The organism is Amycolatopsis sp. 2-15, assembly GCF_030285625.1.
Lineage (GTDB): Bacteria > Actinomycetota > Actinomycetes > Mycobacteriales > Pseudonocardiaceae > Amycolatopsis > Amycolatopsis carbonis.
This window is the reverse complement of sequence record NZ_CP127294.1, coordinates 57672-170519: the sequence shown is the minus strand read 5'-3', so window position 1 is coordinate 170519 and position 112848 is coordinate 57672. Positions and strand designations below refer to the sequence as shown.

Genomic DNA, 112848 nt, shown 5'->3' with positions numbered 1-112848 from the left:
TCGGCACGGCGGACAACGCGATCGCCTTGCTGTACCGCGTGTCCAGCGGTTCGATCAACCCGCCGAAGCAGGCGGGGAAGCTGGAGCCGCTGCTGCTGAAGCTGCTGGAGCTCAAGCCCGAGGATCGGCCGTCGATGGCCGAGGTGCTCACCGAGCTGCGGGAGCTCGACGGCGGCGTCACCCCCGTCGCGGCGGTGCCGATTCCGCTGACGGTGCCCGCGCCGCTCCCGGCCGCTCCGGCTCCGGCCGCCGCCCCGACGACGCCCGCTCCGGCACCTGTCGACCGAAGACGGCGCTCGATGGTCCTCGCCGGGTTCGGCGCCGTCCTGGTGGTGGTCATCGTGGTGGTGATCGTGCTGGTGAACCGCACCAACGGCACGACGCCGACCGCCGGCGGCGCGTCTCCGGTGATCAACTCGTCGTCCGTGAACTCCCCGGCGCCGCCGTCGACCACCAACGCGCCGACGACGCCGACCACGCCGCCGCCGAGCGCGCCGTCGTCACCCAGCAGCCCGCCGTCGTCGCCGAGCTCTCCAGCGGACTCGCCGCAGGACGCAGCTGCCGCGCTGCAGCACTACTTCACGCTCATTCCCGGCAACCTGCAGGAGGGCTTCAACCTCCTGACGGACAACTTCAAGGCGACCGCCCGCCAGAACTACGCCAGCTACCAAGCTTTCTGGAGTGGTCGTACGGCCAGCGCGAGCGAGATCAAGCAGGTCGGCACCGACACGTTCAGCGCCGAGATCACCTACGGCGGCAGAGTCAACTCGCGGGAGCACCACACCTACCACATGGTCAACGACAACGGCGTGTGGAAGATCGACACCGAGAGCAAGTAGCCCTCACTCCAGCAGCAGCTCGATGGCCCCGGCAGCGTCGGCGACGACGTGGTCCGGGGCTTTTTCGTCCCCGCTCCACACCCGTCCCCGGTCGACCCACACCGTGCGCAGCCCCGCGGCCCGGCCGCCGGCGATGTCGGTCGCTTCGCCGTCGCCGACCATCCAGCCGTCGCGCAACGGCGCCTCGCACCGTTCCGCCGCGATCTCGAACAGCCGCCGGTCCGGCTTGCCGACGCCTTCGTGCTCCGAGATCGCCCACCCGTCCACGAGCCCCGCGACGCCGGTTCGCAGCAGGGTGGTGAGCTGCTGGGCCGCGTCACCGTTGGTGACGACGCCCATCCGCCAGCCCGCCGCGCGCAGGCGGGGCAGCCCCGTCAGCACGCCCGGCGCCGCGGGGATCAGCGCCGGGTGGCGTTCGCGGTAGGACTCCAGCAGCTCGGCCGGTGTCTCGCGCAGGGCGAAGCGGTCGCGCACGGCTTTGAAGAAGTCGTCGCGCGGGGCGAGCCCGTCGTGGTCGGCGGACGCGAGCCAGGCGGCGTCGTCGGGCGTCAGGCGGTGTTCGGCGCAGAACTCCCAAGCCCAGCGCCGGAAACCCTCCGCCCGGTCGACGAGGGTGTTGTCGAGGTCGAACAGCACGAGCCGCACCGAACGACCCTATGCAGACACCGCGCGCACCCGCACGCTGATCCGGCCCGAACGACCCGAGCGGCGCAGGCCGACCGTCGGGTCAGCGCGCGAGCAGCTCCAGCGAGACCTCCCACAGCCGCGTCGCCGCTTCCGGGTCGAGCGCGTGGGCCGCGACGCCGTCGTGTGAAGGCGGGATGTTGAGCTCGGCTTCGTTGTTGTCCTCGAAGTAGCGGCCGCCGACGCCGGCCAGCAGGGGAGACACGGCCAGCAGCACCGAGGTCGACGCGCCCTGCTCGGTGGTCTTCCACGGATACGTCTTGGCGATCTCGGCGAACTCGGCGTCGTCGGCCTGGTGGCGCTGCAGATTGGTGCGGATGCCGCCGGGCATGAGGGCGTTGGCGGTGATGCCGTCGGCGGCCCAGCGCCGTGTGGCCTCGACGGCGAAGAGCACGTTCGCGGACTTCGACTGGCCGTAGGCCGACCACGGGTCGTACTCGCGGCGCTCGAAGTGGATGTCGTCGAAGACGACGCCCGAGCGCAGGTGTGCGCTGGAACTCACGGCCACGATGCGCGCGTCGCCGGCTGACGCGAGGGCGTCGTGCAGGCCGAGCGCGAGGCCGAAGTGGCCGAGGTGGTTGGTGGCGAACTGGTGCTCCCAGCCTTCCGGCGTGCGGTTGAGCGGTTCGACCATCACACCGGCATTGTTCACGAGGATGTGCAGCGGGCCCTGCCAGTCGCTCGCGAGTTTGGCGACGGAGTCGCGGTCGGCCAGCTCGAGGTGCAGGACGGCGACGGCCGCGTTGCCCGTGGCCACCGCGATCGCCTCGGCCGTGCGGTGCCCGGCCTCGGTGTCGCGGACGGCCAGCGTGACCTCGGCCCCGGCCAACGCGAGCGCGCGGGCTGTCTCGACGCCGATGCCGGACGCGCCCCCGGTGACGATCGCGCGACGGCCGGTGAGGTCGACGCCCGCGCTGACGTCGGCGGCGGTGGACTCCCTGGTGAACGGGGTGGTGATGCGCATGGTGTTCCTGTCCTGGACTCGATATGGAGGAACCTCCGGTTGGGCTCGACATTAACCGGAGGATCCTCCGATTGCAAGTATGCTTGAGTTGACGAGCCGGAAGGGGTGAGAGGGGACCAAGCCACTGTGACCAAACCACTGCGCGCGGACGCGCGGCGCAACCGCGACCTCCTGCTCGCGTCCGCGGTGCGGCAGTTCTCCGAGAAGGGCCTCGACGCCACGCTCGACGCGATCGCCAAGGACGCCGGCGTCGGTATCGGCACGCTGTACCGCCACTTCCCGACGCGCGAAGCCCTGATCGAGGCCGCGTACCGCAACGAGCTGGACCAGCTGTGCGACGCCGGCCCCGCGCTGCTGCACGAACTGCCGCCCGGCGAGGCGTTGCGCACGTGGATGGACCGCTTCGTGGACTACATGACCACGAAGATCGGCATGTCCGACGCCCTGCGCGCCGTGATCGCCTCCGGCGGCAACCCGTACGCCCACAGCCGCGACCGCCTGAACTCGACCATCGAGCAGCTGGTCTCCCCGCTGATCGCCGCCGGCACCCTCCGCGGCGACGTCCTCGTGGACGACGTCCTCATCGGCCTCAGCGGCATCGCACTGGCGGCCGGCGAGCCGGCACAGCGCGAGCAAGCCGGACGACTGCTCGACCTGCTGCTGGACGGGCTGCGCTTCCGCGGCTGAGCGGCCGGATCACGGCCCGGTCAGGGGAGTGGTCGGCAGCGGCGACTTCAGCGATCGCCGATCGGCGGGCCTGATTCCTCGGCTGACCTGGCCTGCGCTGACGGTAGTTCGGCGCGAGCGGAACCGGTTCCGATGGTGAAGTCGCGGGCCGAACTTGACCTTGACATCGTGACAAGGTCTTCACTGGGTCGCAGGAGGTGGTCCCCATCAACACGCCACACAAGAACCTGCACCTGCTCGAAGCGCTCAGCGCCGGTAACTCGTCGACGCGGCTGCAGGCGGCGCTGGCCGCCGGCACGGACGCCGACCCCGGGCTCGTCGAGACGCTCGTGGCGCGGTGCGCGGTGGAGCCCGACTTCTTCGTGCGCGACATGCTCACCTGGGCGTTGACGCGGCTGCCGGCGGAGCTCACCGTGCCCAGGCTCGTCGCCGAGCTGCGGTCCGGGCGCGCCCAGGCGCGCAGCCAGGCGTTGCACACGCTGTCCAAGATCGGCGACGGGCGCGTCTGGCCCGAGATCACGCGGTCGCTGCTGCGCGACGCCGACGACGAGGTCGCGCGGAGTTCGTGGCGGGCGGCTGTCGTGCTCGTGCCGGAGGTGGGCAAACCCGCGCTGGCCGAGGAGCTGGCGGCGCAGCTCGGACGAGGGGACCGGAACGTGAAGCTGAGCCTGAGCCGGGCGCTGGTGGCACTCGGGGACGGGATCGAGCCGGTGCTGCGGAACGCACTGGTGAGTATCGACCCCGTGGTTCGCGCGCACGCTCGGGCCACGGAGCGGCTGCTGCGCGACCCGGAGGCGGCGTTCGACCCGGCCGTCGACGAGGCGAAGCGGGTCGCCGCGCTCGGACCGGAACGGGCGGCGGAGGTGGCCGGTGCTGATCGGTGAGGTGGCGCGCCGCTCGGGGGTGAGTGCCCGGATGCTCCGGCACTACGACACCCTCGGGCTGGTGCATCCCACCGGCCGCACCGTCGGCGGCTACCGCGAGTACTCCGCCGAGGACATCCGGCGGATCTTCCACGTGGAAAGCCTGCGGTCGCTGGGGTTGTCGCTGCGCGAGATCGGCCGGGCGCTGGCGGATCCGGCGTTCGCACCGTCCACATTGGTCGGTGAGCTGATCCGGCGGACCGAAGACCGGCTGAAGCGGGAGCAGGAGCTGCTGGAGCGGCTGCGCCGGGTCGACGCGTCGGCGCCGCCGGGCTGGCAGGACGTCCTGCGCCTGGTCGAGCTGCTGCACGGGCTCGACTCGCCGGATGCCGCGCGCCGGCAGCAGGCCGCGCTGGCGCCGGTGGAGGAGGTGCCGGCGGAGCTGCTGGCCGAGGCGGTGCTCGCCGAACCCGACCAGAACGTCGCGGGCGCCCTGCGGTGGGCGCTCGCGCGGGCGGGCGGCGACGGGCTGGCGAGCCTGGCGGCCGGCGTACGCTCCGCCGACGTCGAAGTCCGGCGGCGCGCGGTCCGGGCGATCGCTTCGCTGCCGGGGGAGGACGCGTCGGCGGTGCTTCTCGGCGCGCTCGAGGATTCGGACCCGACGGTGCGGACGCGGGCGGCGTTGGCGTTGGGCGGCCGTGGTTTTCCCGAGGCCGTGCCGACACTCGTCGCCATGGTGGTGGACGGGCCCAGCGACGTCGAAGCGGCCGAAGTCCTGGGCGCGCTGTCGCTGGACGCCTCGTGTGCCGGCCCGATCAAGTCCGCGCTGTCCGACGAGCTCACCGCCCACACGTCGGATTCGGCCGTGCGGATCCGCTTGACGCAGGCGCTCGCCGAGCTGCCCGCGGCCGACGATCTCCTTCAGCAGCTGACCCAGGACGGCGATCCGGCCGTCGCCCTTGTCGCCTCGGCTCTCGCGCGAATCCCGCGATCCGACGGCTGATTTCTGTCCGGGCGGGCGATGACCACCTGGTGTGGTGATCCTGACCGCTCGAAGGTTGATCAAGGACCGCGTCTGTCCGCGGTCGCTTCCAGGTTGATCTTGGAACGCGAGTGGACGCCCCGATGCGCCGAGCACGCCCAGCCCGCCGAAGCGCCGAGCCGCCGGCGAGTGACAGGCCACTCACTGGGCCGTTCGGGTGACAAGGGGACCGTTTTGGTCGGTGTTTGATGCGAACATATGTTCGTGTCGACCGAAGGCCCCATCCTCCACGCCGACCTCGACGCGTTCTACGCGTCGGTCGAGCAGCGCGACGATCCGCGCCTGCGCGGCCGGCCCGTGATCGTCGGGGGTGGGGTGGTGCTGGCGGCGAGTTATGAGGCGAAGCGGCTGGGCGTGCGCACGGCCATGGGTGGTGCGCAGGCTCTGCGGTTGTGCCCGCACGCGGTGGTCGTGCCGCCGCGGATGGCGGCTTACAGCGCGGCGAGCAAGGCCGTGTTCGAGGTCTTCCGCGACACCACGCCGATCGTGGAGGGGCTGTCGATCGACGAGGCGTTCCTCGACGTGGGCGGGCTGCGGCGCATCGCGGGCAGCCCGTCGGAGATCGCGCGGCGGCTGCGGGCCGAGGTGCTGGCGCGCGTCGGGCTGCCGATCACGGTGGGGGTGGCGCGCACGAAGTTCCTCGCGAAGGTCGCCAGCGCGGTGGCGAAGCCGGACGGGCTGCTGGTCGTGCCGCCGGATGGCGAGCTGGAGTTCCTGCACCCGTTGCCGGTGGAGCGGCTGTGGGGCGTGGGGAAGGTGACGTCGGAGAAGCTGCGCTCACGCGGGATCCGCACCGTGCGGCAGGTGGCGGAGCTGCCGGAGGTGGACCTGGTGTCGATGCTCGGGCGGGGAGCCGGACATCACCTCCACGCGCTGTCACGTGGTCTGGACCCGCGTCCGGTGCAGGTCGGGCGGCGTCGGCGGTCCATGGGGTCGCAGCGGGCTCTGGGGCGCCGGCGGCGGTCGATGGCGGAGCTGGACGAGCTGCTGGTGTCCATTGTGGACCGGCTGGCCCGGCGGCTGCGGTCGGCGTCCCGGCTCACGCGCACGGTGGTGCTGCGCATGCGATTCGCCGACTTCACGCGGGCCACGCGGTCGCGCACGATGGTCGAGGCCACCGACCACACCGAGACGTTGCTGGCCGCGGCGCGAAAGTTGTTGGTGGAGGCCCAATCGCTGGTCTACGACCGGGGGCTCACGCTGCTGGGGATCTCGTTCTCGAACCTGACGCCGCACGGGTCGGTGCAGCTCATGCTGCCGTTCGAGATCGAGGACGGGGTGGCCGTCGACTCGGCGGTGGACGGGATCCGCGACCGCTTCGGGAGCGCCGCGATCACGCGTGGGTCGTTGCTGGGGCACGAGCCCGGGATGTCGGTGCCGCTGCTGCCCGACTGATCTCCACCGAAATTCGACTGCATCGGGTGAAAAACTCACCGTGGATCAGCGGCGGGTGCGCTGAATGGCCCTGTAACGAACGAAGGGCTCCGGGCGACGGAGGGGCAGCTACGTTTTCCCGAGTCTTCCCGAAATGCCAGAGCGGTACCCCTCGGACGAAATAGTGAGAAAGCATGGACAAGCAAAGACGTCGGCGTGGTATCACCATTCTCTCGGTGGTGGCGGCCTCCGCCGGGATGCTGTTCGTGGCGCCCGGCGCGGCGCTGGCGGACCCGCCGAGCAGCGCGATCGACGTGAGCCCCACGAGCCTGCAGCGCGGTGAGACCTTCACGGTCACCGAGACGCTGTACAACCCGCAGGACTTCGTCGTCACCGGCGCCAAGGCCGCGCTGTACGGCAAGGAGACGCCGATCACCGACATCGCCGACGTGGTCTCCTGCAACGTCGCGTGCGGCGTGCTCGGCAGCAGCCTGCGAGCGACCGTCGGCGACCTCGCGCCGAGCCAGAGCGCCACGGTCACCTTCACCCTCAAGGTGAAGGACACCGCGCCGGCCGGCTCGGTCACCCTGCAGGACCAGTTCGTGGGCGACAACTTCTCGTTCGAAACCCTTGACGGCCCGGCCGTCACCATCACCCCGGCCACCGACTCCGCCGACGTCGCCGTGGCGCTGACCGCCGCTCCCGCGGGCGTCCTCAGCTCGGAGATCACCTACACGATCACCGCGAAGAACAGCGGCCCCGCCACCGCCACGGGCGTCAAGCTCCAGGCCACGCTGCCCAATGGCCTGCAGTACTCGAAGTCCGCCAACTGCACGGCTTCCGGCCGCACGGTCACCTGCAACGTCGCGTCCCTGCCGTCGGGCTCCTCGGCCAAGGCGAGCTTCACGGCCCGCGCCGGCCTGCTGACCATCGGCACGCTCACCACCACGGCCCAGCGCCAGGCGAGCTCCCCGACGGACCCCAACCCGGCCAACGACAAGGCGTCGCGCTCCTGTCACGCCGTCACCAGCCTGCTCATCAGCTGCTGACCGCTCTCCGCGAACCGGCCCGGCATCCCTCTGTGGGGTGCCGGGCTGTTTCACGTTGCGCGATCAATACGCCGGTGGGCTTTTTTCCGCACTCACCCGATTGGGTTAACAAGACATTTTCCCCACGTTCTGTCCACCCCGTCGGGATAACAATTCATCGGCGGCCCTATTTCGCTCGTCACATTCGTCCGAATGAGTTCCGGTTTTGGAGTCTCGGGTGTAAGGCGCGGTCGTGGAGAGTGACCCGGTAGCCGTCGGGGTCGGCGAAGGTGAAGGTCCGGCCGAAGGGGCCGTCGATCGGTGCGGAGACGATGTTGTGACCGTCGGCGACGAGAGCATCGTGAGCGGACGAGGCCGAGGTACTGCTCGTAGAACGCCTGCGGAGCGTCGAGGTCGCGCGCTTGGAGCGAGCTGAAGTCCGGGCCGGTGGCGGGCATGATGAAACTCCTTCTTCCGTGTCAGTCTTCTGACACGGGTCAACACGATGAACGTGCTGCTCCAGGCCCTGGAACGAGAGGGCCACGTGACCAGGCCCGCGGAGGCACCCGTCGGGAAGGTTCTTCCCACGCGGCTCACGCCTCGCGGCCGACGGAGGCTCGAGAAGGCGACCGTGGCGGTCCGGTCCGTCGAGGTCAGAATGCTGGCCGGTCTGACCGAGACCGAGCAGGCAGGCGCGTTCCGGATCCTGCAGAGCATGATCCATTCCCTGCGCGAGGGCGACGACGGCAGCTGAACTTCGAGTGGTCACACAGAACGACGTAGTGCCGCAGCGGAACCTCCGCTGCGGCACCACGCGAATCACCCAGCCGTCAGAAGCCCATCCGGCAGCCCGACAGCACGATCTCCTGGCCGAGCAGCGTCACGACCCGCACGGCGTACTGTGCGAGCTGGCCGTTCGGTCCGGTGACCGTCTCGTTGAGGTGCACCGTCGCCACCCCGGGGATGCCGATGGTGACCGGGCCGGTGCCGATCGTCTGGCCGTTCAGCGTGCCCACGCGGGAAGACCCGTGCAGGCCGGTCTCGTCGGCGACGCAGGACGTCTGGATGTCCTTCAGCGAGATCACGCCACCCAGCAGCGACGCGCCCGAGACGAGGGCGCCCGCGTCGGTGCGGCCGGTGGCCGCGTCGAGGGTGCAGTCGGCGTGGAGGGCCTGCACGGAGGCCAGCCCGAGCACGTTCAGCGAAGCCGTGGTGTGGTCGCTGTTCGGCGGGCAGCCGGCGAGCGGCGTCTTGCTGACGTTGATCAGGCCGCTCGCGCTGATCGACCACGCCTCGGCTCGCACGTACGACACGATCTTGACCACGGCGGTGGCCGCGCCACCGTCGTCGTCGGTCACGGTGACCAGCACGTTGTGTGCGCCGACGCCGGTGAACGCGTGCGAAGCGGTGCAGGTGCCCGAACCCGGCGTCTCGGCAACGGCTCCGGTGGCCACCGGCGTACCGTCACCGAAGTCGACCGTGCAGGTGTGCGTGTCGTGCCGGCCGATGTCGGTGAACGGCGCGGTGACGCCGATGGACGCACCCCGCAGCACGAGCTGCCCGTCGGGTGGCGACGAGATGCTCACGTGCGGCGCGACGTTCGTCAGCGTCAGCGTGGTCGTCTTGAGCACGGCCGGGTGCAGGCTGTCGTCGGCCGAGAGCGTCAGCGTCCACACGCCGTCGTCGTCACAGGTCATCGTGGTGGACAACGCGGCGGGATCCCCGAAGGCGCAGGAAGTCCCACTGTCCACACCGGACTGCGGAGTCGCGCTCCAGTGTGTGGCCAGCGAGGGACCGTCCGGATCGGACACCGAACCGGCCAGCGAAACCGCCGTGCCCTCCTGACCCGCGTACGGGCCGCCGGCCACCACGACCGGCGGGTCGTTCACGATGATCCGCACGATCGCGGTCGCCGCACCGCCGTCGTCGTCGGTCACGCGCACCAGCACGTTGTATGTGCCCGAAATCGTGTACGCGTGCGAAGCCGTGCAGGTGCCCGAACCCGGGGTCTCCGAGACCGAACCCGTCACGAGTGGCGAGCCGTCCGCGTAGTCGACGGTGCACGTGTGCGTGTCGTGCTTGCCGACGTCGGTGAACGGCGCGGTCACCGCCACCGCGGCCCCGTGGTTGAACACCGCGTCGGTGGCCGGCGCGGTGACGCTCACGTGCGGGGCCACGTTCGACACGGTCAGGTTCGCCGTGCGCGAGACCGGCGGGTTCACGCCGTCGTCGGCGGTCAGCGTGAGGGTCCACACCCCGTCGTCGTCACACGTGACGGTGGTGCTCAGCGCCGCCGCGTCGCCGAAGGAGCACGTCGCTCCGGCGTCGACGCCCGGGCCCGGCGCGACGCTCCAATGCCGCGTTCCGGCGGGCCCGTCGGGGTCGGTGACCGTGCCGGCCAGCGAGATCGCCGTGCCCTCCTGGCCCGCATACGGGCCGCCCGCCGAGACCACCGGCGGCGCGTTCACGATCACGTGCGTGCAGTCGGCCACGGTGCCCGGGCCGCCGCCGTCGGTGCCGTGCGCGGTCACGCACAGCTCGTGGCGTCCCGGCGCGAGAGCGCCGGTGGCCACGGAATACGTGACGGACGCCGGGCCCGTGCGGGGCAACCCGGGGTTCACGTTCGTCACGGGAGTCGCGCCGCCGCCGTCGACCGACAGCGTCAGCGCGCTGAGCTGCGAGTCGATCACGCCCGGCAGCACGTTGGGCAGGTTCGCGGGGTCGGGCACGGCGGTGCAGGTGCCGCCGGTGAGGTCGGCGATGGCCTGCAGGCTCGACGGGTACGAGGTTCCGGCGCAGCTCGCACCGGCGCCGACGGCGAACGTGTAGTACGTGACGCTCGCGGGCACTGAGCTCAGCGGCGGCCGCACGTCACCGCCCGCGATACCGTCGGAGAGGAAGACCACGATCTTGCGGTTCTCGGTCTGCGCGTCGGTCACGGTCTTCGCGGCGTTGATCCCGGCGACGTAGTCCGTGCCGCTCTGGAAGCTCTTCGGGGTGAACTTGCCGACGCCGCCGATCACGGCCGAGTCGAGCACCTCGTTGATGTCGCGGGCGCCGTTGCCGTTGTCGTCGGCGGTCGGGGTGGTCAGAGGCTGGTCGCCGGCCGCCGGGCGGACGTCGGCCGCGGCGCCGCCGGTGCCGAACACGGCCGCGCCGACACTGCCGATCACGGTGTTGGGGGCCGCCGCGTCGTTGTCGAGCGCCTTGGCCGCCGCGATCTCGCAGCCCAGCACGGTGGTGCTCGCGCAGCCGGAGGCGGTGCTGCCGGATACGTCGAGCACGTAGGTGAGCCCGGTGTCCTTCACCGCCGCGCCGGTGCCCACCGACGCGGTGCCGGTGACGGTCGCGGGCCCCTGGGGGATCACGGTGTCCTCGGCCGGCCCGGTCACGGTGACCGCGATGCTCGTCCCGCCCGGCAGGTTCCCGGTCACGGCCGCGGCCGGTATCGCACTCATGGCAAGAGCCGTCACGGCCAGCGTTGCGGCGCCGGCCCACATTCTCGGTCTCAAGGCTTCACTTCCCTTTCGTCGATCGGAATCAACGGTGGGAAAGTCGCTGCCGGACCTGCGGAGTTACTCGGCCGTTGCGGTGAGTGACGCAGGGTGGCCGTCACCGGTTCCGCGCGAAACGAGTTCCCGGAGCCGGTCGAGGTCTTTTCGGGCCGACGGTTTCCCGGGCCGGTCGCGCGCCGAACGCAGATCCGCCAGGTACGAAAGTCCGGAAACCACGACCGCCAACGGCGGCCCGCTCGCCGTGAGTTCCGAAAGTCGTTCCGGCGGCGCCGTTTTCGCGGGTTCGACGAGGAACGGCAAAACGAGCTTGTGGTGGTGGTAGGTGTACGCGGCGCCATGAGCTCGGCACACGGCGAGGAACAGTTCCGCGTTACGGACCAGCTGCGGATCGGGTGAACTCTCGGCTTCCCTCAGGAATCGCGTGAGCAGCGATTGCTCGCCGCCGATCGCCCGCAGTCGCACCTGGTCCTCGGGGGTCACGTACGGGTACTTCTCCACCACCACGTTCTGGTAGAAGGGATCCCGTGTGGTCGCCAGTCCCAGGAGGACGTCGAGCTCGTTGATCGCGGAGAAGTCGCCGGCATTCGCGCCACGGTATTCGGCGTTGCCCACCCGGTAAGTTTTGAAGTACGGCCGCACGTTGAAGAAGAACCGCTCCACGTCCAACGTCTTCGACAGCGTCCGGTTGAACTGCAGCACGTCTTCCAGTGCCGCCCGCGCCGTTTCCAGAAGATACGCGGAAAGCGGACTCGACACCCCGATCGGAACGACCCGCCGAATGGCCTCGGCCGCACGCTGGTAAGCGAAGACGGCCAGCCCGTTATTGGTCAGGAAAACAGCCTCGTCCTCGAGTGAAGTGAAGGTCTGGAACTGCCCGCCACTGGCCGGGTTGTACATCGCCTGGTGCGCGAAAACGAACCGCGGCGCCACACCCAGCGAGGACCCGAGCAACGATGCCAGCGACCAGGCGGCCGACAGCTCCTCGGCACCTGGCGCAACCGATTCGTGCCTCCGGCAGGCAGCGAGGTGGTAGCCCACCATTCCGAGAAGCTGGTACTTCTCCCGCTCTACCACGGGTAGCGCGCCCTCGTCGAGGATGCGGCCGATCAGGTGGTGGCCTTCGGTGACAATGGCGCGCTTGGGCTCGTCCAGCTCGGGACGGCCGTCGAGGACCTCGCGCCGCTCGGCGAAGTACGCCTCTTCCAGTGCGGTGTTGTACTCGACGAACTCGTTCCTGATCCACCGGTCGAACCGGGCCACGGAAGTCGTCACCGCGCCGAGGATATCCGCGCTACTACAGCTGGTCGAGCCCACCGAGCATGCGGTCGAGTACCTGCGTGCGGGCCTCCGCGTCGTACGCGCCGACCGGCGGGTGGGCGTAGAGCAGCTCCTCGCCGACCAGTTCCTCGACGAGCTCGCGCGCCGTGCCGATCGAGAGGTTGAGGTAGGCCGACAGCTCGGCGACCGACACCGTGGAAACGCACAGCTCGCACGCGCTGCCGTAGGGCTCCCGAAGCAGGCGGCTCAGGCGGCGGCCCAGCTCGGTGGTCGAGACCAGTGTCTCCAGCGCGAGGTCGTGGCTGACGGGCACGGGCGTGCGGGTTCGCGCGTACGGCCGCACGAGCGGCAGGTCACCGGGTTCGCCGGCGCCCGCGGCGGGATCGGACACGCGGTGCCGGCCCGGTGTCCCGTCCGGCTCGGTCATGCCGCCACCTCCTCGCGCTCTGATGGCAGTACAGCACCGTGATCACCACCGTGCCAACTCCGCGCGGCAAATTCTGTCCGAAGTGGACCTGACGTGGACCTGAAAACGACGGCGGCCGGGGCGCGGCGCGAACGCCCCGCCCCGGCCGTCCGGGTGGGAATGATCAGGCCGCTTCAGCCTTGGCCCGCGCCTTGTGGCGCCCGCGCAGGTCGAGCTCGATCTGCTCGAGCGACCGGCCCTTGGTCTCGGGGACCAGCCACTTGGTGAGGCCGAACAGCACGACGTTGATCCCCGCGAACAGGAACATCGAACCGCCGAGCCCCAGTGCCCCCGGATCGGAGATGATCGGGAAGATCGCGCTGATGATGCCGGTGGCCGCCCACAGCACCACACTGCTGATGCCCATGCCCGCCGCGCGGACCTTGAGCGGGAACACCTCGGCCATCATGACCCACACGACCGCGCCCCAGCCGAGCTCGTAGCCCACCAGGTAGAGCACCATCGCGACGAGCATCAGGATGCCCTTGGTGGTCACGTCGTCCACCTCGATCACGATGAACCCGGCCGCGACGAGCGTGATGACCATGAGCACGTTGCCGATCAGCAGCAGCGGCTTGCGGCCCCAGCGGTCGACGACGAAGACCACCCACGCGGTGAACAGGAACTTCGTGACACCCAGCAGCACACCGGACAGCAGCGCCGCCTGGGTGGCGAAGCCGAGGCCGATCAGCATGGTCGGGAAGTACGCGTTGACCGCGTTCACGCCGCTGAACTGCTGGCCGACGGCGAGCAGCAGAGCCACGATCAGCATCGGGCGCACCATCGGGGCCCAGAGGTCGCGGAACCGCGTCTTCCCCGACTCCGTGTCGAGGCGGATGACCTCGCGGATGGTGTTGATCTCCTCGTCGACGTTGACCGAGTTGCCGTGCGAGCTCTTGAGCACCGAGCGGGCCTGCTCCTCTTCGCCCTTGGCGACCAGCCACCGCGGCGTCTCGGGCAGGAAGACCAAGCCCACGAGCAGGATCACGGCCGGCACGACGGCGCCGGCGAACATCAGCCGCCAGTTGCCGGACGGGCCGAGGCCGTAGCTCACGAGGAACGCGATCAGGATGCCGAGCACGATGAAGATCTGGTTGAGCGCGCCCATGGCACCACGCAGGCGGGCCGGGGCCAGCTCGGACAGGTAGGTCGGCACTGTGGACGAGGAAAGCCCGATGCCGACACCGATCACGAGCCGCGAGATGATCAGCACGGCGAAGCTCGGCGAGACGCTCGCCGCGATCGTGCCGATGATGACGATGACCGCGGCCACCATGATCGTGCGGCGCCGGCCCAGCTTCTCGTTCATCCGCGAAGAGAAGAGGGCGCCGACGATCGCGCCGACCGACAGGCTGGCGGTGATCACGCCCTTGTCCCACCCGGTCAGGTTCCAGGTCTTGCCGATGAACGGCAGCACACCCGAAATGACACCGAGGTCGTAACCGAACAGGATGCCGCCGAGGGCACCGAAGAAGTACAACGTGGTCCTGTTGATGGGCCGCCGCGCCGCGGCTGTCTGTGTCATTGCCGAGCCGTCTCTTTCTGGGGCTGGCCGGCCGGTCCGGTTCGCTGGGGGGTGGCCAGCGCCGTCGGGCCGAGCATGGTGGGTCTCGAATAGCCGGTTTTCCTGGCTGGGCGCGCCGGAGTTTCACAGCGCAGGGCTGTGAAACGGCTGGTTCCCCCGCTCGCAACGCCTTTCCTCGTCACGGGCCGTTCAGCCGCCAAATCCGCCGGCGCGTTCCGACGAACTTCGCCGTACACATTCACACGCGGCCCATCCGTGGGCAATACACCGGCTGATAACTATTCAGTCACGTGACTGGCATTCACATATGTGTACGAGATAAGGGCGAAGGTGTGCAGGTCAGGCGCAGTGGTACAGACAATCCGGATTTCCGGTGCCGTCTTCGGAACCGCGCGCATACGCCGTTCGTCGTACGGTGTCGTCTGGTCACCTGGGGAAGACGAGGTACGCATGGGTGCGGGGTTCGAAGTCGTTCCGGCGACGGTGAGCGAGGCGGCGGGCCACGCCCATCGCGCGGCCGCGACCGTGCGTCCGGTGGACCTGGCCGGCCCGCTCAGCGGGATCGCGACCGGAATGCCGGGTGGCACGAGCGCAGACGCGGCGGCGCAGCTGAGCGACGTCTGGCGCGAGGCCGTGCCGCAGTGGGCGACCGACACCGAGGCATACGGCGGACAGCTCGACGACGCGGCGCGCGGCTACCGCGGCACCGAGCAGCAGGCCACGAACAACGTGAACGGGGCGGGCCGGTGATCACCTGGGGCGACGCGCGGAGCTGGAACGCCGGGGCGGTCGGCACGGTGGCCGACCTGCTGAACCAACGCTGCGAACAGCTCCTGGCCGCCGACGGCGACGTCGAAGGCATGTCGCGCCTCGACGGCTGGACCGGTGACGCCGCGACGGCCGCGCAGGCCCGCGGCACCGCGTTGACCACGCGGCTCGAACAGCTCGTCGTCGAGGCATCCGCCGTGCGGCGCGGCGCGCACGAGACGCAGTTGGCCGTGGAACGCGTCACCGCCGACGTGCGCGACACTGACGATTTGGCTTCGCACAACGGGTTCGCCATCGACGACGGCGGCTGGGTCACCACGGTGCCCGGCCCGGGAGCGGCGCCCGACGAGCGGATCCGCGTCGAGCTCTCCGACCGGATCGAGCAGATCCTGCGCCAGGCCACCGACGTCGACGCCGATTTCGCCGGCATCCTCACGCGCGCCGCCCGCGGCGAGATCACCGACCAGGGCGCCACAACGCTTGCGCAGGCAGCCCACGCCGGCACCGCGCAGAGTGGCCTGTCCACCATCGGCCCGCCGCAGGGCGGCACACCCGGCGACAACCGTGCGTGGTGGGACAGCCTGTCGACCACCTCGCAGGGCACGATCCTGCGCGACAACCCGGATCTCGTGCGCAACCTCGACGGCGTCCCGGTCAAGGACCGCGACGCCGCCAACCGTGTTGTCCTGCAACGGGAAATGACCCGGCTCCAGAAAGATCCGAGCGACGACGCGAAGGCGAAGCTGCGCGGGCTCACCGATATCAACAACCGGCTCAATGACACCGGTCCCGGCAAACCGCAGGCCTATCTGGTCCAGCTCGACACCAGCGGTGACGGCAAAGCCGTGGTCGCCGCGGGAAATCCCGACACGGCAACGGATGTCGCCACGTACGTGCCCGGCACCGGCAGCGAGCTCTCGAAGATCGGCGGTGACCTCGGGCGCTCGGACAAGATGTGGCAGTCGGCGACGATGGCGGGTTCGCCCTCGCCGTCGGTGATCACCTGGGTCGGCTACGACGCGCCGGACGAACTGTGGGACGCGGCCAGTCAAAGCTATGCGGACAACGGAAAAGCCGACCTCTCGAAATTCGAGGAAGGCTTGCGCGCTTCGCACGACGGCGCGCCTTCGCACAACACCGTGCTCGGCCACAGCTACGGCACCACGGTCGTCGGCCACGCCGCGCGCGATGGCGGCCTCGACGCCGACGAGCTCGTGTTCGTCGCGAGCCCCGGCGTCGGTGTCGATCACGCGAACCAGCTGCACCTCGACGGCGTGCCGCAGGACCAGGTGGCGCAGCACGTGCACTCGACCGTCGCCGAGCACGACATGATCAAGATCACCAACGTCGGCGTCGCCGGCCACGATCCGCTCGGTCCCAGCCCGACGGGGACGGGCTTCGGCGGCCAGGTCTTCGACTCCGCGCCCGGCACCAAGGGACCGTGGTACGAGGGCGGGCTTTCCGGTGCCGCGCACAGCCAGTACTGGGAGGACAACAACCCCTCGCTGCGCAGCTTCGGCCGCATCATCGCGGGGAAACCGGGGTGAGCGCCCGCCGCGCGCTCGCCGCGCTGACCGTCCTGCTGACCTGTGTCGCCTGCTCCCCCGGAGGTGGGGCCATGGAAACCACGATGACCGAGAAACAAGCCCACGACCGGGTCGAGGACTACGTGCGCGCCGCGTTCGAGGCATTGCCGCGCACGGCGTCGCGCACCTTGTTCTCGCAGAACCGGTCCGAGTGCACCGACCCGACCGACGGCGGCCCACCCGGGCGCTTCGAGATCTCGGTGACCTACGAGATCACCGGCGTGCAGGTGGCGGCGTTCGGTGAGCAGTTCGACGCCGTGGTCACCTGGTGGCGGGCGCACGGTTTCACCGTCGTCACCGATCGGCGGCCGACCGACCAGTACGTGTTCGTGCGCAACGCTTCCGACAGCTTCGACATGTCGATCCAGGCCAACGAGCTCGGCAAGCTGTACCTCGGCGCGACCTCGCCGTGCGTGTGGCCGAACGGGGTGCCGGAAGCCGCGGGGGAGCCCGCGGAAACCGCGATGGCCTCGGCGCCTGAGCCCGAGCCGGCTCCGAAACCGCAGCCGCGTCCTCGTCGTGCGGCGGTGGACGACGAGGACTTCGGCGAGACGAACTGGTCGGACGGCGGCACGGCCTTCTGACTCAGGCGGACCGCACGGCGGAATAGCCGCCGTCGACGCCGAGCGTGGTGCCGTGGATGTTCAGCGCGTCGTCGCTCGCCAGGAACAGCACGGCGTTCGCGATCTCCTCCGGCTGGCTCGCGCGCCGCGACGGGAGGGTCGCCAGCATCGGCCGCACGTGCTCCAGCGCTTCGGCCGAACCCGCGATGCGCTCGGTGAACGTGGGCCCGGGCGCGACGGTGTTCACGCGCACGCCCGACGGCCCGTACTCGGCGGCCCACGACTTCGTCAGCGAGTGCACGGCGGCCTTGGTGGTGCTGTAGAGGGCGGAGCCGGCCATGCCGTCGAGGCCGTTGATGGAGCCGAGGTTCACGATCGCGCCGCTGCCGCGCGCGGCCATGCCCGGCGCGAGCAGGCCGGTGAGCACCATCGGTGCCTTGATGTTCACCGTGAGCGCGGCGTCGATCAGCTCGCCGGCCAGGTGGGCGGTGGGCGAGGGGAAGACGAGCAGGGCGGCGTTGTTGACGAGGACGTCGAGCGCGCCGCCGGCGGCCCGTTCGGCGGCTTCGGCGAGCTCGCGCACGGCCGCGCCGGTGGTGAGGTCGGCACGCAGTAACGTGGCGCGGCCGCCTGCCTCGGCGATACCGGCGGTCACCTTCTCGCCGCGTTCGGCGTCGCGGCCGCTCACCAGCACGTGGGCGCCCTCGGCGGCGAACGCGCGCGCGATGGCGACGCCGATCCCGCCCGTCGAGCCGGTGACGAGCGCGGTGCGGCCTTCGAAACGTGAGGTCACGGTGGAGCTTCCATCCCCGGAATGGACTGGCGGGTTCAACCGTGCCCGCGCTAGATTGGACCGGCAAGTCCAGACTGGGAAAGGGTGGCCGTGACCCAGACGCTCACCAGCAAGGGCGCCGCGACTCGCCAGCGCATCGTCGAGGGCGCCGCCGCGGAGATCCGCGAGCGCGGTGTTTTCGACACCACGCTCGACGACGTCCGCGCGCGCACCGGCACGAGCAAAAGCCAGCTGTTCCACTACTTTCCCGAGGGCAAGGAGCAGCTGCTGCTGGCCGTCGCGGAGTTCGAGGCCGAGCGCGTGCTGGGTTCGCAGCAGCCCTACCTCGGCGCGCTGCACACGTGGGACGCGTGGCAGTCGTGGCGCGACACCGTGGTGGCGCACTACACCGAGCAGGGCCGGCACTGCCCGATCAACGTCGTGATGTCGCAGCTCGGCCGCAACACTCCGGGTGCGCAGGCCGTCTCGACGCAGCTGATGGAGCGCTGGCTCGCCGAGCTCGCGGCCGGCATCCGCCACCTGCAGGCGGCGGGCGAGGTCGGACCGTCGGTCGATCCGGCGCGTGCGGCGTCGGCTTTGCTGGCCGGGCTGCAGGGTGGCGTGGTGATGCTGCTGTCCACGGGGTCGTCGGCGCACCTGGAGAACGCGCTGGACGTGGCGATCGAGAACCTGCGGCGGAGCTAGTTTCGGATCGGGATTCCGCGAAACGTGCGCGGTATCCTCGGGGTGTGGAAACAGTCGCGGATCCCGAGGTCGTCCGGGCGTTGCGCGCGCTGGCCAACCCCGTGCGGCTGCAGCTGCTCGCGTGGCTGCGTGAGCCCGCGCGGCACTTCCCGCTCGACGGCGGGGTGCTCGACGTCGGTGTGTGCGTGAGCCACATCCAGGCGAAGGCGGGCTTGGCGCAGTCGACGGTGTCGGCATACCTCGCGGAGCTGGAGCGCGCCGGCCTGGTGCGCTCCACGCGGGTGGGGAAGTGGACGCACTACCGGCGCGACGAGGAGCGGATCGCCTCGCTGGTCTCGGCGCTGGGACAGACGTTGTAGGTCTCGTGGTTTCGGTTGGGCGCCTGCTTGGTTGCGCTTCATATCGTAATTCTGCGATACTTCGATGTGTGACTCGAGGAGATGCCGTGGACGGCCTGGGGAAGTTCGGGATCTGGACGTTCGACTTCGAACACCAGCCCGCCGGTTTGATGCGGGATTCCGTGCAGGAGCTTGAAGAACGGGGCTGGCGCGCGATCTGGGTCCCGGAGCTGCTTGGCCGCGAAGCCTTGACGCACGCGGGTTTCCTGCTCGCCGCGACCCAGCGGATGCACGTCGTCAACGGCATCGCGCAGATCTGGTCCCGCCAGGCGCGGTGGACGCAAGGCGCCGCCCACCTGCTCGCCGACGCCTACCCCGGCCGGCACGTCCTCGGCCTCGGTTACGGCGGCGCTTCCCGGCCGGACGTCAAACCGCTGGCTGCCATGGCCGCGTACCTGGACGAGATGGACGAAGTGGAAAGCCCGAACCCTGCGCCGGCTTCGCCGGTCCGCCGCATTCTGGCCGCTTACGGGCCCAAAATGCTGGAACTGGCCCGCGACCGCGCTTCCGGCGCCCACGCCTACCACGTCACCGTCGACCACACCGCGCAAGCACGCGAGATCCTCGGCCCGGACGCTTTCCTGGGCGTCGAGCACGCCGTCCTGTTCGAACGCGACCCGGCCGTCGCCCGCGCCGCCGCGCGCGAGCACCTCGCGCGCTACCTGACGTCGAAGTACAACGTCGCCAAGTTTCGCCGCCTCGGCTACTCCGAAGCCGAGATCGCCCACGGCGGCTCCGACCGCCTCATCGATGCTCTCGTCTTCTGGGGCGATGTGGACACCGTCGTGCAGAAGCTCCGCGGCCACCTGGCGGCGGGTGCGGACCACGTCGGGATCCAGGTCATCGGCATTGAACCGGGCACCTCGGCACTGCCGCATTGGCGCCGCCTTGGGGAAGCTCTCCTGCCCGAAAGCTGAGCCTCGAGAACGCGTGGGCCCCACAAACGCGAACGGGCCGGCTCATCGACCGAAGTCGGTGAGCCGGCCCTGCGCGACCCGGTTACCCGGGGTCTGAGGCGAGGTTCAGGCGCTCTTGATCGCCGAGACCTCGAACTCGAGGGTGACCTTGTCGGACACCAGCACGCCGCCGGTCTCGAGCGCGGCGTTCCAGGTGATGCCGTAGTCCTTGCGGGAGATCGTGGTGGAGCCCTCGAAGCCGACGCGGTCGTTGCCGAACGGGTCCTTCGCCGAGCCCTCGAACTCCAAGGGGATGGTGATGGACTTGGCGACGCCCTTGATGGTCAGGTCGCCGGTCACGTCGAAGCTGGTGTCGCCGGTCTGGGTGATACCGGTGGACACGAAGGTGATCTGCGGGTACTCGTCCATCGAGAGGAAGTCGTTGCTGCGGATGTGACCGTCGCGGTCGGCGTTGCGGGTGTCGATGCTGTGCGCCTGGATGGTGACCTTGGCGCTCGACTTCGACGGGTTGTCACCGTCGACGGTGAAGGTGCCGTCGAACTCGTTGAACGCGCCGCGGACCTTCGTCACCATCGCGTGGCGGGCGACGAAGCCGATGCGGCTGTGGGCGGCGTCGATCGTGTACTCGCCGGTCAGCTGGGGGTAAGTGGTGGTCGCGCTGGTCATGGGATCTCTTCCTTCGGGTTCGCTCCCCCAACCACTTGGTTGAGGGCTCAACAAGACTCTAGCCCACATAACCTGATTGCGCGAGCAAGTATTCCGGTAGACTGCCCATATGGTGGACAGAGTGCCGTTGAGCAGGGAAGAAGAGGCTGTGTGGCGGCCGTTGACGCGGATCATCACCGTGTTGCCGCGCGTGCTGGAAGATCATTTCGTGAACGAGACCGGCATCTCGATGACCGACTACACCGTGCTCGTGTCCCTGTCCGAGGCCGAGGACGGGTGGCTGCGGCTGTCCGACCTCGCCAAGGCCACGGCGCTCTCGCTCAGCCGCATCAGCCGCGTCGTCGACAGCCTGGTCAAGCGCGGCCTGGTGGAGAAGGCCAAGTGCGAGAGCGACGGCCGCGCGGCCAACGCGTCGCTCACCGAATCGGGTCGAACCACGCTCGCGGGGGCCTACCCGGGACACCTCGCGCGCGTACGGTCGCACCTGTTCGACCACCTGACCCCCGACGAGATCCGCGGCGCGGGCCCGATCCTCGCGCGCGTGGCCGCGGCGCTGGAGCCGGACGGCCCCCGGACGTGCCCCGAATGACCTGCAACCCTTCGACGAAAGTGGTGCCATGACTGCCGACAAGGGCGAGTTCAAGCGCGACCAGAACTACCTCGCCGACCGCATCACCGCCGACGGCCGCGACGGCTGGCCCGTGGAGCCCGGCCGCTACCGCCTCGTGATCGCCCGTGCCTGCCCGTGGGCCAACCGTGCGTCGATCGTGCGCCGGCTGCTGGGCCTCGAGGACGTGCTGTCCATGGGCATCTGCGGACCGACGCACGACCAGCGCAGCTGGACGTTCGACCTCGACCCGGGCGGGCGCGACCCGGTGCTGGGCATCGAGCGCCTGCAGGAGGCCTTCTTCAAGCGCGACCCGCAGTACCCGCGCGGCATCACCGTGCCGGCGATCGTCGACGTGCCCACCGGCCAGGTCGTGACCAACGACTTCAAGCAGATGACGCTCGACCTGTCCCTGGAGTGGCGCGCCTACCACCGCGAAGGCGCACCCGACCTGTATCCGGAACCCCTGCGTGACGAAATCGACGACGTCGCCGACAAGGTGTTCCGCGACGTGAACAACGGCGTCTACAAGGCCGGTTTCGCCGGTTCACAGGAGGCATACGAGGAGGCGTACAACGCGCTCTTCGCCCGTCTCGACTGGCTCTCCGAGCGCCTCGCGAACCAGCGCTACCTGGTCGGCGACACGATCACCGAGGCCGACGTGCGCCTGTTCACCACGCTCGTCCGCTTCGACGCGGTGTACCACGGCCACTTCAAGTGCAACCGCGAGAAGCTCACCGAGATGCCGGTGCTGTGGGCCTACACCCGGGACCTGTTCCAGACCCCCGGATTCGGCGACACGATCGACTTCGACCAGGTCAAGGAGCACTACTACGTGGTGCACCGCTCGATCAACCCGACCGGCGTCATTCCCGCCGGGCCCGACCTGTCGGGCTGGCTGACGCCGCACGGCCGCGAGGAGCTGGGCGGCCGTCCGTTCGGCGACGGGACCCCGCCCGGCCCCCCGATCGAAGGCGAGCAGGTGCCTTCGCTGGCGGCGTGACGCGTTTCGTCACCGCTGGGACCACGAGGGCAGCACCCTTACCCGAGGTCTCCCGGACCGGCGCCGATGCCGCCGGTCCGGGAGACGCCCGCGGGTAGCGTCGCGCTCATGACGAGGGTGGTGTTCTTGCTCGCACCTCGGGCGTACCTGCTCGACATCGCGGGCGCGGCCGACGTGTTCCTCGCCGCGCGTTCGCTGGGCCTGCCCTACGAGCTGGCCTACTTCGCCGAAGAACCCGACGTGCCCACCGCCGAGGGCCTGCCGGTGCGCGCCTCGACCCGCGTCCCCGCCCTCGGCCGCGACGACATCCTCGTGGTCCCCGGCGGCGCCGGCTTCACCCCGGGTGTCGCCCCCGCCATGCGGCGCGGGCTCGACCTGCTGCGCGTCCACCACTCCGCGGGTGGCCTCGTCGCGAGCGTCTGCGCGGGCACCGTCGCTCTCGCCGAGGCGGGCCTGCTCGACGGCCGCCGCTGTACCACCCACCACGACCTCCAGGACGACCTCGCCGTGCGCTACCCGGCCACGACGGTGGTCCGCGACGTCCTCTACGTCGTCGACGGCCGCGTCGCCTCCTCCGCCGGCATGGCCAGCGGCATCGACCTGGCGCTGCACCTCGTCGCCACCGCCCACGGCCCCGGCGTCGCGGGCCGCATCGCGCGTTCGCTCGTCGTCTACGCGCGCCGCAACGGCCAGCAGCCCGTCACCGGCCTGCTCCGCCATCGCAACCACCTGTCCGACCTGGTGCACCGCGTGCAGGACCTGATCGAGACTCGCTTCGCGGAACCGCTGCGGCTTTCCTCTCTGGCGCGGGAGCTGGGCTGCAGCGAGCGGACGGTCACGCGGCACTTCGTCGACGCCGTCGGCATGACTCCGTTGCGCTATCAGCACACGCTGCGGCTGGCACACGCCGAGCACCTGCTGGCCGACGGGTCGACGCTCGAGGAGGCGGCCCGCAGCGCGGGTTTCGCGGACTCGCGTTCATTGCGGTCGCTGCGGAAGTCGAAGGAACCGCAGCACCAGTAGAACGGCTCGCCCACCAGAAATCCCTTACACCGCAACCCGTCCGCCGTCCACCGGCAGCACCGCGCCGTGGATGAAGCTCGCGCCACCCGTGATCAGGAAGACGATCGCCGCCGCGATCTCGTCCGGGTCCGCCGGGCGCCCGGCCGGCGCGAGGGACGCCAGCTGGTCGAGGCTCTCACCCATCGCGGCCGTACCGTCGGTGCGCGTCGGTCCGGGGCTCACGGCATTCACCCGCACGCCGCGCGGCCCGAACTCCGCGGACCACGACTTGGTGAGCAGTTCGAGCGCGGCCTTGCTGGATCCGTACAGACCCATCCCCGCGGCACCGAACTCGGCGACCATGGTGGACACGTTCACGATGGATCCCGTGCCCCGCTCGGCCATCGCCGGCGCCAGCGCCGCGACGAGGAAGTACGGCGCCTTCACGTTCAGCGCGTACACCGAGTCGAAGTCCGGCTCGGTTGTGTTCTCGGTGGGACCGAAGGGGAAAACGCCGGCGCTGTTCACCAGCACGTCCACCTGCCCGGTCACCGTGAGGGCCCGGGTCGCGAGGTCCCGCGCCGACGCGGCGTCGGCGAGGTCGGAGCCGAGGAACGCGGCCCCCCCACCTCCGGCGACGATCTCCTTCACCACCTGCTCGCCCCGGCCGGCGTCGCGGCCGCTCACCAGCACGTGCGCGCCGAGCTTGCCCAGCGCGACCGCCGTGGCGCGCCCGATGCCGCTCGTCGCGCCGGTGACCAGAGCGGTGGTTCCCGACAGTTCTGCCGTCATTTCGTTCACTTCTCCCGAGTTCGCCGCGCCTTGCTGCGCAGTCGCCTCGTTCAAGCGAAACGGCCCCGTCAGGCTTCCGACCTGGCGATACGGCTCGCTTATGGCGCCCATAAGACGTCCAGGGCCGCCACCAGGTGTCCGAGGTCGCGGCGGTGCGAGGAGGCGGGCCACACCGCCCACGTGCGTCGCACGAGCGGGGATCCGAGCAGCGGGCACCACGCCAGGTGCTCGGGGATGGGCTGCGTCCAGTTCGGCGGCGCGAGCGTGAACGCGCCACCCGCGCTCACGGCGGCGAACTTGAGCTCGGAGATCAGCGAGTGCCCGGCCGTCGGATCGGGGCCGATTTCGAGACCGTGCGAACGGAAGATCGCGGTCACCTCGTCGTACCACGCCGGGCTGCCCTCCCGCGGAAACCCGATCCACTCCAGCCCGGCCAGTGCGTCGAGCCGGATTCCGTCGGGCCCGGCGCGTTCACCGGCTTGTTCCTTCGAGAGCAGGACGCCCAGTTTCTCTTCCAGGACCGGCATCGCGTCGAGTTCAGGGCCGACGGGATGTTCCCGGACCAGGCCGAGTTCGAGGTCGCCCTTGCGCAGCAACGCGAATTGCCCGGTCGTCGAGGCGTGGACCACCCGCACCCGGGTGTCCGGGAACGCGGTGGCCAGGCCGGCGAGGGCGCGGGACATGAGATCCGGCGGCAGTTCCAGCGGCATCCCCACTCGCAGCGGGCTGCCCGACGCGTGCCGCGTCACCGCTGCCACGGCTTGATCGTGCCGGGCCAGAAGGGCGCGCGCTTCGCTCGCCAAGGTCATCCCGGCTTCGGTGGGCTGCACTCCCGCGTTGCTGCGGACCAGCAACTGCACCCCCAGCTGCCGTTCCAGCGCCTGCACCGTCTGCGACACCGCCGGCTGGCTCACGTGCAACCGCCGCGCCGCCGCCGACAGCCCACCTTCCTCGACCACGGCGACGAACGCGCGCATTTCCCGGATCTCCATGTCGTCCATCGCACCACGAACCGCCGACCGCGGCTCGTGCTGCCGGCAGGGTTCGCCGACGCCGTGTCAGCGCCGTGTCAGCCCGAGCGCACGCCCGTGTCAGGGCGATCGGCGACGGTGGTCGCGCTACGGAGAAAGAAGGGTCATGACCACCACCTCGGCCATCACGGCGACCGGCTTGCGCAAGGCCTACGGCGACCAGACGGTGCTCGACGGCATCGACCTCGACGTCGCCGAGGGGAGTGTGTTCGCCCTGCTCGGGCCCAACGGCGCGGGCAAGACCACCACCGTGCAGATCCTGTCCACGCTGCTGGACCCGGACGCCGGACAGGTGCGCGTGGCGGGTCACGACCTCGCGACCGACCCCGACGGCGTCCGGACCGCGATCGGCGTCACGGGCCAGTTCTCGGCCGTCGACGAGCTGCTCTCGGGCACGGAGAACCTGCGCCTCATGGCCGACCTGCACCACCTCGGCAAGGCCGAGGGACGACGGCGGGTCGCGGAGCTGCTGGAGCAGTTCGACCTGGTGGACGCCGCGCGCACGCTCGTCTCCACATACTCCGGTGGCATGCGCCGGCGCCTCGACCTGGCGATGAGCCTGGTCGGCGTGCCGCGCATCATCTTCCTCGACGAGCCGACGACCGGCCTGGACCCGCGCAGCCGCCGGACGATGTGGACGATCATCCGGCAGCTCGTGGCCGGGGGTGTGACGGTTTTTCTCACCACGCAGTACCTGGAGGAAGCCGACCAGCTCGCCGACCGCATCGCCGTGCTCGACCACGGCCGGCTCGTGGCGCAGGGCACCGCCGACGAGCTCAAGCGCCTCATCCCCGGCGGGCACGTGCGGTTGCGTTTCGAGGACGTCGCCACCCTTTCCGCGGCCGAGGTGCTCTTCCCCGGCACCACCCGCGACGACGAGGCCCTCACCCTGCAAGTCCCCAGCGACGGCGGCGTCCAGTCGCTGCGGGCCGTGCTGGACAAGCTCGACTCGGCCCAGCTGGAGGTCGGCGAGCTGTCCGTGCACCTGCCCGACCTCGATGACGTCTTCCTCGCCCTCACCGAACGGAGCGACCTCCGATGACCTACGCCCTGCGTGACTCCTCGACCATGTTGCGCCGCAATCTCAAGCACATGCTGCGCTACCCGTCGATGACGATCCTGCTGCTCGTGATGCCGATGATCTTCCTGCTGTTGTTCGTCTACGTCTTCGGCGGCACGCTGGGCGCCGGCCTCGGCACGCCGTCGGGCGGCCGTGAGGCCTACGTCAACTACGTGACGCCCGGCATCGTGATCATGGCCATCGCCGGTGCGGTGCAAGGCACGTCGATCGCCGTGGCCATGGACATGACCCAGGGGATCATCGCCCGGTTCCGCACCATGGCCATCAGCCGCGGCGCCGTCCTGACCGGCCACGTGCTGGGCAGCATCATCCAGGCCATGCTGTGCGTGGCCGTGATCCTCGGCCTGGCGTTCGCCATCGGGTTCCGCTCGAACGCGGGTTTCCTCGGCTGGCTGGGCATCATCGGGACGCTGCTGCTGCTTTCGTTCGCGCTCACGTGGCTCACGGTCGCGCTCGGCTTGGTGACGAAGAGCGTGGAAAGCGCCAGCAACCTGCCCATGCCGTTGATCCTGCTTCCGTTCCTGGGCAGCGGTTTCGTTCCCACGGACTCGATGCCGGCTTGGCTGCGGTGGTTCGCCGAGTACCAGCCGTTCACGCCGGTGATGGAGACGGTCCGGTCGCTCATCCACGGAACGCCCGTCGGCTCGAACGCCTACCTCGCCGTGGGGTGGTGCCTGCTCATCGCGCTCGGCGGGTACCTGTGGGCGAGGAAACTGTTCAGCCGCAACATCGTTCGCTGACTCGCCGGTTCCCGCCGGGCTCTCAACCGAGGACGGACTTCACGACGGCCGTGAGCTCGGTTTTGTCGAACGCTTCCGCGGCCTCGACGTCGACGATCTCCAGCAACCGCACCAGGTCCGGCAGCGACCAGTCCGGCCCGCCGCGCAACCCCTCGGCCGTCTTCAGCAGCCGCGCCGCGTCCTCCGCCCGCCCGATCCGCACGGCCTGATCCGCGACGCTCACCATGGCCTGCGCCAGGTACACAACTTCGCCCGAGGCCAGCCTCACGGCCTCGCGCCGCCGTTGCGCCGCCGTGGCCAGGTCACCGGCCTCGGCGTCCAGATAAGCCCGCGACAGCAGCACCGTCGCTTGGAAGGAGGGGTGCACCGACAAGTGACGCAACATCCCTTCGGCGCGGTCGAACTGGGCTCGCGCCCCGTCGGCGTCGCCACGCCACCGGGCGATGTCCGCTTTGGCCTGCGCCAGCCCGGCGAGCGCGTCCGGGTACACGACCACCTCGGCGTCGCGGTCGGCCTGGGCCAGCGCCGCGTCGACGGCCTCGACGTCGCCGAGCAGCCAGTACAGCTGCGCCTGCCGCGCCCGCACCCACAAGACGTCTTCGAGCGTGCCGATCTCGGACACGACGGTGATGGCTTCGCCGTAGTACTCGATCGCGAGCCGCAGCTCGCCCCGGCGGGCCACGAGATCGGCGAGGTTGCCCAGGGCCAGCGAAGTGCCCCAGCGTTCGCCGATGAGCCGGAACAACCGCGCGGACTCGGCGGCGTCCGCCTCGGCGGCTTCCTGCGTGCCACCGCCGGCCAGCAGCAGCTGTGCCCGGTTCAGCCGCGCCTGTGCCCGCAGCCAGAGGTCGTCGTCCTCGAGGAGCTCGTCCAAAGTGTCCAGTCGCGGTGGCACCCCGGTTTCCAGGCCGGACAACAGGTCGTGCAGCGACGCCATGAACCGAAGTACGGGGTGGCGCGTGGTCCGGTCGCTCAGCTCCAGCGCGGTGCGGAGGAAGTCTTCGGCCGAGCCGAAGTCCGCGAGGCCGGCGGTGACGAACACGGCGGCGAGCGCGCTGGCCGCGGCCCGGTCCTCGGCGTCGACCTCACCCGGCATGGCCAGCGCCGCCGTGATCAGCTCCTGGCCCTCGCCCTTGTGCCCGGCCAGCAGCCAGAACCACGCGGCCGCGATCACGAGCCGCACGGCCATCGCCGCGTCACCGGCGGCGATGCTGCCGCGCACCGCCGAGGCCAGGTTGCCGTGATCAGCGGCGAGCCCGGCGAGCCAGCCGAGCTGCTCGGCGCCGCGCAGGTGCGGGTCGGCCGTCTCGGCGAGCCGCGCGAACCACTCGGCGTGGGCGCGCCGGACGGACTCGCGCTCGCCGGCCTCGTCGAGCCGTTCGGCCGCGTATGCCTTGATCGTCTCCAGCATCCCGTAGCGCGGTTCGCCTGCCTCCGACGCAACGAGAAGCGATTTGTCGACCAGGGCCGTCAGCAGGTCCGCGGCGTCGTCGGTCTTCGCCACCGCAGCGGCCGCTTCGGCCGTGGCGCCGCCGGAGAACACGGCGAGCCGGCGCAGCAGGGTGCGTTCGGCGTCAGAGAGCAGCTCCCAGCTCCAGTCGACGACCGCGCGCAGCGTGCGGTGCTGCGGCATCGCGGTGCGGCTGCCGGCGTTCAGCAGGCGGAACCGGTCGTCGAGGCGTGCGGCCAGCTGCGCGATGGTGAGCGAACGCAGGCGTGCCGCCGCCAGCTCCACGGCCAGCGGCATCCCGTCGAGCGCGCGGCAGACGCGCGTGACGGCCTCGACCGTGGTGTCCGCGACCTCGAACCCGGGCCGCGCCGCCGCGGCCCGGTCGGCCAGCAACCGAACCGACGCGCACGACATCGCTTCCGTCACGCTCGCGCCCTCCGGCGGCAGCGCCAGCGGCACCACGGGCCACAGGGCTTCACCCGTCACGGCCAGTGGCTCGCGGCTCGTCGCGAGGATCCGCAGGCGCGGGCACTCGCCGAGGAGCCGGTCGGCCAGCTCGGCGGCGGCGTCGACCACGTGCTCGCAGTTGTCCAGCACCAGCAGCACTTCGCGGTCGCGCAGCACGCCCACCGCCCGGTCGGCGGCCGTCCCGCCGGCGACGAGCCCGAGCTGCCCCTGTTCACGCAGGCCGAGGGCGCTGAGCACGGCCTGCGCGACGTCGGCGTCGGTGACCGGGGCCAGCGCGACGAACCAGACGTCGCCCGGTGTGCGGTCGAGCAGCGTGCGAGCGGTTTCGGAGGCCAGGCGCGTTTTCCCGGCGCCGCCCGGGCCCGTGAGCGTGATGAGGCGGTACTCGGCGACGAGCTTGGCGACCTGGGCGACGTCGGCGTCACGGCCGACGAAACTCGTGAGCCCGGCTCGCAAGTTGGTGCGCGCCTCGGGCCGGGTGTCCACAGAGGACTCGCGCAGGATCGCGGTGTGCAAGGCGGAAAGCTGCGCCGACGGGTCGGTGCCGAGCTCTTCGGCGAGGTCTTTGCGGAGGCGCTCGTAGACGGCCAGCGCGTCGGCGGGCCTTCCCGCGGCACACAGCGCGCGCATGAGAGCGGCGGCGAGACGTTCGCGTAACGGGTGTTCCACCAGGAGGGTGGTGAGCTCCGCCGTCAGCTCGCTGCCGCCGCCCCGCCGCAGTTCTGCCTCGGCGCGCTCCTCCACCGCGGTCAGGCGCAGCTCCGTGAGCCGCGTGATGGTGCCCCGGAAGTAGGCGTTGTCCGCCACATCGGTCAACGCCGGCCCCCGCCACAGCCCGAGCGCCTCCGGCAGCGCACGGGTATCGCGCCGCGCCACAAGCTCCTCGAACCGCACCACGTCGACCTCGGCCACCACCCGATACCCGAACGACACCGCCTCGACGACCACCCCGGCCTTCCGCAACCGCGACACCAGCGCCTGCAACGCATTACCCGTCGCCGGCGGCTGCTCTCCCCACACCGCGTCCACCAGCCGCCCCGCCGGCACCCCCCGTCCGCCTTCCACGGCCAACGCACTCAGCAGCGCCAGCAATCGCGCACCCACGACCTCAACGGGCGCGCCGTCGTCCGTCCGGACCTCCAGGGGGCCGAGCAAGCTGATCCGCACCGTTCGATTCTGCCCGGTCTGGGGCTCTGGGCGCGTCGGGGACATCCCGGATTCGGCCGCTTCGGGTCGGAGGTTCGGGCGGAGGCGCTCGGTCGTCGGTAAGTTGCTCTGCGTGAGACTCCGAGGACGACGATGAGTTACCTACCGCAGCAGGGCGGGCAGTATCCGCAGCAGCCCTACCCCCCAGCAGCAGCCCTGCCCGCAACAACAGCCCTACCCGCCCCAGCAGCAGCCGTACCCGCAACAGTGGGCCCAACCCGGCTACGCACCGCCCGGCTACCCGCCGCAGCCCAAGAAGAAGAGTCTCCTCTGGCTCTGGATCTCCCTGGGTGTCGTTGTGGTGCTGGGTGCCGGCGTCGCGATCACGGGCTTCGTCGCGCCCGGGTTCTTCCTGAACAAGAACCACCCGGTCGGCGCCGCGCGCACTCTGCCTGAGCCGCAGTTCATGCACGAGCTGCTCGGCAAGCTCAACGCCCACGGTCTCGCCGGCGCGGCCGGGTACGTGTGCGAGTCGGCGGACGAGAGCCGGGCGTCGCTGGTGCACGGGCATTTCGCGGACCCGAACGTGGGGCACCACTGGGTCCGGGCGGTCGAGCCGCTGCACGAGGTCACGCAGTTCGTGCACGTCGACTCGGACTTTCCCGGAAATCCGACGCCCTACAGCGCCACGTTCATGCTGCGGCAGGGGCCGGACGGCGGATTCTGCCTCTTCGGGGTCATCTGACCGGCGACGACACTCCACAGCAAGCCGCGTCGTTCCCGGGCGTTGGCGCGGTTCGTACCTACAGTGGCCGGGTGACTACGCCAGCGCAGCACAAGCGCGAGCAGGCGACGGCGCGCGTCGCCCGGGTGCAGGAGAGCATGCGGGCGCGGTTGGGCGCCCTGCCGGAAGCCGGGGACGAGCGGACGCGCGCCCTCGACAGCCTGGTGGACGCGGCCGAGGACCTGCTGCGCACGGAGCACGAGGTCGAGATCGCGACCGAGCAGGTGCGCGCGGCGAAGCTGGAGGCGCAGCGGGTCGGCGCGCAGCGGCTGTCCCTGTACCTGGCGGCGGCGCCGGTCGCGGTGGGGATGGTCGTGGGGGCGCTGATGCTGTTCGGCGGCATCAGCGCGGTGTGGGTCCTGTTCGCGCTGCCGCTGCTCGGCACCGGGCTGCGGATCGCGCTCGGGCCGCTCGGGCCGACGCCGCTGATGGTCGGCCGGCGGCTGCGCGCCGCGTACACGGGGGCGGCCGCGGCGGGGCTCACGGCCGCGTCGCTGCTGGTCCCGGGTGCCGGGCAGACGATCCTGGTGGTGCTCGCCGCGGTGGCGACCGTGGTCACCGTCGTGTTCCTGGTGCAGGAGGTCCGATGACCTACTCCGAGTACTACTCCGACACCGAGTACTACGCCGAAGGCGAGGAGGAACCGGACAGCGAGTTCGACGCGCTGTCCGAAACCGTCGACGGCATGCAGGAAACCGTCGTCGACCTCGAGTCGCGCACCGGGCGCGAGCTGACGGAGCTGCGTGAGACGTTCGAATCCTTCTCCGACGCCCAGGTCCGCCACGAATCGCGCCTCGACCTGGCCACGCGCCAGCTCGAACGGCTGCGCCAGCGCCTGCAGCTGCTCGAACGCGCTGTGCGCGTGTCGGAGAAGGTGCCGGTGGTGGACCTCGACGACGTCGGTCCCGCGTTGCGCAAGCTCGCCGCGGACGCCGAACGTCGCCACGCGCTGGCCGCGCAGCTGATGACGGCCAACCAGCGCCGTCCATACGAAGAGGACATCACGCGGCTGCCGCAGGCGCGCGAAGCGTTGGCAGAGAGCGAAAACGCGCTCATCAACGTGCTCGCCATCCTCGCCACCACCCGGCCCGGCGACGAAAACCGCGGCAGCGCGCAGGCGCGACTGTCCGAAGTGGTCGCCCGCCGCCGCGGTGTCCTCGACCGTCAGCTGCCCGCCGCCGTCAAAGACGCCGAGGCCGCGCAGCAGGCGCTGGCCGCCGACGACGTCACGCGCACCCGTGTGCTGCCCCAGATCGAGAAGTCCGAACGCGACTGGGAAGAGCTGCACTCCAAGCTGCGCGAGCGCATCACGGACGCGATCGGCTCCAGTGCGCTGCTGCCCGTGTGGTTCACGCACGCGTTCGGCGTCGCCCCGCCCTCAGGTGCGGCGGGGGACCGGTGGATCCGCGCGGCGACGTCGGCGCTGGCCTACCGCGTCACCCACGGCGTGGCCGACCAGGCGCTGCCGCTGGGCGAACCACCGGCCGACGACACCGACTGGACCCAGCCGCAGTGGTCCTGGCGCGCCCGGCTCGAGCAGGACATCGAGGACCTCGACATCAGCGGAGACTGACCGCCTGGCCGGCAGGGGCTGCGGGCTGCTCAGGCCTGCGCGATCCGCACCAGGTTCCCCGCCGGGTCGCGCACGGCGGCGTCGCGCACGCCCCAGAACTGGTCGGTCGGCTCCTGCAGCACCTCGGCCCCAGGCGCGGCGGCGACCTTGGCGAACGTCTCGTCGAGGTTGTCGGTGCGAAGGTTGATTCCGCCGAGCTCACCCTTCGCGAGCAGCTCGGCCACGATGTCGCCGTCGGCCTTGGACCGGCCGGCGTGCGGATGGGAGAGCACGATCTCGATTTCGGGCTGGGTCTCGGTGGTGAGGGTGACCCAGCGGAAGCCGTCGTTGGCGACCTCTTTGCGCACCTTGAAACCCAGCGTGTCTCTGTAGAACGCGACGGCCGCGTCGGGATCGTCGACGGTCACGTGCACGGCGGCAATGGAAACAGTCATGCCGTGAGGTTATGCGGGCGCGCCGACGGACGCTTCTCCAAAACTGCTCTGCCGCGGCGCACCGCCGGTCTTGCGCGGGCGCGACGCCACCATCGTCTGGCACGGCGGCACCGCGGCGACGTGCTCGTGGTCCCGCGAGCGGTACGCCGAGGGCGTGTCGCCGACGAGTTCCGTGAACCGCGCCGAAAACGATCCCAGGCTCGTACACCCGACGGCGAAGCACGCTTCGGTGACGCTGAGACCGTTGCGCAGCAGCGTTTTGGCGCGTTCGATGCGGCGGGTCATGAGGTAGGAGTACGGCGTCTCGGAGTACGCCTCGCGGAAGCGGCGGCTGAAGTGCGCCGTCGACATCAGCGCCGTGCGGGCGAGCGCGGGCACGTCGAGGGGCTCGGCGTACTCGCGGTCCATCCGGTCACGGGCCCGGCGCAGTCTGCGCAGCTCGTCGAGGTCGGCGCTCATGGGCTCCATTCTGCACCGCTCAGCGTGGTTCCTCCGGCGATTCGTCCGAATCGGGCACGAGCGAGCGCTGCGCCCACGCCACATCCCGCCACTCTCCGTGTTTCCACCCGATGCGCCGGTACGTGCCCACGGGCTCGAACCCCAGCGCCCGGTGCAGGCCGACGCTGGGCTCGTTCGGCAGCGTCATCCCCGCGACGGCCGTCCGGAACCCGCGCTCGGCCAGGCGCGCGAAGAGCGCTTCGTACAAGGCACGGCCGCCACCCGTGCGTCGCCGCCCCAGCTCCAGGTACACGCTCACCTCGCACGACCAGCGGTACGCGGCGCGTTCCTTGAAGGGCCCGCCGTACGCGTACCCGGCCACGCGCCCGTCGATCTCCAGCACCAGCCACGCGTGCGTCTTCGCGGCGCGCCTGATGCGCTCCGCCATCTCCGCGCCGGTCGGGGGCTCCGTCTCGAACGTGATCGTCGTGTCGCGCACGTACGGCGCGTAGATCTCCGCGCAGGCCTCGGCGTCGCGCTCGTCGGCGTCTCGGATCAGCATGATTCACTATAGTAGCGGATCTTGACTGCTATAGTGACAACTTGTGACGGACCCCCTGTCAGCGTCGCTGGCCGCGACTGTGCGCGACGCCCGCCTCGCCCACGACCTCTCCGCCGGCACCCTGGCCGAACGCTCGGGCGTCTCGCGCGCCATGATCGGCAAAATCGAACGCGGCGAGGCCCAGCCCACGGCCGTGCTGCTGAGCCGGCTCGCGTCCGCTCTGGGCCTGACCCTGTCGGAACTCATCGCCCGCGCCGAGGCCGGCTCCGACCGTCGCCTCACGCGCTTTTCGGACCAGCCGACGTGGACCGATCCAGTCACGGGGTACGTGCGCCGCGCCGTCTCACCGCCTGGTTCCACGGAACTGGTCGAGGTCTCGTTGCCGGGTGGCGCTTCGGTGGGCTTCCCGGTGGATTCGTACGCGTTCGCGGACCACCAGATCTGGGTGCTGTCGGGCCACTTGCGGTTCGTCGAAGGCTCGACCATCCACGAACTCGACGCGGGGGACTGTCTGCACCTCGGCCGCCCGGCGCCGTGCACCTATGTGAACCCGACTCCGGACACTTGCCGCTATCTGGTGGTGCTGACAAAACGCTGACCTGCGGGCGGCTTCGCCGGAAGGTCTGCGTTCTGGGGAGCACACCGACCCGCCGACCCATCGGCGCCGACGAACCCCTGGCCATCGCCGGCGGCCTGCTTTCCGGCGCCTGCGCCGTCGCCGCCCTCCTGCCGGCCGTGGTGGCGTTTCACGTCGGCAAGAAAGTCATGTACGGCCTCAAATACCCGGGCATGCCCTACTCGATCAACACCCGGACGGTGCCACTGCGCTGGCGGCGATGCACAACCTTCTCGAGTCGTCGGCCTGACTTCCCGCAACGCCTCGCGCCCGACTTGCCGAACTGCCAACCCCTTCCGCAGCCGGGAGACACAGAGCCCCCGCCCTCCCGAGGGGGGCTTCCCCAGACCCATTCTATCGGCCGCCACCGACAGTTTCGGGAGACCAGCAACAAACCGGGGTAGTTGTCCACAAGTCGGGGGCAGGCTGTGGATGGACGCGCTGGCCACGCGCAGCAGTCCTCCGCAACTCGCGGTTTTCTTCACCGCACAAGAGATCCAAGCGCCAGCCGCCACGTTCCAAAAGCCCAGACCACCGATGGGCCGCACTCAAAGCCGCGCCAACGTACCCCACAAGCATGATCCCCAGGCCCACCCACAAAAAACCGGCCGGCACCCGAAAACGGGCGCCGGCCGGCGAAACGAAAAGCTCAGATGAGCTCCGGAACCACCTTCGACGTGAACAGCTCGACGCCCGACCGGTCATACGCCGCTTCGAGGAAGTTGGCGATGGCGTAGGTCATGCCGAGGCCTTCGAGTTCCTTCAGGCGCTCGACGATCTGCTCCGGTGTGCCCACGAGGGGACCGTTGTGGTAGCCGGCGACGGTGGACTCCAGGACGTCCGCGGGCAGGTGTGGCTCGTAGTGCGACCGGACCCACGCCAGGCGGTCCTGCACGTCCTTCTCGGTCTCGCCGATCACGACGTTGTAGTTGGCCGAGCGCACGATCTTGCCGTAGTCCGTGCCGACGTCCTTGCAGTGCGCCTCGAGCACGGAGGACTTGTGCTTGAAGCCCTCGACGTCGCCGGCGAAGTTGGTGTACTGGGCGTACTTCGCGGCCGTGCGCAGCGTCTTCTTCTCGCCGCCGCCGGCGATCCACAGCGGGATTCCGCCGTCCTGCAGGGGAAGCGGGCGGGAGATGGCGCCGTCGACCTGGTAGTGCTTGCCGTTCAGCGTGGCTTTGCCCTCGGTCCACAGCTGGCGCATGATCTGCACGCCCTCGTCGAGCATGGCGAGCCGGTCACCGGCGCCGGGGAAGCCGTAGCCGTAGGCGAGCCACTCGTGCTCGTACCAGCCGGCGCCGATGCCCATCTCCACGCGGCCGCCGGAGATCACGTCGATCGTGGCAGCGACCTTCGCGAGGTACGCCGGGTTGCGGTACCCCATGCAGGTGCACATCTGGCCGAGCCGCACGCGCGAAGTCGCGGCGCCGTAAGCCGCCATGAGGCTCCATGCCTCGTGCGTGGCTTCCACGTCGCTCGGGACGGGCACGGTGTGAAAGTGGTCGAAGACCCAGATGGACTCATAGGGGCCCTCGTCGGCGAACCGCGCGAGGCCGAGCATGGTGTCCCAGTGGTCGGCCGGGTCGATGCCGACGAGGTCGTGGCGCCAACCTTGGGGAACGAACAATCCGAATCGCATGGCCCCGACCCTAGGCCTGGAGTGCGCTCCAGGTGCGGCCGGATTGGTGATAATTCACAGTTTCGGAAGCTGCTGCTCCACTCCCAGCAGCGTCGCGAACGGATCCCCGATGGACTCGACTCGTTCGAGGACTGTCCGAATCGTCCAGTGGTCGGGCGTGAGTTCCGGATCGTCGAGCTCGTCCCACTGCAGCGGCACGGAAACCGGCGCACCCGGGCGCGGGCGGACGCTGTAGGGCGCGACGAGCGTTTTGTTCAGCACGTTCTGCGTGTAGTCCAGCCGCGCCTTGCCACCGCGGCGATCCTTGTGCCACGCCCAGCTCACGAGGTCAGGCAGCGTGCGCCCGATCGTCTTCGACACGGTCTCGGCCCACTTGCGGGTTTCCGCATACGTGTAGCGCGGTTCCACCGGCACCCAGATCTGGATCCCGCGCTGTCCCGTGACTTTCGGCAGCCCGACGAGCCCGAGGTGCTCCAGCGCGGTGCGGTGCAAACGGGCCAGCGCGAGCACGTCGTCGAACGACGTCTCCGGCCCGGGGTCGATGTCGAACAGCGTCCACGTGGGATGCGCGACGTCTTCGATCCGCGACGTCCACGCGTGCAGCTCGAGCGCGCCGAAGTTCGCCAGCCACGCCAGGTCCGCGACGCCCTCGGGCACGAGGTACTGCTGCACGTCGTCGGGATCGGCTTCCTCGTAGTGCCAGCGGTGCAGCCACTTCGGCGCGTGGTCGGGCACTTCTTTGTGCCAGAAGCCGGGTTTCTCGATGCCGCCGGGGAACCGGTGCGTGTTGAGCGCGCGGTTCGCGAGGTACGGCAGCATCGTCGGGCCGATGCGCGTGTAATACCGGATCAGGTCGCGTTTGGTGATCGGGTCTTCACCGTCACGGCCGGGCACGAGCACCTTGTCGAGGTTGGTCAGCGCCAGCTTCTGGCCCGCGACGGCCCAGCTGCCGCGTGCGTCCAGCTCGTCGAGGGCCTTCAGCTCCGCGGGAGACGCGGGCGTGAACTCCGGCGTGAGCCGCACCTCCGCCTCGGCCGCGGGCAGGTCTCCGCGCCACAGCGCCGGGGGAGCGGCCTTGATCTCGTCGTTGGTCAGCCCGCTCTTCACCGACTTCGGGTGGTCTTCGGCGTCCCAGCCGGCGGACGCGTGGTCGTCCTGCTTGTGCAGCAGCAGCCACTGCTTCCCGTCGCCGTCGCGGCTGGGGTGGATGAGCACGAAGCGGCCGAGGAGCTTCTCGCCGAACAGGTCGAAGTGCAGGTTGCCGTCGGCGAGCGCCTGCTCGGGGTCGTCGGTGTCGACGGCCTCCCAGGTGCCGCGGTCCCACACGATCACGTCGCCGCCGCCGTATTCGCCGTGCGGGATCACGCCCTCGAAGTCGGCGTATTCGAGCGGGTGGTCCTCGACATGCACGGCCATGCGCCGCACCTTCGGGTCGAGCGTCGGGCCCTTCGGCACGGCCCAGCTGATGAGGACGCCGCCCAGCTCCAGACGCAGGTCGTAGTGCCGGCGGCGGGCGCGGTGGCGTTGCACGACGAACCGGTTTCCCGGCGTGGTGGCTGCGTCGCCGCCCGCGGGCTCGGCGGTGCGCTGGAAATCGCGCATCTCGCGGTACTTCTTGAGCCGCTCCGCCGCAGAGTCCATGGTCCGCCCTCCTCCAGGCAGCGTAGGACACTTTCGATCAGCGGTCCTGGTCACGCGGCGGGGTGAGTGCTTCGGACGCGGCCTGGCTGGGCGTCTCGCGGTGGCGTCCGCCGCGGCGCACGTGGCCCTCGTCGCGCAGGCGTTCGACCATGTGCGGGTAGTGCAGCTCGAACGCCGGCCGTTCGGAACGGATGCGGGGCAGCTCGAGGAAGTTGTGCCGCGGCGGTGGGCACGTCGTCGCCCACTCCAGTGAATTGCCGAAGCCCCAGGGGTCGTCGGTCTCGACGTGTTCGCCGAAGCGGTAGCTCTTCACCACGTTCCAGATGAACGGCAGCACCGATGCACCCAGGATGAACGACCCGATCGTCGAGACCGTGTGCATCCCCGTGAACCCGTCGCTGCGCAGGTAGTCGGCGTAGCGGCGTGGCATGCCGGCGTCGCCGAGCCAGTGCTGGATGAGGAAGGTGGTGTGGAAGCCGATGAACGTCGTCCAGAAGTGCCACTTGGCCAGCGGTTCGTCGAGCATGCGGCCGGTGATCTTGGGGAACCAGAAGTAGATGCCGGCGAACGTGGCGAACACGATCGTCCCGAACAGCACGTAGTGGAAGTGGGCGACGACGAAGTAGCTGTCGTGCACGTGGAAGTCGAGTGCGGGGGCGGCGAGGATGACGCCGGTGAGCCCGCCGAGCAGGAACGTGACGAGGAAGCCGATCGACCACAGCATCGGCGACTCGAACGTCAGCTGCCCCTTCCACATCGTGCCGATCCAGTTGAAGAACTTGATCCCCGTGGGCACGGCGATGAGGAACGTCATGAACGAGAAGAACGGCAGCAGCACCGCGCCGGTCGCGAACATGTGGTGCGCCCAGACGGTGGCCGACAGGCCGGTGATCGCGATCGTGGCGAACACCATCGTCCGGTAGCCGAAGAGCGGTTTCCGGCTGAAGACGGGGATGATCTCCGTGACGATGCCGAAGTACGGCAGCGCGACGATGTAGACCTCCGGGTGCCCGAAGAACCAGAACAGGTGCTGCCACAGGATCGCGCCGCCGTTGGCCGGGTCGAACACGTGTGCGCCGATATGTCGGTCAGCCAGCAAACCGAACAGTGCGGCCGTGAGGATCGGGAACGCGAGCAGGATCAGCACGCCGGTGAGCAGGATGTTCCAGGTGAAGATGGGCATCCGCCACATCGTCATGCCGGGGCAGCGCAACGTGACGATCGTCGTGATCATGTTCACCGCGCCGAGGATCGTGCCGAGCCCCGACACGATCAGCCCGGTGATCCACAGGTCACCGCCGATACCCGGCGAGTGGATGGCGTCGGACAGCGGCGTGTACGCGGTCCAGCCGAAGTCCGGCGGGCCGCCGGGCGTGAGGTAGCTGCTGATCACGATCAGCCCGCCGAACAGGTACAGCCAGTAGGAGAACGCGTTCAGCCGCGGGAACGCCACGTCGGGCGACCCGATCTGCAGCGGCACGATGAAGTTGGCGAAGCCGAAGAGGTTCGGGGTCGCGTAGAGCAGCAGCATGATCGTGCCGTGCATGGTGAACAGCTGGTTGTACTGCTCCGGTGACAGGAACTGCATGCCGGGCTGGGCGAGCTCCGTGCGCATCAGCAGCGCCGTGAGGCCGCCGATGAGGAAAAACGCGAACGACGTCGAGAGGTAGAGGACGCCGATCGTCTTGTGGTCCGTCGTGCGGGCGATCTTCAGGATCTGCCCGCCTTTCGGCCCCCGCCACGCCGGCCGCAGCGGAACCGGAACGGGCCTGGTCACGGTGTCGGCCATCGGTCCTCCCCTCGGGGCGTACCCATTGTGGGCGCGATCACGAGGAGGAGGTGGGGCCGGTTTTTCAACGCCCTTTTCGGTGCGCTTCGGGTTACCGCTGCAGCGGCTGGTCGTCTTCCGCGACGCAGGCCTGCACGTGGGTGCGGACGGTTTCGTCGGCGCCGACGCAGGCCTCGACGTCCGTGCTGGCGGTGGCCTGCTGAAGCAGGCTGTAGAGCTGTTCGCGCTGCTCGACGGTGAGGGCGCAGAGCACCTCGTCCTCGACGGCGGCCATGGCGAACTCGGCCCTGGCCAGCTTCTTCACGCCGACGTCGGTGAGCTCGACCACGTGCCGGCGGCGGTCCTCGGGGGAGCGGCGGCGCTCGATGAGGTTGTCGGCCTCGAGGTCGTTGAGCAGGCCGACGAGGTTGGTGCTGTCGATGCCGAGGGTGGCGGCCAGGGCCTGCTGGGTGCTGCTGCCGTGGTCGCGCAGCACGGTGAGTGTGAGCAGGTGGCGGGGGCGCAGGTTCATGGGCGTCAGCACCGATTCCGCCCGCGTGCGCACGCGGCGCGAGAGGTGGTCGAGCAGGGCGCCGCACCGGTGGGGCGGCTGGTTGACGACCGGGAGCGAGGCCATGCGTCCAGTATACGAGAACTCCCAAGTCGTCCGTGTGCTATAAATGGTTTGTCCTACACAAACGATCTATGGGCGGCGAACGAGATGCCTCACCTTCTCCACATCGACTCCAGCATCAACGGCGACCGCTCGGTCAGCCGAGCGCTCAGCGCCCGCGCTGCCGCCGCGTGGCGGGCCGCCCATCCCGGCGGCACCGTCACCTACCGCGACCTGGGCGCCAGCCCGGTCCCGCACTTCGACGCCGCTTCGGGCCTCGCCCGCGTCGTGCCCGCCGAGCAGCGCACGCCGGAGCAGAACGAGTCTTGGAAGCTCACCGAGGAGCTCGTCGGCGAGGTCCGCGAAGCGTCGACGGTGCTGCTCGGCCTGCCCCTGTACAACTACGGCGCCCCGAGCGTCGTGAAGGCCTGGGTCGACCACCTGATCGCCCCCGGCCTCGCCTTCGACCCCGCCACGGGCACCGGCCTGCTCGACGGCCGCGAGTTCCTCGTCCTCGCCTCCCGCGGCGGCGGCTACGGCGAGGGCAACCCGCGCTTCGGCTGGGACCACGCCGAGTCCTGGCTCCCGCACGGCCTCGCGATGACCGGCATCGAGCCGCGATTCATCTCCGCGGAGCTGACCCTCGCGGACACGAACCCGGCGATGGCCGACCTGCGTGATCTGGCGGCGGAGAGCCTGGCCGCGGCCGAGCGGGAGATCGACGAGCTCTGGACTCCGGTCAACGCGTAGTCCGCTCTTGGGCTGGACGGCTCGCCACGGTCCCGAGGGGGGAGACCGTGGCGAGTCTTTTCTTCGGCCCGGAGTCCATAGTGGACCTGGCGTGAAGTCGATCACCTGTACTGCGCCCGTCCGCGGCGGCGGGCGTAACTTGGCGGCATGTCGGACTCCGGGTCGTCACCGCTGGACGCCGCCTTCGCCCGGCTGCTCGTGGACAGCTACCACCGCGTGGTCGGCAAACCACTGATCGCCGCGAGCGCGGACGCCGCCCGCCACCTCTACGAGGACGCCCCCTTCGGCCTCCTCGCCCACGACACCGCCGACGACCCCCGCTTCACCTACGCCAACCTCGTCGCCCAGCACGCGTTCGAACTCGACTGGACCGAATTCCGCGGCATGCCCTCGCGCCTCTCCGCCGAACCGGACCGTCAGGAAGACCGCGACGCCCTCGTCCACGCCGTCACCACCCACGGCTTCGTGAGCGGCTACCGCGGCCGGCGCATCGCGAAGTCGGGGCGCCGCTTCTGGATCGAAGACGTGACGATGTGGAACCTCATCGACGACACCGGCGTGAAGCAGGGGCAAGCCGCCGTTTTCGCACGGTATACGGCCGCCTGACCCTGGTTCTCAGCCCGGCTTCGCGGGCCGGCAACCCGGCTCGGCTGTCGGCCTGGCTTCGCGGGCCGGCAACCTGGCTTGCCCTTGGCTCGCCCTTGGGGCCCGGTACATCGGCTCTGAGTTTCGGCATCGTCGGCCGGCCTGTTGGCTCTCTGCCTCGCCTCGCCTCGCCTCACCTCGGCGTTCGCGGGCGGCCGCCTTCGCCGCCCGGCTTCCCGACCGTGCTTCGGCCAGCCTCGCCGGCACCTCGCGCACCGCTCTTTCCTTGCCGTTCGCCCGGAATTCACCGGCGGGGGTGCGGGTGGGCGCGCCCCGTCGGTTGGCGCGGGAACGCCGCCACGCTGTCCGATGCGCACCCCGCCGCGCCGTCGGGCTGGTACGGGAGCGCCGCCGGATGGGCGCGCCGCCGCGCCGTTCGGTTGGCGTGCGGGAGTGCGGCCGCCTCTTCGGCTTGGCGCGGGTGCCCGAGCGCGTTGCCACTCGGCCGGGTGGGCGCGCTGCCCCGTTGGATCCGCTAGATGATGTCGCTGTGGCGGATGCGATACACCTGCAGCCGCAGGTCGTAGTACTTCGTCGTTTCGCCGACCCACTGCATGCCGAGGCGCTTGGCGGTCGCGATGGCGCGCGTGTTGGAAGGCCGCGCCACGGCGAAGAGTTCCTCCGTGTCCTGGGTGAACGCCCACTCGATCAGCGCCCGCGCCGACTCCGTCGCGTAGCCTTGGCCCCAGGCGTCCGGGTGCAGCTGCCAGCTCAGCTCCAGGTCCTCCTGGAACGGCGGCAGCAGCCGGATCCCGAGCCCGCCCACGACGGCGCCGTCCGACGTGCGCTCCACGGCCCAGCGCCCGCGCGGCGGGGCCAGGTTCGGCTGCGCTTCCTGCCACGCTTGCAGCACCGAGCGCATCGCGGCCACGTCGGTGATGCGGTCCATCGCGGGCGTCAGCCAGTGGGTGACCTCGTCCGTGCCGTAGATGCGGAACGCGGCTTCGGCGTCGTCGATCGACCAGTCCCGGATCACGAGGCGGTCGGTGGCCAGAGGCATGTCCATGGCTGAACGGTACGCCGAAACACCCCTCCACCGGCGGGTGATCCGTGGCACCCGGCGTGACCCGTGGGGCGCTGACCCCAGGGGCTTCGTCCTAGTGGCCTCCTGACTTCATCGTCATAGCTTCCTCACAACCTCCTGCCACGCTCACGACGTGCGTTCATCCATCTCCTTCTTCGTCGCCGGCGCCGCGTTCGTCCTGCTCAGCGCCTGCTCCGGCTCGCCCGCCGCCCCACAGGTCGCCACGCTCGACACGGGCAGCGCCTCCTCGGGCGCCCCCGCCTCATCGCAGGCCACCGCAGCCGACTCCGACGCTGGCCGCCCGCAGCTGCGCCTCGACAGCTCGCCCGAGGAGAAACAGTCCTACCGGGACGCCTACGACTCCTGCCTCCGCACCAACGGCCACGCCGTCCTCGACGGACGGCACTCTGGCCCGGCCGGCGACCCGAACAGCCCGCCCGGCCTCGACATGAACGACGACAGCCCCCAGTCGAAGAAGGCCGAGGAGGCCTGCAAGGGAAAGCTGCCGCTGCAGCCGCCGGAGCTCTCCCCGCGAACCAACCCGAAGTTCAACGACGAGTTCCACGCCATGGTCAAGTGCATGACCGCCAAGGGTGCCCACGTGCACGTGGCCCCCGACACCAGCGTCGACCCGGACGGCCTCACCTGGCAGATCGACGACGGCTCGTCGGACACCCACGACAACCTCGACAAGCTTGCCGACCAGTGCCAGCTGCAGGCGTTCGCGAAGTAGGTCGCGTACGGTGACCCTCGTGGAAATCTGGGTCAACCCGCGTTGCTCGAAGTGCCGCTCCGCCGTGTCGCTGCTCGACGAGGCCGGCGCCACCTACACCGTGCGCCGGTACCTCGAGGACCCGCCGACTCCCGCCGAGCTCGAGGCCGTGCTGGACCGGCTCGGGCTCGGCCCCTGGGACATCACGCGCACCGGGGAGAAGGTCGCGACCGAGCTCGGCCTGAAGTCGTGGCCGCGCACGCCCGCCGACCGCGCCCGCTGGATCGAGGCGCTGTCGGCAAACCCGGCGCTCATCCAGCGCCCGATCATCACGGCCGACGACGGCACCACAGTCGTCGCCCGTGACGAGGAGACGGTCCGGTCCGTCCTGGGCTGACTTCTCGCCGCGCGTGGGTGGTCTGCTTCGTCCATTCGCCTCCTGGTGTGGTCGCGATGCTGTTCCCAGTGCTGTTCTCTCAGTGCTGCTGTCTCAGAAATGCCGTGCCGGTGCCGTCGTGTGCCGTGTTGTCTTGTACTCGTGTCCGGGTGTTCGTTGAGGTCTGCTGCGTCGCTGGTGTCTCAAAAGTATCATAAATCGTCTCAATATTGCTAGACCTTCAGGTGGCGGTAGACCGTCGCCCGGGAAACGCCCAGCTCGTCGGCGATCTTGGTGGCCGGGAACCCCTGGTCGTGCAGCTTGCGGCACATCACGAGCAGGTTGCCGGTCATCACGGTCGGCCGTCCGCGCCCGGCGTGGCGTTGTGCGTCGCCGAAGAGGCGGTGGACGCCGTCGAGCACGGTGGCGCGCAGCTCGTCGACGGCGTGGTCGGCGTAAAGGACCACCGGGTCGCTCAGCATGGCGATGGCCTGCGCGGCGCGGACATCGGCGGCGAAGTCCGGGTCGGGGCCGGCCACGATCGAGTTCGCCCGCAGCATGCCGTCGCGGAAGCGGTCGAACACCGACTGGGACGCGGTCAGCCCCAGGTCACGCAGGTTGAGCCGCAGCAGGTAGCGGTGGCGCAGCCAGACGTCGAGCAGGCCTTCGACCATCGCGTCGCGCGCGGCGTCGGCATCCGGCGCCAGGGCCTGCGCCGCGTCGACGGTGGTTTCCAGGTCGACCAGCATCGGCTCGGCCATCGCCGTGATGATCTCGGCTTTGCCCGGGAAGTGGTACAGGACCGCGGTTTTTGTGACGCCGACCCGTTCGGCGATCTCCCGCACGGAGGTCGCGTGGTAGCCGTTCGAGGCGAACAGGTCCATCGCGACCTGCAGGATGCGCGCGCGGGTGTCGGGCGGCACGACTTCGTTCATGCTGTCGAATCTACCTCCTTGCCTGACCGGCGGACAGGCGTGTACCGTCGATCCTGACCGACGGTCAGGGGGCCGCGGCAGGAGGGATGACGGATCATGACCACGAAGACAGTGCTGATCTCCGGTGCGGGCGTCGCCGGACCCACGCTCGCCTACTGGCTGGCACGGGCGGGATACCGGCCGACCGTGGTGGAGCGCGCGGCGGGCCTGCGATCGAGTGGGAGCCCGGTGGACGTCCGCGGGCCGGCTGCCGAGGTCGCGCGGAAGATGGGCCTCACCGAGCAGCTGCGGGAGGCGGCCACCTCGGTCAGGGGCATGACGTTCGTGAACGACCGGGGGAAGAGTGTCGGGCGCGTGGTGATGGGCGACGGTGGTGGCACCGACGTCGAGCTGACGCGCACGGACCTCGCGCGCATCCTGTACGAGGCGAGCGCCGGCGACGCCGAATACGTGTTCCACGACTCGGTGGCCGGGCTCGAGCAGGACGAGGGCGGGGTCGACGTCACCTTCGAACACGGCTCGCCGCGGCGGTTCGACCTCGTGGTGGGCGCCGACGGGCTGCACTCCGGAGTGCGCCGGCTGGCCTTCGGCCCCGAGCCGGAGTTCGTGGAGCACATGGGTGTGTACGTCGCGACCATGCCGCTCGACGCGCCGGTGCCCGACCGAAGCGAGATCGTCATGTACAACTCGCCGGGCCGTGCGGTGGCGGTGCACCCGTCGCGGGAGCGCGGGATCGTGGCGTTCATGTTCCGCCACGCGGCGGTGCCGGGCTTCGACCACCGCGACACGGCGCAGCACAAGCGATTGCTGGAAACCGCGTACGCCGGGGCGGGGTGGCGGGTGCCGGAGCTGCTTGGCCAGGTGCGTGCTGCCGGCGACCTGTACCTCGATTCGGTTTCGCGCGTGCGGTTGCCGAGCTGGACCGCGGGCCGGGTGGTGCTGGCGGGTGACGCGGCGTCGTGTGTCTCGCTGTTCGGCGACGGGTCGACGCTGGCGATGGCCGGCGCGCACACGCTGGCCACCGAGCTGGCCGCGACCCCGGGGGATAAGGCGGCGGCGTTCCGGCGTTATGAGGCGACGCACCGGAAGCTGGTGAATCCGAGGCAGCGCAACGTTCCTGTGGCGGCCGCGATGCTGATTCCCGCCACGAGGGCGGGGATGGCGATGCGCAACTTCGGGACGCGGTTGGCGCCGTTGGTCAACGCGGCGCAGAAGCTGGCCTTGGCGAAGAGCGCGTGACGGGGTGGTTCCTGGCGCGAGAGGAGGTGATCGGAATTCGGTGGACAGCGGGTGGGCCGGTGGTTTGGATCTGAGCCATCGATCTGGGGAGGCCTGTTGACCGCACGGGACATGTCGTCCGATGAAGTGACGATCACGGTGGAAGTGGTGTGGCGGCTGGTCGCCGGGCAATTTCCGCGGTGGGCCGAGCTTCCGGTCGTGCCGGTGCCGTCGCCTGGAGTGGACAACGCCACCTACCGGCTGGGCGACACGATGTCCGTGCGGCTGCCGCGGTTCGCGCGGTGGGAAGGACAGGTGGCGCGGGAGCAGCGCTGGCTGCCGCGACTTGGGCCGCGCCTGCCGTTGACGGTTCCGGTGCCGTTGGCGCAGGGGGAGGCGACTGCGGAGTATCCGTTCCCGTGGTCGGTCTACCGGTGGCTCGACGGGCGGCGTCCCGACCCGGGGCAGCTCGCGGACCTCGGCACGGCGGCTGCCGACCTGGCGGAGTTCTTCGTTGCGCTGCAGGCGATCGACACCGCCGGCGGTCCGCCGCCGGACTGGAGCAACGGCTTCCGCGGGGTCGGCATGGGCGACGCGCGCGACTCGGCCGTGGTGGAGTCGCGGGTGCGCCCATGGCTCGCGGCGCTGGAGGGCCGCATCGACACGGCCGCCGCCACGGCACTGTTCGAGGCGGCGCTCGCGGCGCCCGCGTGGGACCACCCGCCGGTGTGGGTGCACGGCGACCCCGCACCGGGCAACCTCCTCGCCCGCGACGGCCGGCTCACCGCGGTCATCGACTTCGGCACCCTCGCCATCGGCGACCCGGCCGTCGACCTGATCGCGGCGTGGACCCTGCTCGACGGCCCCTCCCGCGCGGTCTTCCGCACCAAGCTCGCCGTGGACGACGCGACGTGGGCCCGCGGCCGGGCCTGGGCCCTGACAGCGTTGCTGCCTGACCCGAAACGACCCGCTGGCGCTGCGGACACCGCGCGGCTCGACGAGCTGCTCGCCGACGTGGAGTAGCGGGCCCCTCCGCGACCGCGGGCCCGGTTCGGTGGTGGTATGGCTTGGCCTGCCAGGTGAACTTGGCCGGACGGTCCACAGGTCGACCCGGCGCTGGATCGGCTGTGGTGTGTTCCTTTGGTCGCAAGTGGACGGCAGTTCGGCCGTGGCCCGGCCGGGCCGCGAACCTGGCTGGACGGTGCGCGGGCTGGCCCGCGCTGGATTCGCGGTGGTGCGCTCCGCGGTGGCAAGAGGGTCGGCAGGTCCGGCGGGGTGGTATCGCCCGGCCGGCTAGGCGAACTTGGTTAGACGGTGCGCGGGCTGGCTGGCGCTGGATTCGCGGTGGTGCGCTCCTTGTTGGCAAGCGGGTCGGCAGGTTCGGTTGCCGTGCCGGCGTTGCCCGGTTAATGAGCAGGCGGCGCCGGCACGGGGTGGGAGGTGTGGGATCGCTGCGCGGAGCGTGGGCGGGGCGGGGCCGCGCCGATGGTGGAGGGGTCAGCCGACCTTTTCGCGCGAGAAGGGGTCGGGGGGCCACTCGGGTGGCCAGTCCGGTTCGGTGTCGGACGTGGGGGATGGGTTGGAGGTGGTCGGAGGTAGCGACGGGACGGTTCGGCTGGAGCCGTTGCTGTGGGCGGGGCCCGAGCCGTTGTGCTGGGTGAGAAGGTCGCGAGGGAAGGGGGACGGGAGACTGCGAGCGCTGCCACTGGAACCGAGGCTGGTGCCCGCGGCGAAGCCGGTGCCCGCGGTGCCTGCGGCCAAGCCGGTGCTCGCCGTGCCCGAGGTGCCTGCGGCCAAGCCGGTGTCTGCGGCCAAGGCGGTGCCTGCGGCCAAGCCTGTGTCCGCAGGACTCCCGGCGCTGGCAGCAGCAGCCAGGCCCGAACCCAAACCAGCACCGACACCTGCACCAGCACCAGCACCAGCACCGATTGTGGCGAGGTCCGGGGTCGCGGCGATGTCGGTGGTGCGGCGGGCGGGGCTTTGCCAGCGGCCGGAGCCGTCGCGCCAGGCTTGGGGGAGGGACCAGAGGGCGACGCAGGCGTCGAGGCAGCGCAGCGGGAGGTAGAGGGGCGCCATGAGCAGGTAGCGGGCGCGGCGTTCTGTCAGCACGACGGCGAGGGTGAGGAGGAGGTCCGGCACGAGGATGCCGAAGGCGATGGTCGGGAGGTTGACGTAGTGGCCGATCGCCAGAGTCACGTCGCCGGCGACGGGTACGGACAGGAAGCCTGGGATGAGGGCCAGCAGCAGAAGGACGACCATCACCGGCAGCAAGGCCATGAACAGGCTGGCGAAAACCAGCTCCAGCACGTACAGCCCCAGCATGAAGCTGAACAGGTCGGCACGCGGGCGGTAGCGGCGGACGCTTTGCCAGAAGCCGAGGGCCCAGCGGCGCGTCTGGCGGACGTAGTCGCGGAACGCGTCCGGGTCCTGGGTGACGGCGATGGCCTTCAACGAAAAGCCCACTTTGCCGAGGCGTTTGCGGTAGACCTCGAACGTCATGTTGAAATCCTCGATCACCAGGCCCGGGGGGTTGATGTCGATGTGCGGCAACGCTTCCGCGCGGTACAGGCTGGCGAAGCCGGGGACGATGAGGGTCGCGTTGGTGCGGTGCCAGGTCTGGCCGAACTTGAGGAGGCGTTGCAGCAGCGCGTAAATGCGTGCGCGGTGCGCGGTGAACAGGAACGGCAGGAAGCCGCGCCTCGAGGCGGACCAGTCGGTGGCGGCGCAGCCGGCGACGGCGACCACGTCGGGGTCGTCGAACTGCGGGAGGGCGGCGTCGAAGTAGTCCGGGTCGAGGCGGGTGTCGGCGTCGAGCAGGAGCACGGCGTCGAAGCGGGTGGCGAGGGAGAAGTGGCGCACACCTTCCTCGAGAGCGCCGGCCTTGCCGACGTTGCTGGGTGTCTCGGTGACGTTCACACCGCACGCGAGGGCGAGCTCGACGGTGCGGTCGGTGGAGCCGTCGGACACGACGTGGACGTTCGACGCCGGCACGAGGCGGGTGATGGCGGCGAGCGACTCGCCGATCACCACCTCCTCGTTGTGCGCGGCCATGAGCACGGCGACGCGCGAGCGGTGCACGTGGGCGGGCCGTGCGCGGGGCACCGGTGACGGCCGGGGCGGCCGTGGTGGCCGCACGCGGTTTTCGAGCGCGCGCGCCAGACCGGCGGTGCCCCACAGGGTGAAGTTCACCCCGAAGACGAAAATTGCCAGCAGCCACAGGGGAATCATCGAGCCTCCGCCGGAGTCCAGTAGGTGTCGAGTTTCGACCAGACGAGGTCGTCCTCCGTGCCGAAGAGCCAGAGGTACACCCCGCCGATCCCGAATAACCGGGCCTGGGTGAACTTGATCGACGCGCTGTAGGCGTTCTCGAACCACACTTCGTGGCGCGCCCCAGCGGCGTCGGTGTAAGAGAAGTGGGGCGATTCGCTGAACCCGTCCCACTCGACGGGCACGCCGAACTCCCGCGACCGCCCGTAGGCCTGCACCCACGTGACCGGCACGGCGTTGTGGCCCACCCAGTCGTAGCCGTACATCGGCACGCCCAGCACGATCTTCGAGCGCGGGATCTGCGACGTCGCATACGTCAGCACGTCACGGACCCAGCCCTCGGGTGCGATCGGGCCCGGCGCGGACGTCTGCCAGTGGTAGTCGTACGCCATCAACCGCACCTGGTCGACCGCGCGGCCCAGCGCGGCGTAGTCCTGCGCTCGGTTGCGCTCGTCGTAGCCCTCGTCGGTGGTCTTCGCGAACACGTCCACCGACAGCCGTTTCCCGTTGGAGTGCAACGCATCCGCCAGCCGCGTGATGAACGCCGTGAACGCGGCGCGGTCGGTCGAGCGCAGCTCCTCGTAGTCGATGTCCACGCCCGAGAAGTCACCCTGCACGACCAGCCCCACGATGTCCGAGATGTGCCGCGCGGTCGCCGCCGGATCGTGGAGGATGGTCTGCACGATCTGCGGGTGCCAGCGGCCCTCGGTGACGTTCGCGATCGTCGGCGTGATCGCCATCCCCGTGGCCCGCAGCCGCGCGAGATCGTCCGCGCGCCGAGACTGCGACACGAGCCGGCCCTGGGCGTCGAGGCCGTAGAGCCACGGCGAGGCCTCGGTGACCTGCGACTCGTGCGCTTCGACCGTCGAGGTCCCCCCGGCCAGGTTCCAGTAGGGGAGCGACGCGATCGTGAGCGGCTGCACGGCGGCGCGCGCTCCTCCGTCCCGCAGCAACGTCAGCACCAGCAGCTCACAAACGAGAAGCACGGCGATCCGGCCGCGGTGACGCGACCGGCCGGGCCGGTGTGTCATCGACCGGCGACGGCGGTCCGCAGCTGCGCCCGCCGGTCGTCGATGACCGCGTCGATGGTCTCCCGCAGGCTGTGTACGGCGCGGAACCCGACCTGCTGCGCTGCCCGCGCGCAGTTCGGCACCCGCCGCTGCATGTCCTCGTACCCCGCGCCGTAGGCCTCCTGATAGGGCACCTTCACGATCGAACTCGAGGACGCGGTCGCCGCGATCACCAGCTCCGCCAGCTCCTCGATGCTCACCTGCTCGGGGCTGCCGAGGTTGTAGACGGTGCCGTGCGCCGACTCGTCGTCGAGCAGCGCCACGAGCGCGGGCACCACGTCGAGCACGTGGCAGAAGCACCGCGTCTGCCGGCCCGTGCCGAACACCGTGAGCGGCTGCCCGGTCAGCGCCTGGTCCACGAACCTCGGCACCACCATGCCGTAGCGACCGCGCTGACGCGGGCCGACGGTGTTGAACAGCCGCACCAGCACCGTCCGCACGCCGAGCTCGCTGCCGTAGAGGTAGGTGAACGTCTCGTCGAGCGCCTTCGCCTCGGCGTAGGACCAGCGGTTCTTCAACGGCGACCCCACCACGCGGTCGTCGTCCTCCTTCAGCCCGATCGAGGTGTTCTTGCCGTACACCTCGCTGGTCGACGTGACGAGGATGCGCGCGTCGTGGCGCAGCGCCGCGTCGAGCACGACCTCGGTGCCCAGCAGGTTGGTGCGCAGGCTGTCGAGGGTCTTCTGCATGATCGTGAACACGCCGACGGCCGCCGCCAGGTGGTAGATCTGCTCGACCCCCTCCATGCAGGACTCGACGGCGGCCGGATCGCACACGGACCCGCGCACGATCCGCAGCCGCGGGTCGCCGGCGACGGCCGCGAGGTTCTGCTCGGAGCCGGTGCTGAAGTCGTCCAGCACCACCACCTCGCGGTTCTCGCCGAGCAGCCGCTCGGTCAGGTGGGAACCGATGAAGCCGGCCCCGCCGGTTACCAAGCACCGCATGGGGGTACGCCCTTTCTCACGGAGGTTGTTCAGACCAGTTCGCGGTGAGTGGCCGCGTCGAACGTGTAGGTGGCGTCGAGCACCAAGGGGCAGTGCTCGATCCAGTCGTAGGACTGTCCGGGGTGGACGGTGTGGATCAGCACGAGGTCGAAGTCCGTGCCGTGCGGGTCGGGGTTGCTCTGGAACGACCGCCCGCCCAGCTTCAGCTCCGGCACGAGCGGGTCGTGGTACTCGACCTTCGCCCCACCGGCCGCCAGCCGCTCGATGATCTCCAGCGCCGACGACTCGCGCAGGTCGCGCACACCCGGCTTGTACGTCACGCCCGCCACCACGATCCGCGCGCCCGCGACGCCCCGGCCGGCGGCCGAAAGCGTGGCCGTGACGCGGTCGGCGACCTGGCCGGGCCGGTGCGCGATCGACGTCATGGCCTGGCTGATCAGCGGCGCGTCGCCGTGGGCCTCGCGCAGCTGCCACAGCAGGTAGTGCGGGTCGCACGGGATGCAGTGCCCGCCGACGCCGGGGCCGGGGTAGAAACTCATGAACCCGTACGGTTTCGTGGCGGCCGCGCGCGTCACCTCGATCGGGTCGAGTTCCAGCGTCGAGCAGATGCCGGCGAACTCGTTGGCCAGCGCGATGTTCACCGCGCGGAACGAGTTCTCGTACAGCTTCGTCAGCTCCGCCGTTTCGGCCGAGGAGACTTCGTGCACGAGGGGAGTCAGCTTCTCCAGCACGCGCCGGGCGTGGTCGCTGCACGCCGGCGTGCAGCCCCCGACGACGCGCGGCGTGCTCTGCTGCGTGTGCTCGGCGACGCCGGGGTCGATGCGCTCGGGGCTGAACGCCACGAACACGTCCTCACCGAGCACGAGACCCCGCTTCCGCAGCGGTTCCGCGAGCATCTCGCGCGTGGTTCCCACGTAGCTGGTGGAGGTGAGGATGAGCGTCTGGCCCGGGCGGGTGTGCTCGACCACCGACCGGCACGCCGAACGCAGCGGGCCCAGATCCGGGGTCAGGTAACGGTCCAGCGGCGTCGGGACGCAGATGATCACCGCGTCGGCCTCGGCGAGCCGCGCGGGGTCGCCGGTGAGGTCGAACCGGTTGTCACGCCGGGCCAGGGCGAGGCGCGCGAGGTCGGCCTCGACCAGGTCGGGCTCGCCGGCCAGGATCGACTCGCGCCGGTCGGCGCTCGTGTCGAGACCCAGCACTCGCGCGCCGTCGGCGTGCAGGCCCAGCGCGGTCGGCAGACCCACGTAGCCCATGCCGACGATGGCGACGGAGATGAGGCCCTCGGTCTTGCTGAGGGGTGATTCGGCCATGAGTGTCAAGGGATTTCCCCTTTCCATAACGGCACCTCGCCTTGGGGCTCGATGCCGGCAGCTCGGGCGATCTTGACGACTTCCAGTCCGCTGTGGACTTTCAGTTTGCGGAACAGGTTGCGGGTGTGCGTGCGCACGGTGTTGCGGGAAAGCTGGAGCCGAACCGCGATCTGGTCGCTGCGGTCGCCGTCGACCATCGCCACCAGCACTTCGCGTTCACGCTCGCTCAGCACGTCGAGAGGGGTCGAAGCCGGCCGGCGCGGAGTGGCACCGTCGCGGCGCAACCGGTCGAACAGTGCGGCCAGCAGCTCCGGCGGGTACCAGGCGTGCCCGGCGCGAGCGCCACGCACACGCTTCAGCAGATCTTCGAGCGAACTCTCCTTGGGAATCCAGGTGTCGATCCCCGCGTGGGCGGCGCACACCGCGAGATCTCGGTCCCGGCTCGCGGTGAGGGCGACGAAGCGGGCCGTGGGCGCCGCTTCGTGCCAGGTGCGGATCCGCTCACGAATGTCGGTGAGCGACTCCAGCTCCACGGTCACCACGTCCGGTTGCTGCGTGGTGAGCGCGGAGCGCAGCGTCGGATCGGAGGTGGCGCGCGTGCCGACCACCCTGATCCAGGGCACCGCGGCGAGGCTCGACGTCAGCACGTCGGCCACCATGCGGTGGTCCTCGATCAGGAACAGGCGTGTGATGTCCACGCCGCACAGCAAACAGGCCCCGAAACCGGTTGTCCTCAGTCAGCTGTGCGAAAGACGGCTCATACAGATGACGGAGATCCGGCATCTGCGGTAGGCCGGCTCGTCCCTTATGGGGATCCGGGTGCCGGGGATCGACCATACGGTCAGCGGAGGTATCCCCGATCATTTTGGTGGCCACCCATGGAAAGAAGAACGCGGAAACACCGCAAGGCCCGCAAGGGATTAGATTTCCGGCGGGCACGCACGCGGCTCGCGGTCTGCGCGGCCGCGCTGCTGTGCGTGCTGCCCGCGTTGGTGGTGGGCAGTTCCACGGCGGGTGCGTCGTTGGCGCGGCCGCTGGGCGTCGTCCTCACCTTCGACGACGGCAACGCGGATCAGATGAGCGCGCTGCCGATCCTGCAGAAGTACAACATGAAGGGCACGTTCTACATCATCAGCGGTTCGGTCGGCGCGGCCAACTACCTGACGCAGGCGAACCTGCAGACGATCAAGACCGGCGGGCATGAAATCGGTGGTCACACCGTGTCGCACCCCGACCTCACGACGGTGCCCGCCGACGAGGCGAAACGGCAGATCTGCAACGACCGCGCCGCGCTGGCCGGCATGGGCTTCTCCGTCACGAGCTTCGCATACCCGTACGCGTCGGTGAACACGGCGGTGGCGAACACCGCCAAGACGTGCGGCTACAACAGCGCTCGCGGTCTTGGTGACCTCGCGTCGGCGCACGGTTGTGCCGGCTGTCCCGCCGCCGAGACGACCAAACCGGCCGACCCGTATCAGTTGAAGGCCCTCGACCAGGACGACAACACCTGGACGCTGGCCCAGATGCAGAGCGCGGTCACCGCGGCCGAGCGCAATGGCGGCTTGCTCACGTTCACGTTCCACCACGTCTGCGCCGGAACCGGGTGCGACGCACTGTCGATCACACCCACGCGGCTCGACCAGTTCCTGTCGTGGCTCAACGCGCGCAAGAACGTGGGCACGACGGTGAAGACGATGAACCAGGCCATCGGTGGCACGGTGAAGCCCATCGTGACGGCGCCGGCATCGACGAACACCACGCTCGCGAACACGTCGCTGGAGAGCTCGACCAGTGGCACCGGGTTCCCCGACTGCTACATGCCGGGCGGTTACGGCGGCAACACGCCGACGTGGACCCGCACGACAGACAAGCACACGGGGACCTACGCCCAGAAGCTCGACGTCACCAACTACACCGACGGTGACGCCAAGCTGCTGCCGACGTTCGACCTCGGGGCGTGTACACCCAAGGTGACCGCAGGCAGCACGTACACCGCCGGCGTTTGGTACAAGTCCACGGCGATCACGCAGTTCTCGCTGTACTACCGCAACGCGCAGGGCTTCTGGCAGTACTGGACGTCCGGACCATGGCTCGCGGCGGCGCCGAACTGGACGCAGGCGACGTTTACCACTCCCGCCGCCCCCGCAGGCGCGGTCGGGATGAGCTTCGGCCTCGCGCTCATCGCCAACGGTTCGGTGACGACGGACGACTACTCGTTCGCCGCGGGTTCCGGTGCGGCAGCGGCGGCTGCCATCAAGGCGTCCACCACGAGTCCGCAGCGGTACAGCGTGACCAGCCGCAACTCGCTGAAGGCCGGCACGTTCGGTCGCAACGCGAAGCCGCTGGTCGGCGCGCAGCCCGGGCAGATCATCGCTCCCGTGGAGCCCGGTGACTGACTCACGCCCCCCGTCGCTGCCCGGCGCTCGTCGCCGGGCAGCGACCCGGATCAGATACGCGGTGTGGGGTCTGGCGGCCGTTTTGACCACCGCGTCCTGCACCGGCGCGCCCGTCCACCCCCCTGGGGCGGGCGCGCCGGCGGGCCCGCGCTCGGCGCCCTCGTCCTATCCCTGGCACACGAACATCGTGGCGACGACGTTCTGGGTCGGCGAGATCTTCGACCCGAACGCCGAGGACGGCAGCCAGGTCGAGTCCGCGTACGACGACCGGTGGCTCGACCACTACGGCGGCTGTGACGGCGTGGTCACCGCCGGAAACTGCGACACCGAACCGCGCACGGCGGCCAACGGCTTCTTTCCCACGCGCATGACGCCGCGGGAGAATCCGTTCTACCTCGACCTCCCTTATGATGATGTGGGAGACGAGGTGGCAAATCGCCAACGCGCCTCCGTGGTTCCGTGGGCATCTGACGAGCGCTATTCCGCACGGGTTTCCGACCCCGGCTTCAGCCTCTTGAAAAATCGCTGGGTACGCATGCTCCTCGCGGACAAGATCTGTTACGGCCAGATCCAGGACGCTGGTCCAGGCCAGTACGACGACGCGAAGTACGTGTTCGGCGCCGACGATGCGAGGCCGGCGAATGATCGTTTCAACGGTGCCGGAATGGACGTCTCACCTGCGTTGAACGGATGCCTCGGATTCGCCGAGCTCGACGGGGAGAACGATCGGATCGACTGGCAGTTCATCGACGACTCGGCGGTGCCGCCGGGGCCCTGGAAGATCATTGTCACCACGAGTGGTGTCACGCACGAGAGCTGATTCCCGTCTATTCGCCGACTTCTGAGTTATACGCCCGTAACGTCCCCAAGATCGCGGACGACTCCCTTCGGTCGGGGAAAGTAAAGACGAGGGAAAAAGCCATGGCAACCGTGCCGGAACGCCGGGCGGCCACCGGGCGCCGCAGCGAAGATCGAACCGTTCAAGCTCTGTGGGGGGTGTTGCACGATCTCGGCCACGAGATCACGACGTTGGCCTACCTGGTCGAGTCGGAGCTCAAGGACGTGGCCGGCGTGGAGCTGATCGGTGAGCAGGTTTCGCGGGTGCGCACGCTGGTCTCCCACGCGCTGGCAGCCGAGACGCACGAGGAGATCGTGCCGCTGCGGCCGTTGCTGACTCAGCTGGTGAAGCTGGCCGATCGGGTCAGCGAGCCGTCGGTGGTGCTCGCGGACGGAGCGGCCGCTGCCGTCCGCGCGGACGGCACGGTCCTGTGGCGGATCCTGGCCAACGTGCTGGGCAACGCGGTGCGCGCCGCGGGGCCCGGCGGTCACGTACGCGTGGAACTCACGGCGAACTCGCCGGTCACCGTGTCGATCACGGACGACGGGCCGGGATTCGGGCGCATCCCGCCGGGTACGGCGTCGCTCGGCCTGGTCACGGTCGCGCGCCTCGCCGAGGCGTCGGGGGCGCAGGCCCTGGTCGGACCGGGTGAACCGGAGGGCACGTGCGTGCGGATCGTCTTCCCCAGCCATCTGAGTGAAGGGGAGCATGAATGACGAGCATCGTCCTGGGTGACGACCACAAGGTCTTTCTCGAAGCACTGGCCGGGTTGCTGGAGCGGCACGGGATGCGGGTGGTGGGCACCGCCCGCACGCTCGCGAAAGTGGTGGACACGGTGCGCGAAACGCGCCCGGACGTCTGCCTGCTCGACCGCAACTTCGGCGCCGGCCCCGTGGAAGACGGCGTCGCGGCGACGCTCGCGGCGAGCCCGGGCACCAAGGTCATCATACTCACGGCCAGCCCCGGCAAGGGCGCGGTCGCCGACGCCCTGCGCTCCGGCGCGGCCGGCTACGTGCACAAGACGTGCGGCGTGGAGCACCTCATCATCGCCATCGACCGTGTCATCGCCGGCGAAACCCTCGTCGACGTCCCCGTGCGCACCTCGGCGCCCGCGGCGGACCGCTCCCGCGAGGTCGACCTGCGCGAACGCTTCCTCACCGGCCGCGAACGCCAGTGTCTCGCGATGCTCATCGACGGCGACACGACGGAGACGATGGCGCGCCGCCTGGGCGTGTCCACGGCGACGGTGCGCAGCCACGTCCAGGGGGTGCTCGTGAAGCTCGGGGTGCACTCGCGCCTGGAGGCCGCGGCGCTGGCGGTGCGGCACGCGCTGGTGCCGGCGGCGTCGGTGACTTCGGGGTTCGAGGCTCAGCTCGGCTGAGCCCTTTGTGCACGTCGCCGGCCGGCTCGCTCAGTGCGAGCCGGACGGTTTTCTGTCTGCCGGTTCCGGCGCCCGGGGTTCGGCCCACGCGGGTTGAGCCTGGTCAACGGAGCTCACGCCGGCCTGCTGACCGTCGCCACGGACGGGTGCGTTCGCCGTCGTCCGGCAGGGTCTTCGATATTCCGAATATCACGATGATCTTTCACGCAATGCGCACAACTTGATTGTACACAATTTAGTTGTAGTGTTCAGGGCAAGCGAAGCCCGAACTTCCCGAGGAGCAAGAGATGCGCACACGTACTCGCCTGGCCCGGATCGCCACCGCGACCGCCGCGTTGGGCGCGGCCGCCGTGTTCGTGGCGGTGCCGTCTTCGGCGGCGCCGCAGCAGGCCGACCACCACGCGCCGGCGAAGGCGAAGCCGACGATCGTGCTGGTACACGGTGCGTTCGCCGACGCGTCAAGCTGGAATGGGGAGATCACGCGCCTGCAGCAGCGCGGTTACCAGGTGATCGCCCCGGCGAACCCGCTGCGCGGGGTTGCCTCCGACGCCGCCTACATCAAGGCCCTGGTCGACAGCGTTGACGGACCCGTCGTGCTGGTCGGGCACTCCTACGGCGGCGACGTGATCAGCGAGGCCGCGTACAACGACCCGAAGGTGCAGGCGCTGGTCTACATCGCGGGCTACCTGCCCGACAAGGGTGAGACCGGGCTCGGCCTCACGAGCAAGTTCCCGGGCAGCACGCTCGGTGACACGCTTCAGCAGGTCGCCCTGCCCGGTGGCGAGACCGACCTCTACGTGAAGCAGGACCTCTTCCCGAAGCAGTTCGCCGCCGACGTCCCGCTGTCGCAGGCCCGGCAGATGGCCGCGAGCCAGCGCCCGGTCACCATGTCGGCGCTGGCCGAGGCCTCGACCGACCCCGCGTGGAAGCAGAAGCCGGTGTGGGACCTGATCCCGACCGGTGACAAGAACATCCCGCCGGCCGCGCAGAAGTGGATGGCCGAGCGCGCCCACGCCCACACCGTCGTCGTGCCGGGCGCCTCGCACGCCGTGCTGGTCTCGCGCCCCGACAAGGTCACGGACATCATCCTGAATGCCGCCGAGGCGACCACGAAGTAACTCCGCACCAAGCAGAACAGCCCCGGCCGAACTTCGGCCGGGGCTGATTCACGCGCCGAGCAGCCGCTGCGTCAGCGCGGTGTACTGCGCCACGATCGCGTCGCGCGTCAGCCGGCCGGCGGGGGCGAACCACTCGCGCACGCCGTTGAGCATGTCGAGCACGGCCATCGTGGTCACGGTGACGTCGTCGATCCGGAACTCGCCGGCCGCGACGCCCTCGGCGAGGACATCGCGGAAAGCGTCGTGGTACGCGGTCTGCAGCTTGATCCCCTCGGCCTGCTGGGCGGGGTCGAGCGCGTACCGGATGGGGTTGCCGACCAGCAGCTCCGGGCGCCGGTCGTCGCTCAGCTCGAGGTGCAGGCGCACGACGTGCCGTACGCGTTCGCCGGGCGAAAGGGACTCGTCGCGCAGAACCGGCACGGTCGCGTCGACGAAGTCGGTCATGAACCGCGAGACGATCGCGTGCAGCACTTCCTGTTTGTTCGTGAAGTGGTGGTACATCGTCGAGGACGAGATGCCCACCGCGTCGGCCAGGTCGCGGATCGACGTGGCGCTGTAGCCGCGCTCGTGAAACAGCTCACTCGCGCGTTCGAGGATCAGGACCCGGAGATCGGGCCCCTCGTCGAGTGACTTCTTCCTGGCCACGGCCCTCCTTCCGGTGCAGACAGGGGAGTTCGGACGTGCCGATCGTACGATCGACACGTTGACGAGGCGAACTCCACCTGGTTAACCTTGGTGTCGATCAATCGATCGACACGGGACAAGGATCTCATGACCGAACACGACTGGTCGCCTCTGCCGCGCCCGGGCACCCGGGTGGTGGTCACCGGCGCCGCCGGTGGTCTCGGCCGAGCGCTCGTCGCCGCGTTGACGCAGGTCGACGCCCGCGTGGTCGGGATCGACCGCGTTGCCGCCGGACCCGGGCACCTCGTCGCCGACCTCACCGACGAGACCGCCGCCGCACAGGCCGTCACCGAAGCCGTCGAACGGCTCGGCGGGCTCGACGCGGTGATCGGCGCCGCCGGGATCGTCGACACCGTCCACCGTGCGAGCACCTTCCCGCTCGAAGCGTTCCGGTCCGATGTGGACGCCAACCTCGTCGCGCAGTTCGTGCTCGCCCGCGCGGCCTACCCCGCGTTGAAGGAATCCGCCGGCTCGATCGTGTTCCTCTCCTCCGTCGCGGCCGAAGACGGCCTGCCCGGCCAGGCGGCGTACGCGGCGGCGAAGGCCGGCGTGCTCGGCCTGACGCGCTCGCTCGCCGCCGAGTGGGGCGGCGGCGGCGGCGTGCGCGTGAACGCCGTCGAGCCCGGTCTCTTCGCGACGCCGAAGGTGCTCGCGATGCCCGAATCGGCCCGCGAGCGGCTGCTCGCCGGCGTGCCGATGGGCCGCGTCGCGACGCTGGGCGAGGTCGTCGGCTCGGTTCTCTACCTGCTGTCCCCGGCCGCGGGTTACACCACGGGCCAGGCGCTGCGCCTCGACGGCGGCTCCGGGCTCACCCGCGGCGGGTTCTACCGCTGAGCACCCCGTCACCGCTGAGCACCCAGGAGATCCTTGTGCCCGCCAGAACCCTGCCCGCCATGCTGCTCGACGTCGCCGAAAGACACGGCCCCGGCGAAGCCCTCGTCGACGGCGAGATCCGCATCTCCCACGCCGACATGGTGCGCCGCGCCGCCGTGGTCGCCACGCGGCTGCGCGAGCTCGGCGTGGAGCGCGGCGACCGCGTCGCGATCCTGCTGCCCAACGGCTGGCAGTACGCCGTGAGCTACTTCGGCGTGCAGCTCGCCGGCGCCAGCGGCGTGCTCGTGAACACGCGCTTCGCCCAGCCGGAGATCGAGCACGTCCTCACCGATTCCGGCGCGAAGCTCGTGATCACCGACCGCGACCTGCCTGGCGCTCTCGACGCCGCCGTGCTCACGGCCGACACCGGTGAGACCGCCGACCCCGCCGCGTTGCCGGGCCAGCAGAGCGAGCCCGGCGATGTCGCGCACCTGCTCTACACCTCCGGCACCACCGGCCGCCCCAAGGGCGCGATGCAGACGCACGCCAACCTGATGTTCAACGCCGGCACCGTCCGCGAACGCCTCGGCGCCGGTCCTGGCGAACGCACGCTCGTGGCCGCGCCGATGTTCCACGCCACCGCGATCGTGTCGCAGTTCATCGGTTTCCTCGCCAACGGCGCGTGCTGCGTCTTCACGCCCGCGTTCAAGGCGGAGACCACGGTGGCGCTCATGGCGTCCGAGCGCATCACGTTCTTCGCGGGCGTTGCGGCGATGCTGCGGCTGATCCTGCTGAAGGCCGAGGACGCGGGCGCGGACCTGTCGTCGCTGCGGCTGTTCGTGATGGGCGGCTCGCCGGTGCCGGAGTCGTTCCCCGCGCAGGTGGGGGAGCAGCTGCCGGATCTGGTGCTGGGCAACGTCTGGGGCCTCACGGAAGGCACGTCGATCGTCACCTTCACCGCCGGCGCCGAGTACCTGAGCCACGCGTGGAGCGTCGGCCCGGTCGTCGACGGGGTGGAGGTCGCGATCGCGCTGCCCGGAGAGCCGCCGCGCGACCTGCGTGACACCGTCGGCGAGCTGTGTGTGCGCGGACCCGTGGTGGCCGCGGGCTATTGGGGCAACCCGGAGGCCACCGCGTCGACCTTTGTGGACGGTTGGCTGCACACGGGTGACGTCGGCTCGATCGACGGCGACGGGTTCGTCCGCGTGCTCGACCGGCTCAAGGACATGATCATCCGCGGCGGCGAGAACATCTACAGCCTCGAGGTGGAGAGCGCGCTCGCGCAGCATCCCGACGTGGCCGAGGTCGCCGTGGTGGGCGTGCCCGACCCGATCTTCGACGAGCGCGTGCGCGCGGTGGTCGTGCCGCGGCCCGGGCGGACGCCGAGCGAGGAAAGCCTGCGTGAGCACGCGGTGAAGCTGCTGGCCGATTTCAAGGTGCCCGTGGAGTGGCGGTTCGTGACGGAGCTGCCGCGCAATCCGTCGGGCAAGGTCCTCAAGCGGGAGCTCTCGGATGCCGGCTGACCACGTCGACGTCGTCGTGATCGGCGCGGGCTTCAGCGGCCTGGGCATCGCGGCGCGGCTGGACAAGGCCGGCTTCCGGTCGTTCCGCGTGCTCGAAGCGGCCGACGATCTCGGCGGCACCTGGCGCGACAACACCTATCCCGGCTGCGGCTGCGACATCCCGTCGCCACTGTATTCGTATTCTTTCGCTCAGAAACCCGACTGGAGCCGGCTGTTCGCCGGTCAGCCGGAGATCCTGGAGTACCTGCACGACGTCGCGCGCCGGCGCGGGCTGCTCGACCGGCTGCGCTTCGGACAACGCGTCACGCGTGCCGTGTGGGACGAGGACGCCGGGCGCTGGGACGTGACCACGGCGACGGGGGAGACCTACCGCGCGCGCTTCGTCGTGTCGGCCGTCGGTCCGCTGCACCACCCGTCGTACCCGGAACTGCCTGGCGTGGAGTCGTTCCGCGGCGAGGTGTTCCACTCCGCGCAGTGGCGCCACGACGTGGACCTGACGGGCAAACGCGTGGCCGTGATCGGCACGGGGGCGAGCGCGATCCAGTTCGTGCCGGCGATCGTGGACCAGGTCGCCGCGCTCACGGTGTTCCAGCGGACGCCGCCGTGGATCGTGCCGAAGGCCGACCGCGCGTTCGACGCCCGGCACAAGTTCTGGGCACGCTGGTTCCCGCCGTTCCGCTGGTACGTGCGTGATCGGCTGTACTGGATCCACGAACGCCGCGCGGTCGGGTTCGTCGCCGACCCGGCCGCGATGGAGCAGACCGCCGGCCTCGCGAAGCGGTTGCTGCGCAAGCAGGTGCCCGACGAGGACCTGCGCGCGCGGCTCACGCCCGACTACACCATCGGCTGCAAACGCCTGCTCATCTCCAGCACGTGGTACCCGGCGCTGACGAAGCCGCATGTCGACGTCCGCTCCGGCGGGGTCGCGTCCGTGACGCCGGACGCGGTGGTCGGCGCCGACGGGGTGGAAGTGCCCGCCGACGTGATCGTCTACGGCACCGGTTTCGACACGCAGCAGACCATCCGGTTCGAGGTCGAAGGCCGCGACGGCCGCACGCTCGCCGACGCGTGGAGCAAGGGCAACGAGGCCTACCTCGGCACGACCGTCGCCGGGTTCCCCAACCTGTTCCTCATGGTCGGCCCGAACACGGGGCTGGGCCACAACTCCCAGGTGTTCATGATCGAGGCGCAAGCGTCCTATGTGGTCGCCGCGCTGCGTCGCCTGCGCCGCGCCAAGGCGTTCGAGGTGCGCGCCGAGGTGCAGAACGCGTTCAACGACTGGCTCGACTCGCGGATGGCCGCCACCGTCTGGCAGACCGGCGGGTGCCGCAGCTGGTACCAGGACCCGAAGTCCGGCCGCAACACCGTGCTGTGGCCGGCGGGCACCGTGGAGTTCTGGCGGCGGACCCGGCGCTTCCGCGTGTCGGACTACGCGGTGAGCTGAGCGTTGGGCCGAACGGAGCAATTCGAAACGGCGGTCGAACCTCAGCCGGCCCCTTCGCGTAGGTAGCGGGTGATCCGTTCCCTGCTGGAGGTGTGTGTGCGTAAACCTTTGACCGTGCTGGGGGTCGTGGCGCTCGTCGCGACAGGGGCAGGGGTCGTCGGCGACCGTCCGGTTGCGACAGTGCGAATCCCGTTGCCACGCCGGTTTCGCGACGTACGCCGAGCAGCCGCTGCCCCCGGAGAGCACGCCGACTCCGCGAAGCCGCGGTCGGACGAGTCGCGGCTCAGCACCGTGCCACCGACGGCCACCGCGTCCGGCAGCACCGGCCGGATAGCCGGCCGCGGTGAACCCGCCGTCACCCGAGGACACGACGGTGGTCACGCCGGGTGCTGGTAGCTGCTCGCGTAGGAAAGCGAGTACCCGTTCTCCCGCCCGCCGTAGCTGTTGGTCACGATCTTCGCGCCGAGCCGCGCGGCGGTGCCCGATGTCTCGGCGGTCGCGGAGCAGTTGTCGATCTACTTCACCGACGCGGGTGGCTGGGTCACGGCGAACGGCACGAGCGCCTCGGCACCGTTCGTCGCCGGTGTGATCGCGCGGGCCGGGCACGCGGGCACCACGACGGCTGCCACCCTGTACGCCGGTGCGGGGCACTTCTTCGATGTCACCGACGGCTCCAACGACCAGGTCTCGGGCGGGGCCAAGTGCGGCGGTGACTGCCTGTGCGTCGCCACCTCCGGGTACGACGCACCCACGGGCGTCGGCACGCCGGACGGGCTCGTCGGCCTGTAGCGCTAAAACGAGTTGCCCAGCGGACGCCGGGGTCGGTAATGTCCGCTCGACTGCGATTCGGCTCGAGGAGGTGGTACCCGTGTTCTGTGGATCGATGTGGGTGCTCCCCCTCAGTTTCGTGGTCGGGCGGTAAGTGTCGCCGGGAGCGCCATGAGCACTTCCGAAAGGCGGCATGCCATGTACTTCACTTCTGAAACCTCGGCCGACGGTCTCGTCGAACGCGAGTTCACCCTCGGCGACGTCCCCGGCGTCCTCTGGACGCCCTCGGCGGGCCCCGGCCCGCTCGTGCTCCTCGGGCACGGCGGCGGCAACCACAAGAAACACCCGGCCATGACCGGACGGGCCGGGCTGCTTGTCGCCGCCGGGTTCTCCGCGGCCGTGCTCGACGCACCCGGCCACGGTGATCGGCCCCGCTCGGCGGAGGACGACCGCGAGGTCGCCCTGATGCAGGAGGCGATGGCGACGGGCGAGCCCGTTGGCCCCATCGTCGAGCGCTACAACGGCGACCTCGCCGCGCGTGCCGTGCCCGAATGGCAGGCGGCGCTCGACGCGTTGCAGGACGAGGTGCCCGGCCCCGTCGGTTACTGGGGCATCAACATGGGCACGGCGATCGGCGTTCCGCTGATCGCGGCCGAACCCCGCATCAAGGCCGCGGCGCTCGGACAGTTCTGGCCGTCGACGCTGGTCGACCTGGCGAAGCAGATCACCATTCCGATCGAGTTCGCCATGCAGTGGGACGACGAGCACATCCCACGGGAGGGCGCGCTCGCGCTGTTCGATGCCTTCGCCTCGCCGGAGAAGACGTTGCACGCCAACGCGGGCAAGCACAAGCAGCTCCCGCGGTTCGAAGCGGCCAGCGCGGTCCGCTTCTTCAGCCGGCACCTCGGCACGCCGTGACGAGCCACGCGCGGGAGCCGAGCCACACGCCGTCGGCGCTCTGGTGGGTGGCCATGACCTCGCGCAGCCGGTCGAGAGCGTGCTCGGTCTCGGCGTCGTCGAGCTGAGCGAGCACGTCACCGACCAGGCGCAACGGCCGCACCGCGTCGACGGCGGTGCCGGGATCCGGGCCGTACCACAGGGGTTCGGCGAGGTCGGTCAGGCGCAGATCGGTGAACCCCGCCGTGGTCAGCACTTCGCTGACCGCGGCGGGGTCGCCGAGCGAGAACGGGCTGTCGTCCGGCGCCGGGGGATTCCCGACGGCCCGGCTGATTTCGGACAGCCACTCCTGCCGATCGCCGGCCTGCCACACGAGCTGCACCAGGCGTGCGCCCGGCCGCAGCGCGCGTCCGAGATTGGTGAAGGCGGCGACGGGATCGGCGAAGAACATCGTGCCGAAGCGGCTGAGCGCCAGGGTGAACTCGGCCGGCGGGAACTCGTGCACCTGCGCGTCGGCCTGCTCGAATCGCACATTGGCGACGTTCCCGGCGAGCCGGCGCGCCACCTCCAACCGGGCCGCGGAGACGTCGATGCCCAGGGCCCTGCCTCGGATCGCGAGCCGCGCGGCTTCGCACGTCGTCGTGCCGGCGCCGCACCCGATGTCGAGCACGATGTCGTCCGGCCCCACGGCGACGGCTTCGCGCAGCCACGGCTGGTAGCGGCGCAGCTCGGCGTCGTAGTCGAAAGCGGGTACGGCCATGGCACCCATCCTGCCCGGCACCGAGATGCGGCAGGGGAAAGTCGCAGGTAAATTGCGGTTCGTGATCTTGTGGGAAGTCGCTCATGCGTGAGGACGAGGTCCTCGCCCAGCTCACCACGCCCCTGTCCGCGCCGGCCTTTCCGCGCGGGCCCTACCGATTCACCGACCGCGAATACCTGAACATCACCTACCGGACGGATCCCGCGGCGCTGCGGGCGCTCGTGCCGGAGCCGCTGGTCGTCGACGAGCCGCTGGTGCGGTTCGAGGTGATGCGCATGCCCGACGCGACCGGCCTCGGTGACTACACCGAATCCGGCCAAGTCGCGATGGTGCGCCACGGCGACGAGGCCGGCGAGTTCACCCTCGGGATGTACGTGGACAGCCTGCCCGCCATCGCGAGCGGGCGCGAGGTCGCCGCGTACCCGAAGAAGCTCGGCAAACCCAGGCTGTACACGGATTCCGACACCCTCGTCGGCTCGCTCGACTACGGCTCGATCCAGGTCGCGCTCGCCACGATGGGCTACAAGCACCGCACGCTCGACGAAGCCGAGGCGCGCGCGGAGCTGACCGCACCGACGTTCATGCTCAAGATCGTGCCCGGCTACGACGGCCGCCCGCGCATCTGCGAACTCGCGCGCAGCCAGATCAGCGACGTCACGATCAAGGGTGCCTGGACCGGGCCGGCGCGCCTGCACCTCGTGGCCCACGCGCTGGCGCCGCTGGCCGACCTGCCGGTGCTGGAGATCGTGTCGGCCAGCCACCTCCTGACCGACCTCACGCTCGGCCGGCTCGCGGTCGTGCACGACTACCTGGCTTGAGGGGAAACCATGAAGGCGACCATCGTCGGCGGCGGGGTCATCGGCGTGTCGTGGGCGGGACTGATGGCCTCGCGCGGCTTGGACGTGACGGTCAGCGACCCGGCGCCGGGCATCGAGGACACCGTGCGCGCCGGGCTGGAGGAGCTGAAGCCCGCGTTGCGGGAGCTCGGCTTGCCGGCCGGCGACTTGGCGGTGAGCTTCGAGCCGGACCTCGCGACGGCCGTCTCCCAGGCCGACGTGGTGCAGGAGAACGGCCCCGAACGGCTCGACCTGAAGCACCGGATCTTCAGCACCATCGAAGCCCACGCCCCGGCGCACGCGCTGCTGCTCACGTCCACGTCGGGCATTCCCGCCACGGACATCGCCTCGGCGCTGAAGCAGCCGGAACGGCTCGTGGTCGGGCACCCGTTCAACCCACCGCATCTCATTCCGCTGGTCGAGGTCGTGGCGGGGGAGAGGACGTCGGCGGAGAGCGTGGCGCGGGCCGTCGAGTTCTACGAAAGCCTGGGCAAGAAGCCGATCGTACTGGCGAAGGAGGTGCCCGGGTTCGTCGCGAACCGGCTTCAGGCCGCGATCTTCCGCGAGTGCGTGCACCTCGTCGCCGAGGGCGTGGTCACCGAGCAGCAGCTCGACGAGGTGGTCACGTCCTCGCTCGGACAGCGGTGGGCGGTGAGCGGGCCGTTCCTGAGCTTCCACCTCGGCGGCGGGGCCGGCGGGCTGCCGCACTTCCTCGAACACCTTGGCCCTGGCCTGCAGAAGCGCTGGGGCCAGCTGGGTACGCCGGACCTCGACGAACCGACCGTCGCGTTGCTGAGCGCCCAGTCGGAGGACTTCGGCGGCACGATCGACGAGCTGGCTCAAGCTCGGGACGAGAAGCAGATCGCCGTGATGAGGGCGCTGGGGACCACACCGGGACAGGAGCCACGATGACCGTCACCGACCGGATCCGCGCCGCGCTCGCCAACCCCATTCGTTCCGAGGCCGACGACCGGTTCGACATCCACGCCGCGTTGGCCGAAGTGCTCGCCGACGCCGGACTGTCCGAAAAGGACTGCGGTGGCCGCGTCGAGTTCCTCGGCGCGGACCCGATCGTGCCGAGCGCGGTGCGGCTGGGCGCGGCGCCGGCGATCGGGCTCGTCGCGAAATCCGTGGCGCTGGCCGCGTTGTGGCGCCACCGTGGTGGGCCGGGGCAGGACATCAGCATGGACGTGCGCACGGCGCCGCACCGGCTGTGCCCGTTCTACGACAAGAAGTGGGAGCTGATCAACGGCCTGCCGCCCACCAACACGGCCGACCCGGGCAGCCCGTTCACGCTCAAGTTCTACCGAGCCGGCGACGGCCGCTGGGTGATGCCGCTCAACATCTACCCCAAGCTGAAGTCCGCTGCGCTCAAGCTCCTGCGCACCTACGACGACGAGCCCGCCGTGGCCAACGCCGTCGCCCGCTGGAGCGCCCTCGACCTGGAGGAGGCCGGGGCCGACGCGGGGCTCGTGATGCCGATGGTGCGCAGCACTGAGGAGTTCCTCGAGACGCGCCAGTACCGCGACGTGCTGGCCGACCTGCCGCTCATCGAGATCGAGAAGATCGGCGACTCCGATCCCGAACCGCTGCCCGAGGGCGCGCGCCAGCCGCTCGACGGCGTTCGCGCGCTCGGGATGGGACACGTGATCGCCGGTGCCGCCATCGGTCGCGCGCTGGCGCAGCACGGTGCCGACGCCCTGAACGTGTGGCGCCCCACCGAGTGGGAAAACCCCGTGACGTACTCGACGGCGAACGTCGGCGTCCGTTCGTCCACAGTGGACTATCTGCGCGACAAGGCGGCCCTGGCGAAGGTGCACGAGGTGCTGCGGGGTGCGGATGTCTTCTACGCCAACCGCCGGCCGGGTCTCGTCGCCGGGCTCGGATTGTCCGCCCAGCGCGCCGCGGAGCTGCGGCCCGGGATCATCCACACCACGGTGTCGCTGCACGGCGAGCGCGGGCCGTGGGCGCAGCGGGTGGGCTTCGACCAGACGGCGGGGTGCGTCGCCGGGATGATGACGCTGGAGGGCTCGCCGGACCAGCCCGTGCTGCCGCACATCGGCGTGGTCAACGACTACCTGGTGCCGTGGCTCGCGACCACCGGGATTTGCGCGGCGTTGATGCGCCGCGCAACGGAGGGCGGCAGCTACCGCGTGCACATCTCGCTGACGCGCATCGCGTTGTGGATCATCAGCCTGGGCGTGTTCGACAAGGAGTACGCGCGCACGGTCGCCGGCACCGGGGAGCTGCACGCGTACGTCGACCCGGCGACGTTCACGGCCGAGACGCCGCTGGGGCGCTACCAGGGCGTGACGGACCAGGTGCGGATGTCGGAGACGCCGGGCGAGTTCTCGACGATCCTCGTGCCGCGCGGGTCCGGGCGCGCCGAGTGGCTGCCGCGGTTGCCAATCCGACCAGAAGTAGGCGGGCGCCCAGCCGGGCGTTGAGTGTTCGGCAACCATTCTCGCCGTGACTGTGGTCGGATTGGCAACTGACAACACAGTAGGGTCGTGATCATGATCCCGGACGTGGTTTCCCGCCTGCGCAAGTCCTTCGCCTCCGGCCGCACCAAGCCGCTGTCGTGGCGGCGCGAGCAGCTTGGCGCGTTGAAGCGCATGCTGCTGAAGCAGGAGGACGACTTCCTCGCCGCCCTGCACACCGACCTCGCGAAGAACGCCACCGAGGCGCGGCGCACCGAGCTGATGTTCATCGTCAACGAGGTCGACGACACCCTCGAGCACCTCGACGAGTGGCTCGCGCCGCAGCCCGCGGGGTTGCCGGAGCGCTTGCTGCCCGCGGAGGGTCGCGTGGTGCGGGAGCCGCTGGGTGTGGCGTTGATCATCGGGCCGTGGAACTACCCGCTGCACCTCGCGCTGGCGCCGCTGGTGGGGGTGCTGGCCGCGGGCAACGCCGCCGTCGTGAAGCCGAGCGAGCTCTCGCCGACGGTGTCGGCCGCCATCGCGCGCCACGTGCCGGCGTACCTCGACCCCGAGGCCGTGGCCGTGGTGGAGGGCGCGATCCCGGAGACGACGGAGCTGCTGGAGCAGCACTTCGACCACATTTTCTACACGGGCAACGGCGTCGTCGGGCGGATCGTGATGACCGCCGCCGCGAAGCACCTCACGCCCGTGGCGCTGGAGCTGGGCGGCAAGAGCCCGGTGATCGTGGACACCGACGTCGACCTGTTGGTGGTCGCGCAGCGGATCGTGGACACGAAGTTCATGAACGCCGGCCAGACGTGCGTCGCGCCCGACTACGTCCTCGCCATCGGCGACACGGCCGCTCAGCTCGAGCCGCTGCTGACCGAGGCGCTGCACGCGAAGTTCGGCGACGACCCCGCCGCGAGCCCTGACTACGGGCGCATCGTGAACACCCGGCACTTCGACCGCCTGTCCCACCTCCTGGCCGGCGGCCGCGTCGTCACCGGCGGCCAGACCGACCGCGCCGCCAAGTTCATCGCGCCGACCGTGCTCGCCGACGTCGCGCCGGACGCGCCGGTGATGGGCGAGGAGATCTTCGGGCCGATCCTGCCGGTGCTGGCTGTTTCGTCTCTGGACGATGCCATCGCGTTCATCACGGGCCGCGACAAACCGTTGGCGCTCTATGCCTTCACGGGGTCCGAAGCGGTCAAACAACGCATCCTCACCGAAACCTCCTCGGGCGCGGTGACGTTCGGCATGCCGGTGTTGCACCTCGTCGCGCCGGAACTCCCCTTCGGCGGCGTCGGCGAGAGCGGCATGGGCCGCTACCACGGCAAGTACTCCATCGACACGTTCAGCAACCTCAAGGCGGTGCTCGACAAGCCACTGTCCTGACGCCTCGGTGGAATCCCCCGGAGACGGCTACGATTCTGGATCATGAGCCACCCAGGGGGTCAGCAACAGCAGGGCAATCCGCAAGGTCAGCAGGGGTTTCCGGCGGGGTATCCGCAGCAGCCGGGGTATCCGGCGCCGGGTCAGCCGGGTTTTGCCGAGCAGGGTCAGCCGCACCCAGATCAGGCCGGGTACCCGCAGGCCGCCGGTGCGGCTGGGTATCCGCAGCCCGGTTACCAGCAACCCCTGCCGCAGCACGGTCAGCCGCAGCAGTGGGGCACCCCGCAGCAGCCAGGACAGCCGGCCCAGCCGGGATACCCGCAGGCGGGCCAGACCGGGTTCCCGCAGCAGCCGAGTCAGACCGGGTACCCGCAGCAGGCGGGCCAGGCCGGCAATCCGCAGCACGCCGGTGAGGCCGGCTACCCGCAACCTTTGCCGCAGCACGGGCAGCCGCAGCAGTGGGGTGCCCCGCAGCAGCAGTTTTCCCAGTCGCCGCAGGGCTTTCCCCAGCAGCCGGGGCAGGCAGCCGGCCCGTTGACCCAGCCCGGCCTCGGCGCGATCCCGGCCGTGCTCGGCGTGGTGCTGGAGCTGGTCGCCCTCTTCGGCGTCTCGTGGGTCACCTTCACCAACGGCACCCAGTCGGTGACGATGTCCTTCCTCGACCTCGTCAAGGCCGCCAGCGACAACGCGGCCGCCTCCGGCATCGCGGCGACCTACGTGCAGTTCCTCGCCTTCCTCATCACCGCCGCGACCGCCGCGTCGGTGCTGCCCTGGACCCTCGGTGCACTCCGGGCCAAGCGTTCGGCGTTCCTGCTGAGCGGCATCCGCAGCCGCGAACTGACGCGCGCCGACTTCTGGTGGTATCGCACGGTCTTCAGCGGCCGCGCGGTCGTCATGCTGATCCTCCACGCCGCCGGCATCGCCACCCTCTACTGGGGCAACTTCCCGTCCCTGGGCCTCGGCCCCATCCTCCTCCTGGTCGGCGCCCTCCTGGTCATCGCCGGTGCGGCCGTGGGCCCACGCCAGGCCCCGGCCATGCCCTGACCTTCCACAAAGGACCCTAGGCGGCCGCTTCGAAGAACAGCGCGACCGTGAGAGCCGCCGACGCCGTGGCCGGCGCGATCGGCGTCGGCGTGTCCGTGGTCGACTGGCCCGTGGCCGACGCCGACCGGCACCGCCGCGGCCGAAATCGCGTGCACGATCTCCCGCGAGCTCGGCGCGAGTCGCTGGCCGGTGCCGGTCGGCCCGGCAGGCGGAGCCGTCAGGCCGGCGCCAGCACCAGGGTGGTGTGCTGCCCGTTCAGCCCCTCGTTCATCACGAGCGCGCACGCCACCACGGTGCCCAGCCAGACGGCCGACACGGCGAGGTCCGGGCGGGGGAGCACCGGGTAGAGCACGGGGGTGAACGTGTTCCCGCCGTTGCCGCCCGTGGAGGAGTGGACGTGGTTCATGTACCGGATCCCGGTGGTGCGGTCGAACAGCACCGGGTGCCGGAAGGCCTCGCTCATGTCGAACCCGCGGCGCTTCTTCTCCGGGCGCGTGTCCGCGAACTCCGTCACCTCGACGACGTGGCCGACGGGGATCGGCGCGGGGTAGTTCACCGCGATCGTGCGATTCACGCCGGCAGTTTAGCAAGCTCGGGTCGTTCCGCTGACGGGAAAAATGACACTCCACAGTGGACGCATTCTACGTCTGGTTCCGCCGCTTCGTCCGGAAATCGAGTTACGCACGTCACTGCGCCATGGCGAGTTCGGCCGAAGTTCAGCCGCTGCTCATCCACTCCTGGGCGAACGGCTCACCGCGGCGGACGAGTGTTCCTCCTGGCTCCCACCCCGAAAGGACCTCGATGACCGAGAACACCGACCAGGGCAACGGTTTCACGCGCCGACGCCTCCTGGGTTCCGCGGCCGCCGCGGGCGGTCTCGCCGCCGCCGCGATGGCGCTGCCGGCCAACGTCCGCAAGGCGATCGCTTCGCCCGCACCGAAGAACGGCCGGATCTCCGACGTCAAGCACGTCGTGATGCTGATGCAGGAGAACCGCAGCTTCGACCACTACTACGGCACGCTGTCCGGCGTCCGCGGCTTCGGCGACCCCCACGCCGCGCGCCAGGCGGACGGCCGCTCGGTCTTCTACCAGAAGGACGCGAAGAACCCCAAGGGTTACCTGCTGCCCTACCACCTGGACACGAAGTCGACCGCCGCGCAGGCGATCCCTTCGACCAGCCACGAATGGTCGGTGCAGCACCAGGCCTGGAACGGCGGCAAGAACGACCAGTGGCTGCCCGCCCACCGCGCGGCCGACGGCGAGACCAACGGCCAGTACACCATGGGCTACTTCACCCGTGAGGACATCCCGTTCCAGTACGCGCTGGCCGACGCGTTCACGATCCTCGACTCCTACCACTGCTCGGTGCTCGGCCCCACGGGCCCGAACCGCCACATGTGGATGGCGGGCACGATCGACGCCGAGGGTGACTTCGGCGGCCCGTCGCTGACCACGAGCGCGCCCAACGGCGCGTACTCCTTCAAGACCTACCCCGAGCGCCTCACCGAGGCCGGCGTGAGCTGGAAGGTCTACCACGCACCGGGTTCGACCACGGGCCTCGCGTCGATCTCGCACATCGCCCAGTACTTCAACGCGAAGCCGGGCGACGACCTGTTCGAGAAGGCGATGAACCCGCAGCCGCTCGGCCAGTTCGAGTACGACGCGGCCCACGACCAGCTGCCCACCGTGAGCTGGATCCTGCCGCCGTCGGGCTTCGACGAGCACCCGGCCGGCCTGCCCGCGGCCGGCGCGACCTTCGTCGCCGGCAAGATCGACGCCATCGCGGCCAACCCCGAGGTGTGGGCCAAGACGGCGTTCATCCTGTCCTACGACGAGAACGACGGCCTGTTCGACCACGTCGTGCCGCCGACCCCGAAGCCCGGCACCCCGGGTGAGTTCGTGACCAAGACGTCGGTGACCGGTGTCGACGGCGCCGGCCTGCCCACCGGTCTCGGTTTCCGCGTGCCGTGCATCATCGTGTCGCCGTGGACCGTCGGCGGCTGGGTGTGCTCGGAGCTGTCCGACCACACCTCGCAGCTGCGGTTGCTGGAGCACGTGACCGGCGTGCGCGAAACCAACATCACCGACTGGCGCCGCCGCACCGTCGGCGACCTCACCTCGGCGTTCCGCTTCCACGACGCCACCCAGCACGCGCCGACGCTGCCCGACACCACGGGCCAGTACAACCTCGCGCAGTACGAGGTCAGCCAGTTCAAGCTGCCGCCCATCCCGACCACGGAGCAGAGCTTCCCCCACCAGGAGCCCGGCCACCGGCCGAAGACCTCCTGACCTCGGCGTTCGTCACCCGTCCGTCCATTCGCGACGGACGGGTGACGGCGCGCGCGGCTCTCGGCTGATAAGGTCGAGGGGAACGTGCAGGACGAGTTTCCAGGGAGCTGACCACCGCGATGGTGGCTGAGGACGACATCTCCGGGTGAATCCGGCGACGACAGCGGTGCGCTCGGTGGTTCGAAGAAACCGCAGCGACACCGCACTTTGTCGTCTCCCGAAGAAACTCTGCCCTGTTGTTCTCCGGGCGGCTCACGCACGCCCGCTGCACCCTTGAGAGTCCCGCCATGTCCAAGACCTCCGTCGTCGCCACCGGCCTGTCCTTTTCCTGGACCGACGGCACCCCCGTGTTCGAAGACCTGTCCTTCACGCTCGGGCCGGGTCGCACGGGCCTCGTCGCGCCCAACGGCGCCGGCAAGAGCACCCTGCTCAAGCTCATCGCCGGCGAGCTTCACCCGCTCGCGGGTTCGGTGAGCGCCGACGGTGTGCTCGGCTACCTGCCGCAGACGCTGCCGCTCGCCGGGGAACCGACCGTGGCCGAGGTGCTGGAGATCGCGCCGATCGTGCGCGCGCTCGCGGCCATCGAAGGCGGTGACGCGAGCGAAGAGCACTTCGCGACAGTCGGCAGCGACTGGGACATCGAAGAACGCGCCCGCGCGGAGCTCGATCGGCTCGGGCTCGGCGACGTCGCGCTCGACCGCCGGCTCGACACACTCAGCGGTGGCCAGATCGTGTCGCTCGGCCTGGCCGCGCAGCTGCTGAAACAGCCCGACGTGCTGCTGCTCGACGAGCCCACCAACAACCTCGACCGCGACGCCCGGCGCCGCCTGCACACCGTGCTCGGCGACTGGAAGGGCACGCTGCTGCTGGTCAGCCACGACCGCGACCTGCTCGACCGCATGGACCGGATCGCCGAGCTGGACCACGGTTCGCTGCGGTTGTTCGGCGGCGGCTTCACCGAGTACGAGGCCGCGAAGCAGGCCGCGCGCGAGGTCGCGGAGAAGAACGTGCGCGCGGCCGAGCAGGAGGTCAAGCGCGAGAAACGCGAGCTGCAGCAGGCCCGTGAACGCGCGGCGCGGCGGGCGTCGACCGGCGCTCGCACCGGTTCCGACATCCCGCGCATCGCGCTCGGCAACATCAAAAGGCGCGCGGAATCGTCGGCCGGCAAGGCCAACGACATGCACTCGCAGCGGCTCGGCGCCGCCAAGGCCCGGCTCGACGAGGCCGACCGCGCCGCGCGCGAAGACGACACGATCGTGCTGGAGCTGCCCGACACCGCGGTGCCCGCCGGGCGCACGGTGTTCCACGGCGAGCGCCTGCGCGTGCGGGAGCTGTTCGCCGGTGAGGGTGCGACGCTGGCGATCCGCGGGCCGGAGCGGATCGCACTGGTCGGCGCCAACGGAGTCGGCAAGTCGACATTGCTGCGGCTCGTCGCGGGCCTGCTCGAACCCGACAGCGGGGTGCTGGCCAGGGCCGACGGTCGCGTCGCGTACCTCTCGCAGCGCCTCGATCTGCTCGACGACGACCGCACCGTGGCGGAGAACCTGCGCGCGGCCGCGCCGCAGCTGCCCGAGGCCGACCTGATGAACCTGCTCGCGCGCTTCCTGTTCCGCGGGCCGCGGGCGCACCTGCCGGTCGGCGTGCTTTCGGGTGGCGAGCGGCTGCGGGCGACGCTGGTGCGCGTGCTGTGCGCGGAGCCGGCGCCGCAGCTGCTCCTGCTCGACGAGCCCACGAACAACCTCGACCTCGCCAGCGTGGAGCAGCTCACCGGCGCGCTCAAGGCGTACCAGGGCGCGTTCGTGGTCGTCAGCCACGACGACCGCTTCCTCGCCGAGCTGGGCATCGGCCGCTGGCTCACGCTGGCCGAGGCCAAGCTGACGGAAACAGGGCCGCCGTCGGGTTTCTGACAAATGTCATGGGCGAGTGATGCGCCGGCTCACTGCTGCGGGCCGGCGCACTCGCCCAGCATGGGTGGAGCACAAGGGGAGAGCTCCACACCGCCGGCGAAAGGACAGTCATGAAACCTGTCACCGCATCCCGCGAAGATCTCGAACACCCCCGCAGCGTTTCGGCGTTCCGCACCGCGCGGCTGCTGGTCGCGACCTACCTCACGATCAGCCTGCTCACGGTCGTCGCCGTGGTGCTGCTGCGCAACAACGCGGCGATGGTCACCGACGCCGTGTGGGTGCGCTCGGTGATCGTGGCGGCCAGCGGGCTGCTCACGCTCTCGTTCACCGTCCGCGCGGCCCGCGGTTCGCGCCGCGCGTTCCTGCGGCTGCGGCTCACCACCGGGATCATGCTGGTGGCGATCGTCGTCATCGCGTCGCTGCCCGGGGCGTTCCCGGTGTGGCTGCGGATCGAGCAGGCGGTGTGCGGGCTGGTGTTGCTGGGCGTGGTGCTGATCGTCAACGGGCGCCACCTGCGCTCGTTGTTCGCGCGTGCCTGAGCGGGAGCCCGGTAGCGTGCCCGGCGTGGGCGAGAACGCGGATCGCTGGGTGTTCGGGTGGCGCCGGTTCGCCCTCGACACCGGCATGCTCGTGTACCCGGGGTGACCGCGGTCGCGGTGGTGCAGGACGGCGGTCCGGGGGTGGTCGTCGGCTGCGTGCTCGTGGCGGTGTTCAGCTGCTGTTACGTGGTCACCGCGGTCGCCGGAGACCGCAAGGCCACGCGGGTGTTCTGGTGGTCGCTCGGCGCACAGGCGGTGCTGTTCCTCGCGGCCCTGCCCTTCGCGCGGGCCAACGCGTTTTTCCTGGCCACGGTCGTGGTGTCGTGCCTGGTGCCGCAGCTGACCGGCCGCGCGGCCGTGCGGGTGGTCCTCGGGGCTGGACTGGCGGCGGCCGTGGTGCCGTGGGTGGTGCCGTCGTGGCAGAGCGGACCCGGGTGGACGCAGGCGGTCGCGCTCGTGTTCACCGCGCTGATGGTCTACGCCTTCGCCGAGGCGATCCGGCGAACCGGGCGCTGGTCGAGGCGCGCGCGCAAGTGCAGCGGCTCGCCGCCGAGGCCGAGCGGGCCCGGATCTCGCGCGACCTGCACGACCTGCTCGGCCACTCGCTCACCGCGATCACCGTGAAGAGCAACCTCGCGCGGCGCCTGTCGGCAGGCGACCCGGCGCGGTCGCTCGACGAGATCACCGAGGTCGAACGCCTTTCGCGCCAGGCGCTGGCCGACGTGCGCGCGGCCGTGTCGGGCAGCCGCGACGTGACCCTGGCCGGTGAGCTGGCGCGTGGCCGGGAGCTGCTGCGCGCGTCGGGCGTGGCGGCCGACCTGCCCACGGCGACGGACGTGGTCGACGGCGCGCACCAGGAGCTGTTCGGCTGGGTCGTGCGGGAGGGGCTGACCAACGTCGCGCGCCACGCCCGCGCGACGAGCTGCACCGTCAGGCTTTCGGCTTCGGAGGTGGAAGTGCGCGACGACGGGGTGGGCGCCGTAGCTGCTCCGGGCAACGGCCTGGACGGGTTGCGCTCGCGTGTCGCCGAGGCCGGGGGGCGGATGGAGGCCGGGCCGGTGCAGCCGCGGGGATGGCGGCTGTGCGTGTCGATGCACGCTCCGCGTCAGGGGAACGGGGCGCCGGCATGACGATCCGCCTGCTGCTCGCCGACGACCAGGCCTTGGTGCGCCAGGCGTTGTGCGCCCTGCTGGAGCTGGAGGACGACTTCGCGGTCGTGGCGTCGATCGGTCGCGGCGACCAGGTGGTGGACGCCGCGCTGGCGGAGCAGCCGGACGTCGCGTTGCTGGACATCGAGATGCCGGGCCTCGACGGGCTGGCCGCGGCGGCCGTGCTGGCGAAGCAGGCGCCGGGGTGTCGCGTGGTCATGCTGACCACGTTCGGGCGCGCGGGCTATCTGCGGCGCGCGATGGAGGCGGGCGCGGTCGGGTTCGTGGTGAAGGACGCGCCGGCCGAGACGCTGGCCGACGCGATCCGCCGGGTGGTCGCCGGTGAGCGCGTGGTGGATCCGGCGCTGGCCGTCGCGACGCTGGCGGCGGGGGAGTCGCCGCTCACGGCGCGCGAGCGCGACGTGCTGATCGCCGCCCGCTCGGGGGTGTCGGTGGCCGAGATCGCGGCCACGCTGTACCTGTCGGAGGGCACGGTGCGCAACTACCTGTCGGCGGCGATCGCCAAGACGGGGACGCGTAACCGGATGGAGGCGCTGCGGGTCGCCGACGAGAGAGGCTGGCTGTGACAACCGGTGCCGTCCCCCGCCGTGGGTACCCACGGTGTGGCGAGGTGCCGCCCGGAAAAGAGGGACAACCTGGAACTCGTTCGGGAAACATCCGACGAGAGGCAGGAACCCGATGACCGACAAGAAGATCATTGCCGTGGTGGGGGCGACCGGTTCGCAGGGCGGTGGTCTGGCCCGTGCGATCCTCGACGACCCGCAGGGACCGTTCAGCCTTCGCGCGCTGACCCGCGACGTCGAGTCCCCGGCGGCCAAGGAGCTGGCGGCGCGCGGTGCGGAGGTCGTGGCGACCGATCTCGACGACGAGGCCAGCGTGCTGCGCGCGTTCGAAGGCGCTTATGGCGCGTACGTGGTCACGAACTTCTGGGTCCGGCGCACCCCCGAGGAGGAGGCGGCGCGCACGCGGGCGCAGATGGAACTCGACCAGGCGGAGATCGCCGCGCGTGCCGCGAAGAAGACCGGCCTGAAGCACGTGGTCTGGTCCACGCTGGAGGACACCCGCCCGCACTTCGAGCACCAGGGCCTCGAGCTGCCGACGCTGCTCGAGAAGTACACGGTGCCCCACTTCGACGCCAAGGGCGAGGGCAACCGGTTCTTCACCGAGCAGGGCGTGCCCACGACGTTCCTGGAGACGACGTTCTACTACGAGTCGTTCCTGAAGGGGCAAGGCGTGCACCGCGGCGCCGACGGCATGCTCGAGCTCACCAACCCGATGGGCGACTCCGTGATGGCGCTCGTCGCGTCGGAGGACATCGGCCGCACCGCCTACGGCATCTTCCTCGCGGGCCCGACGTACATCGGCCGCACCGTCGGCCTCGCCGGCGCGCACTACACGGGCGTCCAGCTGGCGGAGCTGTTCACGAAGGTGCTGGGCGAGGAGGTCGTCTACCGGCCGCAGACCCACGACGAGGTCCGCGCCGGCGGCTACCCGGGCGCCGTCGAGATCGGCAACATGTACCAGTTCTACGCCGACGCGGCCGATTCCTTCGTCGAGTCCCGCGACCTCGAGCGCGTCCGCCGCATCAACCCGCGGCTGAAGTCGCTGGAAGAGTGGCTGCGGGAGCACAAGTCGGAGCTGGTGACCGACTGACGCGGGTTCCGGGCCGCCGTTCGACGTCGTCGGGGGACGGCGCACGGTGGTCCGGGTCGCGTGCGGTGGCGGTGAGGCGACGCCGCACGGGGGCAACGCTCGCCGGCGGGGCTGGTCGCGCTGTGCCGTCGGTGAGCACTTCCGGTTTTACCAGGCGAAAGGGTCAGTCCCAGGTGGCGTTTTCCGGGTCGACGCCGTGGGCCGCGGCGTTCGCCTTGATCACCTCGCACAGCCAAGGCGCCAGGCCCGGCGAGAGCTCGCTGTAGTAGCCCGCGAACCCCTCGTCCTCCGCCAGCAGCCGGCCGAGGCAGACGTGCCGCGCGTGGGGGCAGTCGAAGTACGTGGTCATGGACGCGCGGTGACGTTCGGCCAGATCGTTGGCCTCGGGGGAGCCCGGAGTGACGCCGGTCTGGTGCGCGGTCGCCAGGTCGGCGTTCAGCTTTTCCACGCGAGCCGCCACTTCCTGCCAGTCGGCGGGGCTCAGCGCGGCGGCGCGTTCGGTGTACTGGGTCCACTGAGGACTGTCGCCCCAGCGGGTTTCGGCTTCGCAGACCCATTCCGGGCGCCAGTCGGAGCCGAAGATCTCCACCTGCTGTTCCGGGGTGAGCTGGATGCCGGTCTTCGCGGCGGCCAGCATGCGGTCGACGGCCGACACCATCGTCTCCAGGCGGGAAATCCGGTCGACGAGCTCGGTGCGCTGGCGCCGCAGGTGCTCGCGGGCGTCGACGGCCGGGTCGTCGAGCAGACGGCCGATCTCGGCGAGCGGGAAACCCAGCTCGCGGTACACGAGGACCCGGTGCACCCGGGCGATGTCGTCGCCCGAGTACACCCGGTACCCCGCGTATGTGCGCTCACTCGGGCGCACGAGACCGATCGCGTCCCAGTGGTGCAGCGTCTTCACGCTGACCCCGACGAGCGCCGCCGCCCGGCCGACAGTGAGGCCTTCACTCATCAGGCCAGTGTCGCTCACCCGCGCGGAACGTCGATCCCGACGGCGCGCAACTCGTCGGCCTGGGCGCTGTCCGGGTCGATCGGCCGGGCCGCGGTGAGCACGATCCGCACCCGTTCGGGTGTCTCAACCGTGAGCTCGACGGAGTTCCACGGCTTCTCCTCCGGGTCGCTCGTGCAGCCCGGCCGCAGCTCCTCGCACCGCGCGGCGACCTCGTCGATCTGGGAGAGGACGCACGAGAAGCTGATGGCCAGCGCGGAGCCGGGCGTGACTTCACCCGGCACGAGCAGCACGTCCTGGAACGCCCACCGCCGCAGGTGGGTGATCCGGCCGGGAATGGAGAACAGGTCGATGAACCCGAGGCCGCGCAACCAGAAGTCCTTGGACTCCTCGAGGTCGGCCGTCGGGATCATCGGGAACATGGGCATGCCGTAGATGCCGCGGTAGGGCTCCGGCGCGATCGCGTCGAGGGCCGGCATCGGGACGGGGCTGGTGTATTCGTTCACGCCCTCGATGCTCGACCCTCCTGCGGCGTCAGGGTCAAGGCCGAAGCAAGATCCGGATCGGGTCACCGTCGTGTTCGCGCAGGCGCCGCACCCCTTCGGCGGCCTCCTCCAGCGGCAGGATCGCGCTCACGGAGCCCGATACGTCCAGCCGTCCGCGGGCGACCAGCTCCACCAGGTCGGACAGGTGCTTCATGCGGTAACCGAGGTGCCCGACGACGCTGTGGCGCCGCCGCACGAAGTTCAGCTCGGCCCCCAGGTCCAGCTGGTCGGGCGACATCCCGACGAGCACCAGCCGGCCGCGGTGACCGAGCGCGCGGTCGGCCTGCGTGACGCTGGCACCCCGGCCGACGCAGTCGAACGCGACGTCGAGGCCGTGGCCGGCGGTGATCTCCGCGAGCTTGTCCGGCGTGGCCTCGTCGAGCGGGTCGAGCGCGAAGTCGGCGCCGAGGCCGAGCGCGCGTTCGCGGGCCGCCGGCAGCGGGTCGAGCGCCACGATCGGTGACGCGCCGCAGATGCGCGCGAGCTGTACCAGGTGCGTGCCCAGCCCGCCCAGACCCCAGATGCCGACGGCCTCGGCCGGACGCAGCCCGGCTGTGCCGACGGCGCCGTACGGGGTCGAGACCGCGTCGGCCAGCACCGCGGCCTGCTCCAGCGGCACGTGCTCCGGCACGCCGACCAGGGTCATCGCGGGCGTGACCAGGTACTCGGCCCAGGCGCCGTCGTAGTCGAAGGCCATGATCTCGAGCTTTTCGCACGAGTCGATCCCGCCACCGTGGCGGCATTCGCGGCACGTGCCGCACGGCCGGCCCGCGGCGACGACCACGCGGTCACCCGGCGACCAGAAGCTCACCCCTTCGCCGACGGCGGCGACCGTGCCCGCCGTTTCGTGTCCGGGCGTGATCACCGGCAGCTTCGGGGTGAAGTGCCCGTCGAGCTGGGTCAGGTCCGAGTGGCAGATCCCGCAGGCCGCGACCTTGACCACGACCTCACCGCGCCCCGGAGCCGGCACGGGCACGGTCTCCACGCTCAGCTTCTTCGACGCCGCGTCGAACCGCGCCGCTCGCATCGTGGCCGGCAGGCCGCTCATGGAAACTCCTCTTCGGGTCGGCTTATGCGTCGACCCTAATGAGCGGCGGCCGGCAAGATCAACGACCGCTGACCGTCCGTACCGGTTTCGGTGCACCACACTGTCCTGAGTGGACTACTCGAGCGCGGCGGTGAGCTCCAGGTGGATGCCGTCGGGGTCGTCGACCGACAGGATCGCGATGCCGAACGCCGGCAGCTCGCGGATCGTGCCGTGCACGACGTCCGTGGCGTCGAGGCGCTCCTGCGCTTCCCATAGCCGGTCCATCGAGCCGAGCTGGAAGCTCAGGTGGTCGAGACCGACGCGTTCGGACTCGAACCGGTCGGCCTTCTCGGCCACGGGACGCAGGCCGAGGACCAGGTTCTCGTTGGCGAGCACGACTCCGCCGTAGAGCGCGTCGCGGTCGGCCCGGATGGCCGGGTCGTCCGGGCGGCCCGGCGCTTCGGCCGTGACGCCGAAACCGAGCACCTCGGTGTAGAAGGCGCGCGAGCGGTCGAGGTCGGTCACGGTGAGCCGCAGGTGGTGGACGCCACCCAGGGCGTTGAGGATCGGCATGGTGGCCGCCTTCCGGTTCGGCCCGCCACCCCCTCGGTGACGGGGCCCGATTCGAACGCTAGGTCCGGGGTGCTCACGCCGGAAGGGTCGGTTTTGATGAGATCTGCGGGGCGTGGTTCGGGCTCGCCGTGGCTCAGTGCTCCGCTGCCGGTGCCTTCGCCGCGCTGACCGGCACCATCACGGCCGGGCCGACGGCGCTCCAGCCCGGCACCGGCGCGACCTGCGGTTCGAGGTGCTGCCCGAGCCCTTCGCCCGAGTGGTTCCGCAGGTACCGCGCGCCCCGGCTGTAGCGCCGGTAGGTGCGCGCGGCGATCAGCCCGACGAGGCCGAACACGATCCCGGCCGCGACGTCGGTGTGCGACGCGGGGCCGGTCATCACGAGGTCGGACAGGGCGGGGAAGAAGGACATCACCGCGATCGTCAGGCACGCGATGGCGACCACGAGCACGAACACCGGCGCCTTGAATCCGGGGTTGCCGCCGGCCATCGCGGTGGTGCCGGCGCGGACGTCGGCGACGGCCGCGCCGTGGCGCTGCACGGCCACCGCGCGGTCGGCGTTGTTCTGGACGGCGAGCTTCGGTCCTTGCGCGCCTTCTCGGCCCGCGTGACGACGAGGTCGAGCACCTGCTGGGGGTTCGCGTGCGCCAGGTTCAGCAGCCACTGCCGTCCTTCGCCGGCGACCCGCAGCACGGTCTGGTCGCCGACGCGGCCGAGCTGCGCGTAGGCCAGTTCGCTGTCGAGCAGGCCGGGACCGTTGCCGCGCGCGTTGCCGAGCTTGCCGGTGCTGCCGTGCACGAGGCGGTCCCACTGGACGAGCAGCCGGCCGTCGGTCAGGCGCACCACCACCTCCGTGCGGGCTTCGGCCAGGTCGCGCCCGAGCGGCCGGTGAGCACGAGCTGCGCGAGGCGGCCGCACCCGTACGCCACGACCACGGCGACCGGCGCCGCGACGAGCCCGCGCCAGCCTTCCCCGAAGCCGACGGCCGTCTGGATCGCCCCGGCGGGCAGCAGCTCGAACCCGAGCAGCAACCCGCACCACCCGAGCGCCACCGGCCGCACCGACATTCCCGGCCCCGAGGGCAGTGATTCCACCACTGGGCCACCTTGTCACGACAGAGGCTCTCCGCGTGGGTGATCTGTCGTATACGAACTGTCTATTGTGGACATTTCTGGCGGGTGAATACCGGATTGCCTTGTCGTAGCGGGGCAACCACGAGGCGTCACGCGAAAAAAGGCGCGGTGTGATCTGGGCAGGATGTCGGAATAGCCGAGCCCCGTTCGTCGTAGGAGTGAGGTGGCTACCGACTGAGGGAGATGCTGTGACGAACAGGCTGGAAGCCGCACCCGGCGCAGGAGTGTCCGCTGGGGGCGGACAGCTCAAGCTGGTGCTCATCCTGGGTGTCCTCGTGGCACTCGGCCCACTGTCCATCGACATGTACCTGCCCGCGCTGCCGACCATCGCGCAGGACCTGCTCACGTCCGAGTCCACGATCCAACTGACGCTGACCGGCACCGTCCTCGGGCTGGCGCTCGGGCAGCTGCTGGTCGGGCCGCTGTCCGACGCGTTCGGCCGGCGGATCCCGCTCATCACCGGCAGCCTGATCCACGTCGGCGCCTCCTTGCTGTGCCTGGTGGCGCCGAACGTCGAGCTGCTCACCGGCGCGCGCGTCCTGCAGGGCCTCGGCGCCTCGGCGGGCGCGGTGCTGGCGCTGGCCGTGGTGCGTGACCTCTACACCGACCGTAACGCCGCGAAGCTGCTGTCGCGCCTGATCCTCGTGATGGGTGTGTCGCCGGTGCTCGCGCCGACGCTCGGCAGTGCCCTGCTGAGCTGGACCGAGTGGCGCGGCGTGTTCGTGGTGCTCGCCGTGATCGGGCTCGCGAGCGCGATCGCCGCGGCGCTGGCCCTGCCGGAGACGCTGCCGAAGCAGCGCCGCCAGCCGTGGGAGCTCAAGGCCACGGTCCGCTCGTACCGCGGGCTGCTCACCGACCGCTCGTTCATCGGACTGGTGATCGTGGCCGGCCTCGCGATGGCCGGGCTGTTCGCGTTCATCAGCGGTGGCTCGTTCGTGTTCCAGCAGGAGTTCGGTCTCGACCAGCAGCAGTTCGGCCTGCTCTTCGGCGCCAGCGCGATCTGGCTGATCGCCGCGACGCAGGTCAACGCGCGGCTGATGAACCGCTACGAGCCGGCCCAGGTGCTGCTCGTCGCGAGCGTGGCGGCCGTCGTGGCCGCGGCGGTCTTGCTGGTCACGGGCCTCACCGGCTTCGGCGGGATGTTCGGCATCGCGGTGCCGGTGTGGGCGGTGCTGTTCTTCGCCGGCCTGATCCTGCCCAACGCGCCCGCGGTCGCCCTCAACTCCCACGGTGACAACGCCGGTACCGCGGCGTCACTGCTGGGTGCCGTGCAGTTCGGCATCGGCGCGGCCGTGTCGCCGGTCGTGGGCGTGATCGGCAACAACGCGGCCGCCATGGCGATCGTGATGTTCAGCGGGATCCTGTTGGCGGGTGTGGTCCTGTGGGTTGTTGCCCGGCCGTGGGAGCTCACGGTCCCGGACGAGTCGGCCGGCGACGAGCGGGTGACCGAGCCGGAGCCCGCGGCCCAGCCCGAGCCGAAGGCCGTCGCCTGCGCCGACGCGGTCTGACCGCCTCAGGATCGCGGGCATTCTGCCCGGCCTGCCAGGCGGGCGATACCAAAGAGGCACCAACGAGTCAATAGCCCGTCGCGCAAGTGATCAGCCCGTTCGGCGCTGCTAGCTTGACGCGGTGAGTAATCCGCTGATCGCGCCGACGCAAGACTCCACCAAGGCGTATTCGGGTATTTCGCTGCTCGAATCCGCGAACGACCTGTCGACGGCCATTGAGTCGGGCGACTGGGCGTCGGTGGCGATGGGTGCGGTCGGGACGGCGCTGGACGCGTTGTCGATGGCGATGGACCCGTTCGGGGCGATCCTGGCGGCCGGCGTGTCGTGGTTGATGGAGCACGTCGGTCCGCTCAAGGACGCGCTCAACGGGTTGACCGGCAACGCGGATCAGATCAAGGCGCAGTCCGAGACCTGGGCGAACGTGGCCAAGGAGCTCGGCAGTGTCTCCTCGGACCTGACCGACGCGATCAACGCCGACCTGCAGTCCTGGACCGGGTCAGCCTCGGATGCGTACCGGCAGCGCGGCCAGGATCTCGCGACGTCGTTGCAGGCGGCGCAGAAGGGCTGTGAAGGCGCATCCTCCGGGGTGAAGACCGCGGGTGAGGTGGTGGCCGCGGTCCGCACGCTGGTGCGGGACATCATTTCCGAGCTGATCGGGCACATGATCAGCTGGGCGTTGCAGGTCGTGTTCACCCTGGGCATCGGGCTGGCCTGGGTGGTGCCGCAGGTCGTGAGCGCGGTCGCGAAGACAGCGTCGCAGATCACCGGCCTGGTGACGAAGCTGGTGAAGGCGCTCAAGGCTCTGGTGCCGCTGTTGAAGAAGGCCGGGACGCTGTTCGAGGACGCCGGGAAGGCGTTCAAGGGCCTCAAGGGCGGCAAGGTCACCCCGCCGCCGAAGACGAAGGACCTCTCCGGCACCCCGAAGGCTCCGCCGGGGAAAACTCCCGGCGGTGACGGCGGCGGCACCCCCAAGGGCGGCGGCTACGAAGGCACGCCGAAGGACTACACGCCACCCCCGGGCAAGTCCGGTGCGGACGACTCCACGAAGAGCTCCGGCTACGAGGGCAACCCGAAGGACTACACCCCGCCGCCCGGTAAATCGAGCGGCGACGACAGCACCTCGGCCTCGGGCTACAACGGCGACGCCAAGGACTACACCCCACCACTGGCCTCGAAGGGTGGCGACGACGCCACTCACGCGTCAAGCTCGGGTGGTGGTGGCTCCACCGGCGGAGGTGGCGCCCCGCCGCCGGTGAAGAGCGACCCGCCGCCGCTCAAGACCGATCCGGACCCGGTGCCCGCGGGCGCCGGTGGCGGCGGCACCCCGAAGGGCGGCACGCCGAAGAGCCCGCCGCCGTCGAACAAACCGGACAACCCGCGCGACACCTCGGTGGACAAGGACAGCCGCGTGTGCGCGTCGGACCCCGTCGACGTCGCGACGGGCGAGATGATCCTCGACCAGACCGATCTGGTGCTGCCGCTGGACCTCGAGCTTTCGCTCGAGCGCACGCACGTCTCCTCGTACCGCGCCGGGCGGTGGTTCGGCCGTTCCTGGGCGTCCACAGTGGACCAGCGGCTCGAGGTCGACGACGAGGACGTCTGCTACTTCTCACCCGACGGCATGGTGCTCGTGTACCCGCTGCCGGCGCCGGGCACCACGCAGCTGCCGGTGGAGGGGCGGCGGCTGCCGCTGACCCGGCGGCTCGACGGTGGTTACGTGCTCGAAGAACCGTTGCGGGGCACCAGTCTCCGCTTCGACCCGGTGGTGGGAGAGGCACCCGGCGTGCTGCCTCTCACTGCGGTGGCCGGAGCCGAGCAGCGGTTCGACGTCGACTACGACCGGACGGGGCGGCCGGCGCGGATCCGCCACTCGGACGGATACGAGGTCGCCTTCACCGTGACCCGCGACCGGATCACCGCGATGTCGGTCGTGAACCCTGCCTCCGGCGAGACCGTGCTGGTCACCCGCTACGGCTACGACACCGATGGCCGGCTCACCCAGGTCGTGAACTCCTCGGGCCGCCCGATGCTGTTCGACTACGACACCCAAGGCCGCGTCACGGGCTGGCAGGACCGCACCGGAACCTGGTACCGCTATGTCTACGACGCGGCTGGCCGGTGCGTGAAGACGGTGGGGGACAAGGGTTTCCGCGACGGCACCTTCGCTTACGACCGCGAGCGCCTCGTCACCGTCTACACCGACTCGCTCGGCCACCGCACCGAGTACCACCTCAACGAGGCCAACCAGGTCGTGCGGGAGGTCGACGCGGCGGGCCACGCCACGGTGTCCACTTGGGACCGTTACGACCGGCTGCTCATGCGCACCGACAAGCTCGGGCGCACCACCTCCTACGAGTACGACGACACCGGCGCGTTGAGCCGCCTGGTCCGGCCCGACGGCAGCGTCGTGCAGGTCGCGCTGCGCGGTGGGGCGGTGGCCGCCATCGCCGTCCGCGACGGTGAGCGCACCTGGACCCGCACGTACGACGAGCCACTGGACCCGTTCTCGGCGCGCCTCGGCGTGGCCGGGGAGTTCCGCCCCGACAGCGTCGCCGGCGCCGCCGTGCTGCCCGACGCGGTCGCGCAGGCCGAGCGGACCACGAAGGGCTACATCCCCGACCTGTTCGGCCGGCCGGCGCTCGTGGACACACCCGGCGGGCAGGTGCGGCTCGACTGGACGGTCGAAGGCTTGCGAGCCGCGCGCACCGGCCCCGCCGGCGGACGCGAGCAGTGGTCGTACGACGGCGAAGGCAATGACGTCGCCCACGTCAGCGAGACCGGCGCCGTCACGCGGCGCGAGTACGGCCCGTTCGACGTGGTCGTCGCCGAGATCGATGAGGCCGGCGGGCGCACGACGTACGCGTACGACACCGAGCTGCGCCTGCTGGCGGTGACCAACCCGCTCGGCCTGACCTGGCGCTACGTCTACGACCACGCGGGCCGCGTCACCGAAGAGCGCGACTTCGACGGACGCACGCTCCGCTTCGAATACGACGCCGCCGGACAGCTCGCTCGCGCGTTCAACGGCCTCGGCGAGCTCACCGAGCTCACCTACGACACGCTGGGCAACGTCGTCGCGCGGCGCACGCCCTACGGGCTCACCACGAACTCCTACGACCCGGTCGGCCGCCTGCGCCGCGCGGAAAACGCTGACGCGGTCATCGAGTACGAACGCGACGAGAAGGGCCGCGTCGTCGCCCAGACGATCAACGGCCGCACCACCACGTTCACCTACGCCCCGGACGGCACCCGGGTCACCCGGCGCACCCCGTCCGGAGTGGACAGTTCGTGGTCGTTCGGCGACCAAGGCGCTCCGGTCGGCCTCGCCGGCGGGGGCCACGTGCTCGCCTTCGACCGCGATCCGGCCGGCAAGGAGACGGGCCGTTCGCTGGACGGCACGGTGGTGCTGACCCAGGCGTACGACGCCGAGCAGCGACTCACCGCGCAGGAGGGCCCGAGCCTGCGCCGGCGCTACGACTACCGCGCCGACGGCCACCTCGTCCGCACCGCCGACAGCCTCTCCGGCACCGCGGACTTCCGGCTCGACCCGGCCGGGCGGGTCGTCGAAGCGATCGCGGCCGACCGGCGCGAGGGCTTCCGCTACGACGTGGCGGGCAACATCGTCTTCAGCGGCGTCGCCGGGCAGGCGGCGCCCGAAAGCGGCCCGCGGGCCTACGTCGGCAACACCCTCACCTCGGCGGGCGCGATCTCCTACCGCCACGACGCCCAGGGCCGGGTCGTCCAGCGCCGCGTCGGCGAGCTCGTGTGGAGCTACGGCTGGGACGGCCAAGACCGGCTGACCGGCGTGACGACTCCGGACGGCACGCGGTGGCGCTACCGCTACGACCCTGTCGGCCGGCGCATCGCCAAGCAGCGCTTCGGGCCGGGCGGCGAGATCGCCGAGCAGGTCGAGTTCGTGTGGGACGGTGGGAAACTCGTCGAGGAGTCGCACCGCCTCGCCGACGGGACCACCCGCGTGCGCACCTGGGACTACGACCCCGACACCGACACACCGGTGGCCCAGCACGAGAGCGTCGGCGACGTCCGGCTGTTCCACACCATCGTGACCGACCCCGTCGGCCGGCCGGCCGAGCTGCTCGACGGCGCCGGCCGGCCGGTCTGGGCGGGCCGCACCACGGTGTGGGGCCGCGACCTGCCGGGCAGCGGCGGCGCGACGACCACCCCGCTGCGCTTCCCCGGCCAGTATCTCGACGCGGAAACCGGGCTGCACTACAACGTCTACCGCTACTACGACCCCGCCGCGGGCCGGTACGTCAGCCAGGACCCGCTGGGTCTCGCGCCCGCGCCCAACCCGGCCGCGTACGTGAGCAACCCGCTGCGCGTCGCCGACCCGCTGGGGCTGGCACCGACGAGCTGCAAGGCGGGAGGCGGCACCGGCACCACGTCGAGCCGGGCGGGCAGCACCGACGAACCCGCCCACGTCGGCGACACCGGCAGCACGCCGAACCCGTCGCGATCGGCGTCGCCGGAGCCCGGGCCGTCGCACAGTTCCGACGGCGCGACCCCGCCACGCACCGACCAGGAAATCGTGGACGCGAAGAAGCACCAGGCCACCCCGGACTTTTCGCACAACCCGCAAAACCCCCAGGGCTGGGTTTTCCACGGGTCAGGCACGAAACCGGAGGTCATTTTCAAGGACGGCCTCACGTCCGACGCGTTTCGCAACACCATGCCGACCAAGGGCCCCAACTACGACATCGCCAATCACCAGCACCAGTCGTGGAAATCCGGGAGTGGGTACGTCTCCACCTCGGGCGACTACGAGAGCGGCATGCAGTTCGTGCCACCCAAGGTGGGCGACGATCCCCTCGTCGAAACGACGAAGACCGGCTTCTGGGGAAAGACCGACAACAAGACGTTCTTCAAGCACGAAGGCTACGTGTACCAGATCGAGAACAAGCCGGGCACGATGGTCCACCTGCCTTCGCACCCGGACCGCTTGCCGCATTTCGACAACCAGAACGAGTGGGCCGCGATCGACCACATCCCGGGCTCGCAGATTTCCGGTGCGTGGAAGGTCGACGGTCACTACAATGTAGTGCCCGGCGAGCCCGGCAAGCATCCGAACATCGTCTATCCGAATGACACGAACGCCTGGCCCAAACCCACATTCATCGACAACGAGAACTTTGTGCCGACGCCGCCTCCCAAAGGTGGCCCACCCGTGCCACCCAAGGACTGAGCACGCCGATCCAGCCGGAAAACGAATGGGAGACAGTTGTGGATACCACCCCGGAACCGCTGCCCGCGGAGCTGCGTGAGCGTGCGCGGCAGTCGCCGGACAGCTGGCTCTACGTGGTGGACCCGGCGATGGAAGGCGCCGAGGACGTGCCGGGCGCCGCGATCGCGGGCGCCTACCGGGTCGACGAGCACGGTGAGATCGCCGGTGAGTTCATCCCCAACCCGGACTACCGCCCGAGCACGCTGGCGCTGGGTATTCCCCGGCCCACCAACGAGCTGGAGGCCGCGTTGCAGGCGGTCATCACCGGCAACGGCGACAACGCGGGTGTCCACGCAGCGCTGCTCGTCGCAACGGTTTACGTGGTGGCGGAACCGGATCGCCCGGTCGTGACGATGCCGCAGGAGGACGGTGAGGTCGTGCCGGCCTTCACGTCCGAAGGTTACCTGCCCGAACCGCGGCCCGGCCAGGAGTTCCGCCCGGTGGGGGTGGTTGAGCTCGCGGCCGAGCTGGCGACCCGGGACTTGCTGCTCAACCCGGGCAGCGCGCTCAACGTGCGGGTGCCCGGGGCCACCTTGGTGGGCTGAACTCCCGGAACGCGTCACAGGTTCAGCGAGGCGAGCCGTTCCGGGTCGGCGAGGATGTTGATCTCGACGATCCGCCCGGCGCGCACCGTCGGGCAGAACACCGACATCGGCTTGCCGTCCACCAGCGCGACCAGGCCGGCCGCGCCGTTGACGAGCACGGGCCGGCTTTCGGCGCCGATCTGTTCGAACAGCACGGCCTGGTTGGCCACCGCCGTGGCGCCGCGAACGAGCCGGGAGCCGCCGGCGACCCCGGCGTCGGCGCGGAGCACGACGTCCGGGTCGAGCACCGCCAGCAATGCGTCGAAGTCCCCCGAGCGGGAGGCGGCCAGGAACGCGTCGATCACCTCGCGCTGGGCGGCGACGTCGGCGTCCGGCTGGGCGGCGCGCCGGACACGGCGGCGCGCGCGGCTGGCCAGCTGCGCGGCGGTGGCGGGTGTGCGGCCGACGATCGGCGCGATCTCCGCGAAGGGCACGCCGAACAGGTCGTGCAGCACGAACGCGAGCCGCTCGGCCGGTGACAGCGTCTCCAGCACCACGAGCAGCGCGAGCCCGACGGAATCGGCGAGCACGGCCTGTTCCGCCGGATCCGGGTCCGCGGCGGCGACGATCGTGTCCGGCACGTGCGTCTCCAGCGGCTCCTCGCGGCGGGACTTGCGCGAGCGCAGTGCGTCGAGGCACACGCGGCTGACGACCGTGGTCAGCCAGCCGCCGAGGTTCGCCACGCCGCCCGGGTCGGCGCGCGAAAGCCGCAGCCAGGCCTCCTGCACGGCGTCCTCGGCCTCGGTCACCGAGCCCAGCATCCGGTAGGCGACCCCGCGCAGGCGGTCGCGGTGCGCTTCGAACTGCTCGACCAGAATCGCGTCCACTGTCAGGTTCCTCCGTTGTGGTCCGTCAGAGCGTTGACGGACCACGGACGAAGGATGTGACAGGAGAACCATGACCGACTTCCAGGCCATCGCCGACCGCGTCGAACTCGGCGCGCTGTGCGCCGAGTTCACCGACGCCGGGATGACGCACGACTACGACCGCCTCGCCTCGCTCTTCACCGAAGACGGCGTGCTGCGCATTCCCGACGGCGGCATCGAGTTCGCGAGCCGCGCCGAAATCCGCCGGGGCATCGAACGGGCCCGGGACCTGTGGGAGTACTTCCTGCAGACCGTGCACCCAGGCTCGATCCGCCTCGGCGGCGACACCGCCACCGGACGCGCCTACATCGTGGAGTTCGGGCGGCTGCGGGACGGCAGCTCGCACCTCAACCACTCCGTGTACCACGACCGCTACCGGCTTACGGCCGACGGCTGGAAGTTCACCGAGCGCGTGTACGAGATGCACTACGTCGACAGCACCCCGCTCACGGGAAAGGCCTCACCCGCGCTGGGTGAGGTCTTGCCCGTGAAGCTCTCAGACTGAAGTTTCGGCTTGCACCGAGTGGGCGATCACGGCCCAGATCACGAGGACGTCGAGCGTGATCACGATCAGCCCCCACGCCGGGGCGGCCGAGATGAACGCGAGCATCGCCAGCGCGTTGAACCCGGCCAGGACCACCACGACGACCTTGGCCCAACCGGCGCCGCTGAACAGCGCGGCGCCGGCGGCGGCCGCGAGCGCGCCGACGATGAGGTGCAGCCAGCCCCAGCCGGTCAGGTTCATCACGAGGTAGCCACCGGGCGCGGCCACGTAGTAGTCGTTCTTGAACAGCGCCACGAGCCCGATGATGATGTTGAAGAAACCGGCGAGCATCGCGATCGTGGCCGCGAACGCGGTCCACCCGTTGGCCGCGCGCGGTTCGGCGAAGCCCGGCCTCGCCGAGTCCATCGCCCGCGGGTCCGTTCCCTGCATCCGGATGTAGTCAGACATAGCCGTGCCTCTCCTCGGTTTCCCGTCGCCCCACGGTGGACCGGCCGCGTGCGGGAGTCCTCGCCCGCGCGGGATGAGGTGGGCGTCGCGTTGGTTAGTTTCGGTCATTGTGTCATGTGAAACTGTTTTAGATGATACGATATTGGGCGGAACAGCGAGGGGAGCGGGTCATGTCCGAAGGGTGCTGCCGGATCGCGGTCGTTTACTACTCCGCGACCGGAACCGTGTTCACGCTGGCTGAGGCCGTGTGCGAAGGTGCTTCGGCGGCCGGGGCCCAGGTGCGGATGCGGCGCGTCGAGGAGATCGCGCCGGCGAGCGCGATCGCCCGCAACCGCGACTGGCGCGAGCACCTGGCCGCGACCGGTCACGTTCCCGTTGCCACGCACGAAGATCTGCTCTGGGCCGACGGGATCGTGTTCGGCTCGCCCGCGCGGTTCGGCAACGTCGCGAGCCAGCTCAAGCAGTTCTTCGACACGCTGACCGGGCTGTGGGCGCGCGACCTGCTCGTGGACAAGGTCTACAGCGGGTTCACCTCGAGCGCCTCGGCCCACGGCGGGCAGGAGACGACGCTGCTCGCGCTGTACAACTCCGTTTACCACTTCGGCGGCGTGCTCGTGCCGCCCGGCTTCAAAGGCCACGTCGACGACTCGGGCGGAAACCCTTACGGCGCAAGCCACAGCACGGGTGAGGACGGCCCGATCGCCGTCGACGAGCCGGCACTGGCCGCGGCCCGCGCGCAGGGCCACCGCGTGGCGACCATGGCCGCGGCGCTGAAAACGGGCCTCGCGCAGCCCCGGCTCACGGCCGAGGCTGCGCGGTAGGTCGGCCCGCGGCGGGTCAGTCCATCGTCGAGTTCTTCGTCTCCGGCGCCCACAACAGTGAGACGACCAGGCCGCCCACCAGCACCAGCGTGAGGATCAGCATGGTGGGGGAGAAGCCGATGCCGTCCAGTGCCAGGGGCAGCAGGAAGGTGCCGATGGCCGAGCCGACGCGGCTGAGGCCGTTGAGCAGGCCGACGCCGGAGCTGCGCAGGTCGGTGGGGAACAGCTCCGGCGGGTAGACCTGGTCGAGGTTCACGGCGGCCGACATGGTGAACGTGAACACCAGGAACAGCGGGAAGAGCAACGCGGTCGGCGCGTCCGGCCAGATCGCCATCGGCGCCATGGTGGCGATGAGGAACACGAACGACCAGATCGTGAGGCCGCGCCGCGACATCTTCGCCACCAGCCACAGGCCGCCGAGGCTGCCGGCGAGCAGGAAGAGGTTCAGCAGCCCGTCGCTGGTCGTGTCCTCCTCGCCGACGCCCATCTTCAGCAGTACCAGCGGCAGGAACGTGTAGATGGCGAAGTAGGGGACCACCTGGGCGTTGTAGAAGATCGTGCCGAACGCCGTGTTGCGCCAGTACTTCTTGCCGAACAGCTCGCGGTAGCGCACGCGTCGCGCCGAGACGTGGTTGCGCACGAGGTCTTCGAACGCCTCGACGTTCCCGCGCAGCCGCTCGACGACCGCCCGGGCCTGGTCGACGCGGCCCTGTGACAGCAGCCACCGCGGTGACTCCGGCACGCCGATCCGCAGCAGCACCACGGCGATCGCGGGGATGGAGCTCGACGCGAGCAGCCAGCGCCACGACTCGCCGCCGAGGCTCACGACCTAGTTGCCGAGGAAAACGCGGCGACGTAACCGACGGTCCACAGCACGGTGAGCGAAGCCAGCAGCCCGCCGCGGTACTTGCGGGGCACGAACTCCGCCACGAGTGTCGGCCCGAGTGCGTAGTCGGCGCCGATCCCGATGCCGATCAGCAGTCTGAGGATGAACAGCTGCGTCGGGCTGGTCACGAAGAACTCGGCGGCCGAGGCGACGGCGATCAGCAGGAAGTCCACTGTGTACAGGCGCTGGCGGCCGATCTTGTCCGCTGCCCAGCCGACGACGATGCTGCCGAGGAAGATCCCGATGAGCGCCGACGCACCGAGCAGCCCCTCCCACACCGTGCCGAACCCGAGCTGCGACGCGATCAACGGCAGGGCGATGCTGATGATGCCGAGCTCGTAACCGTCGGAGTAGTTGGCGCAGAACGTCAGCGCGGTGATGCGGAGGTGGAAGCGGTTGAGCGGGACGTCGTCGAACGCCGTTGCCCCTGCCTCACTCGGGGAGGAAGAGGTCTTGCTCTGCGGCATAGTCTTCGAAGCCTTCCAGTCGTTGCCGGGCCAGGGCGCCGGCCGCGTCGGCCATCGCCTCGACCAGCGCCGCGGTCAGGGACGCGACCGCGGCGTGGGAGTCGAACACGAACTCGGAGGCGACGCCCGCGTGCAGCACGTCGTCGGCGAGCGGAGTGAGCGCCGAGACGGGCCGGTCCGTGATCAGGAGGGTGCGCAGGCCCAGTGCGCGAGCCTGCTCGAGGGCCGCGGCGCTCTCCCTGGGGTAGCGGGGGAGCGCGACGAGGACGAGCGCCCGGGCGCCACACCGGTGGGCGCGGCGCAGGGCGTCGCCGAAGACGCTGCCGGGGTCCGTGAGCAGGCGGACGTCCGGGTGGATCTTGGTGGCGAGGTAGGCGAACGACGCGGCCTGCGCGGCCGAGACGCGGTAACCGGCGACGACGAGCGGCACGGAGTCCATGAGCGTCGTGGCGATCGCGCGCAGCCGCGTGTCGTCGGCCAGCTGCACGCGCAGGGTGGTGAGGTTGCGCAGGTCGGCGTCGATGGCGTCCTGGAACTTGTTGCCGCCGCACTCCGGCTCGGGCTCGGCCGTGGCCTCGCGCAGGTAGCGGCGGAACCCGGCGTAGCCGTCGAAGCCGAGCAACGCGACGAACCGCGTGACCGACGGCTGGCTGACCTGCGCGTACTCCGCGAGCTCGCCGCTGGTCAGCGCCGCCGCCTCGGCCGCGTGGTCGGTGAGGTAGCTGGCGATGCGCCGCTGCGCCGGAGTCAGCCGGTGGGCGGTGAGCAGTTCGTGCAGCGACCGGGACAACCCGGGCCTCCCTTGCCAGCGGAGCGAATGAATAGTTTCATGTCACCATAGGAATGAATGAAAACTTGTCAAGAGGGGTGGCGATGACCGACTCCAGCCGCATCGAGATCAGCGGGTCCGGCCTCCGCTGCGCCGACGTGGTCCGCGTGGCGCGTCGCAGCGCGTGGACGGAGCTGGCGCCCGAGGCCGTGACCGGCGCCGCGGCCAGCTATGAGCTGGCGGTGGAGCTGGGGGCCAAACGCGCGGTCTACGGCCGCACCACCGGCGTCGGCGCGAACCGGCACACGGTGGTCGACCCGGAGTCGGCCGACCACCACGGATTGCGTCTGTTGCGCAGCCACGCCGGCGGCACGGGCGAGCCGCTGGCGGACGAGGTCGTGCGCGCTGTGATGGCGGTCCGGCTCAATCAGCTGGCGGCCGGCGGCAGCGGCGTGCACCCGCGCCTGCTGCGTGCTCTGGAGACCGCACTGCGAGTCGGGGCTCTTCCCCTGGTGCACTCGCGCGGCGCCATCGGCACCGGTGACCTGACCGCGTTGGCCGAAGTCGCGTTGACGCTGGCCGGCGAGCTGCCCTGGGCCGCCGGCGACCTCGACCCACTGCCGATCAGCCCGGGCGACGCGCTCGCGTTCATCTCCAGCAACGCCGCCACCCTCGCCGAAGCCGTCCTGGCCTGGCACGACCTGCGCCGGCTCCTGTCCGCTTCCCATGTGGTGACGGCGTTGACCTTCTGCGCTCTCGGCGGCTCCGCCGAGGCCTACTCGGCGCGCGTCCACGCCGCCCGCCCCCACCCCGGCGCCGTGTTCTGCGCCGCCGAACTTCGCCGCCTGCTGCTCGAAGGCGACGAGGTCGTGGAGGGCCGCCGCCTTCAGGACCCGTTCGGCCTGCGCGCCTTCCCGCAGGTCCAGGGCCCGGCCCTCGACGCGGCCGCCTCGGTGGAGCGGGTCCTGGACATCGACATCAACGCCGCGGCCGAGAACCCGCTGATCGACGTGGAGACCCAGCAGGCCTACCACCACGGCCAGTTCTCGACGGCCCACGTCGCACTGGCTTTCGACCACCTGCGGGCCGCGCTGCACCACGTCGCCGAGCTGTCCACGGCCCGCCTCGGCGATCTCGTGGAACCGGACCTGAGCGGCTTGCCCCCGTTTCTCGCCCAGGGCCCCGCCGGAAGCTCCGGAATCATGATCCTGGAATACGTCGCCCACGACGCCCTGGGCACCCTCCGCCACGCCTCGTCCCCCGTGACGCTCGGCACCGCGGTCATCTCCCGCGGCCTGGAGGACCACGCGAGCTTCTCCACGCACGCCGTCCGCAGCACGGTCGCCGCGACCGCCGCCTACCGCACCGTGCTGGCCTGCGAGCTCCTCGCCGCCGTGCGCGCCCTGCGCCTCTCCGGGGTCGCCCTGCCGGACACCCCGCTGCGCGAAGCCTTCCGCCTCGCGGAGGGCACCCTGCCCTACCTCGCGGAGGATCACCCACTGAGCGCCGAAATCAGCCTGGCGGAGCGGTTGTTGGACCGGCTCGCTGTGCTGTGATGAGCTTCGAGGAACGGCTGGCGGCGCTCGTGGGGAGGCTCGGTGTCGCCCCTCGTGACCTCGACGACGGGCACGCCCGATGGGCCGTGTACGCCGAGGCGGTCGGGCGGGCCGAGGAGTGGCCGGCGGTGCTGGACCTCATCGAGGACGAGCCCGACCTGCCCGTCGCGGCTGCGGTCGTCGTTCGGGCATTGGATGTTCTGCCGGAGGCTCAACGGGCGGACTTCGTAGCGGCCCTCCCCGAAGGCCGCAGCCGCGAGTTCGCGGCGACCCGGGCGCGCGAACTCGTCATCCTTGACCGGGTGGCTGCGGGCGACGGCCCGGAGTTCGACGTACGACGTTGGACGAACTGGTTGCAGCTGCGGGCGGCCACCACGATCAACGTCGAGCAGACCCTCGAAGCCCTGAGCTCCAGTGGCGCCACCAGGCGCATCCGGAGCGCCGCGGCGCAGCGACTGCGTGTTGTCCGCGGAGCCGGCTCCTGAATCCGCGGTCAGCTGGTCCGGCCTGCGTGCCGTGAAAAAGCTGGGCGTTCTACGGGAGATCCGGCGCGCCCAGTGTCCGAAAAGGATTTCAGACCGCGGCGGAACCGGCTACGTCGAGTGGGGCCGGGGGCGTGCCCGAACGTCATCGCCGGTCGCGGCGTTCTTGAGATGACCTGAGGCGCTGGTTAGCCTGGCCGCACCCGAGCCACGTGGACGGCCTCGTCGGTGTACGCGGTACGGCGTTCTGGGGACCGGAACGCCGACGACAAGAGCGGTACGACCATGGAACTGCGGCCCAGGCACCAGACTGGCGGGCGTGTGCCTGACGGAGAGCACGGCTCGCGGTGAGCGGCAGAGCGGAAGGCGCCGGCCAAGCAGGCACCGCGGCCACCACACGCCACCCCGCGATCAGCCGCCCAGCACGGCATCGCCGAGCCGACCCGACCGGGCCCGGCACGTCGCGCTGGGTGCGGCAGCCCGGGCTCGGCCTGGCCGGCCTCGTGCCGGTGATCGTGGTCGCGGTGCTGATCGCCATCGGGGCCGGGGGTGCGGAGTCGTCGTTGCTGGTGCTCGCGCCGATCGTGACGTTCGCGTTGCCGGTGGTGTCGATGATCGCGTTCTGGTGGGAGGACTGGCCGAGCACGCGGCTCGGGCCGGATTGGGCGGGCTGGGCGGACCTGGCGCTCATCGCGGTGGGCGGGATCGCGCTCACGCTCTTCGGTGAGGCCGTGGTGGGTCACCTGTCGCTCGCGGCGATCTTCGATCCGACGCCGGAGAACCTCGAGCTGAGCACCTTCCCCGTGACCATGCCGCTCGCGGGCGCGGCGTTCGTGGTCATGCTCCAGCTGACACTGGTGAGCGAACACTGGCCGCTGCGGCTGTGGCTCAAGCCCATCCCCGGCGGCATCTGCGCGGTGGTGCTGTCGTGGGCGATCTCGATCCTCCTCTACGTGCTGCTGCTCGGCGCAACCCCGTTCAAGGGTGGCGGCCACGGCCTGCTCGATCCCGGTGTGTTCGGCGCGGTGCTCACGTTCATCGGCGTGTGGCAGGTGCTGCTGTTCGTGATGTGGCGCGGCTGGCCGTTCCACTACGTGCGCAAGCAGTGGGTGCGGTTCGTCTGCGCGAACGTCGTGACCATCGGCGCCGGCATCCTCACCTACGTGGTGCTGCGGGGATTGCCCGTCCCGACGCTGTCCGCGCTCGCCGGCGACTTCGTGGCCGCGGGGCTCGTGGTCGGCATGCTCTTCGAAGACGCCCTGCCGGCACGCGGGCCCGCGTGGCTCGAACGAACCGTGTCCCTGCTCCTGACGCTCGCCCTCGCCGCGGTGCTGCACGTGGCCCTGCTGGCGCTGGCGGAAGAACTGCACTGGAACCGCGGCACGCCGATCGGCTGGGTCGGCCACGTCACCCTCAACGCCATCGGCGTGTCCGTGATCCTGCACGTCGCGATCGGCCGCCGCTGGCCGCTCGCGCGCAAGAGCTGAGACCTACGCGGGTTTGCGCGCGACGTAGCAGAGGTCCTTTCTTCTAGTCCACTGTGGACGATGGAACCTACGCCGAGGAGAGTTTCCGGGTCAGCGCATGGGCTTCACGCAGCAGCAGCGCGCCCAGCTCGGTCAGCCGGTCCGGCGGGAAGCGGAACGCCACGCCCGTCAGCGAAAGTGCCCACGCCGGCGCGCCCGAGCGGCCGAAGACCGCGGCCGCCAGGCCCCAGCTGCCTTCGACGACCAGGCCCGGGTTGAGCGAAAAGCCCGTCTCGCGGGTGCGCGCGATGCGGGCCCGGAGCTCGTCGGCACTGTGCGCCGCGCCCCACCGCTGCGTCAGGTCGACGCGGCCGAGGTACTCGGCGATGTCCCGGTCGGGCAGGAAGGACAACACAACGAGCCCCGCCGAGACGACGCCGAGGGGGAAGCGCGCGCCCTCGTACAGGACGAACGAGCGGATCGGGAAGCTGCCGTCTTCGCGCAGCAGGCACACGGTTTCGTCGCCGCGGCGGGCGGAGAAGAACGCGCTCTCGCCCGTGGCCTCGGCCAGGCGGTGGACGCTCGCGCGGGCGTGCTCGGTCACGTCGTAGCGCTGGGCGGCGACCTCGCCGAGCAGGTACAGCTCCGGGCCCAGGTGCCACTGGCCGGTGCGCTGGTCGCGGTCCACGAACCCCTCGTCGCCCAGTGCGGTGAGCAGGCGGTGCGCGGTCGGGCGGGCCAGGCCGGCAGCGCGGGCGACCTCGGTGGTCGTCGAGCCCTGGCCGTGGGACAACGCGCGCAGCACCGCGGCCGCGCGGCCGACGAGGTGGTCCGGTGCGCTGGTCATGTCCACATCCTACGTTCGCTGAGTGAACGCCACAATCGATCGGTGACCGCCGAGTGAGAGGCCCGTGCACCACCGTTGACCAGGTCCGTTCACGTGCCGTTCAGTGGCCCGATCCGATCATTCAGTGGACGGGAGGAACACCTTGCCGACGATTCACCGCAGCGCCGCCGAAGCACTCGCGGGCGTGCTCACCGACGGCGCCACCCTCGCCGTGGGCGGGTTCGGCCTGAGCGGCAACCCCACGGACCTCATCGAGGCCGTGCGCGACTCCGGCGTGCGCGACCTGACTGTGGTGTCCAACAACATGGGCGTCGACGGCCAGGGCCTCGGACTCCTGCTCGAAAACCGTCAGGTGTCCAAAGTGGTCGCGTCCTACGTCGGCGAGAACAAGCTCTTCGCCCGCCAGCTCCTCGACGGCGAGCTCGACGTGGAGCTCGTCCCGCAGGGCACCCTCGCCGAACGCCTGCGCGCCGGCGGGTCCGGTATCCCCGCGTTCTACACGCCGACCGGCGTCGGCACTCCGGTGGCCGACGGCAAGCCCCACGCCGAGTTCGACGGCCGCACCTACGTGCTCGAACGCGGCATCGTCGCCGACGTGTCGCTGGTCCACGCCCACACGGCCGACCGCGCCGGCAACCTCACCTACCGCTTGGCCGCGCGCAACTTCAACCCGCTCGTCGCGGCCTGCGGACGCGTCTGCCTCACCGAGACGGAGATCCTGCTGGACGACTTCGTCGACCCGGAACACGTGCTGACACCGGGTGTGTTCGTCCAGCGGCTCGTCCTCGCGAGGAAACGGGAAAAAGCCATCGAGAAACGCACCGTCCGCCCGAAAGAGGTGGCTCACGCATGAGCTGGACCCGCGACGAAATGGCCGCCATCGCCGCGCGTGAACTGCGCGACGGCGACTACGTGAACCTCGGCATCGGCATCCCGACACTGGTCGCGAACCACGTTCCCGACGGCGTCCACGTGACGCTGCAGAGCGAGAACGGCATCCTTGGCCTGGGCCCGTTCCCGGTCGAGGGCGAGGAGGACGCCGACCTCGTCAACGCCGGAAAGCAGACCGTCACCGTGGCGCCGGGCGCGAGCTTCTTCGACTCGGCCACGTCGTTCGCCATGATCCGCGGCGGCCACATCGACCTGGCGCTGCTGGGCGCGTTGCAGGTCGCCGCCAACGGGGACCTCGCCAACTGGAGCGTGCCCGGCACGCTGGTCAAGGGCATGGGCGGTGCGATGGACCTGGTCGCGGGCACGAAACGCGTGGTCGTGCTGACCGATCACGTCGCCAAGGACGGCGAGCCGAAGCTGGTGTCGCGTTGCACGCTCCCGCTGACCGGCGCCGGCGTGGTCGACCGCATCGTCACCGACCTCGCCGTGCTCGATGTCACCCCGGACGGGCTGCGCCTGGTGGAAGTGGCGCCGGGGGAGGACGCGGCGGGCGTTCGCGCGCGTACCGGTGCCCCGGTGGCGTGAGACGTCACTGTCTTTTTGGAATGTTTTGTTGGACCGTTTTTCTGGAAACAGTGCCTTTTCGGTCCTGTTGTCGGGTGACCCGAATCTCCCTTGGTAATGACCGAGTGCGCCACCGCGAACTCAGAGTGGTCAAGAATTTTTACCACCTGTCAGAACAAGGGGAACCACGGTGCAGAAGAACAGACGGGCCGGAGTCTTCGGCAGATCCATCGCGGCTGCCGGTGCGTTGTCGCTGCTCGCGCTGGCGACGGCAGCACCGGCGAGCGCCGACGAGGCGCCGTCGACCGTGGACCAGGACGTCACGCAGCTCACGCAGGAAGTCGACGACCTGGCCGCCATCGTCTACGGCTCGGGGCTGAACAACGCCGACTCGCTCTTCGACTCGCCGGCCGGACCCGCCGCGGCCGCGCGGGGCTTCGCGGCGAGCGACCCGGCCGGCTGCACCGACGGCGCGCTGGTCACCTACGCGCGTGGCCTCGAGGCCGGCCTGACGCCGACCGAGGACCAGGCGTTCAACACGCTTTCGCTGCTCGTGGAGATGTACGCCGAGGGCGTGGAGACCGAGCAGACGGCCGAGCCGTTCGGGACCGACGGCCAGTACACGGCGCGCGCCGCGGCCACCATCACCAAGCTGCGCGCCTTCTGGGACATCGACAGCTCCGACATCCAGCTCGTCCCCTGGAAGGGCACCGACCTCGCCGATCGGGCCAAGATGACCAAGATGTTCGCCATCGGGTTCTCACCGGTGCGGGCGGCGCAGGCGGCCGTGCTCACCGACAAGGTGCTGGATGAGCTGCCGGTGTTCCAGAACGGCAGCAACCCGCTGCTGACCCTGAACTCCTACGCCGTGCCCGCCGGGTACCTGGGTGGCCGGCGCGTGGTTCTCGGCGACGGCGAGCTCGAGACGATGCGGATGCTCGGCGTCGAGGACGTGTCCGTGGAAGCGATCGTCGGCCACGAGTTCGGCCACCAGGTCAACTTCGCGAACGGCAACAACCCGGCCGACGAGTCGAGCGAGATGGGTCCCGACGCCTACGCCGGCTACTTCGTCGCGCACGCCAAGGGCATGGGCTTCAACGCCACCCTTCAGCAGCACGTCGGTAACCTCAACGCCGACATCGGCTCCTGCAACCGCAATCACGGCACTCCCGAGCAGCGCCGGGCCGCGGGCCAGTGGGGTGCGGACCAGGCCACGAGCCAGGCCGACCCGAACGAGATCGTCCCGTCGGGGACGATGATCGACGCCTTCAAGGCCGAGTACCCCGTGATCATGGGGTCCGCGGCGCTCGCGCGCAGCTGATTCCCCGGCGGCGGCCCGGTGTCGCGGCTCAGAAGGCCAGCGACACCGGGTACGCCGCCGCGAGGAGCACGATCACCACGCCGTTGAGGATCCGGTAGTCGCGCAGGATGCCGATGAACTCACGGATCGTGGCGCTGGGCACGTAGTACCAGGCGGTGTGGGAGCCGACGACCTGGCCGTTGACCTTGAGGCGCCGCGCGAGCATCGCGGTGCGGAAGGCGTGGAAGTTGTTGGTGATGAGCAGGCAGCGGTAGCCGGGTTTGCGCTCGGTCATCAGCTCGCGGCTGTAGAGCAGGTTCTCGCGTGTGGTCGTGGAGCGGTCCTCCAGCACGATCTCCTCGCGCGGAATGCCGTGGGCCACCAGGTAATCGGCCATCGCCTCGGCTTCCGGTTGCGTCTCGTCGGCACCCTGGCCGCCGGACGTGACGAGCGTGGGCGCCGCCCCTTGCGCGACACCCGCGTCGTACAACGCCCGCCCCCGGTCGAGCCGGCTGGCCAGCAGCGGCGGTACCGCGCCCCGGATCAGCCGCGACCCGTGCACCACGATGAAGTCCGCACCCTTCGTCGGCCGCAGCAGCCCGTAGCCCACGGAACACAACACGAACGCGGCGAACGCCAGGCTGAGGTAACCGAGCACAATGGACACACTGATGATCACCACCTCCACCGCGCGCGGCACCGCGTTCTTCCCGAGCACCAGCAACGCGGGCCCGAACGCGAACATCGCCAGCCCCGCGAGCAGCGACAGCAGGTTCCCCAGCCGACGACCCTCGCGGCGCACCATCTGCAGGCCGTTGAGCACGAGGAACGCCGGCAGCAGTACGGCGATCACGAGGAAGAACGCGATCGCCAGCACGCTGCCGTCGACCACGTCGTGCACCGCGGGGATGTCCAGCGACGCGAAGATCACCCCGACCGCGAGGAACAGCAGCCCCGCCAGCAACAGCACGCCGTTCAGCAACCGCCGCCGCTCGAAGCGGAAGCTGATCGCGAAGCCGGCGAAGAACGGGATCGACGTGAGCAGGTAGGCCACGCTCAGAAGATAAGGCGATCATGGCCTGGTGGGCGGGCTGTACAGCTTCCCGTTCGAGTGAACCGCGCCGGGCGCGGTCACCTCCGGCGCGGGACGCTGCCGGGTAGCCTTGCCGCCGTGATCCACCACGTGCAAGTGGCCTGCCCGGCCGGGGCGGAGGACGCGCAGCGCGCCTTCTACACCGGGGTGCTCGGGTGGCCCGAGCTGCCGAAACCGCCACTGCTCGCCCAGCGCGGCGGGTGCTGGTTCCGCGTGCCCGGCATGGGTGGGCCGGACGGGGAGCTGCACGTCGGCGTCGAACCGGACTTCCGGCCCGCGGCCAAGGCGCACCCGGCGTTCGTGGTCGACGTGGACGCCACGGCGGACGCGGTGGCGGCCGCCGGGCACCGGGTGGTGTGGGCGGACCCGGCGGAGATCCCCGGACGGCGCCGGTTCCACACGTTCGACGCGGTGGGCAACCGCCTCGAGTTCCTGGAAGGCTCACGCGCCGCAGAAAGCCGTCGCCGTGGCCGGTGGCGTGGTGCTGGGCGCCGGCACGTACCTGACTCAGCTGACGCCGCTGGGCTGGACGACCAACTCGATCGCCACCTGGTCCGCGCTCGCGTTCCTCGTCGGTTGTGCCGGCGGGCGGCCGTCGTGGCGCGTCGCCGCGCCGAGCCGGCTGCCCGGCCGGTGCCGCCACCAGGCCGCGCCGAGGCCGAACACGATCCCTGCCGAGGGCGGCTGGGACTGCGACGAGTCCCCGCAGGCGCTCGGTAAGCGCTTCCAGCTGCCGGAGCAGTTCGAGTCCCGCCGCGACGAGATCCTCGGCCGGCTCGAACCGATCGACATCTGAGGGCGACGGGGCCGGGCGCGCGCCCGGCCCCGGACCGCTCACTGGTGGTGGCGGGACGCGGCTTCGTCGACCTCACGCCAGATGGCCGGCGCCGTCGGCCTGCGGATCTCCTCCAGCACGTGGCCGACGAGGCCGACGGCCCGCGCCATCACGCCGATGCCCCGCGCGGCGCGCCAGTCGATGCCCAGCCCCGACGCGATGGCGCCGATCGCGCCGGTGACGTTGACCGGGAGCACCTTGCCCAGCGCGATTCCCGCCTGGCGCGCGACTTCCCGGATCAACGCGACCTCCGGCCCGGTGAGGCCGGCCTCGTCGAGCAGCGTGAACAGGCGTTCCGCCCGCGGGTCGAGCGGCTTGTGGATGGGGTGGCCGATGCCGGGGATGAGCGTCTTCGCGGCGACGAACCGGTCGACGATCGCGCCCGCCTCCGCGGCGAGGTCGCCTTCGAGATTCGCCTCCTGCACGTATCGCGCGGCCCCTTCGATGGAGCCGACGAACGTGGTCCCGAGCCCCAGCAGGCCGGCCGCGACCGCGCTCTGCAGCGAATCCGGCGCGCCGTAGTGCGTCAGCCGCGCGGCGATGGCGCTCGGCGTCATGCCGTGCTCGACCAGGCTGACGGTGAGCGCGTTGAACACTCCCGACTCACCCGGTGTCGGCAGGCGGCCTGTGAGCTCCAGGAAACCCATGTCGCCCAGGTTGACCTTGCCCACGAGGTCGTCGACCAGGTCGTGGCCGAACACCGTGATGCTCTTCGAGGTGCTCCAGCTGATGTCGGAGCGGAACTCCGGTGAATCACCCAACATGCGTGTTCCTTCCTTCGACGCTCAGGCTCGCTTCTCGAGCTCGCCGCGGACGACCTTTCCGGACGCGTTGCGCGGCAACGTCTCCGGCGCCACGAACCGGATCTCGCGCGGCCGTTTGTACTTCGCCAGCCGTTCTCCGCACAGCTCGATCAGCTCTTCCGCAGACACGGCCGTCTCGCCGGACCGGGCCACGAACGCGACCGGTACCTCACCCCACGTCGGGTCGGCGCGGCGGACGACAACGGCTTCGAGCACTTCGGGGTGGCGCAGCAGGGTGCGCTCGATCTCGGCGGGATAGATGTTCTCGCCGCCGCTCTTGATCAGGTACTTCGCGCGGTCGACGAAGTCCAGCGTGCCATCGGGGTTGCGCACGAACACGTCGCCGAGGTGGAACCAGCCGCCGCGGAAGTCGTGCGCGGTGGTGTCCGGGTCGTTCCAGTAGCCGCTGAACACCGTGGGCCCGCGCATGCAGATCTCGCCGGGCTCGCCGTCGGCGACGTCGTGGTCGTCCGGGTCGACGAGCCGGATCTCGCAGTAGCCGCTCTGCACTTTGGACAGTGACCGCGGCTCGACCCCGACGGCGAGCGCGTCACCCGAGGCCGGCGGACACCCGGTTTCGGTGGTGCCGAAGGTGTTCGCGAACGGCGCGCCGAGCAGCGCGGTGATCTCGGCGATCTCGTCCGGCCCGATGAGGTCCGGCATCACCCCGCACAGGCGCACCTCGGCGGGCGTGATCTGCTTGTCCCGCAATACATCTGCGAAGCGCCGGACGGTGCCGGGCATGAGCAGCAGCCAGCCGAGCCGTTCGGTGGCCACCACGTGGGCGAGCTCGGCCGCGTCGAAACCGTCGACGACCACGACCTTGCCGCCGCTGATGAGCGTGCTCACCGAGTTGTCGAACGCGCCCATGTGGCTCAGGGGCGACCAGGCGACGAACGCGTCGTCACCCGCGAGGCCGTACTCCGCGCGGGTGGCGGAGCTGCGCGCGATCTCGGCGCGGTGGCTGATGGCCGCGCCCTTCGGCACACCCGTGGTGCCGCTGGTGTAGATGATGATCAGGACGTCTTCCGGCTTCGCCGCCGACGGTTCGGCCCACGGGGGCGTCGCCGCGAGTTCCGCTTCGAAGGCCGCACCGAGCAGCAGCCGCGGCCGGGAACCCAGTGGTGCGGCGAACTTCTCGTCGGCCCGCGGCGAGGTCACCAGCACCGTGGGTTCGACGAGGTCAAGGCAGGCCACGAGCTCGTCGGCGCCCGCCCGGAGGCCGGGGCACGCGACGATTGCGCCCAGCAGCGCCACGGCGAGCGTGATCTCCAGGTATTCGGTGCGGTTCTCCGAAACCAGCGCCACCCGGTCTCCGCGCCGCACCCCTCGGCTCGCCAGCAGCGCGGCGATGCGGCGGCTGCGGTCGGCCAGCTCGCCGTAGGTCACCTGCCGCTCACCGGACTGCAGCGCGACGCGGCCGGGGTGCGTCCGGGCGCGGTCTTCGAAGAGCGTGCCCACCGTGCTGGCTGCGGCGTCGAGCACGAGGTTTCCCGTTGTCATGCGCGGTTCCCGTTCAGATCAGGGCCGAACCGGTGCGGCCGGACTCGGTGACGACGTCTTCGGCCGCGTCGTGCGGGCGTACCAGCAGCACTCCGACGATGCCGATCACGCTGGTCAGCGCCATCCAGCCGGCGATCGCCCACGGGCTCCCGTGCAGCCAGCCCAGCAACGCCGTGGCGATGAGCGGCGCGAGGCCGCCGCCCACGACGGTGCCGCCTTCGCGGCCGACGGAGATGGCGCTGTAGCGGCTGCGTGTGCTGAACAGCCCGGCGAAGTAACCGGCCTGGATGGCGTCGGTCGCCGCGCCTGCACCGGCGATCCCGACCGTGACGGCGATGATCACCGGCGCGACCCCCTTGCTGTCCACGAGCAGGAAGAACGGGAACGCGAACACGGCCTGGAAGAGCAGGCTGACGATCATCACGCGGCCGAAACCGAAGCGGTCGCCGAGGTGGCCGTAGACCGGGCAGAGCACGCACGCGACGGCGGCGCCGATGACCGTGGCCCACAGGATCTGCGATTTGCCGAGGCCGAGCTGCTTGGTCGCGTAAGTGAGGATGAAGACGGAGACGATGTTGAACGTGGCGTTCTGGCCGACCCGCATGAGGAAGATCGCGAGCATGTTGCGCGGCTGCTTGAACGCTTTGAGCAGCGGCGCGCGCTCCTGCTCGCCGGCCTGCTTGATGCGGGCGAACTCGCGCGTTTCCGGCAGGCCCTTGCGTACCCACAGGCCTACGCCGACGAGGATGACGCTGAGCAGGAACGGGATGCGCCAGGCCCACGACAGCAGCTGGTCGTTGTTCACCAGCGCGCCGATCACCACGTAGACGACCGAAGCGAGGATCAGCCCCGCGAACACCGCGCTGGACAGGAACCCGCCCCAGAACCCGGGCCGGCTGCTGCCGTTCTCCTTGGTCAGCAGCGCGGCGCCGCCCCACTCGCCGCCGGTGCCGATGCCCTGCACGATCCGCAGCACCACCAGCAGGATCGGGGCCAGCGCGCCGATCTGCCCGTAGGTGGGCAGGAGGCCGACGGCCAGCGTCGCCAGACCCATCGCGAGCAGCGTGATGACCAGCGCGTTCTTGCGCCCGATGCGGTCGCCGACGTGCCCGAAGATCGCCCCGCCGAGCGGCCGGGCGACGAACCCGGTGGCGAACGTGGCGAACGACAGCAGCGAGCCGTTGAGCGAGCTGGCCGACGGGAAGAACAGGCTCGGGAAGATCAACGCGGAAGCCGTGCCATAGAGGAAGAAGTCGTACCACTCGACCACGGTGCCGAACGTCGCGGCGATGGTCGCCCGTCTGGTCAGGTGTGCCGACTGTTCATGGGTTCGCACGCCGAGCCTCCTCGTTGAGCCGAAGCAGTGCTAAAGTTTCGCCTAGCGAATATTTTTCCGCTAGGCGGTAAACGGAGATTAGGAAGGGCATCGCGGCGATGTCAAGCGCGGACAAGGAACAGTTCGTCACCTCGCTGGCCAGGGGATTGACGGTGTTGCGGGCGTTCGGGCCCGATCAGCCCGAAATGTCCCTGAGCCAGGTCGCGGCCGCCACGGGCCTCAGCCCGGCCGCCGCGCGCCGCTTCCTGCTCACCCTCGTGGAGCTCGGTTACCTTTCGCAGGTGGACAAGCGGTTCGTCCTCACGCCGCGCGTGCTGGAGCTCTCGGCGGGCTACACACGCGCGATGAACCTGAGCAGCCTGGCGCAGCCGCTGCTGCAACGCGTCCGCGACGAGACGGGCGACAGCGTTTCCCTGACCGCCTTGGCCGGCACCGACATCCTCCACGTCTGCCACGCGCAAACGGATCGCTTGATGCGCTTCGCGATCACGCCGGGCGCGCGAGTGCCGGCGTACGTGAGCGCCTCCGGCCGCGCGATCCTGGCCCACGAACGCCCGGCCGTGGTCGATGCCTTCCTGGCGACCGCCACCCTCGCTCCGCGGACGGCTTCCACGATCACCTCCGTCGAGTCGCTGCGCGATTCACTGGCCCAGGCCCGCCAGGACGGCTACGCGGTCGTCGTCGACGAGCTCGACGTCGGCATCACCGCACTGGGCTGCCCGGTGTTCGGCGGCTCGGTGGTCGCGGGCGTCAGTTGTTCGACGGTTTCCGGGTACCTGCCGGTGCCGGAGTTCGTGGCCACGCGGCTGCCTTTGCTGAAGGAACTCGCTGCCCGGCTGGGCGAGGCGTTCGAGCGCTTTCCGGCGTTGCTGCATTCATTCGAAATGCACTGAGCGGCGCGCGAAAAGGTTGAGCCGGAGCGCCATTTTCCCCTGCCTGGCCCAGAACTTTCGTCGGTCGTTGTTGACGACCGGTCCGCTCGTACGACTTTCGGCTGGGTGCACCCGTCGAATGGTGTAGGCCATCTCGGGGGTCTTCGGTTGACGTCCGTTTCGGGGCCCGAGCCCGTCCTAAGGTGATCTTGATTTTCGATCTTGATCCCGGGTCTTTTCTCAGGAGGGGAACACCTGTGCCAAAACTTCCACGCACGCTCAGCAGAACTCTGGCCGCGGCGGGCACGCTGTGCGCGCTCACGGTGGCCACGGCCGTGCCGGCGTTCGCGGCCGAGCCGGCGCCGTCGACGGTCGAGCAGGACGTGACGCAGCTGCACCAGAACGTCGTGGACCTGTACAACGGCATGCCCGCGAGTGCGCGGGCCGGCGTCGACTCGTTGATCGACTCGCCGATCGACCACATCGGGCAGAAGCAGGGCAACGCGAAGCAGAAACCGGCAGCGGACTGCACCGAGGGCGCGCTGCTCACGTATGCGAACCAGCTCGCCTCGCAGCTCACGCCGGTCGAGGGGCAGGCTTTCGACGCGCTTTCCGCGCTCGGCCAGCTCTACGCTCAGGGCGTCGCCACCGACAAGCAGCCGCAGGTGTTCGGCACCGACGGGCAGTACACGGCGCGCGCCACCTCGGCCATTTCGAAGCTGCGCGGGTTCTGGGACATCGAGAGCTGGAACGTGCAGCTCGTCGCGTGGAAGGGCACCGACCTCGGCAGCCCGGCGAAGATGGCGCAGACCTTCGGCCTCGGCCTCGCCCCGGCGCGCGTGAAGGACGCGGCCGCGCTCGCCAACAAGGTGCTCTTCGAGCTCCCGGTGCTGCAGGGCGGCCGCAACCCGCTGCTGACGCTCAACGCGTTCTCCGCGCCCGCCGACAGCTTCGGCGGCAAGCGTGTGATGCTCGGCGACGGCATCCTCGACACCACCAACCTACTTGGCTTCGACGACGTCGCCGTGGAAGCCGTGCTGGGCCACGAATACGGCCACCAGGTCGACTTCGCCCACGACAACTTCCCGCGCAACGAGTCCGGCGAGATGGGCCCCGACGCGTACGGCGGCTACTTCGTCGCGCACGCCAAGGGGGAGGCGTGGGACGCTCGCACCCAGCAGGAAGTGACCTACCTCAACGCTTCCATCGGCGACTGCCAGCACAGCCACGGCACCCCGGACCAGCGCAAGGCCGCCGGCGCCTGGGGCGAGAAGCAGGCCACGAGCCAGGGCAACCCGAACAAGATCGTCCCCTCCGCGACGATGATCACCAAGTTCCAGAAGGAATACCCGAAGCTCGTCCCGCCGGCCACCGACCAGTCCCAGCTGGCCGCGGCGCACAGCTGAGGTTTGAACCAGCGGCCGCCCCCGGCGACGGGGGCGGCCCGCTCAGCTGTGGTCCACCGCGTAGCGCAGGTGCGTGACGTCCCGATCGGTCAGCTGCCGAACCTGCCGCAGCTCGACGCGCGTGTCGTCGAACAGCCGCCGCCCACTGCCGAGCAGGAACGGGACGAGGTGGATCTCCAGCTCGTCCAGCAATCCGGCGCGCAGCAACGCCTGCGCCGCACCCGCGCCGTGCACCAGCACCGCGCGCCCACCCGCGGCGGCCCGGGCCTCGGCCACGCACGCGTCGACGTCGGTGAAGAACCGCGCGCTGCCGGGCGGCTGGTCGTCGGGATCGACGTGGTGCGTCAGGACGTTGATCGCCACGCCGTCGTGGTGGTCGCCTTGCCACCGCCCGGCGAGCTCGAACGTCCGCCGCCCCGCGATCACCGCGCCGGTCGCCATGGCCTCCTGGTAGATCCGGCCGCTGACGCCGTCGCCGTGGCGGTCGTCGAGCCAGTTGAACAGCCGCCCGCCGCCCTCCCCGAGCTCCTGGCCGGGCCGGTCGTCGGGCCCGGTGATGAACCCGTCGAGAGACATCGACATGTACAGCCGGATGGGACCGTTCTTTTCGTGCGTCATGCGTCTGCTCCTTGTGTCGCCGGGTGCGGTCACGAGTACGTCGAACGGCGTTTCCCGAAATCGACACGCCTCCTGATTCAGCTCCAACACAGCTGAATTCCAGCAAAATTCTGCGTTGGACTCGCTGACCCGGCCGGGCGAATACTCAACGGCATGGACACCGAGACCACGGACCTCGTCCGCCTGCTGCGGCGCTTCGGCGTGCGCGCGCTGGCGTTGGCGGCGGTCGCGGCGCTCGTGGGCTACACCACGGTGGCCATGGCACTCGCCCTCGTCGGGTGCGGGCTGCTGTTCGCCAGGCCCAAGGTCACGAAAGCAGGTGCGCCAGAAGGGCCCGCGCAGCCGGGTTCGTCGGAGCCGGCCCCGGCCCGCCAGGTGGATCGCCCGGCTGAACGTGGGCTGCTCGATCCGGGCGAACGGCAGGCCGGACCGCTCGGCCACCGGCTCCGGCACGATGCTGACGCCGAGTCCGGCGGCGATGAGCTCCACCAGCAGCGGCATGTGCGTGGCCTCGCAAACGCGGTTCTGCCGCAGCCCCGCGTCGGCGAAGCGGCGCGCGACCATGGCCTGGATCCCGCTGCCGCTGAAGTCCAGGAACGGCTCGTCGTCGAGCTCGGTGAAGCGGACGCGGCGGCGCCGGCCCAGGCGGTGGCCGGGGTGGCACAGCAGCACCAGCTGCTGGCTCCACTGCGCGAAGCTGCTCAGCTCGTCGGTCAACGGCTCCTCGCCGGCGAGGAACGACAGGTCCAGCTCGCCGCTGGTGACCGCGGCTGCCAGATCGGGCACCAAACCCTCGCGCACGTGGATGCGCACGCCCGGGTACCGCGTACGGAACTCGCCGAGCTTGGCCGGCAGGTCCACCACCGTCAGCGTCTGGATGGTCCCGATCGACACGCGCCCGCTCGCCAGCCCCGCGACGGCCGCCACCTCGCCCCGCGCGGCCACCACGTCGGCGGCGATCCGGTGCGCCGCCGGCACCAGCGCGCGCCCGGCCTCGGTCAGCTCGACCCGCCGCGTGGTCCGCTCGAACAGCGGCGTGCCCAGCTCGCCCTCGAGCTTGCGGATCGACGCGCTCAGCGCCGACTGCACCACGTGCACCTCCTGTGCGGCCGCGGTGAAACTCCCGCACCGCACCACCGCGAGGAAGTGCTCGACCTGCCTCAGCTCCATTCAGCGATCCTAGTGCTCAATCATCGAGCAATGATCACCGAGTATTCGCGGGGCAGAGGAATAAGTTCCGAGCCGTTCGCCGCGCCGTCAATCCCGGGGTTCGGGCATCTGCGCAGGTAGTGTCCCTCGCCGGGGACAGGGAGGCGGTATGGCGCGGCCCAGCAGGGCGGTGATCAGGCGGCGAAGAACGGTGCTCGCGCTGAGCGTGGCGCTGGCCTTGACGTTGGTGGCGCTGCTGGTCTTCGACGACGCCCCCGCCCAGGAAGGCGGCGGCGCGAGCCCTCACGCGGCCGCGCAGCAAGCGGCTTGGCTGCACAAGCTGAGACCGGGGGAGAAGCCCCCGCAGTTCGTCCTCTTTTCCTTCGACGGCGCCGGATCCCACGAGCACTGGCAGCGTGTCCTCCCGCTGGCCAAGTCCGTGAACGCCCACTTCAGCGGTTTCCTCTCCGGCATCTACCTGTTGACCAACGACCAACGCGACCAGTACCAAGGTCCCGGCCACCGTCCCGGCAAGGCGTCCATCGGATTCGGCGGGTCGGACGAAGACGTGCGCACGCTCGTGGCCGATCTCAACACCGCCGTGGCCCAGGGGCAGGAAATCGGCACGCACTACAACGGTCACTTCTGCACCGGCGCCGAACCCAGCGTCGGACATTGGACGACCGCCGCGTGGAGAGCCGAGCTGGCGCAGTTCTTCCAGTTCGTCGACCAGGCGCGCGCCCAACGCGGCCTGAACGTCGACCCGGCCATGATCCGCGGCGGCCGCACGCCGTGTCTCGAAGGCGACTGGAAACAGGCCTTGCCCGCGATGCGGGAAGCCGGCCTGCGCTACGACTCCAGCCAGCCGTCCGAAGGCGTGCGCTGGCCCGAGCAGCTCGACGGCATCTGGGAGTTCTGGATGCCGTACGTGAAAGTGCCCGCCCTGAACAAAAAAGTGATCATGATGGACTACAACCTGTGGTTCCAGTTCAACCACGCCCGCGACGACGCCACGCGCACCGCCGAGTTCCGCGCGGACACGCTGGCGACCTACCGCGGCGCGTACCAGGCCGCGTTCGCCGGGAACCGCGCGCCGCTGGTCGTGGCCAACCACTTCAACGACTGGGCCGGCGGCGCGTTCGCCAACGCGACCGAAGACTTCATGGGTGAGGCCTGCACCAAGCCGGAAACGGTCTGCGCCACCTACAGCGAAGTGCTCCAGTGGCTGGAACTTCAGGACCCGGCCGTGCTCTTGCAACTGCAGCAGGCGCCGCCCGCGCAACCGTGAAGGTACCCACGGCGGTGTGTGGCCGGCGCGCTCCTGCGGTCGCCACGGTGGCGGCATGACGATCACACTGCAGGACGAGGTCGCTCTGGTCACCGGGGATCCCCGGCGGCAGGACGAATTTCGCCACACGCAGGCGTGCATCGGAATCCCACGGTAGCCCTGGGTGCGCGTCGAGGTCAATATCACTGCACGATGTTGTGTTCTCAAACTGGCAGCCATTGTGGACAGTTCACCCGGTCGGCCCCTCTTGTATTGCTTATTGTTGACGACCGTCGCGAGCGAGGCATATGGTGTGCGGCACTGAAAGCCCGCGGTGGCACGGACTTCCGTGCTGTTGTCAGCGGCAACCACCACGCACCGACAGGGG

Annotated in this window: 111 protein-coding genes and 1 pseudogene (1 of these 112 cut by a window edge); 65 read left to right on the top strand and 47 right to left on the bottom strand. The window is 70.4% G+C overall.

Going from position 1 to position 112848, the window contains the following annotated elements; translation table 11 throughout:
• On the top strand, positions 1 to 839 hold the 3' portion of the coding sequence (locus QRX50_RS00795; RefSeq protein ID WP_285970077.1) for a serine/threonine-protein kinase. Its footprint begins 643 nt before the window's first position; the window shows 839 of its 1482 coding nt (coding positions 644-1482); the start codon falls outside the window, past its left edge; its stop codon occupies positions 837 to 839.
• Positions 840 to 842: 3 nt separating this feature from the next.
• Here QRX50_RS00795 and QRX50_RS00790 read toward each other — a convergent pair whose 3' ends face one another.
• Both QRX50_RS00790 and QRX50_RS00785 read right to left on the bottom strand, forming a co-directional pair.
• A complete protein-coding gene (locus QRX50_RS00790; protein WP_285970076.1) occupies positions 843 to 1484 on the bottom strand; it encodes an HAD family hydrolase in 642 nt (213 codons plus the stop codon).
• 82 nt (positions 1485 to 1566) lie between these two features.
• Positions 1567 to 2487, bottom strand: a complete 921-nt coding sequence (locus QRX50_RS00785) for an SDR family NAD(P)-dependent oxidoreductase (RefSeq protein WP_285970075.1) — start codon at positions 2485 to 2487, stop codon at positions 1567 to 1569.
• A gap of 126 nt (positions 2488 to 2613) precedes the next feature.
• Between QRX50_RS00785 and QRX50_RS00780 the strand changes: the two genes are divergently transcribed.
• The 5 genes from QRX50_RS00780 to QRX50_RS00760 all read left to right on the top strand — a co-directional run bounded on the left by QRX50_RS00780 (position 2614) and on the right by QRX50_RS00760 (position 7502).
• On the top strand, positions 2614 to 3174 hold the full coding sequence (locus QRX50_RS00780) for a TetR/AcrR family transcriptional regulator (RefSeq protein ID WP_285970074.1): 561 nt from the start codon (positions 2614 to 2616) through the stop codon (positions 3172 to 3174).
• 197 nt (positions 3175 to 3371) lie between these two features.
• Entirely contained in the window at positions 3372 to 4058 is a 687-nt protein-coding gene (locus QRX50_RS00775; protein ID WP_285970073.1) for a HEAT repeat domain-containing protein, read from the top strand.
• A complete protein-coding gene (locus tag QRX50_RS00770) occupies positions 4045 to 5040 on the top strand; it encodes a HEAT repeat domain-containing protein (RefSeq protein WP_285970072.1) in 996 nt (331 codons plus the stop codon). Before QRX50_RS00775 ends, QRX50_RS00770 begins: the two co-directional genes overlap by 14 nt.
• A gap of 237 nt (positions 5041 to 5277) precedes the next feature.
• Complete coding sequence (gene dinB, locus QRX50_RS00765) at positions 5278 to 6474, top strand: DNA polymerase IV (RefSeq protein WP_285970071.1); 1197 nt, start codon at positions 5278 to 5280, stop codon at positions 6472 to 6474.
• Positions 6475 to 6689: 215 nt separating this feature from the next.
• Positions 6690 to 7502 carry a COG1361 family protein gene (locus tag QRX50_RS00760; RefSeq protein WP_285970070.1) on the top strand — a complete coding sequence of 271 codons (813 nt, stop codon included), beginning with the start codon at positions 6690 to 6692 and terminating at the stop codon, positions 7500 to 7502.
• A gap of 178 nt (positions 7503 to 7680) precedes the next feature.
• Here QRX50_RS00760 and QRX50_RS00755 read toward each other — a convergent pair.
• A pseudogene (locus QRX50_RS00755) lies at positions 7681 to 7939 on the bottom strand (VOC family protein).
• Between the two features lie 47 nt (positions 7940 to 7986).
• Here QRX50_RS00755 and QRX50_RS00750 point away from each other — a divergent pair.
• Positions 7987 to 8235, top strand: coding sequence for a helix-turn-helix domain-containing protein (locus QRX50_RS00750; RefSeq protein WP_285970069.1), 249 nt, complete (start codon positions 7987 to 7989; stop codon positions 8233 to 8235).
• Positions 8236 to 8311: 76 nt separating this feature from the next.
• Here QRX50_RS00750 and QRX50_RS00745 read toward each other — a convergent pair whose 3' ends face one another.
• The 4 genes from QRX50_RS00745 to QRX50_RS00730 all read right to left on the bottom strand — a co-directional run bounded on the left by QRX50_RS00745 (position 8312) and on the right by QRX50_RS00730 (position 14265).
• Positions 8312 to 10939, bottom strand: a complete 2628-nt coding sequence (locus QRX50_RS00745; RefSeq protein WP_285970068.1) for a PKD domain-containing protein — start codon at positions 10937 to 10939, stop codon at positions 8312 to 8314.
• A 117-nt stretch (positions 10940 to 11056) separates the two neighbouring features.
• Positions 11057 to 12268, bottom strand: coding sequence for a monodechloroaminopyrrolnitrin synthase PrnB family protein (locus tag QRX50_RS00740; RefSeq protein ID WP_285970067.1), 1212 nt, complete (start codon positions 12266 to 12268; stop codon positions 11057 to 11059).
• A gap of 22 nt (positions 12269 to 12290) precedes the next feature.
• A complete protein-coding gene (locus QRX50_RS00735; protein WP_285970066.1) occupies positions 12291 to 12701 on the bottom strand; it encodes a DUF742 domain-containing protein in 411 nt (136 codons plus the stop codon).
• A 163-nt stretch (positions 12702 to 12864) separates the two neighbouring features.
• On the bottom strand, positions 12865 to 14265 hold the full coding sequence (locus QRX50_RS00730; protein ID WP_285970065.1) for a sugar porter family MFS transporter: 1401 nt from the start codon (positions 14263 to 14265) through the stop codon (positions 12865 to 12867).
• A gap of 450 nt (positions 14266 to 14715) precedes the next feature.
• On the opposite strand from QRX50_RS00730, the gene QRX50_RS00725 reads away from it, so the two are divergent.
• The 3 genes from QRX50_RS00725 to QRX50_RS00715 are packed head-to-tail and all read left to right on the top strand — an operon-like array spanning position 14716 to position 17203.
• Positions 14716 to 15015, top strand: coding sequence for a type VII secretion target (locus tag QRX50_RS00725; RefSeq protein WP_285970064.1), 300 nt, complete (start codon positions 14716 to 14718; stop codon positions 15013 to 15015).
• Positions 15012 to 16580, top strand: coding sequence for an alpha/beta hydrolase (locus QRX50_RS00720; RefSeq protein WP_285970063.1), 1569 nt, complete (start codon positions 15012 to 15014; stop codon positions 16578 to 16580). The genes QRX50_RS00725 and QRX50_RS00720 overlap by 4 nt, the downstream gene beginning before the upstream one ends.
• Positions 16577 to 17203 carry a hypothetical protein gene (locus tag QRX50_RS00715; protein WP_353074078.1) on the top strand — a complete coding sequence of 209 codons (627 nt, stop codon included), beginning with the start codon at positions 16577 to 16579 and terminating at the stop codon, positions 17201 to 17203. The genes QRX50_RS00720 and QRX50_RS00715 overlap by 4 nt, the downstream gene beginning before the upstream one ends.
• A gap of 1 nt (position 17204) precedes the next feature.
• Here the strand turns inward: QRX50_RS00715 and QRX50_RS00710 are convergent, their stop codons facing one another.
• Positions 17205 to 17975 carry an SDR family NAD(P)-dependent oxidoreductase gene (locus tag QRX50_RS00710; protein WP_285970062.1) on the bottom strand — a complete coding sequence of 257 codons (771 nt, stop codon included), beginning with the start codon at positions 17973 to 17975 and terminating at the stop codon, positions 17205 to 17207.
• A gap of 84 nt (positions 17976 to 18059) precedes the next feature.
• On the opposite strand from QRX50_RS00710, the gene QRX50_RS00705 reads away from it, so the two are divergent.
• The 3 genes from QRX50_RS00705 to QRX50_RS00695 all read left to right on the top strand — a co-directional run bounded on the left by QRX50_RS00705 (position 18060) and on the right by QRX50_RS00695 (position 19974).
• Positions 18060 to 18659: a TetR/AcrR family transcriptional regulator gene (locus QRX50_RS00705; protein ID WP_434533224.1), complete on the top strand. Its 600-nt coding sequence runs from the start codon at positions 18060 to 18062 to the stop codon at positions 18657 to 18659.
• 44 nt (positions 18660 to 18703) lie between these two features.
• Positions 18704 to 19018, top strand: a complete 315-nt coding sequence (locus tag QRX50_RS00700) for an ArsR/SmtB family transcription factor (protein WP_285970061.1) — start codon at positions 18704 to 18706, stop codon at positions 19016 to 19018.
• Positions 19019 to 19167: 149 nt separating this feature from the next.
• Positions 19168 to 19974, top strand: coding sequence for a TIGR03620 family F420-dependent LLM class oxidoreductase (locus tag QRX50_RS00695; protein ID WP_285974768.1), 807 nt, complete (start codon positions 19168 to 19170; stop codon positions 19972 to 19974).
• A gap of 105 nt (positions 19975 to 20079) precedes the next feature.
• Here QRX50_RS00695 and QRX50_RS00690 read toward each other — a convergent pair whose 3' ends face one another.
• Positions 20080 to 20640, bottom strand: a complete 561-nt coding sequence (locus tag QRX50_RS00690; protein ID WP_285970060.1) for a YceI family protein — start codon at positions 20638 to 20640, stop codon at positions 20080 to 20082.
• Between the two features lie 109 nt (positions 20641 to 20749).
• Between QRX50_RS00690 and QRX50_RS00685 the strand changes: the two genes are divergently transcribed.
• The 3 genes from QRX50_RS00685 to QRX50_RS00675 all read left to right on the top strand — a co-directional run bounded on the left by QRX50_RS00685 (position 20750) and on the right by QRX50_RS00675 (position 23273).
• A complete protein-coding gene (locus QRX50_RS00685) occupies positions 20750 to 21229 on the top strand; it encodes a MarR family winged helix-turn-helix transcriptional regulator (RefSeq protein ID WP_285970059.1) in 480 nt (159 codons plus the stop codon).
• 28 nt (positions 21230 to 21257) lie between these two features.
• Entirely contained in the window at positions 21258 to 22250 is a 993-nt protein-coding gene (locus tag QRX50_RS00680; RefSeq protein ID WP_285970058.1) for a glutathione S-transferase family protein, read from the top strand.
• A 108-nt stretch (positions 22251 to 22358) separates the two neighbouring features.
• The gene (locus QRX50_RS00675; protein WP_285970057.1) at positions 22359 to 23273 is read left to right on the top strand and encodes a GlxA family transcriptional regulator; all 915 of its coding nucleotides are present in this window, start codon (positions 22359 to 22361) and stop codon (positions 23271 to 23273) included.
• 24 nt (positions 23274 to 23297) lie between these two features.
• On the opposite strand, the gene QRX50_RS00670 is transcribed toward QRX50_RS00675, so the two are convergent.
• Both QRX50_RS00670 and QRX50_RS00665 read right to left on the bottom strand, forming a co-directional pair.
• Positions 23298 to 24044, bottom strand: coding sequence for an SDR family NAD(P)-dependent oxidoreductase (locus QRX50_RS00670; RefSeq protein WP_285970056.1), 747 nt, complete (start codon positions 24042 to 24044; stop codon positions 23298 to 23300).
• A 98-nt stretch (positions 24045 to 24142) separates the two neighbouring features.
• The gene (locus QRX50_RS00665) at positions 24143 to 25036 is read right to left on the bottom strand and encodes a LysR family transcriptional regulator (protein WP_285970055.1); all 894 of its coding nucleotides are present in this window, start codon (positions 25034 to 25036) and stop codon (positions 24143 to 24145) included.
• 145 nt (positions 25037 to 25181) lie between these two features.
• On the opposite strand from QRX50_RS00665, the gene QRX50_RS00660 reads away from it, so the two are divergent.
• Both QRX50_RS00660 and QRX50_RS00655 read left to right on the top strand, forming a co-directional pair.
• Positions 25182 to 26117, top strand: coding sequence for an ATP-binding cassette domain-containing protein (locus QRX50_RS00660; protein ID WP_285970054.1), 936 nt, complete (start codon positions 25182 to 25184; stop codon positions 26115 to 26117).
• Positions 26114 to 26896, top strand: a complete 783-nt coding sequence (locus QRX50_RS00655) for an ABC transporter permease (protein ID WP_285970053.1) — start codon at positions 26114 to 26116, stop codon at positions 26894 to 26896. Before QRX50_RS00660 ends, QRX50_RS00655 begins: the two co-directional genes overlap by 4 nt.
• 22 nt (positions 26897 to 26918) lie before the next feature.
• Here QRX50_RS00655 and QRX50_RS00650 read toward each other — a convergent pair whose 3' ends face one another.
• Complete coding sequence (locus QRX50_RS00650; RefSeq protein ID WP_285970052.1) at positions 26919 to 29981, bottom strand: ATP-binding protein; 3063 nt, start codon at positions 29979 to 29981, stop codon at positions 26919 to 26921.
• 337 nt (positions 29982 to 30318) lie between these two features.
• On the opposite strand from QRX50_RS00650, the gene QRX50_RS00645 reads away from it, so the two are divergent.
• From QRX50_RS00645 to QRX50_RS00635, 3 genes are all read left to right on the top strand, one after another.
• Positions 30319 to 30705 (top strand): hypothetical protein, encoded by a 387-nt coding sequence (locus QRX50_RS00645; protein WP_285970051.1) that lies wholly within the window; start codon positions 30319 to 30321, stop codon positions 30703 to 30705.
• Positions 30706 to 30776: 71 nt separating this feature from the next.
• Positions 30777 to 31334: a hypothetical protein gene (locus QRX50_RS00640; RefSeq protein ID WP_285970050.1), complete on the top strand. Its 558-nt coding sequence runs from the start codon at positions 30777 to 30779 to the stop codon at positions 31332 to 31334.
• Positions 31331 to 32317 (top strand): hypothetical protein, encoded by a 987-nt coding sequence (locus tag QRX50_RS00635; protein ID WP_285970049.1) that lies wholly within the window; start codon positions 31331 to 31333, stop codon positions 32315 to 32317. Before QRX50_RS00640 ends, QRX50_RS00635 begins: the two co-directional genes overlap by 4 nt.
• A gap of 29 nt (positions 32318 to 32346) precedes the next feature.
• On the opposite strand, the gene QRX50_RS00630 is transcribed toward QRX50_RS00635, so the two are convergent.
• Genes QRX50_RS00630 through QRX50_RS00620 form a run of 3 tightly spaced genes read right to left on the bottom strand, consistent with a single transcriptional unit; the run spans position 32347 to position 33751 of the window.
• Positions 32347 to 32751: a VOC family protein gene (locus QRX50_RS00630; protein ID WP_285970048.1), complete on the bottom strand. Its 405-nt coding sequence runs from the start codon at positions 32749 to 32751 to the stop codon at positions 32347 to 32349.
• Between the two features lie 9 nt (positions 32752 to 32760).
• Positions 32761 to 33210: a helix-turn-helix transcriptional regulator gene (locus QRX50_RS00625; protein ID WP_285970047.1), complete on the bottom strand. Its 450-nt coding sequence runs from the start codon at positions 33208 to 33210 to the stop codon at positions 32761 to 32763.
• Positions 33211 to 33229: 19 nt separating this feature from the next.
• Positions 33230 to 33751: a GNAT family N-acetyltransferase gene (locus tag QRX50_RS00620; protein ID WP_285970046.1), complete on the bottom strand. Its 522-nt coding sequence runs from the start codon at positions 33749 to 33751 to the stop codon at positions 33230 to 33232.
• 43 nt (positions 33752 to 33794) lie between these two features.
• On the opposite strand from QRX50_RS00620, the gene QRX50_RS00615 reads away from it, so the two are divergent.
• Positions 33795 to 34349, top strand: coding sequence for a helix-turn-helix domain-containing protein (locus QRX50_RS00615; RefSeq protein WP_285970045.1), 555 nt, complete (start codon positions 33795 to 33797; stop codon positions 34347 to 34349).
• Between the two features lie 667 nt (positions 34350 to 35016).
• Here the strand turns inward: QRX50_RS00615 and QRX50_RS00610 are convergent.
• From QRX50_RS00610 to QRX50_RS00595, 4 genes are all read right to left on the bottom strand, one after another.
• On the bottom strand, positions 35017 to 36006 hold the full coding sequence (locus QRX50_RS00610) for an LLM class F420-dependent oxidoreductase (protein WP_285970044.1): 990 nt from the start codon (positions 36004 to 36006) through the stop codon (positions 35017 to 35019).
• A gap of 54 nt (positions 36007 to 36060) precedes the next feature.
• A complete protein-coding gene (ligD, locus tag QRX50_RS00605; protein ID WP_285970043.1) occupies positions 36061 to 37647 on the bottom strand; it encodes a non-homologous end-joining DNA ligase in 1587 nt (528 codons plus the stop codon).
• A 37-nt stretch (positions 37648 to 37684) separates the two neighbouring features.
• Positions 37685 to 39436, bottom strand: coding sequence for an aa3-type cytochrome oxidase subunit I (gene ctaD, locus QRX50_RS00600; RefSeq protein WP_285970042.1), 1752 nt, complete (start codon positions 39434 to 39436; stop codon positions 37685 to 37687).
• 91 nt (positions 39437 to 39527) lie between these two features.
• Complete coding sequence (locus QRX50_RS00595; protein ID WP_285970041.1) at positions 39528 to 40052, bottom strand: MarR family winged helix-turn-helix transcriptional regulator; 525 nt, start codon at positions 40050 to 40052, stop codon at positions 39528 to 39530.
• Between the two features lie 84 nt (positions 40053 to 40136).
• On the opposite strand from QRX50_RS00595, the gene QRX50_RS00590 reads away from it, so the two are divergent.
• Both QRX50_RS00590 and QRX50_RS00585 read left to right on the top strand, forming a co-directional pair.
• Complete coding sequence (locus QRX50_RS00590; RefSeq protein WP_285970040.1) at positions 40137 to 40778, top strand: FMN-dependent NADH-azoreductase; 642 nt, start codon at positions 40137 to 40139, stop codon at positions 40776 to 40778.
• A 147-nt stretch (positions 40779 to 40925) separates the two neighbouring features.
• Positions 40926 to 41384 (top strand): MEKHLA domain-containing protein, encoded by a 459-nt coding sequence (locus QRX50_RS00585; protein ID WP_285970039.1) that lies wholly within the window; start codon positions 40926 to 40928, stop codon positions 41382 to 41384.
• A gap of 514 nt (positions 41385 to 41898) precedes the next feature.
• Here the strand turns inward: QRX50_RS00585 and QRX50_RS00580 are convergent.
• A complete protein-coding gene (locus tag QRX50_RS00580; RefSeq protein ID WP_285970038.1) occupies positions 41899 to 42429 on the bottom strand; it encodes a GNAT family N-acetyltransferase in 531 nt (176 codons plus the stop codon).
• A 151-nt stretch (positions 42430 to 42580) separates the two neighbouring features.
• Between QRX50_RS00580 and QRX50_RS00575 the strand changes: the two genes are divergently transcribed.
• Together QRX50_RS00575 and QRX50_RS00570 are read left to right on the top strand one after the other, a co-directional pair.
• Positions 42581 to 43180 carry a hypothetical protein gene (locus QRX50_RS00575; RefSeq protein ID WP_285970037.1) on the top strand — a complete coding sequence of 200 codons (600 nt, stop codon included), beginning with the start codon at positions 42581 to 42583 and terminating at the stop codon, positions 43178 to 43180.
• 19 nt (positions 43181 to 43199) lie between these two features.
• Positions 43200 to 43556, top strand: coding sequence for an ArsC/Spx/MgsR family protein (locus QRX50_RS00570; protein WP_285974767.1), 357 nt, complete (start codon positions 43200 to 43202; stop codon positions 43554 to 43556).
• A 212-nt stretch (positions 43557 to 43768) separates the two neighbouring features.
• Here QRX50_RS00570 and QRX50_RS00565 read toward each other — a convergent pair whose 3' ends face one another.
• On the bottom strand, positions 43769 to 44470 hold the full coding sequence (locus tag QRX50_RS00565; RefSeq protein WP_285970036.1) for a TetR family transcriptional regulator: 702 nt from the start codon (positions 44468 to 44470) through the stop codon (positions 43769 to 43771).
• 96 nt (positions 44471 to 44566) lie between these two features.
• Between QRX50_RS00565 and QRX50_RS00560 the strand changes: the two genes are divergently transcribed.
• On the top strand, positions 44567 to 45709 hold the full coding sequence (locus QRX50_RS00560) for an FAD-dependent monooxygenase (RefSeq protein WP_285970035.1): 1143 nt from the start codon (positions 44567 to 44569) through the stop codon (positions 45707 to 45709).
• Between the two features lie 96 nt (positions 45710 to 45805).
• Complete coding sequence (locus QRX50_RS00555) at positions 45806 to 46711, top strand: aminoglycoside phosphotransferase family protein (protein ID WP_285970034.1); 906 nt, start codon at positions 45806 to 45808, stop codon at positions 46709 to 46711.
• A gap of 474 nt (positions 46712 to 47185) precedes the next feature.
• Here QRX50_RS00555 and QRX50_RS00550 read toward each other — a convergent pair whose 3' ends face one another.
• From QRX50_RS00550 to QRX50_RS00530, 5 genes are read right to left on the bottom strand one after another with little or no spacing between them, the layout of a single operon-like run.
• Positions 47186 to 48916, bottom strand: coding sequence for a glycosyltransferase family 2 protein (locus QRX50_RS00550; protein WP_285970033.1), 1731 nt, complete (start codon positions 48914 to 48916; stop codon positions 47186 to 47188).
• Positions 48913 to 49941 (bottom strand): glycosyl hydrolase family 18 protein, encoded by a 1029-nt coding sequence (locus QRX50_RS00545; RefSeq protein ID WP_285970032.1) that lies wholly within the window; start codon positions 49939 to 49941, stop codon positions 48913 to 48915. The genes QRX50_RS00550 and QRX50_RS00545 overlap by 4 nt, the downstream gene beginning before the upstream one ends.
• 41 nt (positions 49942 to 49982) lie before the next feature.
• A complete protein-coding gene (locus tag QRX50_RS00540) occupies positions 49983 to 50969 on the bottom strand; it encodes an NAD-dependent epimerase/dehydratase family protein (protein WP_285970031.1) in 987 nt (328 codons plus the stop codon).
• A gap of 29 nt (positions 50970 to 50998) precedes the next feature.
• Positions 50999 to 52282, bottom strand: a complete 1284-nt coding sequence (locus QRX50_RS00535) for a nucleotide sugar dehydrogenase (RefSeq protein WP_285970030.1) — start codon at positions 52280 to 52282, stop codon at positions 50999 to 51001.
• 5 nt (positions 52283 to 52287) lie between these two features.
• Positions 52288 to 52980 (bottom strand): LuxR C-terminal-related transcriptional regulator, encoded by a 693-nt coding sequence (locus tag QRX50_RS00530; protein WP_285970029.1) that lies wholly within the window; start codon positions 52978 to 52980, stop codon positions 52288 to 52290.
• A gap of 180 nt (positions 52981 to 53160) precedes the next feature.
• Between QRX50_RS00530 and QRX50_RS00525 the strand changes: the two genes are divergently transcribed.
• The 5 genes from QRX50_RS00525 to QRX50_RS00505 all read left to right on the top strand — a co-directional run bounded on the left by QRX50_RS00525 (position 53161) and on the right by QRX50_RS00505 (position 58015).
• The gene (locus QRX50_RS00525; RefSeq protein WP_285970028.1) at positions 53161 to 54678 is read left to right on the top strand and encodes a polysaccharide deacetylase family protein; all 1518 of its coding nucleotides are present in this window, start codon (positions 53161 to 53163) and stop codon (positions 54676 to 54678) included.
• A gap of 187 nt (positions 54679 to 54865) precedes the next feature.
• A complete protein-coding gene (locus QRX50_RS00520; RefSeq protein ID WP_285970027.1) occupies positions 54866 to 55498 on the top strand; it encodes a hypothetical protein in 633 nt (210 codons plus the stop codon).
• A gap of 101 nt (positions 55499 to 55599) precedes the next feature.
• A complete protein-coding gene (locus QRX50_RS00515) occupies positions 55600 to 56232 on the top strand; it encodes a sensor histidine kinase (protein ID WP_285970026.1) in 633 nt (210 codons plus the stop codon).
• A complete protein-coding gene (locus QRX50_RS00510) occupies positions 56229 to 56897 on the top strand; it encodes a response regulator transcription factor (RefSeq protein WP_285970025.1) in 669 nt (222 codons plus the stop codon). The genes QRX50_RS00515 and QRX50_RS00510 overlap by 4 nt, the downstream gene beginning before the upstream one ends.
• Positions 56898 to 57184: 287 nt before the next feature.
• Positions 57185 to 58015, top strand: coding sequence for an alpha/beta fold hydrolase (locus QRX50_RS00505; RefSeq protein ID WP_285970024.1), 831 nt, complete (start codon positions 57185 to 57187; stop codon positions 58013 to 58015).
• A gap of 48 nt (positions 58016 to 58063) precedes the next feature.
• On the opposite strand, the gene QRX50_RS00500 is transcribed toward QRX50_RS00505, so the two are convergent.
• The gene (locus QRX50_RS00500; protein WP_285970023.1) at positions 58064 to 58660 is read right to left on the bottom strand and encodes a TetR/AcrR family transcriptional regulator; all 597 of its coding nucleotides are present in this window, start codon (positions 58658 to 58660) and stop codon (positions 58064 to 58066) included.
• A 126-nt stretch (positions 58661 to 58786) separates the two neighbouring features.
• On the opposite strand from QRX50_RS00500, the gene QRX50_RS00495 reads away from it, so the two are divergent.
• The 5 genes from QRX50_RS00495 (at position 58787) to QRX50_RS00475 (ending at position 64165) form a co-directional block, all read left to right on the top strand.
• Positions 58787 to 59533, top strand: a complete 747-nt coding sequence (locus QRX50_RS00495; RefSeq protein WP_285970022.1) for an SDR family NAD(P)-dependent oxidoreductase — start codon at positions 58787 to 58789, stop codon at positions 59531 to 59533.
• Between the two features lie 35 nt (positions 59534 to 59568).
• Complete coding sequence (locus QRX50_RS00490) at positions 59569 to 61035, top strand: class I adenylate-forming enzyme family protein (RefSeq protein WP_285970021.1); 1467 nt, start codon at positions 59569 to 59571, stop codon at positions 61033 to 61035.
• Entirely contained in the window at positions 61025 to 62479 is a 1455-nt protein-coding gene (locus QRX50_RS00485; RefSeq protein ID WP_285970020.1) for a flavin-containing monooxygenase, read from the top strand. The genes QRX50_RS00490 and QRX50_RS00485 overlap by 11 nt, the downstream gene beginning before the upstream one ends.
• A gap of 444 nt (positions 62480 to 62923) precedes the next feature.
• On the top strand, positions 62924 to 63268 hold the full coding sequence (locus QRX50_RS00480) for a hypothetical protein (protein WP_285970019.1): 345 nt from the start codon (positions 62924 to 62926) through the stop codon (positions 63266 to 63268).
• A 177-nt stretch (positions 63269 to 63445) separates the two neighbouring features.
• The gene (locus tag QRX50_RS00475) at positions 63446 to 64165 is read left to right on the top strand and encodes a dienelactone hydrolase family protein (protein ID WP_285970018.1); all 720 of its coding nucleotides are present in this window, start codon (positions 63446 to 63448) and stop codon (positions 64163 to 64165) included.
• On the opposite strand, the gene QRX50_RS00470 is transcribed toward QRX50_RS00475, so the two are convergent.
• On the bottom strand, positions 64140 to 64904 hold the full coding sequence (locus QRX50_RS00470) for a class I SAM-dependent methyltransferase (protein ID WP_285970017.1): 765 nt from the start codon (positions 64902 to 64904) through the stop codon (positions 64140 to 64142). The two genes, QRX50_RS00475 and QRX50_RS00470, sit on opposite strands and share 26 nt — an antisense overlap.
• Positions 64905 to 64987: 83 nt before the next feature.
• On the opposite strand from QRX50_RS00470, the gene QRX50_RS00465 reads away from it, so the two are divergent.
• The 5 genes from QRX50_RS00465 (at position 64988) to QRX50_RS00445 (ending at position 70596) form a co-directional block, all read left to right on the top strand.
• Positions 64988 to 65722 (top strand): acetoacetate decarboxylase, encoded by a 735-nt coding sequence (locus tag QRX50_RS00465; protein WP_285970016.1) that lies wholly within the window; start codon positions 64988 to 64990, stop codon positions 65720 to 65722.
• Positions 65723 to 65731: 9 nt separating this feature from the next.
• A complete protein-coding gene (locus QRX50_RS00460) occupies positions 65732 to 66652 on the top strand; it encodes a 3-hydroxyacyl-CoA dehydrogenase NAD-binding domain-containing protein (protein ID WP_285970015.1) in 921 nt (306 codons plus the stop codon).
• A complete protein-coding gene (locus QRX50_RS00455) occupies positions 66649 to 68187 on the top strand; it encodes a CoA transferase (RefSeq protein ID WP_285970014.1) in 1539 nt (512 codons plus the stop codon). The genes QRX50_RS00460 and QRX50_RS00455 overlap by 4 nt, the downstream gene beginning before the upstream one ends.
• Positions 68188 to 68256: 69 nt before the next feature.
• Positions 68257 to 69555: an aldehyde dehydrogenase family protein gene (locus QRX50_RS00450; RefSeq protein ID WP_285970013.1), complete on the top strand. Its 1299-nt coding sequence runs from the start codon at positions 68257 to 68259 to the stop codon at positions 69553 to 69555.
• Positions 69556 to 69597: 42 nt separating this feature from the next.
• A complete protein-coding gene (locus QRX50_RS00445) occupies positions 69598 to 70596 on the top strand; it encodes a hypothetical protein (RefSeq protein ID WP_285970012.1) in 999 nt (332 codons plus the stop codon).
• Positions 70597 to 70813: 217 nt separating this feature from the next.
• Here the strand turns inward: QRX50_RS00445 and QRX50_RS00440 are convergent, their stop codons facing one another.
• On the bottom strand, positions 70814 to 71170 hold the full coding sequence (locus QRX50_RS00440; protein ID WP_285970011.1) for a hypothetical protein: 357 nt from the start codon (positions 71168 to 71170) through the stop codon (positions 70814 to 70816).
• 227 nt (positions 71171 to 71397) lie between these two features.
• Here QRX50_RS00440 and QRX50_RS00435 point away from each other — a divergent pair, with 227 nt between their 5' ends.
• The 7 genes from QRX50_RS00435 to QRX50_RS00405 all read left to right on the top strand — a co-directional run bounded on the left by QRX50_RS00435 (position 71398) and on the right by QRX50_RS00405 (position 78153).
• Entirely contained in the window at positions 71398 to 72885 is a 1488-nt protein-coding gene (locus QRX50_RS00435; RefSeq protein ID WP_285970010.1) for an alkaline phosphatase family protein, read from the top strand.
• A gap of 287 nt (positions 72886 to 73172) precedes the next feature.
• Positions 73173 to 74792, top strand: coding sequence for an ABC-F family ATP-binding cassette domain-containing protein (locus tag QRX50_RS00430; RefSeq protein WP_285970009.1), 1620 nt, complete (start codon positions 73173 to 73175; stop codon positions 74790 to 74792).
• A 110-nt stretch (positions 74793 to 74902) separates the two neighbouring features.
• Complete coding sequence (locus QRX50_RS00425; RefSeq protein WP_285970008.1) at positions 74903 to 75331, top strand: hypothetical protein; 429 nt, start codon at positions 74903 to 74905, stop codon at positions 75329 to 75331.
• 102 nt (positions 75332 to 75433) lie between these two features.
• Positions 75434 to 75955, top strand: coding sequence for a hypothetical protein (locus QRX50_RS00420; protein WP_285970007.1), 522 nt, complete (start codon positions 75434 to 75436; stop codon positions 75953 to 75955).
• Complete coding sequence (locus QRX50_RS00415; RefSeq protein WP_285970006.1) at positions 75865 to 76461, top strand: sensor histidine kinase; 597 nt, start codon at positions 75865 to 75867, stop codon at positions 76459 to 76461. Before QRX50_RS00420 ends, QRX50_RS00415 begins: the two co-directional genes overlap by 91 nt.
• Positions 76458 to 77066, top strand: coding sequence for a response regulator transcription factor (locus QRX50_RS00410; RefSeq protein ID WP_285970005.1), 609 nt, complete (start codon positions 76458 to 76460; stop codon positions 77064 to 77066). Before QRX50_RS00415 ends, QRX50_RS00410 begins: the two co-directional genes overlap by 4 nt.
• Before the next feature lie 112 nt (positions 77067 to 77178).
• A complete protein-coding gene (locus tag QRX50_RS00405) occupies positions 77179 to 78153 on the top strand; it encodes an NmrA/HSCARG family protein (protein ID WP_285970004.1) in 975 nt (324 codons plus the stop codon).
• A 163-nt stretch (positions 78154 to 78316) separates the two neighbouring features.
• Here the strand turns inward: QRX50_RS00405 and QRX50_RS00400 are convergent, their stop codons facing one another.
• The 7 genes from QRX50_RS00400 to QRX50_RS00370 all read right to left on the bottom strand — a co-directional run bounded on the left by QRX50_RS00400 (position 78317) and on the right by QRX50_RS00370 (position 82341).
• Entirely contained in the window at positions 78317 to 79105 is a 789-nt protein-coding gene (locus tag QRX50_RS00400; RefSeq protein ID WP_285970003.1) for a MerR family transcriptional regulator, read from the bottom strand.
• A 14-nt stretch (positions 79106 to 79119) separates the two neighbouring features.
• Positions 79120 to 79608: a VOC family protein gene (locus tag QRX50_RS00395; RefSeq protein WP_285970002.1), complete on the bottom strand. Its 489-nt coding sequence runs from the start codon at positions 79606 to 79608 to the stop codon at positions 79120 to 79122.
• Positions 79609 to 79642: 34 nt separating this feature from the next.
• Positions 79643 to 80695 carry a zinc-binding dehydrogenase gene (locus tag QRX50_RS00390; protein WP_285970001.1) on the bottom strand — a complete coding sequence of 351 codons (1053 nt, stop codon included), beginning with the start codon at positions 80693 to 80695 and terminating at the stop codon, positions 79643 to 79645.
• Positions 80696 to 80809: 114 nt separating this feature from the next.
• Positions 80810 to 81247, bottom strand: a complete 438-nt coding sequence (locus tag QRX50_RS00385) for a VOC family protein (protein ID WP_285970000.1) — start codon at positions 81245 to 81247, stop codon at positions 80810 to 80812.
• A 133-nt stretch (positions 81248 to 81380) separates the two neighbouring features.
• Positions 81381 to 81701 (bottom strand): hypothetical protein, encoded by a 321-nt coding sequence (locus tag QRX50_RS00380; RefSeq protein ID WP_285969999.1) that lies wholly within the window; start codon positions 81699 to 81701, stop codon positions 81381 to 81383.
• Positions 81668 to 82087 carry a hypothetical protein gene (locus QRX50_RS00375; protein ID WP_285969998.1) on the bottom strand — a complete coding sequence of 140 codons (420 nt, stop codon included), beginning with the start codon at positions 82085 to 82087 and terminating at the stop codon, positions 81668 to 81670. Before QRX50_RS00375 ends, QRX50_RS00380 begins: the two co-directional genes overlap by 34 nt.
• The gene (locus QRX50_RS00370; RefSeq protein WP_285969997.1) at positions 82078 to 82341 is read right to left on the bottom strand and encodes a hypothetical protein; all 264 of its coding nucleotides are present in this window, start codon (positions 82339 to 82341) and stop codon (positions 82078 to 82080) included. The genes QRX50_RS00375 and QRX50_RS00370 overlap by 10 nt, the downstream gene beginning before the upstream one ends.
• Before the next feature lie 224 nt (positions 82342 to 82565).
• On the opposite strand from QRX50_RS00370, the gene QRX50_RS00365 reads away from it, so the two are divergent.
• The 3 genes from QRX50_RS00365 to QRX50_RS00355 all read left to right on the top strand — a co-directional run bounded on the left by QRX50_RS00365 (position 82566) and on the right by QRX50_RS00355 (position 89672).
• Positions 82566 to 83885 carry a Bcr/CflA family multidrug efflux MFS transporter gene (locus QRX50_RS00365; RefSeq protein WP_285969996.1) on the top strand — a complete coding sequence of 440 codons (1320 nt, stop codon included), beginning with the start codon at positions 82566 to 82568 and terminating at the stop codon, positions 83883 to 83885.
• 121 nt (positions 83886 to 84006) lie between these two features.
• A complete protein-coding gene (locus QRX50_RS00360; protein WP_285969995.1) occupies positions 84007 to 89088 on the top strand; it encodes a DUF6531 domain-containing protein in 5082 nt (1693 codons plus the stop codon).
• A gap of 38 nt (positions 89089 to 89126) precedes the next feature.
• Positions 89127 to 89672 (top strand): type VII secretion system-associated protein, encoded by a 546-nt coding sequence (locus tag QRX50_RS00355; protein WP_285969994.1) that lies wholly within the window; start codon positions 89127 to 89129, stop codon positions 89670 to 89672.
• Between the two features lie 14 nt (positions 89673 to 89686).
• On the opposite strand, the gene QRX50_RS00350 is transcribed toward QRX50_RS00355, so the two are convergent.
• The gene (locus QRX50_RS00350) at positions 89687 to 90544 is read right to left on the bottom strand and encodes a sigma-70 family RNA polymerase sigma factor (protein WP_285974766.1); all 858 of its coding nucleotides are present in this window, start codon (positions 90542 to 90544) and stop codon (positions 89687 to 89689) included.
• A 64-nt stretch (positions 90545 to 90608) separates the two neighbouring features.
• Here QRX50_RS00350 and QRX50_RS00345 point away from each other — a divergent pair, with 64 nt between their 5' ends.
• Entirely contained in the window at positions 90609 to 91082 is a 474-nt protein-coding gene (locus tag QRX50_RS00345; protein WP_285969993.1) for a nuclear transport factor 2 family protein, read from the top strand.
• Here the strand turns inward: QRX50_RS00345 and QRX50_RS00340 are convergent.
• Complete coding sequence (locus tag QRX50_RS00340) at positions 91074 to 91529, bottom strand: DUF7144 family membrane protein (RefSeq protein ID WP_285969992.1); 456 nt, start codon at positions 91527 to 91529, stop codon at positions 91074 to 91076. The two genes, QRX50_RS00345 and QRX50_RS00340, sit on opposite strands and share 9 nt — an antisense overlap.
• 170 nt (positions 91530 to 91699) lie before the next feature.
• Here QRX50_RS00340 and wrbA point away from each other — a divergent pair, with 170 nt between their 5' ends.
• The gene (gene wrbA, locus QRX50_RS00335; protein WP_285969991.1) at positions 91700 to 92350 is read left to right on the top strand and encodes an NAD(P)H:quinone oxidoreductase; all 651 of its coding nucleotides are present in this window, start codon (positions 91700 to 91702) and stop codon (positions 92348 to 92350) included.
• A 16-nt stretch (positions 92351 to 92366) separates the two neighbouring features.
• Here the strand turns inward: wrbA and QRX50_RS00330 are convergent, their stop codons facing one another.
• Genes QRX50_RS00330 through QRX50_RS00320 form a run of 3 tightly spaced genes read right to left on the bottom strand, consistent with a single transcriptional unit; the run spans position 92367 to position 94493 of the window.
• On the bottom strand, positions 92367 to 93176 hold the full coding sequence (locus QRX50_RS00330) for an MFS transporter (RefSeq protein ID WP_285969990.1): 810 nt from the start codon (positions 93174 to 93176) through the stop codon (positions 92367 to 92369).
• Entirely contained in the window at positions 93173 to 93703 is a 531-nt protein-coding gene (locus tag QRX50_RS00325) for an MFS transporter (protein WP_285969989.1), read from the bottom strand. The genes QRX50_RS00330 and QRX50_RS00325 overlap by 4 nt, the downstream gene beginning before the upstream one ends.
• Positions 93669 to 94493, bottom strand: coding sequence for a MurR/RpiR family transcriptional regulator (locus QRX50_RS00320; RefSeq protein WP_285969988.1), 825 nt, complete (start codon positions 94491 to 94493; stop codon positions 93669 to 93671). Before QRX50_RS00320 ends, QRX50_RS00325 begins: the two co-directional genes overlap by 35 nt.
• A gap of 83 nt (positions 94494 to 94576) precedes the next feature.
• Between QRX50_RS00320 and QRX50_RS00315 the strand changes: the two genes are divergently transcribed.
• The 3 genes from QRX50_RS00315 (at position 94577) to QRX50_RS00305 (ending at position 97997) form a co-directional block, all read left to right on the top strand.
• A complete protein-coding gene (locus QRX50_RS00315) occupies positions 94577 to 96028 on the top strand; it encodes an aromatic amino acid ammonia-lyase (RefSeq protein ID WP_285969987.1) in 1452 nt (483 codons plus the stop codon).
• Entirely contained in the window at positions 96028 to 96513 is a 486-nt protein-coding gene (locus QRX50_RS00310; protein WP_285969986.1) for a hypothetical protein, read from the top strand. Before QRX50_RS00315 ends, QRX50_RS00310 begins: the two co-directional genes overlap by 1 nt.
• A gap of 344 nt (positions 96514 to 96857) precedes the next feature.
• Positions 96858 to 97997 carry a hypothetical protein gene (locus QRX50_RS00305; RefSeq protein ID WP_285969985.1) on the top strand — a complete coding sequence of 380 codons (1140 nt, stop codon included), beginning with the start codon at positions 96858 to 96860 and terminating at the stop codon, positions 97995 to 97997.
• A 67-nt stretch (positions 97998 to 98064) separates the two neighbouring features.
• Here QRX50_RS00305 and QRX50_RS00300 read toward each other — a convergent pair whose 3' ends face one another.
• Entirely contained in the window at positions 98065 to 98823 is a 759-nt protein-coding gene (locus QRX50_RS00300; protein ID WP_285969984.1) for an IclR family transcriptional regulator, read from the bottom strand.
• A 142-nt stretch (positions 98824 to 98965) separates the two neighbouring features.
• Between QRX50_RS00300 and QRX50_RS00295 the strand changes: the two genes are divergently transcribed.
• The 3 genes from QRX50_RS00295 (at position 98966) to QRX50_RS00285 (ending at position 101599) form a co-directional block, all read left to right on the top strand.
• Positions 98966 to 99676, top strand: coding sequence for a CoA transferase subunit A (locus QRX50_RS00295; protein WP_285969983.1), 711 nt, complete (start codon positions 98966 to 98968; stop codon positions 99674 to 99676).
• Positions 99673 to 100299 carry a 3-oxoacid CoA-transferase subunit B gene (locus tag QRX50_RS00290; protein WP_285969982.1) on the top strand — a complete coding sequence of 209 codons (627 nt, stop codon included), beginning with the start codon at positions 99673 to 99675 and terminating at the stop codon, positions 100297 to 100299. Before QRX50_RS00295 ends, QRX50_RS00290 begins: the two co-directional genes overlap by 4 nt.
• Before the next feature lie 169 nt (positions 100300 to 100468).
• A complete protein-coding gene (locus QRX50_RS00285; RefSeq protein ID WP_285969981.1) occupies positions 100469 to 101599 on the top strand; it encodes a hypothetical protein in 1131 nt (376 codons plus the stop codon).
• 28 nt (positions 101600 to 101627) lie between these two features.
• Here the strand turns inward: QRX50_RS00285 and QRX50_RS00280 are convergent, their stop codons facing one another.
• On the bottom strand, positions 101628 to 102632 hold the full coding sequence (locus tag QRX50_RS00280; RefSeq protein ID WP_285969980.1) for a YdcF family protein: 1005 nt from the start codon (positions 102630 to 102632) through the stop codon (positions 101628 to 101630).
• Positions 102633 to 103137: 505 nt separating this feature from the next.
• On the opposite strand from QRX50_RS00280, the gene QRX50_RS00275 reads away from it, so the two are divergent.
• Entirely contained in the window at positions 103138 to 103467 is a 330-nt protein-coding gene (locus QRX50_RS00275; protein ID WP_285969979.1) for a hypothetical protein, read from the top strand.
• 38 nt (positions 103468 to 103505) lie between these two features.
• Here QRX50_RS00275 and QRX50_RS00270 read toward each other — a convergent pair whose 3' ends face one another.
• The 3 genes from QRX50_RS00270 to QRX50_RS00260 are packed head-to-tail and all read right to left on the bottom strand — an operon-like array spanning position 103506 to position 107148.
• Positions 103506 to 104270 (bottom strand): citryl-CoA lyase, encoded by a 765-nt coding sequence (locus tag QRX50_RS00270; RefSeq protein WP_285969978.1) that lies wholly within the window; start codon positions 104268 to 104270, stop codon positions 103506 to 103508.
• Between the two features lie 21 nt (positions 104271 to 104291).
• Entirely contained in the window at positions 104292 to 105812 is a 1521-nt protein-coding gene (locus tag QRX50_RS00265) for a class I adenylate-forming enzyme family protein (protein ID WP_285969977.1), read from the bottom strand.
• Between the two features lie 13 nt (positions 105813 to 105825).
• Complete coding sequence (locus tag QRX50_RS00260; RefSeq protein ID WP_285969976.1) at positions 105826 to 107148, bottom strand: MFS transporter; 1323 nt, start codon at positions 107146 to 107148, stop codon at positions 105826 to 105828.
• Between the two features lie 98 nt (positions 107149 to 107246).
• Between QRX50_RS00260 and QRX50_RS00255 the strand changes: the two genes are divergently transcribed.
• Both QRX50_RS00255 and QRX50_RS00250 read left to right on the top strand, forming a co-directional pair.
• Positions 107247 to 108041 carry an IclR family transcriptional regulator domain-containing protein gene (locus QRX50_RS00255; RefSeq protein ID WP_285969975.1) on the top strand — a complete coding sequence of 265 codons (795 nt, stop codon included), beginning with the start codon at positions 107247 to 107249 and terminating at the stop codon, positions 108039 to 108041.
• Between the two features lie 236 nt (positions 108042 to 108277).
• Positions 108278 to 109426 (top strand): M48 family metalloprotease, encoded by a 1149-nt coding sequence (locus QRX50_RS00250; RefSeq protein WP_285969974.1) that lies wholly within the window; start codon positions 108278 to 108280, stop codon positions 109424 to 109426.
• Positions 109427 to 109468: 42 nt separating this feature from the next.
• On the opposite strand, the gene QRX50_RS00245 is transcribed toward QRX50_RS00250, so the two are convergent.
• Positions 109469 to 111214 (bottom strand): LysR substrate-binding domain-containing protein, encoded by a 1746-nt coding sequence (locus QRX50_RS00245; RefSeq protein ID WP_285969973.1) that lies wholly within the window; start codon positions 111212 to 111214, stop codon positions 109469 to 109471.
• Between the two features lie 148 nt (positions 111215 to 111362).
• Between QRX50_RS00245 and QRX50_RS00240 the strand changes: the two genes are divergently transcribed.
• Positions 111363 to 112481 (top strand): polysaccharide deacetylase family protein, encoded by a 1119-nt coding sequence (locus QRX50_RS00240; RefSeq protein WP_285969972.1) that lies wholly within the window; start codon positions 111363 to 111365, stop codon positions 112479 to 112481.
• Positions 112482 to 112848: the final 367 nt, after the last annotated feature.

Excerpts from the sequence above, each read along its gene's own strand:
- QRX50_RS00785 (WP_285970075.1), bottom strand. The coding sequence starts at position 2,487 with ATGCGCATCACCACCCCGTTCACCAGGGAGTCCACCGCCGCCGACGTC.
- dinB (WP_285970071.1), top strand. The coding sequence starts at position 5,278 with ATGTTCGTGTCGACCGAAGGCCCCATCCTCCACGCCGACCTCGACGCG.
- QRX50_RS00750 (WP_285970069.1), top strand. The coding sequence starts at position 7,987 with ATGAACGTGCTGCTCCAGGCCCTGGAACGAGAGGGCCACGTGACCAGG.
- QRX50_RS00745 (WP_285970068.1), bottom strand. The coding sequence starts at position 10,939 with ATGAGTGCGATACCGGCCGCGGCCGTGACCGGGAACCTGCCGGGCGGG.
- QRX50_RS00735 (WP_285970066.1), bottom strand. The coding sequence starts at position 12,701 with ATGACCGAGCCGGACGGGACACCGGGCCGGCACCGCGTGTCCGATCCC.
- QRX50_RS00730 (WP_285970065.1), bottom strand. The coding sequence starts at position 14,265 with ATGACACAGACAGCCGCGGCGCGGCGGCCCATCAACAGGACCACGTTG.
- QRX50_RS00725 (WP_285970064.1), top strand. The coding sequence starts at position 14,716 with ATGGGTGCGGGGTTCGAAGTCGTTCCGGCGACGGTGAGCGAGGCGGCG.
- QRX50_RS00695 (WP_285974768.1), top strand. The coding sequence starts at position 19,168 with ATGCGGGATTCCGTGCAGGAGCTTGAAGAACGGGGCTGGCGCGCGATC.
- QRX50_RS00690 (WP_285970060.1), bottom strand. The coding sequence starts at position 20,640 with ATGACCAGCGCGACCACCACTTACCCCCAGCTGACCGGCGAGTACACG.
- QRX50_RS00685 (WP_285970059.1), top strand. The coding sequence starts at position 20,750 with ATGGTGGACAGAGTGCCGTTGAGCAGGGAAGAAGAGGCTGTGTGGCGG.
- QRX50_RS00680 (WP_285970058.1), top strand. The coding sequence starts at position 21,258 with ATGACTGCCGACAAGGGCGAGTTCAAGCGCGACCAGAACTACCTCGCC.
- QRX50_RS00675 (WP_285970057.1), top strand. The coding sequence starts at position 22,359 with ATGACGAGGGTGGTGTTCTTGCTCGCACCTCGGGCGTACCTGCTCGAC.
- QRX50_RS00670 (WP_285970056.1), bottom strand. The coding sequence starts at position 24,044 with ATGACGGCAGAACTGTCGGGAACCACCGCTCTGGTCACCGGCGCGACG.
- QRX50_RS00665 (WP_285970055.1), bottom strand. The coding sequence starts at position 25,036 with ATGGAGATCCGGGAAATGCGCGCGTTCGTCGCCGTGGTCGAGGAAGGT.
- QRX50_RS00660 (WP_285970054.1), top strand. The coding sequence starts at position 25,182 with ATGACCACCACCTCGGCCATCACGGCGACCGGCTTGCGCAAGGCCTAC.
- QRX50_RS00655 (WP_285970053.1), top strand. The coding sequence starts at position 26,114 with ATGACCTACGCCCTGCGTGACTCCTCGACCATGTTGCGCCGCAATCTC.
- QRX50_RS00635 (WP_285970049.1), top strand. The coding sequence starts at position 31,331 with ATGACCTACTCCGAGTACTACTCCGACACCGAGTACTACGCCGAAGGC.
- QRX50_RS00630 (WP_285970048.1), bottom strand. The coding sequence starts at position 32,751 with ATGACTGTTTCCATTGCCGCCGTGCACGTGACCGTCGACGATCCCGAC.
- QRX50_RS00625 (WP_285970047.1), bottom strand. The coding sequence starts at position 33,210 with ATGAGCGCCGACCTCGACGAGCTGCGCAGACTGCGCCGGGCCCGTGAC.
- QRX50_RS00620 (WP_285970046.1), bottom strand. The coding sequence starts at position 33,751 with ATGCTGATCCGAGACGCCGACGAGCGCGACGCCGAGGCCTGCGCGGAG.
- QRX50_RS00610 (WP_285970044.1), bottom strand. The coding sequence starts at position 36,006 with ATGCGATTCGGATTGTTCGTTCCCCAAGGTTGGCGCCACGACCTCGTC.
- ligD (WP_285970043.1), bottom strand. The coding sequence starts at position 37,647 with ATGGACTCTGCGGCGGAGCGGCTCAAGAAGTACCGCGAGATGCGCGAT.
- ctaD (WP_285970042.1), bottom strand. The coding sequence starts at position 39,436 with ATGGCCGACACCGTGACCAGGCCCGTTCCGGTTCCGCTGCGGCCGGCG.
- QRX50_RS00595 (WP_285970041.1), bottom strand. The coding sequence starts at position 40,052 with ATGGCCTCGCTCCCGGTCGTCAACCAGCCGCCCCACCGGTGCGGCGCC.
- QRX50_RS00590 (WP_285970040.1), top strand. The coding sequence starts at position 40,137 with ATGCCTCACCTTCTCCACATCGACTCCAGCATCAACGGCGACCGCTCG.
- QRX50_RS00585 (WP_285970039.1), top strand. The coding sequence starts at position 40,926 with ATGTCGGACTCCGGGTCGTCACCGCTGGACGCCGCCTTCGCCCGGCTG.
- QRX50_RS00580 (WP_285970038.1), bottom strand. The coding sequence starts at position 42,429 with ATGGACATGCCTCTGGCCACCGACCGCCTCGTGATCCGGGACTGGTCG.
- QRX50_RS00565 (WP_285970036.1), bottom strand. The coding sequence starts at position 44,470 with ATGAACGAAGTCGTGCCGCCCGACACCCGCGCGCGCATCCTGCAGGTC.
- QRX50_RS00560 (WP_285970035.1), top strand. The coding sequence starts at position 44,567 with ATGACCACGAAGACAGTGCTGATCTCCGGTGCGGGCGTCGCCGGACCC.
- QRX50_RS00550 (WP_285970033.1), bottom strand. The coding sequence starts at position 48,916 with ATGATTCCCCTGTGGCTGCTGGCAATTTTCGTCTTCGGGGTGAACTTC.
- QRX50_RS00540 (WP_285970031.1), bottom strand. The coding sequence starts at position 50,969 with ATGCGGTGCTTGGTAACCGGCGGGGCCGGCTTCATCGGTTCCCACCTG.
- QRX50_RS00535 (WP_285970030.1), bottom strand. The coding sequence starts at position 52,282 with ATGGCCGAATCACCCCTCAGCAAGACCGAGGGCCTCATCTCCGTCGCC.
- QRX50_RS00525 (WP_285970028.1), top strand. The coding sequence starts at position 53,161 with ATGGAAAGAAGAACGCGGAAACACCGCAAGGCCCGCAAGGGATTAGAT.
- QRX50_RS00515 (WP_285970026.1), top strand. The coding sequence starts at position 55,600 with ATGGCAACCGTGCCGGAACGCCGGGCGGCCACCGGGCGCCGCAGCGAA.
- QRX50_RS00510 (WP_285970025.1), top strand. The coding sequence starts at position 56,229 with ATGACGAGCATCGTCCTGGGTGACGACCACAAGGTCTTTCTCGAAGCA.
- QRX50_RS00505 (WP_285970024.1), top strand. The coding sequence starts at position 57,185 with ATGCGCACACGTACTCGCCTGGCCCGGATCGCCACCGCGACCGCCGCG.
- QRX50_RS00495 (WP_285970022.1), top strand. The coding sequence starts at position 58,787 with ATGACCGAACACGACTGGTCGCCTCTGCCGCGCCCGGGCACCCGGGTG.
- QRX50_RS00485 (WP_285970020.1), top strand. The coding sequence starts at position 61,025 with ATGCCGGCTGACCACGTCGACGTCGTCGTGATCGGCGCGGGCTTCAGC.
- QRX50_RS00475 (WP_285970018.1), top strand. The coding sequence starts at position 63,446 with ATGTACTTCACTTCTGAAACCTCGGCCGACGGTCTCGTCGAACGCGAG.
- QRX50_RS00470 (WP_285970017.1), bottom strand. The coding sequence starts at position 64,904 with ATGGCCGTACCCGCTTTCGACTACGACGCCGAGCTGCGCCGCTACCAG.
- QRX50_RS00465 (WP_285970016.1), top strand. The coding sequence starts at position 64,988 with ATGCGTGAGGACGAGGTCCTCGCCCAGCTCACCACGCCCCTGTCCGCG.
- QRX50_RS00460 (WP_285970015.1), top strand. The coding sequence starts at position 65,732 with ATGAAGGCGACCATCGTCGGCGGCGGGGTCATCGGCGTGTCGTGGGCG.
- QRX50_RS00455 (WP_285970014.1), top strand. The coding sequence starts at position 66,649 with ATGACCGTCACCGACCGGATCCGCGCCGCGCTCGCCAACCCCATTCGT.
- QRX50_RS00450 (WP_285970013.1), top strand. The coding sequence starts at position 68,257 with ATGATCCCGGACGTGGTTTCCCGCCTGCGCAAGTCCTTCGCCTCCGGC.
- QRX50_RS00445 (WP_285970012.1), top strand. The coding sequence starts at position 69,598 with ATGAGCCACCCAGGGGGTCAGCAACAGCAGGGCAATCCGCAAGGTCAG.
- QRX50_RS00435 (WP_285970010.1), top strand. The coding sequence starts at position 71,398 with ATGACCGAGAACACCGACCAGGGCAACGGTTTCACGCGCCGACGCCTC.
- QRX50_RS00430 (WP_285970009.1), top strand. The coding sequence starts at position 73,173 with ATGTCCAAGACCTCCGTCGTCGCCACCGGCCTGTCCTTTTCCTGGACC.
- QRX50_RS00425 (WP_285970008.1), top strand. The coding sequence starts at position 74,903 with ATGAAACCTGTCACCGCATCCCGCGAAGATCTCGAACACCCCCGCAGC.
- QRX50_RS00410 (WP_285970005.1), top strand. The coding sequence starts at position 76,458 with ATGACGATCCGCCTGCTGCTCGCCGACGACCAGGCCTTGGTGCGCCAG.
- QRX50_RS00405 (WP_285970004.1), top strand. The coding sequence starts at position 77,179 with ATGACCGACAAGAAGATCATTGCCGTGGTGGGGGCGACCGGTTCGCAG.
- QRX50_RS00400 (WP_285970003.1), bottom strand. The coding sequence starts at position 79,105 with ATGAGTGAAGGCCTCACTGTCGGCCGGGCGGCGGCGCTCGTCGGGGTC.
- QRX50_RS00390 (WP_285970001.1), bottom strand. The coding sequence starts at position 80,695 with ATGAGCGGCCTGCCGGCCACGATGCGAGCGGCGCGGTTCGACGCGGCG.
- QRX50_RS00385 (WP_285970000.1), bottom strand. The coding sequence starts at position 81,247 with ATGCCGATCCTCAACGCCCTGGGTGGCGTCCACCACCTGCGGCTCACC.
- QRX50_RS00345 (WP_285969993.1), top strand. The coding sequence starts at position 90,609 with ATGACCGACTTCCAGGCCATCGCCGACCGCGTCGAACTCGGCGCGCTG.
- QRX50_RS00340 (WP_285969992.1), bottom strand. The coding sequence starts at position 91,529 with ATGTCTGACTACATCCGGATGCAGGGAACGGACCCGCGGGCGATGGAC.
- wrbA (WP_285969991.1), top strand. The coding sequence starts at position 91,700 with ATGTCCGAAGGGTGCTGCCGGATCGCGGTCGTTTACTACTCCGCGACC.
- QRX50_RS00325 (WP_285969989.1), bottom strand. The coding sequence starts at position 93,703 with ATGCCGCAGAGCAAGACCTCTTCCTCCCCGAGTGAGGCAGGGGCAACG.
- QRX50_RS00315 (WP_285969987.1), top strand. The coding sequence starts at position 94,577 with ATGACCGACTCCAGCCGCATCGAGATCAGCGGGTCCGGCCTCCGCTGC.
- QRX50_RS00310 (WP_285969986.1), top strand. The coding sequence starts at position 96,028 with ATGAGCTTCGAGGAACGGCTGGCGGCGCTCGTGGGGAGGCTCGGTGTC.
- QRX50_RS00300 (WP_285969984.1), bottom strand. The coding sequence starts at position 98,823 with ATGACCAGCGCACCGGACCACCTCGTCGGCCGCGCGGCCGCGGTGCTG.
- QRX50_RS00290 (WP_285969982.1), top strand. The coding sequence starts at position 99,673 with ATGAGCTGGACCCGCGACGAAATGGCCGCCATCGCCGCGCGTGAACTG.
- QRX50_RS00270 (WP_285969978.1), bottom strand. The coding sequence starts at position 104,270 with ATGTTGGGTGATTCACCGGAGTTCCGCTCCGACATCAGCTGGAGCACC.
- QRX50_RS00265 (WP_285969977.1), bottom strand. The coding sequence starts at position 105,812 with ATGACAACGGGAAACCTCGTGCTCGACGCCGCAGCCAGCACGGTGGGC.
- QRX50_RS00255 (WP_285969975.1), top strand. The coding sequence starts at position 107,247 with ATGTCAAGCGCGGACAAGGAACAGTTCGTCACCTCGCTGGCCAGGGGA.
- QRX50_RS00245 (WP_285969973.1), bottom strand. The coding sequence starts at position 111,214 with ATGGAGCTGAGGCAGGTCGAGCACTTCCTCGCGGTGGTGCGGTGCGGG.
- QRX50_RS00240 (WP_285969972.1), top strand. The coding sequence starts at position 111,363 with ATGGCGCGGCCCAGCAGGGCGGTGATCAGGCGGCGAAGAACGGTGCTC.